Origin of the sequence: Escherichia fergusonii ATCC 35469 (assembly GCF_000026225.1) — a bacterium.
Taxonomy (GTDB): domain Bacteria; phylum Pseudomonadota; class Gammaproteobacteria; order Enterobacterales; family Enterobacteriaceae; genus Escherichia; species Escherichia fergusonii.
The window spans coordinates 3,917,478-4,032,820 of sequence record NC_011740.1; the positions used below are offsets into that span (position 1 = coordinate 3,917,478).

Below are 115,343 nucleotides of genomic sequence, written 5' to 3' on the forward strand. Positions count from 1 at the left end.
GCCATAGGTCACCGATACAAACTTCGGTTTCAGGCTGCTAAGGCGATCGATGGAGTTCCACAGGGTCTGCTCCATTTCACTGGTACGCGGCGGGAAAAACTCGAACGAAACGTTAATCTGCCCCTGGACTTCTGCCAGACTCTGATTCAGGGCATCCCGCTGGCTGGCGTGAAAAAAGCTCATACCTTACCTCATCAATCGCTTGTAGTTATATGTTGTGTTGTGCACATCTATCCGTTTAGACGTCCAGATGTAAAGATGAAGGAAAAGCTGAAGGGCGTCAACCGAAAAATGACCAATGATGGTGAGGAAAAATCAGGGAAGATGAAAAAAATTCAGGATAAAGGCCAAAGTTCCTCGTACCTGAACATGTGGAATATACCTCATTTAAGATGATATTTATTTGTTTAATTATTTTTTCTATTAACCGGTGCAACGAGTGTTAAAGCGTGTAATTTTAGGATTATATCAATAGTCACGGTTATACAAACAGTGATAATTTATGAAAATAAGTTTACCGGGGAAATAGCACATGTATCTTAATACTCAAGCTCAATATAATAAGTTAAATAAAGATGAAAAAAAGATCCTGCTGTTACAAAAATTAGCCCACTTAGCTGATTTTACTTTTGACAGAATAGAGACATTTTCTGCATTTGGACAATCTACTGAAACAGGTGTTTTTAAATATAAAGATGGCAGTGAATTTGTTGTTGTCCCCGGGGATACAGTAATATTAGGGTGGGATGCCAGTCTCAATAATATGGATGGTCCGACAAAACAAGAATTTGAAGAGATGTTGGAACCAGAAGGTTTAGATTTGAATAATTATCTCACTGACTCTTGCACACCTGTCAGGAAGGTTACAATTTCCCCGATGCTGGTTGAAAGAAACGTTCACGCCGAACCAAGTTGGAAGGAAGTATCTCTTACGGACCCCCGCATCACAGAGAACAGCATGCTGCAAAAATTTCTGTCTGATTATATGGAAAAAATTAATCCTGGAGTTCACGAATTAAACGCAAGATTGAAATTACAATATATAGATGGGGATTTATTTGCACAAATATATGAATCAATTAGCTATGATGAGTTACTTCAAAATATCCAAAGCAATAGTTTTGATCTTCCGAGCGAAGATGAATGGGAATATTTATGTGGCGGTGGTTCCAGGACACTCTGGCGCTGTGGGAATAATTTCGACTATCAAATGAAAATCCCATTTATTACTTCAGAAGAACCAACAACCTGGGATATAGAATGGCCTAATCAGTTTGGGTTGCAGATTGCATTTGATCCCTATCTTCAGGAAATTATTAATGATAAAGATATTCTTCTGAAAGGTGGCGATGGTGGGTGCAATCTCTGCGGAGGTGCTAATGTTGTATTAGGATTCTTGCCTGTGGCAACTTATTACAAAGGATATAATAAACATACGGACGAATTAGAATATATGGATGACATTGGAGACAATTATACTTCTTATCGCAGAATAATTCGTTTATGAGTAAAAATTATATTTCAGGACAAGAAGTTATGCTCGAGTCAAGCTAATGAATTGCTTAACGTAAGGAATAAAAACGTATTGATGAACACTGGGAATTTCGAGTCGATACAAATCATGATCGACGCGCAAGAGTGGCGTAGCCTGCCGCTGCATCTGCGTCTGTATCAGGCTTTTCGTCAGTTGGTGATATCTGGAGTGTTGGCCGATGGCGCAAAGCTGCCTTCCGCTCGCGCACTGGCCCAGCAACTTGGCCTTTCCAGAGATACCGTCGAAAATGCCTATTCCCAGCTCCACCGCGACGGTTTTATGGCTCGCAGGCAGGGGGCCGGGAGTTTCGCCAGCCGCCAGGGGATACCGCATATTCAGGGCCAGCACGCGCAACCACCCTCGCCCGGGCAAGTACCGGCTTTAAGCGCTCGCTGGCAGCCAATTGCCGATCGCGCAGTCTCTTTCGATGCCCGCCAGATGCAGACCTTTACGCTTGGCCTGCCGGAAACGCGAAACTTCCCGCTAAACATTTGGCAGAACTTTTCCCGCCAGATCCAACGTGAGCAGGCGCATACGCTGATGTTAAATAGCGATCCGCAGGGCGAGCCACAGCTGCGCCAGCAAATTGCGCATTACCTTAATTTTGAACGCGGCGCGAAGGTAGATGCCGGGCAGATTGTGATTGTCAGCGGCGCACGGCAGGCGTTCTGGCTGTGCGGGCAACTGCTGGCAGAGGCCGGACAGTCGGTGGCGATGGAAAATCCAGGCTATCCCGGCGCGCGTCAGGCGTTTTCTGCCGCACAGCTTAATCTTCTTCCCGTTGAAGTGGATGACGCCGGGATCCGGGTGGATAAACTGCCGCCCGCGCAGCTGGTTTACGTCACGCCCTCGCACCAGTTTCCTTCCGGTCATTTGCTCACGCTGGCGCGGCGTCATGCCCTGATTGCCTGGGCGCAGGCGCACAATGCGTGGATTATCGAAGACGACTACGACAGCGAATTTCACTACACCAGCGCGCCCGTCGCCTGTCTGCAAGGGTTAGACTGCGAGCAACGCACCCTGTATGTCGGCACTTTCAGCAAAACGCTCTATCCCGGCCTGCGCATCGGTTATCTGGTGGTGCCGACGTCGCTGGCTGCGCACTTTGCCGCCGCGCGTAATTTGCTTGATGGCGAAACGCCTGCGTTATCCCAACTAACGCTGGCGCGATTTATCGAGTCCGGTCATTTTGCCGCCCATATTCGCAACATGCGCAGTATGTACGCGGTGCGGCAGGCGAGCCTGGCAGAGGCTATTCATCAACACTTAAGTGAATGGGTCACGCCAGTGGTGACATCCGGTGGATTACAAATGCCCTGCTGGCTGCATGAAGGTATTGATGAGCAACAGACACTGAACGTCGCGCGCCGCGCCGGGTTAAACATCGCCGGAATGCGCCAGTTCTGGCTGACGCACCCCGCGCCCGCGGGCTGGCTGCTGGGATTCGCCGCCTTTACCCCCTACGAAATTGAACAGGGCGTCAAACGCCTGCGGGCTGCATTATGCGCTGAAAACGTGCACCCAGCCGGGTCATAATCTCATACGGGATGGTGTCGCAGGCCGCCGCAACCTCTTCCAGCGTCTGGCCTGTGCCAATAAATTCCACTACATCGCCCGCTGTCGGCGAGACAGCGCTGGCATCAACCATAAAGCTGTCCATACACACCCGCCCCAATACCGGTAACCGCACGCCGCGCCAGCATACGCCCGCCGGAGGACGCATATTTCGCGGAACGCCATCCGCGTAACCCGCGGATATCGTGGCGATACGCAGCGGACGCGTGGCGGTAACCGTGCTGCCGTAGCCAACTGGCGTTCCGGCCGGGACATCCTGCACGCGCAGTATGGTCAGCGTCAGCGTAAAGACCGGTTTTAACAGTCTGGAAAACCACGGCTGGGTGACGCCAAACAGCGCAATCCCCGGACGACAGAGATCTTCCCGCCAGCCCAAGTGCAAAAACATCCCGCAGGAGTTCGCCAGCGAAAATCGGCTGCTGGGGAAAACCGCTTTTGCCTGCTGGAGTCGCGCGTGTTGCACCATATTTAACGCATGATCCGGCCTGTCGGCGTTCGCCAGATGGCTGATGATATAGTCCGGCGCAGGCCAGTTACGCTCACGAAATATCGCCGCCAGACGCATCAGTTGTTGCGACATCACGCCCAGCCGCGACATACCGGAATCGAGCTGGATCATCACCGCACGCCGCTGCTGGCGCGTTTCCAGTAACGTAAGCCACGCCATCACCTGGTCAATGGAATTGAGTAATGGCGTGATCTGCTGCGCGAAACAAAACACCATCGCCTCCGGCATAACCCCATTAAGCACTACCACCATCGCATCAGTGGGCAGGATTTTACGCAGCGCCACGCCTTCAGAAAGCTGTGCGACAAAAAAGATCCGGCAGTTCGCCGCATACAGGGCGGGCGCAATCGTCTCCGCCCCCAGACCATAGGCATTGGCTTTCAACACCGCGCCACATTGCGCAGGGGCAGCATGGCGGGCCAGCATACGATAATTGTCGACGATGGCGGCGCGATTAATACACATAACGCCGCACGCCGCCTGGATTTCAGTAGAAGTCATCATTAATAAGGCAACGGGTAGCGGTTGGTTAGTTGTATTACTTTTTGCTGAATATCGGCGCAAATGTCTGCAATATCTGCCGAGTTAATGGCGAAAATGATTTCACTTATCCAGTCGGCAATAAGCGCAAAGTCATCCGCCTTCATCCCACGCGTGGTGCAGGCCGCGCTGCCAATACGAACGCCGGAGGTAATCGACGGCGGCTGCGGATCGCCCGGCAGGGTGTTTTTATTGACCGTGATCCCCGCCAGTTCGAGAAAGTACTCCACCTGTGCGCCGGTTAACCCCTGCGGGCGCAGGTCGATAATCCCCAGATGGCAGTCGGTGCCGCCCGTTAACAGCGTCAGGCCGCGCAGCGCCAGTTGCTGGCACATCGCCTGCGCATTGTCGATAACCTGCCCAGCATAACGTTTAAATTCCGGTTGTAATGCCTCGCCAAGCGCCACCGCTTTCGCTGCGATAACGTGCATCAACGGCCCGCCCTGCAAACCGGGAAAAATGGCACTGTCGATTTTTTTCGCAAGCCTGGCGTCGTTGGTGAGGATCATGCCGCCGCGCGGCCCGCGTAACGTTTTATGCGTGGTGGTGGTGACGACATCAGCATATGCCAGCGGCGAGGGAAAACAGCCGCCCGCCACCAGCCCGGCAAAGTGCGCCATATCCACCAGCAAAATGGCATCAACGGCATCGGCAATGCGGCGAAAACGGGCAAAATCATAATGGCGTGGATAAGCCGATCCTCCGGCAATAATCAACCGCGGGCGCTCACGCAGCGCGATCATCTCGACCTGATCCATATCAATCAAACCACTGTGCGCATCGACGCCATAGTGAAAAGCGTTAAACCATTTGCCGGATTGATTGACCGGCGAACCGTGCGTGAGATGCCCGCCGCATTGCAGGCTCATGCCAAGAATTTTGTCGCCGGGTTTCAGCAACGCCAGATAGACCGCCTGATTCGCCTGGCTGCCGGAGTGAGGCTGCACATTGACGTAACGCGCGCCAAAGAGCTGCTGCGCGCGGGTTATCGCCAGCATCTCAACCTCATCAATAAACTTACAGCCACCGTAATAGCGATGCTGGTAATAACCTTCGGCGTATTTATTGGTTAACACCGACCCCTGCGCCGCGAGAACGGCGGGGCTTACGAAATTCTCCGAGGCAATCAGTTCCAGCGACTGCCGCTGGCGCTGTTGCTCCTGGTTAATCAATGCAAAAAGTGGATCGTTATTTATCATGCGCTTCCCCCGCAAATTCATCATGCGATGATTTTCGCAGGGAAAACCTCGTCCGCACCCTGCCACTTTTTTGGGCAGATGCAGACCACCTGTATGTCGTATTACTTAAAAGAAGAGAACATCTCAGACAATATCGATGTTAACCACGCAAAGCGGGCCGCGTTTTCCGGCAGCATTGCCAGCCCCGCGGTGACACATAAATTGCTTGCCTGTAGCGGGCGAAAAACAACGCCCTGTCGATGAATCGCGGTAAATGAAGAAGGAAGAATGCTCAGGCCATCGCCATGGGCGATTCTGGCAAGTAAAACATCATGTTCCAGCGGCTCTTCGAGGCAAGACGGCGCATAGCCTTCGCGCTGGAAAATCTGGCGAGTGTAATCAAAAAATACCGGGTTGCGTTCGCGTCTGAACCAGAACAAAGGGCGGGAATTCAATAATGCTAATGAAAGCGAGGCCATTTCTGCCTCAGGCCAATGGGCGGGTAATGCAGCAATGAGCGGCTCATGCCAGTCGAGCGGGGATACCACTAAGTTTGACGTTTCCAGCGGTAGAGCCACCAGCGCAGCATCCAGCTTGCCTCGCCTCACCTGGCGAACTATGGCGAATGATTTGTAGCGAAACATCAATTTGCGCTTCAAGGGCCGCAAAAACGCCTTGTTCGAACGCCGTCGTTAGCCCCAGCCGCAACGACTTCGCCTCGGTTTGCGCAAGCTGAGAAAGCGCCTGATACGTTTTTTCCTGCTGTGCGAGCAGCGGGCGAATAATCTCCAGCACCCGCACGCCATCGTTGGTTAACGTAAGCCCTTTACTGTGACGCTCAAACAGCGTTACCCCCAGACGCTCCTCAAGCTGGCGAATATGACGGCTGAGCGGCGGTTGCGACATAAAGAGTCGTTGGGCCGCCCGGCTCATGTTGTTCTCTTCCGCCACCACGGCAAAGTAGCGTAGCAGGCGAATATCGAGTGAATGAATCTGTGCGCTTGTCATACCGAAAAGGTATCACGGAAACGGTATTATCCAAATAATGTCCGGCAGCTTATTCTCGCGTCACACCTAAGATAAACGAGGATTTCCCCATGCATTCAGAACGTTTTATTACCGGTCAGGAGATGCTGCAAAAAGTGGATGGTAAAGGCGGCAATGCCGTTGTCGAAAGTCTGCAAGATATCGCTCCGGACTTTGCCCGTTACCTGATTGAATTCCCCTTCGGTGATATCTATTCCCGCCCGGGTCTGGATTTACGCAGTCGCGAAATCGCCACTGTCGCGGCATTGACCGCATTGGGGAACGCATCACCACAGCTGAAGGTACATATTGCGGCGGCGTTTCATGTTGGGTTAACGCGGGAAGAAATTACTGAAGTGATCATGCAGATGGCGGTTTATGCCGGTTTCCCGGCAGCACTGAATGGCTTGTTCGCGGCAAAAGAGGTCTTTGCTAAACAGCTGTAGAGCGGGAGGGCGATGCAAACACATCTTATCCGGCCCACGTTCTTCTATGGGTCGGATAAGGCAGCCTCAATACGTACTTTTACTTGATATCTTTCACGCGCATACCGTTGATCTGTTCATCCGTGATGGTGTTACCCGCTTTAAAGTAATCAACCACCGCGTGATAAACGTAATAACCGCCCGTCGTATTGCGCGCTTTACCCTCGGTAAACGCGGTAAATCCATCTCCACCATCAGCAAGGAAACTCTGAGTGGCAATGTGGTAAACCGTCGCATCTTCAATCGGTTTGCCATTCAGAGTCAGCGAGATAACCCGCTGACCAACCGGCTTGCTGCTGTCATACGTCATTTCCAGGCCTTTCGATACCTGTAAAACGCCATTACTCAAACTTGCGCCGTGTTCCATCAAACTGCGTAATTGTTTACCCATGAGTTCCATCGTCACCAGTTCGTTGGGGAACGGGAAGGTACTGATGACGCCACCCATCGTAATTGCACCCGCCGGGATCTCATTGCGAATCCCACCAGAGTTGGTTAACGCCAACTGGGTATTTTTACCCGCCGCTGCCAGCAAAGCGTCTGCCGCCAGGTTCCCGAGAGAAGCTGATTCACCATAGGCACGTTTTAGTTCAACCGGCGATTGCGCCACCGTTTGCTGCACGACTTCATCCAGCTTTTTATTCCAACTATCAATCACCTGTTTTGTTTGCGGATCGGGCTTCCACTCGTCGGCGTAAAGAGTTTTAAGCTCGAAGTTTTTCACCGTAAAAGTGTGCGGCTTCTCTTTGTAGTCGAGAACCAGTTTACCCACATCAATCCCGCCGCTGTCAGTGGAAAGGATGAGCGTATTGCCGACTTTAATCGGTTCTGGCGTACCCACATGTGCATGTCCGGTGATCAAAATATCCAGCCCTTTCACCTGACTTGCCGTCTGAATATCTTTATCCAGTGCGCGACGCACATCTGTGCCTCCCATACTGGACTGGCGGGCCGGAACACCTTCGTGGATCAGGGCAACGGTCAAATCAACCTTGCCTTTGAGTTCATCGATATAACGTTGTAGCCATTTAATTTCATCACGCGCCTCAATACCCACTCGCGTTGCCGCAGATACCGTATCATTAAAGGCAAATACACCGTGCAAACCAATCACGCCAATTTTCACGCCGTCTTTTTCAATGATGGTATAGGGCTTATCCCAGAATGATTTACTGCTGTTCTGATAAAAAACATTACCCTGCACAATCGGGAATTTTGCCTGACTCAACTGTAATAACGTATTGTCCCAGCCGTGATCAAATTCATGATTACCTATAGTGACCGCATCGAACGGCATGGTATTCATAATATCGATAATCGCCTTGCCTTTAGTCAGGCTGCTGATATACGGCCCGGTAAAATAGTCACCCGCATCAAAAAACCAGGTCGCTTTGTTTTTAGCTTTTTCTTGTTTAACAAGCGTAGTGATATTTGCCCAGCCGCCAATATCTCGTTTACCGTCAGCAATCCACGGCACTTTATAAGGCTCTACATGTGCATGGAGGTCGTTGGTATAAATGATGGTGACATCTTTGGCGCAAGCCCAAAACGGCAGTGTTAATGCGATACCCGCAGCAAGCATTTTAATTTTCATAAATAGTCCCTTTCAGTGAGATAAAGGATTGCTACATTACGTTCTGAAAGAGTTATTTATGTGAGAATAATCACATCCACAAGGGAGCGTTGCCGGACAAAATCAACGACCTTGTGAAATCGTTGGTGAAATATGTCGACTCTGTTTACGATTAATGCCTGCAAGTCGTTTGGTTGCCGTAATTTAGGGCAACCAACATCGACAGATTACAGCTGGCCAGACTATCGACTGGGTTATCCGGCACTGCACTGTCGGGCATGTGGAAGTTACCCGCCGTTGTTTGACGAACAACAATTTCGTGACTGGCTGTCAGTTCACTTATCTACTTTTGCAACTGAGAAAGGTCATTTCTGCCCGGTATGTTATGGCACAAAGACGATTTGTTATGGCCACAATCCACAGGGGTCGCAACGCATTCAATGTCGTAACTGCAAAAAAGTCTGGACACCTAAACAATATCAGAAAGAAATAACGCCTCCTGAAATAATCGAAACAGTTGCTTTTCTCATGCCATTTCAGGGAGCCAGCAATGGGCAGAAACTGTATGTTTTAATCAGTTTTGATGCTCTTCGCGGTAATATTCTTCATCTTTCTACTAATTACACGCAGCATCAGGCTGGAGAAAGTCTGCATTATCGATACAGAGGAAATGCAGAACCAGAGTTACACGAGAGTAATATTGTACAACGCGTTGATATGCGCGAAGCACAATTTCTACGCCGCAGTCAGTTTGATGAAATTCAGTATGGCAGCGCAGCGCTCAAACGCAATGCTAAAGGTATTATTCTGCGTCCGGTTATCACTGCACACGGGCATTTCAGAGTACTGAATATTTTATTCCCTACAGTAAAAACACATGTAATTTCACACGAGTGTTTTTTAAGAGGTGCCATTATTACGGCCTGGGCAGATCTCTTTCGCCAACAGCAAGGTGAAATTTGGTTTATTGAAGAGGAAATAGCTGACTATACCGATAATATGCCCTGGAGTTTTCAGGGAACAACTTATCACGGCTGGTGGAAAAATCAGTGGCAACTTTGGAGTCAGGGCAAAAATCGTAAAATGGTATGTGCATTAACAGGCGGAAATAACAGCAAAGCTGAAATGCTCTCTTTCGCAACCAGCAGACATTTTATCGACTGGCTACATAAACAAGCAGTATTTACTCACAGCACCCCGCTTTCCGCAGGGCGCGTTACGCAAATACTGCTTTCTCTGGCTCAGGATTACAACAACTGCGCCAGCCGGTTGATATCCGACTGAATCGCCCCGGCGGTGACGTCGCGTCCCGCGCCTGGCCCACGGATCACCAACGGATTATCGCGATACCAGCGGCTTTCGATGGCAAAGACGTTATCGCACGGTAGTAGTGATGCCAGCGGATGGTCTTCACGCACCGCTTCCACGCCTACTCGCGCTTTGCCGTTGGCATCGAAACGCGCCACGTAGCGCAACACCAGCCCCATTTCACGGGCCGCTTCCAACCGTTGTACCATCTGCTCATTAAGTTCATCGCCATTTTCAAAGAAATGGTCGATGCTTCCACCTTCGCAATGGGTTGGCACCAGTGATTCAACACGCACCTGGTCCGGTTCAATGTTGTAACCCGCTTCACGCGCCAGAATCACCAGCTTGCGCATCACGTCTTTGCCGGAGAGGTCATCACGCGGGTCAGGTTCAGTTAAGCCCTGCTGCCACGCCTGATCCACCAGCTCGGTAAACGGCACGCTACCGTCGAATTGCAGGAACAGCCAGGAGAGTGTGCCGGAGAAGATCCCGCTGATCGACAAAATAGTGTCGCCGCTGTCGATCAGATCGCGCACGGTATGGTTGATCGGCAAACCTGCACCAACGGTGGCGTTGTATAGCCAGTGACGCCCGGTTTTTTCGAACGCGTCGTGGATCTGTCGATATTTATTGCTGTCGCTGGCTCCCGCCAATTTGTTGGCACTGATGACGTGGAAACCGTGGCTGGCGAAATCGAGATACTGATCAGCAAGCTGCTGGCTGGCAGTAACGTCCAGCACCACTAAATCATCATACGGATGGGCACGCATCCACAGGAACAGCGACTCTTCATCCTGTTCGACGGCTTCATCATTAAAGAAGGCTAGCGCACGGCTGGCGTCCAGCCCGTCATAGCTCAACAGGCTGCGACGGCTGTCCACCACGCCTGCCAGCACAAATTCAAAGCCGGTGCGCGCCGAAAGCGTGCTCTGCTCACGGGCGAACAGTTCCAGCCAGCGGGAACCGATATTGCCCTTACCGAACAATACCAGGCCGATGCGTTTTTCTGCGCGGAAGACGGACTGATGCAGCCCCTGAATCAGGCTTTCGGTCGGCCCGGTGCGCAGTACTGCCACCAGGCTGATGCCGTCATCGGACTGCCAGGTAAACTCGACCGGCTGGCCTTTCAGTTGCTGCCAGAAGCGGTGGCAATGCAGCGGGTTACGGGTGACGCCCGCCCCAACCATCGCCACCAGCGCCAGCCCCTGACGCAGGCGCAGTTCGCCAGGTAATCCTGCTTCGTCGAGGATTTTCAGCGCACTGTCGGCCACTTCCGAGGTGTAGCAAAATTGCAGCAACTGGCGATCATTATGTACGCCAACCGCCAGTGGGCGCACCTGAGCACGTTTCAGGATTTGGTCAATCTCTTTATGCGCCAGTTTGAAATCCTGACTGGCGGGCACCTGAAACTCAATCAAACAGACATCATCGTGGCTGGTGACAATACGCGCGCCCGTACCGGAAGCCAGCACGCGTTCAATGCGCGTGGAACCTTGATCCGGTGTATAGCTACAGCGCAGCTGCAGGTCGATTTCACTGCCAGAAACTGGCTGTAAAGTACGCGCGTGCAACACTGGCGCGGCAAGACGCGCCAGTTCGCTGGCTTCATCAAGACGCAGCAATGGCAGCAGACAGGCATCTTTCACTTTACGCGGGTCGGCACTATATACCCCGGCGACATCGCTCCAGATGGTTACGCGGGAAACCCCCGCCAGCGCACCGATTTGTGTCGCGGAATAGTCGGAACCGTTACGCCCCAGCAGCACCGTTTCACCGGCGTTGTTACGGCTGATAAACCCGGTCACCACCAGACGTTTGCCCGGATGTTGTACCAGTAGCTGTTGCAGCAACGGGTAAGAAAGCCCTTCATCAACCTGCGGCTGCGCGGCGCGTTCAGCGCGTAAAAACTCGCGGGCATCAAGCCAGGCCGCTGGCAGCCCTTGTTGATTAAGTACCGCAGACATCAGGCGCGCCGACCACACTTCACCGTGGCCCACCACTTCCGCATACACCGCATCGTTAATACCGCTGTCGAGCAACGCCGCCAGGCGCTCAAGATCGCTGATAAAGGCACTAATGAGGCTATCGGCTTCTTCGGCGGGTAGCAGGCCGCTAATCAGATCGCACTGATAACGACGTAGCGTTTGTTGAACCTGATGCGCAGAGAGACGATCGGTCTGGCTTAGTTTCAACCAGTTAATCAACTGGTTAGTGGTGCTACCGGCTGCGGAAACCACCATCATATCGTCGGGCTGAGAGTACTCCGCCATAATGCCCGCGACACGCAAATAACACTTCACATCAGCCAGACTACTGCCACCAAATTTATGCAGTTGACGACCTTTCGCCCCTGCCTGCGCAATCACACTCATTTTTACCCCTTGTTTGCAGCCCGGAAGCCATTTTCCAGGTCGGCAATTAAATCTTCGCCATCTTCAATACCGGTGGAGATACGCAGCAGCGTCTCGGAGATCCCGGCGGCAGCACGCGCTTCTGGTGCCATGCCTGCATGTGTCATGGTTGCGGCGTGAGAGATTAAACTTTCCACTCCCCCTAATGATTCCGCCAGCGTAAACAACGACAACCCGCCCAGGAAACGACGCAGCGTCTGCTCATCGCCATCCAGTTCAAAACTCAACATTGCGCCAAAGCCTTTTTGCTGGCGCGCGGCAATTTCATGCCCCTGATTTTCCGGCAGCGACGGGTGATACAGTTTTTTCACTAACGGCTGGGTTTGCAGATATTTCACAATCGCCTGCGCGTTGCGCTGCGCCAGCTCCATACGCGGCACCAGCGTTCGCAAACCGCGCAGCAACAAATAACTGTCAAACGCGCCGCCCGTCACGCCAATATTGTTTGCCCACCAGGCCAGTTCGGTGACAACGTCCGGGTCTTTAGCAATCACCACGCCAGCCACTACATCTGAGTGACCGTTCAGATATTTCGTGCATGAATGCAACACCAGATCGGCACCTAATGCCAGTGGATTTTGTAATGCCGGGCTTAAGAAGGTGTTATCCACCACGCTCACCGCCCCGACTTCCCTTGCCAGATGGCAGATTTTCGCAATATCCACGACGCGTAACAATGGATTACTTGGGCTTTCTACCAGTACTAGTTTGGGTTTTTCTGCCAGTGCAGCCTGCAATGCCTGCTCATCTCCTTGATCAACAAACAGCACGCGATAACAGCCGCGTTTCGCCAGGCTGTCGAACAGGCGATAGCTGCCGCCGTAGCAGTCGTGCGGTGCAACCAGCAAATCGCCAGGTTTCAAAAAGACGGTCGTTACCAGGTGGATGGCAGACATGCCGGTATTAGTCAGCACTGCACCAGCACCGCCTTCCAGTTCAGCCAGCGCACGCTGAACCACATCGCGCGTTGGGTTGCCGCGACGCGAGTAATCATGCGCGCGCGGTTCATTAAATCCGGTAAAGTTATAGGTGCTGGAAAGATGGATTGGAGGGACAACGCAACCATACTGTTCGTCGTCATTTAACCCGCTACGCACTGCGATGGTGGCCTGTTTACGCGTCATGTGATGAAGTTCCCTGGGCTTGGTCGGTGAAATGTCAGGCACCAGAGTAAACATTGTGTTAATGGACGTCAATACATCTGGACATCTAAACTTCTTTGCGTATAGATTGAGCAAATCCCAAATAGCCGTTAAAATTATATGCATTATCACGCCGACAGGTGCATTACACGATGTCACGGTAACGCCTGTACGGTAAACTATGCGGGTTTACGGTCAGTACCCACATAAATTGTGTGGTCTGATCTCAATTTATTGACGAAGAGGATTAAGTATCTCATGGCTGAATGGAGCGGCGAATATATCAGCCCATACGCTGAGCACGGCAAGAAGAGTGAACAAGTCAAAAAGATTACGGTTTCCATTCCTCTTAAGGTGTTAAAAATCCTCACCGATGAACGCACGCGTCGTCAGGTGAACAACCTGCGTCACGCTACCAACAGCGAGCTGCTGTGCGAAGCGTTTCTGCATGCCTTTACCGGGCAACCTCTGCCGGATGATGCCGACCTGCGTAAAGAGCGCAGCGACGAAATCCCGGAAGCGGCAAAAGAGATCATGCGTGAGATGGGGATTAACCCGGAAACGTGGGAATACTAAAGCGGAAAAGAGCGGCGCGGAGTTAACCAGCCGCTTTTTTCATACATGGACGTTTAACTATGAAATACAGGCTACTGATCCTCAGCCTGCTGGTTTCTATGCCTGCCCTTGCCTGGCAGCCGGAAACTGGCGACATCATCTTTCAGATCTCTCGCTCATCGCAAAGTAAAGCAATCCAACTGGCGACCCATTCCGATTACAGCCATTCCGGTATGCTGGTGATGCGTAACAAAAAGCCCTACGTCTTTGAAGCAGTCGGCCCGGTGAAATACACCCCGCTCAAGCAGTGGATCGCCCACGGTGAAGATGGCAAATACATTGTTCGCCGCGTTGAAGGTGGGCTGAATACCGAACAACAGCAAAAACTGGCGCAAACGGCAAAACGTTATCTCGGCAAACCGTACGATTTCAGCTTCTCGTGGAGCGACGATCGCCAGTACTGTTCGGAAGTGGTGTGGAAGGTTTACCAGAACGCACTGGGAATGCGCGTGGGTGAACAGCAAAAACTGAAAGAGTTCGATCTCAGCAACCCGCTGGTTCAGGCGAAGCTCAAAGAACGTTACGGGAAAAATATTCCGCTTGAGGAAACGGTGGTCTCGCCACAAGCCGTTTTCGATGCGCCACAACTCACCACAGTCGCCAAAGAATGGCCGCTGTTTTCCTGGTAATGGATGATGAAAAAAATAATTCCCGCCGTAGTCTGTTTGTTGCTTTGTAGTTGCACGACCTTTCCGCAAGCTGTCGCTCCGGTAAACAATGACTTTGCAGGTCAGCATAATATTTATATTGTCAGTCACGGCTGGCATACCGGAATTGTGGTGCCCGCCGCAAACGTTAATCGCGTTTTACCGCAACTCGACGCGAGATTTGCGCAACCAAAATGGTATGAAATCGGCTGGGGCGATAAAGGCTTTTATCAGGCACAGGAAATTACCAGTAGCCTGACACTACAGGCGATGTTCTGGTCTACTGGCGCAGTCATGCATGTGGTGGCGTTCTCTGCCCCACCTGAACGCTATTTTCCTGGCAGTGAAGTTAAGCCACTGACAATTAACAACGGTCAACTTTCGACCTTAATGTTATTTATTGGTCGGAGCTTTTCCCGTAGCGACGCGGGAAATATTATTCCGCTCAAAAAAGGCATTTATGGTGACAGCCAGTTTTATGCCGCGAATGGTCGCTATGGGATTTTAAATACCTGTAATAAATGGACGGCAAAAGGGTTACAAAGCGCGGGGATAGAGATTGAACCAGCTTTAAAATTGACGGCAGGAAGTGTGATGAGCGCAATGCCTTAAAGTTTTTCAGGCACAAAAAAAGCGCCGTGCGGCGCTTTTTTCGGAAATCCGGTCTTATTTGCTGCCCGGGATGTTGAAACGCTTGTTGAAGCGGTCAACACGGCCACCGGTAGCAACATCACGCTGTTTGCCAGTGAAGAACGGGTGGCACTTGCTGCACACGTCGAGGTTCAGGTCATGACCAACGGTGGAGCGGATTTTCATTACGTTACCGCAAGAGCAGCTAGCAGTAATTTCTTCGTATTTCGGGTGAATATCTTTTTTCATGGGAAAACCTCGGTTTAAGGCCGCGTCGCTCTTCCAGCCCTAACGCCAGACACCACGCGATGTTTAAAGTATAGTTTGACACGATCATTTCGTATCAAAGGCGCCGAATCATACAGAAATTAACCAGCGTATGCAAACTGATCCGCACTCCTCTACGGCAATGTGTATACTGTTCCACCGAATTTCAAGTCAGGATGATGCTATGCCCGTTGCTCACGTTGCCTTGCCCGTTCCGCTTCCTCGTACCTTTGACTATCTGCTGCCAGAAGGCATGACGGTTAAAGCCGGGTGTCGCGTGCGTGTGCCGTTTGGCAAACAGCAGGAGCGCATCGGGGTTGTGGTGTCAGTTAGCGACGTCAGCGAGCTGCCGCTTAACGAGCTGAAAGCGGTAGTAGAAGTGCTGGACGTTGAGCCGGTATTTACTCACTCCGTCTGGCGATTACTGCTATGGGCGGCAGATTACTATCATCATCCGATTGGCGATGTGCTGTTTCATGCCTTGCCGATTTTACTGCGCCAGGGGCGGCCTGCGGCGAACGCGCCGATGTGGTACTGGTTTGCCACTGAACAAGGTCAGGCGGTGGATCTGAACAGCCTGAAACGTTCGCCAAAGCAACAACAGGCGCTGGCAGCGTTACGGCAAGGCAAAATCTGGCGCGATCAGGTCGCGGAACTTGAATTTAATGATGCCGCATTGCAGGCGCTGCGCAAAAAAGGCCTGTGTGAGTTAGCGAGTGAAACACCAGAGTTTAGCGACTGGCGAACGAACTATGCCGTTTCTGGCGAGCGGTTGCGATTGAATACTGAACAGGCCACCGCCGTTGGCGCCATCCATAGCGCAGCGGATACCTTCTCTGCCTGGTTGCTGGCGGGCGTTACCGGTTCCGGTAAAACAGAAGTTTATTTGAGCGTACTGGAAAACGTGCTCGCACAGGGCAAACAGGCGCTGGTGATGGTGCCGGAAATCGGCCTGACGCCGCAAACTATTGCCCGTTTTCGTGAGCGGTTTAATGCGCCAGTGGAAGTTCTGCATTCCGGCCTGAACGACAGTGAGCGCCTTTCGGCGTGGCTGAAAGCGAAAAATGGTGAGGCGGCGATTGTGATCGGCACCCGCTCCGCGCTGTTTACGCCGTTTAAAAATCTCGGTGTGATTGTCATTGATGAAGAGCACGACAGTTCCTACAAGCAGCAGGAAGGCTGGCGCTATCATGCCCGCGACCTGGCGGTGTACCGTGCGCACAGCGAGCAAATCCCGATTATTCTTGGCTCCGCAACGCCCGCGCTGGAAACGTTATGCAACGTGCAGCAGAAAAAATACCGCCTGCTACGCCTGACCCGTCGGGCAGGGAATGCGCGTCCGGCAATTCAACACGTGCTGGATTTAAAAGGTCAGAAGGTGCAGGCTGGTCTGGCTCCGGCGTTAATCACCCGTATGCGCCAGCATTTACAGGCCGACAACCAGGTTATCCTCTTTCTTAACCGCCGTGGCTTTGCGCCTGCCTTGCTGTGCCACGATTGCGGCTGGATTGCCGAATGCCCACGTTGCGATCACTACTACACGCTGCATCAGGCGCAACAGCATTTGCGCTGTCACCACTGTGACAGCCAACGCCCGGTGCCGCGCCAGTGCCCTTCCTGCGGCTCCACGCACCTGGTACCCGTGGGGCTGGGCACCGAACAGCTTGAACAGACGCTCGCGCCAATGTTCCCTGGTGTGCCCATTTCTCGTATCGACCGCGATACCACCAGCCGCAAAGGGGCGCTTGAACAACAACTGGCGGAAGTACATCGCGGCGGTGCGAGGATTTTGATCGGCACGCAAATGCTGGCGAAAGGTCACCATTTCCCGGATGTGACGCTGGTGGCGTTACTGGATGTGGACGGCGCGCTGTTTTCTGCGGATTTTCGCTCGGCAGAGCGTTTTGCCCAACTTTATACCCAGGTGGCTGGCCGTGCCGGACGTGCGGGTAAACAGGGCGAAGTAGTGCTGCAAACGCACCATCCTGAACATCCGCTGTTGCAAACGTTGCTCTATAAAGGCTACGACGCCTTTGCCGAACAGGCGCTGGCTGAGCGGCGAATGATGCAACTGCCGCCATGGACCAGCCATGTGATTGTGCGTGCGGAAGATCATAACAATCAGCACGCGCCATTGTTCCTGCAACAACTGCGTAATCTCATCCTCTCCAGCCCGCTGGCAGACGAGAAACTCTGGGTTCTCGGCCCGGTTCCGGCGCTGGCCCCTAAACGTGGCGGTCGCTGGCGCTGGCAAATTTTGTTGCAGCACCCTTCCCGCGTGCGCTTACAGCACATCATCAATGGTACGCTGGCGCTTATTAATACAATACCGGATTCCCGCAAGGTGAAATGGGTGCTGGATGTCGATCCCATCGAAGGCTAATGCGCAAACGTTGCGAGGCGGATCGAAAAATTTAATATTCATCACACTTTTAATGAAAATTCTGTAACCGCTTCCACTAACTATCTGATAAAAATGTGTCGAAAACGAGTTAAACAAGGATTGTTCTGCGCCAGAGTTTCAGGCGAGGAGAGAAAGTGAAGCTGAAGAAGCAGGTGACTGCCGCTACAATGAAAGATGTTGCACTGAAGGCAAAGGTCTCCACTGCAACTGTGTCCCGCGCGTTAATGAATCCAGATAAAGTCTCCCAGGCAACACGTAGCCGGGTTGAACAGGCCGCCAGGGAAGTAGGGTATTTGCCGCAAACTATGGGGCGAAACGCGAAACGTAATGAATCACGCACCATTCTGGTGATTGTCCCGGATATTTGCGATCCCTTCTTTCATGACGTTATCAGGGGTGTTGAAGTCACAGCTGCCGAACAGGGATATCTGGTATTAATTGGCGATTGCGCCCATCAGAATCAGCAAGAAAAGACGTTTATCAATTTAATTGTTACTAAACAAATCGATGGCATGGTGCTGTTGAGTTCCCGCTTGCCATTTAACGCCAGCGTAGAAGAGCAGCGTAATTTACCGCCGATGGTGATGTCGAACGAATTTGCCCCGGAACTGGAGTTACCTACAGTTCATATCGACAACCTTACGGCATCATTTAACGCAATCAATTATTTGCTCAGTCTTGGGCATCGGCGTATCGGTTGTATCGCCGGGCCGGAAGATATGCCCTTCTGCCACTATCGCTTACAAGGGTACGTGCAGGCGTTGCGTCGTAATGCCATCACCGTTAATCCACACTATATTGCCCGCGGTGATTTTACTTATGAGGCAGGTGGCAATGCGTTAAAGCAACTGCTCGATCAACCAGAACCGCCAACAGCTATCTTTTGCCATAGCGATGTCATGGCTGTTGGGGCTATCTCCAGTGCTAAACGTATGGGGCTGAAAGTCCCGGATGATGTGTCAATTATGGGATTCGACAATATCGCCCTGGCCGAACATTGTGATCCGCCACTGACCACTATCGCCCAACCGCGTTACGAGATTGGTCGTGAAGCCATGCTCTTATTACTGGAACAAATTCATGGCCACGATGTGAGTAATGGATCCCGATTAATGGACTGCGAACTGATCGTTCGTGAATCCACACGCGCTTTAACATAAAGTCACTGGCTTTAAGACTTCCGTGTCTGGTCAAAGGCCCGTCGCTTAAGTAACATGGCGGGCTGATGAACGAATAAATACAGCGAAACGATAGTGGCACAACGAGATTATGTACGTCGCGGCCAACCGGCTCCTTCGCGGCGCAAAAAGAGCACTTCACGGAAAAAGCAACGCAACATGCCTGCGGTATCACCGGCAATGGTCGCTATTGCCGCTGCAGTTCTTGTGACCTTTATCGGCGGTCTGTACTTCATTACCCATCACAAGAAAGAAGAGTCCGAGACGCTGCAAAGTCAAAAAGTGACCGGAAACGGACTCCCCCCCAAACCAGAAGAGCGCTGGCGTTACATTAAAGAGCTGGAAAGTCGCCAGCCTGGTGTGCGTGCGCCAACAGAACCTTCTGCAGGTGGCGAAGTGATCAATCCTGACCAGTTAACGCCTGAACAGCGGCAGCTACTGGAGCAAATGCAGGCTGATATGCGCCAGCAGCCGACGCAATTGGTTGAAGTTCCATGGAATGAACAGACGCCAGAACAGCGTCAGCAAACGCTTCAACGTCAGGCACAGCAGCGTCAGATTCAGGCGGCTCAACAGCAGCAGCGACAGGCTGAGCAGGCATATCAGCAACCGCGTACCGCGCAAGCTCAGCAACCACCGCGCCAGACGCAGCAGACACGCCAGGCGGCTCAGCAGCCGTACCAGGATCTCCTGCAAACGCCAGCACACACTGCCGCGCAGCCTAAGTCACAGCAAGTCGCGCCTGTTAGCCGGGCCGCTGATGCGCCAAAACCAACGGCTGAGAAGAAAGACGAACGTCGCTGGATGGTGCAGTGTGGCTCGTTTAAAGGTGCCGAGCAGGCAGAAACCGTACGTGCGCAATTGGCTTTTGAAGGGTTTGATTCCAAAATTACCACCAACAATGGCTGGAATCGTGTGGTGATTGGCCCGATTAAAGGGAAAGAAAATGCCGACGGCACCCTGAATCGCCTGAAGATGGCGGGTCACACAAACTGTATTCGACTCGCTACCGGGGGTTGAAACCCTCAAAATCCCCCCCATCTATAATTGCATTATGCCCCGCACAATTGTGCGGGGTTTGAATTCTGTATTCCTAACCAAGGGGTCTGCTCGTGACAACTATAGTAAGCGTACGCCGTAATGGCCACGTGGTAATCGCCGGTGATGGTCAGGCCACACTGGGTAACACCGTAATGAAAGGCAACGTGAAAAAAGTTCGCCGCCTGTATAACGATAAAGTGATCGCGGGCTTTGCTGGCGGTACTGCGGATGCCTTTACGCTGTTCGAACTGTTTGAACGTAAACTGGAAATGCATCAGGGCCATCTGGTTAAAGCCGCTGTTGAGCTGGCGAAAGACTGGCGTACCGATCGCATGTTGCGCAAACTTGAAGCACTGCTGGCAGTCGCGGATGAAACTGCATCGCTTATCATCACCGGTAACGGTGACGTGGTGCAGCCAGAGAACGATCTTATTGCTATCGGCTCCGGCGGCCCTTACGCCCAGGCTGCGGCGCGCGCGCTGTTAGAAAACACTGAACTAAGCGCCCGTGAAATTGCTGAAAAGGCGTTGGATATTGCAGGCGACATTTGCATCTATACCAACCATTTCCACACCATCGAAGAATTAAGCTACAAAGCGTAAGGATCTCCCATGTCTGAAATGACCCCACGCGAAATCGTCAGCGAACTGGATAAGCACATCATCGGCCAGGATAACGCCAAGCGTTCCGTGGCGATTGCACTGCGTAACCGCTGGCGTCGCATGCAGCTTAACGAAGAGCTGCGCCATGAAGTGACCCCGAAAAATATCCTGATGATCGGCCCGACCGGTGTCGGTAAAACTGAAATCGCTCGTCGTCTGGCTAAGCTGGCGAATGCGCCGTTCATTAAAGTTGAAGCGACCAAATTCACCGAAGTGGGCTATGTAGGTAAGGAAGTGGATTCTATTATCCGCGATCTGACCGATGCCGCCGTGAAAATGGTACGCGTCCAGGCTATCGAGAAAAACCGTTATCGCGCTGAAGAATTGGCAGAAGAACGTATTCTCGACGTGCTGATCCCACCGGCTAAAAACAACTGGGGACAGACCGAACAACAGCAGGAACCGTCCGCTGCTCGTCAGGCATTCCGCAAAAAACTGCGTGAAGGCCAACTCGATGACAAAGAAATCGAAATCGATCTTGCCGCAGCACCGATGGGCGTTGAAATTATGGCGCCTCCGGGAATGGAAGAGATGACCAGCCAGCTGCAGTCCATGTTCCAGAACCTGGGCGGTCAGAAACAAAAAGCGCGTAAACTGAAAATCAAAGACGCCATGAAGCTGCTGATTGAAGAAGAAGCGGCGAAACTGGTGAACCCGGAAGAGCTGAAGCAAGACGCTATCGACGCTGTTGAGCAGCACGGGATCGTGTTTATCGACGAAATCGACAAAATCTGTAAGCGCGGTGAGTCTTCCGGTCCGGATGTTTCTCGTGAAGGCGTTCAGCGTGACCTGCTGCCGCTGGTAGAAGGTTGCACCGTTTCCACCAAACACGGGATGGTCAAAACTGACCACATTCTGTTTATCGCTTCTGGCGCGTTCCAGATTGCGAAACCGTCTGACCTGATCCCGGAACTGCAAGGCCGTCTGCCGATCCGTGTTGAGCTGCAGGCACTGACCACCAGCGACTTCGAGCGTATTCTGACCGAACCGAATGCCTCTATCACCGTGCAGTACAAAGCACTGATGGCGACCGAAGGCGTGAATATTGAGTTCACTGAGTCGGGCATTAAGCGTATCGCGGAAGCGGCATGGCAGGTAAACGAATCCACCGAAAACATCGGTGCTCGCCGTTTACACACCGTTCTGGAGCGTTTGATGGAAGAGATCTCCTACGACGCCAGCGATTTAAGCGGTCAATCTATCACCATCGACGCAGATTATGTGAGCAAACATCTGGATGCGTTGGTGGCAGATGAAGATCTGAGCCGTTTTATCCTATAATCGCGTTCAATCATTTTCATCATTGTTTGATGGGGCTGAAAGGCCCCATTTTTATTGGCGCGTATTATGACTGAACAACAAATTAGCCGAACTCAGGCGTGGCTGGAAAGTTTACGACCTAAAACCCTCCCCCTCGCCTTTGCTGCAATTATCGTCGGGACGGCGCTGGCATGGTGGCAAGGTCACTTCGATCCGCTGGTCGCCCTCCTGGCACTGATTACCGCCGGACTGCTGCAAATTCTCTCTAACCTCGCCAATGATTACGGCGATGCGGTAAAAGGCAGCGATAAACCTGACCGCATTGGACCACTGCGCGGCATGCAAAAAGGTGTGATTACCCAGCAAGAGATGAAACGGGCGCTGATCATCACTGTCGTTCTGATTTGCCTCTCCGGGCTGGCACTGGTTGCAGTGGCATGTCATACACTCGCCGATTTTGTTGGTTTCCTGATTTTGGGTGGGCTTTCAATTATTGCCGCGATCACCTACACCGTAGGCAATCGTCCATATGGATATATTGGCCTCGGTGATATTTCTGTCCTGATTTTCTTTGGCTGGCTAAGTGTGATGGGAAGCTGGTATTTGCAGGCGCACACTCTGATTCCGGCGCTGATCCTTCCGGCGACGGCGTGTGGGTTGTTAGCAACAGCGGTACTGAATATTAATAACCTGCGCGATATCAATAGCGACCGGGAGAATGGCAAAAACACGCTGGTGGTGCGTTTAGGGGAAGTGAACGCACGTCGTTACCATGCTTGTCTGCTGATGGGCTCGCTGGTGTGTCTGGCACTGTTTAATCTGATCTCTTTACATAGCGTTTGGGGCTGGCTGTTCCTGTTGGCGACACCGCTGCTGGTGAAACAGGCGCGCTATGTCATGCGCGAAATGGAACCTGCCGCGATGCGCCCAATGCTGGAACGCACAGTAAAAGGGGCATTATTGACTAACCTTTTGTTTGTTTTAGGGATTATCTTAAGCCAGTGGTTGGCATAACTGACAAATATCAATTAACAATTGATGATTTTGCCAACAACCCACATAGCGCGATATACTGAAAATTCTCGCAGCAACTGAATGTTAAGCCTATGAAATACGATACTTCCGAGCTTTGTGACATCTATCAGGAAGATGTCAACGTCGTGGAACCGTTGTTCTCCAACTTTGGCGGACGGGCGTCGTTTGGCGGACAAATCATCACGGTAAAATGTTTCGAGGACAACGGGTTGCTGTACGATCTGCTCGAACAGAATGGCCGTGGTCGTGTTCTTGTCGTTGATGGCGGTGGTTCTGTTCGTCGTGCACTGGTCGATGCTGAGCTGACGCGTCTGGCAGTACAAAATGAATGGGAAGGCCTGGTCATTTACGGCGCGGTGCGTCAGGTAGATGACCTGGAAGAGCTGGATATCGGCATCCAGGCAATGGCCGCAATTCCGGTCGGTGCCGCAGGCGAAGGCATTGGCGAAAGCGATGTCCGCGTCAACTTTGGCGGTGTCACTTTCTTCTCTGGCGACCATCTCTATGCCGACAATACCGGGATTATTCTTTCTGAAGATCCGCTGGATATTGAGTGATAAAAAAGGCACCGCAAGGTGCCTTATACCGCAAAGTAATTACGCGAAAGAAGAAGCGTAATCAGACCTCTTCCATACGACCCAGTAGGGCCTGCAGACGTTCCTGCCAGCCGTTCTGCTGTTCTTTCAGATGGTTGTTCTCACGCTCCAGCTCTTCGCGCTGATGCTGGGCATTTTGAACTTCCTGCGACAGTGAGTTGTTTTTTTCTTTCAGCTCTTCGATTTCCATCTGCAACAGAGTGATGGTATCAATCGCCTGCTGTACTTTTGCTTCCAGTTTCTCAAACACTTCTAATGACATTGTCATACCTCTCCTGAATTGCAAGGCGTTGATGGATATCCACTTGATCCCGTCCCGATAACCGGTGACGCCTTAATAAAAACGAGACACTAACTTTAACTCCGATTGTATGAAGCCACGCTATCGCTGTCCAGCGGCATCCCGCGCAGATTGCGGTTTGCAACACTTTTCATCCTTCTCCTGGCGACATAATCAAAATAAATCAATTTCATTAACATATTTGTTAAACAAATAATCATCGCCAGGCACCGCAAAGAAAATCATCCTCGCTAAATCGCGCGATATCGCTCATTATTTGACATAGCACACACATTTAGAGTTCGATATTTCTCGTTTTTGCTCGTTAACGATAAATTAACAGTGTACCTTCAGCCAAAGCGAAGATTCCTACCGCTTCGCATACATAAATAAGTCTACAATTCAGGATCCGATTATGAGTCAAACCTCAACCCTAAAAGGCCAGTGTATCGCTGAATTTCTCGGTACCGGGTTACTGATATTCTTTGGTGTTGGCTGCGTTGCCGCCCTAAAAGTGGCTGGCGCAAGCTTTGGTCAGTGGGAAATTAGCGTTATCTGGGGATTAGGTGTAGCAATGGCGATCTACCTGACGGCTGGCGTTTCCGGGGCTCATCTGAACCCTGCGGTGACCATTGCACTGTGGCTATTTGCCTGTTTCGACCGTCGCAAGGTAATCCCTTTTATTATTGCGCAATTTGCCGGGGCTTTTTGCGCAGCGGCATTAGTGTACGGGCTTTATTACAATCTCTTCGCAGACTTCGAACTGACGCATCATATTGTTCGTGGCAGCATTGAAAGTGTTGATCTGGCGGGCACTTTTTCAACTTACCCCAATCCTCATATCAATTTTGTGCAGGCCTTCGCAGTGGAAATGGTGATTACCGCTATCCTGATGGCTCTGATTCTGGCGCTGACGGACGATGGTAATGGCGTACCTCGTGGCCCGCTGGCTCCCTTACTTATTGGATTACTGATTGCGGTGATTGGCGCTTCTATGGGGCCACTCACCGGATTTGCAATGAACCCCGCACGTGATATCGGGCCGAAAGCCTTTGCCTGGTTAGCTGGCTGGGGAAACATTGCGTTTACTGGCGGTAAAGATATTCCTTACTTTCTGGTGCCACTGTTTGGCCCTGTGGTTGGCGCGATTGTCGGTGCGTTCGCCTATCGCAAGCTAATAGGCCATCATTTACCGTGTGATACCTGCAAGGTGGAAGAAAAGGACGCCACTGTACCTACACAACAAAAAGCTTCGCTGTAATGTGACTACGGGACAACTAAACATGACTGAAAAAAAATATATCGTCGCGCTCGACCAGGGCACCACCAGCTCCCGCGCGGTCGTGATGGATCACGATGCCAATATCATTAGCGTGTCGCAACGCGAATTTGAGCAAATCTACCCAAAACCGGGTTGGGTAGAACACGACCCAATGGAAATCTGGGCCACCCAAAGCTCCACGCTGGTAGAAGTGCTGGCGAAAGCCGATATCAGTTCCGATCAAATTGCAGCTATCGGTATTACGAACCAGCGAGAAACCACTATTGTCTGGGAAAAAGAAACCGGCAAGCCTATCTATAACGCCATTGTCTGGCAGTGCCGTCGTACCGCCGAGATCTGCGAGCATCTCAAACGCGATGGCATGGAAGAGTACATTCGTAACAACACCGGTCTGGTGATTGACCCGTACTTCTCTGGCACCAAAGTGAAGTGGATCCTCGACCATGTGGAAGGCTCTCGCGAGCGTGCTAAGCGCGGCGAACTGCTGTTTGGCACCGTTGATACCTGGCTTATCTGGAAAATGACTCAGGGCCGTGTCCACGTCACCGATTACACCAACGCCTCTCGTACCATGTTGTTCAACATCCATACCCTGGACTGGGACGACAAAATGCTGGAGGTGCTGGATATTCCGCGCGAGATGCTGCCAGAAGTGCGTCGTTCTTCCGAAGTGTACGGTCAGACTAACATTGGTGGTAAAGGCGGCACGCGTATTCCAATCTCCGGGATCGCCGGTGACCAGCAGGCGGCGCTGTTCGGTCAGTTGTGCGTGAAAGAAGGGATGGCGAAGAACACCTATGGCACTGGCTGCTTTATGCTGATGAACACCGGCGAGAAAGCGGTGAAATCAGAAAACGGTCTGCTGACCACCATCGCCTGTGGCCCAACTGGCGAAGTAAACTATGCGCTGGAAGGTGCGGTGTTTATGGCAGGCGCATCCATTCAGTGGCTGCGCGATGAGATGAAGCTGATTAATGACGCCTACGATTCCGAATATTTCGCCACCAAAGTGCAAAACACCAACGGTGTGTATGTGGTTCCGGCCTTTACCGGGCTGGGTGCGCCATACTGGGATCCGTATGCGCGCGGGGCGATTTTCGGTCTGACTCGTGGAGTGAACGCTAACCACATTATACGCGCGACGCTGGAGTCTATTGCTTATCAGACGCGTGACGTGCTGGAAGCTATGCAGGCCGATTCTGGCATTCGTCTACACGCCCTGCGCGTGGACGGCGGCGCAGTGGCAAACAATTTCCTGATGCAGTTCCAATCCGATATTCTCGGCACGCGCGTTGAACGCCCGGAAGTTCGCGAAGTCACCGCATTGGGTGCGGCCTATCTTGCTGGTCTGGCGGTAGGCTTCTGGCAGAACCTCGACGAGCTGCAAGAGAAAGCGGTGATTGAGCGCGAGTTCCGTCCTGGCATCGAAACCACCGAGCGTAATTACCGTTACGCTGGCTGGAAAAAAGCGGTTAAACGCGCGATGGCGTGGGAAGAACACGACGAGTAATCCGCTATCGTCCATAGCCTGAAATCGTGCGGGGGCAACCCCGCACACATCAATAATCCAGCCCTTCCCCTGTGCTACACTTCGCGCCATTCCTTACTGCTTAGAGTTTGCTATGAGACGAGAACTTGCCATCGAATTTTCCCGCGTCACCGAATCTGCGGCGCTGGCTGGCTACAAATGGTTAGGACGCGGCGATAAAAACACCGCGGACGGCGCGGCGGTTAACGCCATGCGTATTATGCTCAACCAGGTCAACATTGACGGCACCATCGTCATTGGTGAAGGTGAAATCGACGAAGCACCGATGCTCTACATTGGTGAAAAAGTCGGTACCGGTCGCGGCGATGCGGTAGATATTGCTGTTGATCCGATTGAAGGCACGCGCATGACGGCGATGGGCCAGGCTAACGCGCTGGCGGTGCTGGCAGTAGGCGATAAAGGCTGCTTTCTCAACGCGCCGGATATGTATATGGAGAAGCTGATCGTCGGACCGGGAGCCAAAGGCACCATTGATCTGAACCTGCCGCTGGCGGATAACCTGCGCAATGTTGCGGCGGCGCTCGGCAAACCGTTAAGCGAACTGACGGTAACGATTCTGGCGAAACCACGCCACGATGCTGTTATCGCAGAAATGCAGCAACTCGGCGTACGCGTATTTGCTATTCCAGACGGCGACGTTGCGGCCTCAATTCTCACCTGTATGCCAGACAGCGAAGTTGACGTGCTGTACGGTATTGGTGGCGCGCCGGAAGGCGTGGTTTCTGCAGCGGTGATCCGCGCATTAGATGGTGACATGAACGGTCGTCTGCTGGCGCGTCATGACGTCAAAGGCGACAACGAAGAGAATCGTCGCATTGGCGAACAGGAGCTGGCACGCTGCAAAGCGATGGGCATCGAAGCGGGTAAAGTGTTGCGTCTGGGCGATATGGCACGCAGCGATAACGTTATCTTCTCTGCCACCGGTATTACCAAAGGCGATCTGCTGGAAGGTATTAGCCGCAAAGGCAATATCGCGACTACCGAAACGCTGCTGATCCGCGGCAAGTCACGCACCATTCGCCGCATTCAGTCTATCCACTATCTGGATCGCAAAGACCCAGAAATGCAGGTGCACATCCTCTGATTGATTTGATCGATTGAGCCTTCCAGTCCTTCGGGACTGGAATTTTTTTGTTCGGAGAACGAAGATAAGGCAAGTCAATCAAAACAGGAGAAAAACATGGCTGATTGGGTAACAGGCAAAGTCACTAAAGTGCAGAACTGGACCGACGCCCTGTTTAGTCTCACCGTTCACGCTCCCGTGCTTCCATTTACTGCCGGGCAATTCACCAAACTAGGCCTTGAAATTGATGGCGAACGCGTCCAGCGCGCCTATTCCTACGTTAACTCTCCTGATAATCCCGATCTGGAGTTTTACCTGGTCACCGTCCCCGATGGCAAATTAAGCCCACGACTGGCGGCACTGAAACCGGGCGATGAAGTGCAGGTGGTTAGCGAAGCAGCTGGCTTCTTTGTGCTGGATGAAGTACCAGATTGCGAAACGCTATGGATGCTGGCAACCGGTACAGCGATTGGCCCTTATTTATCGATTCTGCAACTGGGCAAAGATTTAGATCGCTTCAAAAATCTGGTCCTGGTTCACGCCGCACGTTATGCCGCCGACTTAAGCTATTTGCCACTGATGCAAGAACTGGAAAAACGCTACGAAGGGAAACTGCGCATTCAGACGGTGGTCAGTCGGGAAACGGCGGCGGGTTCGCTCACCGGGCGAATACCGGCGTTAATTGAAAGTGGTGAACTGGAAAGTGCGGTGGGCTTGCCGATGGATAAAGAAACCAGCCATGTGATGCTGTGCGGTAATCCGCAAATGGTGCGCGATACACAACAGCTGCTAAAAGAGACCCGGCAGATGACTAAACATTTACGTCGTCGACCGGGCCATATGACAGCGGAGCATTACTGGTAAGCGGTTACTTGTCGATAAACGGCACGATCAGCAGGTCTGCCGTCGACTTGTTGATCACACCGCGATAGGCAGGCATCAGACGATTGATAAACGAGTGGTGATGACCACAAATCAACAAGTCACATTGCTCATGCTGAATAACCTTCACCAGTGATTCCGGCATCTCACCCTGCTCAATTCTGAGTTTTGTCTTAGGCCACTGTATATTTTTCGTCAATTTATACAGTTTGTTATCAGTATTATTTTTCAATAGCAGAAGGATATCTTCTGTCTCAGGGAAATATACGCCGGGATACAATTCGCTAAGACCATCATCAATGTGAATTAAGGTCAGGTGGGCATCATTATGTCTGGCGATCTCCAGGGCTTTGTTCACCAGTATTGCGTCTTCTTCATTCCCGGAAACAGCAACAGCAATATGTTTATAAGCCATGATTTACTCCTTCAAAAATTGATTCCATCAAGACACTGAACGCAGTGATAATTCAAAGATAATCATCTCAGCCTGGCACGAGAAAGTGAAGGAAGCGTCCAGCTCTACCTGCTTATCAACATCTTTGATCTGGTAAGCCACGCTGACCCCGTCATCTGCAGAAGACGCGGCAGTGGCACGCTCTCTCAATTTTGCCATAAAGGATTCTGCTTCTTCGCGGTTGGCAAACAAGCGTGACACTTTACTGGTACAGTTGTCATTATCGATAACAGTACCAATATCAATTGCGCATCCTTTAGTACTGCATTTATCCACGACATCTTTCATAGTGTACCTCTGAATATTCGCCTCTCTATCGAGTTCCTTTAAAGAATAATGCGTCGCCATGGGAATAACAAACAAGTAATGAATTTATCATTTACCATTTTTTTTGATATCGATTAAGGTATTTTGTGGAGGCGTTTTTTCCGGGATTGTTGCTTTGTTGAAAATAACAATCCCGGCTATAAAATAATAATATGAGATATATTATCGCTTAGCAGCTTGATTCTTGATCAGCTTTAAACTTCACTTCCTGGGTATCTTTACCGAATTTATTTTCCCCTTGTGTACCCACAAAAGCGCCAAGATCGATAAGCATCATCACCAGAATCAGTGTCGGGATAAATCGTCCAACTGCCCATTGCCAGACGCCCGGCAACATCGCCCAGTTTCCAGCCAGAAGCATCCACGCCACAATCATTAAAAAAGCCCATGCGCCGGAACGCCCACGATCATGCAAGCGCTTCACAGTTACTGCAGCTGTTGGCCAAAGCAGGCATACAAGGCAAAACGCCGCCGTCTGAATATCGAGTAAATTTTTACTCGCCAGCGAGAACAGAACCAGCATGCCAACAAACCACAGGCCAATCCAGATCCAGAAATCACGGCGTCCAATACGCCCTTTAAATGAGAATAACCACTGCTGTAGGGTCATGTAAGTTCCTTGATGATAGTCTTTTCCAGGATTTTACCCTTTTGACAAGGCCGACAGATATCGATTTAATCGAACACAGACAAAACGAAAGGTATGACAGATGAAGCCCGGATGTGCGCTATTTTTACTTTTTTTCTCCACCATAACCGCAAGCGTTGCGGCACTGGCGGATACGCCATCCCAGTCGAAAGCTGCACCTTACCTGCTTGCAGGCGCTCCGACTTTCGATCTCTCCATCAGTCAGTTTCGTGAAAATTTTAATCGTCAGAATCCCACCCTTCCCCTGAATGAATTCCGTGCCATCGACAGCAGTCGCGACAAAGCCAATCTGACACGAGCAGCCAGTAAAATTAACGAAAATTTGTATGCATCCACGGCACTGGAGCACGGCACGTTAAAAATTAAAAGTATGCAAATTACCTGGTTACCGATTCAGGGGCCGGATCAAAAATCGGCAAAAGCGAAAGCCCTGGAATACATGGCTGCGTTAATTCGCAGTGTTGCACCACTAATGACTAAAGAACAGAGTCAGAAAAAACTGCAACAATTGCTAAGCGCAGGCAAAAGTAAACGTTACTACGCCGAAACCGAAGGTGCGATCCGCTATGTTGTAGCGGATAACGGCGAAAAGGGGCTGACCTTCGCTGTTGAACCGATTAAGCTGGCGCTATCTGAATCGCTTGAAGGTTTGAATAAATGACAAAAAGCAAAGCCTTTGTGCCGATGAATCTCTATACTGTTTCACAGACCTGCTGCCCTGCGGGGCGGCCATCTTCCTTTATTCGCTTATAAGCGTGGAGAATTAAAATGCGACATCCTTTAGTGATGGGTAACTGGAAACTGAACGGCAGCCGCCACATGGTTCACGAGCTGGTTTCTAACCTGCGTAAAGAGCTGGCAGGTGTTGCTGGCTGTGCGGTTGCAATCGCACCACCGGAAATGTACATCGATATGGCGAAGCGCGAAGCTGAAGGCAGTCACATCATGTTGGGTGCGCAGAACGTGGATCTGAACCTGTCTGGTGCGTTCACCGGTGAAACCTCTGCTGCAATGCTGAAAGACATTGGCGCACAGTACATCATTATCGGTCACTCTGAACGTCGTACTTACCACAAAGAATCCGACGAACTGATCGCAAAAAAATTTGCTGTACTGAAAGAACAGGGTCTGACTCCGGTACTGTGCATCGGTGAAACCGAAGCGGAAAATGAAGCGGGCAAAACTGAAGAAGTTTGTGCACGCCAGATCGACGCGGTACTGAAAACGCAGGGTGCTGCTGCATTCGAAGGCGCGGTAATCGCTTACGAACCAGTATGGGCAATCGGTACTGGCAAATCTGCAACTCCGGCGCAGGCACAGGCTGTTCACAAATTCATCCGTGACCACATCGCTAAAGTTGACGCTAACATCGCTGAACAAGTGATTATCCAGTACGGCGGTTCTGTAAATGCGTCTAATGCTGCAGAACTGTTCGCTCAGCCGGATATCGACGGCGCGCTGGTGGGTGGTGCTTCTCTGAAAGCTGACGCCTTCGCAGTGATCGTTAAAGCTGCCGAGGCGGCTAAACAGGCTTAAGCCTGACAAGTGCCGGATATCATATCCGGCACTTAACTCTCCTCAACGCCTCGCGTTAACGCAAAATCTCACACTGATGATCCTGAATTTCTTCGGACGAAGCACGATTCAGCACCAGTAAATTTCGTCGTGTTGCCAGTAGAACAAACGAATTATCACTCTGGCGGGCCATCGCCAGTGCGTAGCTTCCCATATGTTTCCGGGCCTCCGGGACTTCTTCCGCCAGCATCATAAACGGACTACGTTGTACCAGTTCGCTTTCTGTTACCCGACGCGCCAGGTATTCATGTCCACGCAACCCACCAGGCAGCGGTAACCAGCGGCTGCTAATGTTCGCCAGATTGTTATCCAGTTGTTCGCGCACATCCGGGCGTAAACAAGAGATATGAATATGAAAATGGTTTTGCGTACGCCCGGTACGGGAGTTAATCGCCAGTGAAACTGCGCGGTCGGGGATCGGCTTGCCGTATTTCTCGCTCATAAAACCACGCACCTGCCAGGCCAGCCAGAAGAAATTAGGCGTTCCAGGATCTGTAAGTAACGGGCTTTCCGTTCCGTTAATTCGGTACGTTGGCATCAGCAAATATTGCAACGGTCCGTTCCGGTCTTTAAAGACGACGTACCCTGCCTCCGGCTTCACTTTTGCACACGGGGCCGGATTTTGATTCTGCAATTGATTTGGTACACATTGCTCAAGAACAATCTTACGTAACGCGTCCGATTCTCCTGTGAATTGCCAGTAATAAACACCAGCAGCTGTGGCAATAGCTATCATCACCAAAAAAAGAAAGCGTGCTTTTTTCATCACTTTTTCCGTGTATCTCAAAGAGATGCAAGGGTAGCGCAAAATCGTGTCAAATAAAAAACCCGGTGCACAGGGCTACCGGGCTTTGGTCTTTTCAGCAAAATTAACGCTTACTGATTTGGTCAAACGTGCCACCGTTAGAGAAATGCTCTTTTTGCGCTTTCGTCCAGCCGCCGAACTCTTCATCAATGGTGAATAACTTCAGCTTTGGAAACGCATTTTCGTACTTTTTCGCCACCTCAGAATCACGCGGACGATAGTAATTTTTGGCGGCAATTTCCTGGCCTTCTGGCGAGTAGAGATATTTCAAATAGGCTTCCGCGACTTCTTTGGTGCCTTTTTTCTCCACCACTTTATCGACAACCGACACCGTTGGCTCTGCGAGGATCGACTCACTCGGCGTAACGATTTCGAATTTATCTTTCCCCAGTTCATTCGCCGCCAGCAGAGCTTCGTTTTCCCAGGCAATCAGCACGTCGCCAATACCACGTTCTACGAAGGTGTTAGTAGAGCCACGTGCGCCAGAGTCCAGTACTTCGACGTTTTTATACAGTGCCCGGACAAAATCCTGCGCTTTGGCCTGATCGTTGTTATTGTGGTGCAGAGCGTATCCCCACGCCGCCAGGTAGTTCCAGCGTGCGCCACCAGAACTCTTCGGATTAGGCGTGATCACCGAGACTCCGGGTTTGATCAGATCATTCCAGTCATGAATTTGTTTGGGATTACCTTTACGTACCAGAAAGACGATGGTGGAGGTGTACGGCGCGGAGTTATCCGGTAAGCGTTTAATCCAGTTTTGATCAATACGACCACGTTCCGCGATGGCGTCCACGTCGTAAGCCAGCGCCAGTGTGACGACATCAGCCTCGATACCATTAATCACTGACGTCGCTTGCTTGCCTGAACCACCATGGGACTGGCGGATCACCACATTGTCGCCGGTTTGCTGTTTCCAGTGGGCGCTAAATGCTTTGTTGTACTGTTCGTACAGTTCACGCGTCGGATCATACGAAACGTTAAGTAATTGAATATCCTTTGCCAGAACACTGCTCGCTGCCAGTAATAAAGTTAACCCTACGCCCCACTTGTTCATCACCCGGCTCTCTTATGTTGTGTTGTGATGAGCCAAGCGTGCCAGAAAGAGATTCAAACATTAAAGAATAAAAAAAGATTGGCTATAACGAATATGAATATAAAGAGCTATTAAAAAAGGCGGAATAAAATCCGCCTTTTCCATGCCAAAAAACGTTTAGTACAGTTTTTTCGCACACTCCAGCCAGTCACCTTTGAACGGACGCTTCATGTTTTCGATAGCATCAATGATGTCATGGTGAACCAGTTGTTCGTTCTGAATACCTACGCAGCGACCACCGTAGCCAGCCAGCAGCAGCTCGATAGCGTAAGCGCCCATACGGGAAGCCAGAATACGGTCGTAAGGTACCGGAGAACCGCCACGCTGAATGTGGCCCAACACGGTTGCGCGAGTTTCACGACCGGTTTCTTTTTCAATGAAGTGTGCCAGTTCGTCCACATCGCACATGTGCTCAGTGATCGCCACAATTGCGTGTTTTTTACCTTTGGCGATACCGGCTTTAATTTCGTTTACCAGATCTTCACGGCTGAACTCAACTTCCGGTACAACAACGAATTCACAACCACCAGCAATAGCAGCTGCCAGAGTCAGATCGCCACAATAACGGCCCATCACTTCCACCACGGAAATACGCTGGTGAGAAGAGGAAGTGTCACGCAGGCGGTCGATAGCTTCTACAACCGTACTCAGGGCAGTGAAGAAGCCGATAGTGTAGTCAGTACCTTTGATATCGTTGTCGATGGTGCCAGGCAGACCGATGCACGGGAAGCCCATTTCAGTCAGACGCATTGCCCCCATGTAAGAACCGTCACCACCGATAACAACCAGCGCGTCGATACCACGTTTTTTCAGGTTTTCGATAGCCACCGCACGGATGTTTTCGTCGCGGAATTCCGGGAAGCGCGCGGAGCCCAGGAAAGTACCACCGCGGTTGATCATGTCGGACACACTGTAACGGTCAAGCTGAACCATACGGTCTTCATACAGACCCAGATAGCCGTCATAAATCCCCATGACTTCCAGACCTTCCGAAAGCGCCGCACGCACGACACCACGGATTGCTGCGTTCATGCCAGGCGCATCACCGCCGCTTGTCAACACACCGATTTTCTTAATCATGACTACCTCTGAACTTTGGAATGCAAAATGAAATCTGTTGCCGGAAGTCGATTCTGCACATCGAACACCTAACGAATATGCAGATAGTATAACAACCACTCCCTGCTGAATTGATTCAGGTCAGGCCAAATGGCGGTAATTTATACACAAAATGCGGGTCTGGCTCTCTTTTCGCATGCATTATGACAGCTCAAACCGTTTACCCTCCCTGGGTACGACGGAACAAGGATCCTGATGAATAATGACATCTGAGCCTGGGAAACGCCGTAAAATAGCCTGCTCCACCTGATCCGCCACCATATGTGCCTGAACCAAAGGCAGAGAGTCTTCCATTTCCAAATGAATCTGAATAAAGCGGGTCGGCCCTGACTGCCGCGTGCGAAGATCGTGAGCGCCGCTGACACCCGGCCAGGAAGTCACGATATCAATAATTTCTTGTCGTTCGTCATCGGGCAAAGCACGATCCAGCAATGACTGTACCGCCTCGTATCCCATACGTAACGCACTATATAAAATATAGATGCCAATACCCAAAGCAAACAGGGCATCTGCGCTATGCCAGCCATACCAGGACAGGGCAAGTGCCAGCAAAATCGCGCCATTCATCATAACATCAGACTGATAATGAAGCATATCCGCCCGTACCGCCTGACTTTGTGTCCGGCGAACCACCCAACGCTGAAACGAGACAAGGAGGATGGTGCAAACTAACGCGACGATTGTGACAATAATACCAACGCCAGGATCATTCATCGGTGTTGGCGAAATCAGATGCTGGATCCCGGTTAAAAACAGAAACAACGCTGAACCAGAGATAAACATACTTTGTGCCAACGCCGCCAAAGATTCCGCTTTACCATGTCCAAATGAGTGATTGTCATCGGCTGGTTGCAGTGAGTAACGCACGACCAATAAGTTAGTTAATGACGCGCCGATATCCACCAGCGAGTCCACCAGCGCGGCAAGAATACTCACCGAACCGGTATACCACCACGCAAAAATTTTAATCAGCAATAGCAGCGAAGCCATCGCTGTCGCAGCTATTGCTGCCCGACTGACTAGTCGTCCATAAGATTGATTCATAACTACTCCCGCTATCGACTGACGGTAGTATAACGGATACAAATTATCCGCAATGCATCAAACATCGGGTAAATTGGAGTCAAAAAAAAACCCCCACATCATGTGGGGGAAGACAGGGATGGTGTCTATGGCAAGGAAAACAGGGTTTACTACTGGGAACGTGAGTTGCTACTACTCAATAACTTCAACGATGAATCTTTTTTAAATTGCGTCACGTCACGCAGTTGTTCAATTCGTTGTTGATGCTTTTCATTTAAAACCGCTTGCTGCTCAGGCGTTAACAGGTGATACATCTGATTGCGAACCTTTGCCATTTCAACCTGGCGGGCAACCTGTTGTTGTGCCATCTTTTCAGCCTGAGCACGTACAGCGTTTTCATCAAATTTTTCTGCGGTGACAAGGCGGTGCATTGTCTCCACTTCGCTAACATTTACAGGAGGCTGGTCGTGCCGGGCACGTTGCATCAGATCTCGCATCTGTTGACGCTGATGTTCGGTTAAACTTATGCCGTCGAACATATGGCTCTGCGTACTGCGCTGTGCAAGTTCTTCACCCGGATGCCAGTTATCGCCTGTAACGACTTCAGCAGCGTGGCTTAAAGAACTGAGTGCCAGCGTTGAGGCCATGACGGCAGCGGTAACTATGCGCATCATTTGCTCCCAAAATCTTTTCTGTCGCGATTCAACGATAGAGAGTTTACGATTCAGGCTGCAAACATGCGTCAGGGGGTGTAAAACAACGTAAAGTCATGGATTAGCGTCGTCTGATGACGTAATTTCTGCCTCGGAGGTACTTAAACAATGAATAAAATTCTGTTAGTTGATGATGACCGAGAGCTGACTTCCCTGTTAAAGGAACTGCTCGAAATGGAAGGCTTCAATGTGGTTGTTGCCCATGACGGGGAACAAGCACTCGAACTTCTGGACGACAGCATTGATTTACTTTTGCTTGACGTGATGATGCCGAAGAAAAATGGCATTGATACCCTTAAAGCACTTCGCCAGACACACCAGACTCCCGTCATTATGCTGACCGCTCGTGGCAGCGAACTTGATCGCGTCCTCGGCCTTGAGCTGGGCGCAGATGACTATCTCCCGAAACCGTTCAATGATCGTGAACTGGTTGCGCGGATCCGCGCGATCCTGCGTCGTTCGCACTGGAGCGAACAACAACAAAACAATGACAATAGTTCCCCAACCCTGGAAGTAGACGCCTTAAGTCTCAACCCTGGTCGCCAGGAGGCCAGCTTCGACGGGCAAACGCTGGAGTTGACTGGCACTGAATTTACCCTGCTCTACTTACTGGCACAGCATCTGGGTCAGGTGGTTTCCCGTGAACATTTAAGCCAGGAAGTGCTGGGCAAGCGCCTGACGCCTTTCGACCGCGCTATCGATATGCATATCTCTAACCTGCGTCGTAAGCTGCCGGATCGTAAAGACGGTCACCCGTGGTTTAAAACCTTGCGTGGTCGCGGCTATCTGATGGTTTCTGCTTCATGATAGGCAGCTTAACCGCGCGCATCTTCGCCATCTTCTGGCTGACGCTGGCGCTGGTGTTGATGTTGGTTTTGATGTTACCCAAGCTCGATTCACGCCAGATGACCGAGCTTCTGGATAGCGAACAGCGTCAGGGGCTGATGATTGAGCAGCATGTCGAAGCAGAACTGGCGAACGATCCACCGAACGATTTAATGTGGTGGCGGCGTCTCTTCCGGGCCATTGATAAGTGGGCACCGCCAGGCCAGCGTTTGTTACTGGTAACTACGGAAGGCCGCGTGATCGGCGCTGAACGCAGCGAAATGCAGATCATTCGCAACTTTATTGGCCAGGCCGATAACGCTGATCACCCGCAAAAGAAAAAGTATGGCCGCGTGGAACTGGTCGGTCCGTTCTCCGTGCGTGATGGCGAAGATAATTACCAACTGTATCTGATTCGTCCGGCCAGCAGTTCTCAATCCGATTTCATTAACTTACTGTTTGACCGCCCGCTATTACTGCTGATTGTGACTATGTTGGTCAGTACACCGTTGCTGTTGTGGTTGGCCTGGAGTCTGGCAAAACCGGCGCGTAAGCTGAAAAACGCTGCCGATGAAGTTGCCCAGGGGAACTTACGCCAGCACCCGGAACTGGAAGCGGGGCCACAGGAATTCCTTGCCGCAGGTGCCAGTTTTAACCAGATGGTCACCGCGCTGGAGCGCATGATGACCTCTCAGCAGCGTCTGCTTTCTGATATCTCTCACGAGCTACGCACCCCGCTGACGCGTCTGCAACTGGGTACGGCGTTACTGCGCCGTCGTAGTGGTGAAAGCAAGGAACTGGAGCGTATTGAAACCGAAGCCCAGCGTCTGGACAGCATGATCAACGACCTGTTGGTGATGTCACGTAATCAGCAGAAAAACGCGCTGGTGAGCGAGACATTGAAAGCTAACCAGTTGTGGGGTGAAGTGCTGGATAACGCGGCGTTCGAAGCGGAACAAATGGGCAAGTCGTTGACGGTTAACTTCCCGCCTGGGCCGTGGCCTCTGTATGGCAACCCGAACGCTCTGGAAAGTGCGCTGGAAAACATTGTTCGTAATGCTCTGCGTTATTCCCATACGAAGATTGAAGTGGGCTTTGCGGTAGATAAAGATGGCATCACCATTACGGTGGACGACGATGGTCCTGGCGTTAGCCCGGAAGATCGCGAGCAGATTTTCCGTCCGTTCTATCGCACCGATGAAGCGCGCGATCGTGAATCTGGCGGCACGGGCTTAGGGCTGGCGATTGTTGAAACCGCCATCCAGCAGCATCGTGGTTGGGTAAAAGCGGAAGACAGCCCGCTCGGCGGTTTACGGCTGGTGATTTGGTTGCCGCTGTATAAGCGTAGTTAACCGCGCAGGGCAGCTTTTGTAGCCGGATAAGGCGTTTACGCCGCATCCGGCATCATGTCTTATTTTCCCCACAACCGCCGTGAATTATCTTCAATCTTGCCGCTAAGTCGGCGCTTCTGCATCGTTCGCGTCCAGCTTTTCGATAGTCCGGCTGCGGAAAGCAAACGGTGATACTGCTCATCATCAAACGGCATATGCCATGCGATGACGGCAGCCTCCTGCACGGTCACATCACTGACACGGGAAACCAACTCCAGCGGCGCATCAGCAGATACCAACCCCGGCGCTATCACGCTATACAGCCAGCCCACTTTACCCGTGTTTTGCATCAGCTGCGCCATATCGCTGATGTTAAAATGGTAATTGAGTTTGTAGCACGGTGAGCGCGGCTGAGTAACCTGAATTAATGCCTCTCCCCAGCGGAAAATATCGCCAATATAAACATTGCTTTCCGTCAGACCGTCGGTTGAGAGATTTTCACCAAACGCAGGCGCAACAAACAAATCTGCCTGTTCAGGAAATTCCCGCGCCCAGTAGAGATAATGCTCGCGAGGATAATGACACAGCGCCCTGTCTGGCCCACCGTGAACGACTTTCTCTGCCTGCTCGTCACCTTCCAGGCCCAGTTCCGTCAGCATCAGTTCGCCGTCAACCTGGATTTTGGCAATTGCGCTGGGTTTACTTTCGGGATAAGCCTGAATCTTGCCTGTGTACACATCAACCGGATAATGCATCTGTTTTCTCCTTCGCAGATACAAAAAAGCGAGCCATCAGACTCGCTTCTCACAGGCGTTTATGCAACCTTATTTTTTAGCAGCGAAACGCGTCGCAGCTTCGTCCCAGTTCACCACGTTCCAGAATTCTTTGATGTAGTCCGGGCGGCGGTTCTGGAATTTCAGGTAGTAAGCGTGTTCCCACACATCCAGGCCCAGGATCGGGAAGCCGGAAGCGCCAGAAATAGCTTCGCCCATCAGCGGAGAGTCCTGGTTAGCAGTAGAAACCACCGCCAGCTTATCGCCTTTCAGCACCAGCCATGCCCAGCCGGAACCAAAGCGGGAAGCTGCCGCTTTTTCAAATTCTGCTTTGAAGTTATCTACGGAACCGAAATCACGTTCGATAGCCGCTTTCAGGTCGCCCTGCAGAGTGGTGCCTTTTTTCAGACCTTTCCAGAACAGGCTGTGGTTAGCGTGACCGCCAGCGTTGTTGCGCAGCACGGTTTTTTTGTCTGCTGGCAGCTGGTCCAGTTTGGTGATCAGCTCTTCAACCGGCAGGTTGGCAAATTCTGGCAGGCTTTCCAGCGCCGCATTGGCGTTGTTGACGTAGGTCTGATGGTGTTTGGTGTGGTGGATTTCCATGGTCTGCTTATCGAAATGCGGTTCCAGGGCATCGTAAGCATACGGCAGGGATGGCAGGGTATAGCTCATATTCTTCTCCAGTTGTGTCGGGCGGTCGATTGTTAACGCCGCGTAAGCAGTTGGTTCATTATAGTTAATTAAATGGTATTGAAAATGATTATCAATGCCGTACTTTTCGTAAGGATATGGTTTTGCAGGAAAATGCCTGAGATGTGAGCCAAATCACCCACTTAATGCGCTGATTGCCAGCAAATCATCATCAGCGGCAACAGGCGAAAGGTTAAAGGTATGCACGATTTTTACACTCATCACGTCGGAAGGGTGACACGACGATAAAAATGATGAGGATTTCAAAATGAGCAACGCGATTACGATGGGGATATTGTGGCATTTGATTGGTGCGGCCAGCGCAGCCTGTTTTTACGCCCCGTTCAAACAAGTAAAAAAGTGGTCATGGGAAACCATGTGGTCGGTAGGTGGTGTGGTTTCATGGATTATCCTGCCGTGGCTGATCAGCGCCCTGTTACTACCTGATTTCTGGGCGTATTACAGCTCGTTTAGCCTCTCAACCCTGCTGCCTGTCTTTCTGTTCGGCGCAATGTGGGGGATTGGCAATATCAATTACGGCCTGACCATGCGCTATCTCGGCATGTCGATGGGGATTGGTATTGCCATTGGTATCACGTTGATTGTTGGTACGCTGATGACACCAATTATCAACGGCAATTTCGATGTGCTGATTAACACCGAAGGCGGACGCATGACGTTGCTCGGCGTTCTGGTGGCGCTGATTGGCGTAGGGATTGTGACCCGCGCCGGGCAGTTAAAAGAGCGCAAAATGGGCATTAAAGCCGAAGAGTTCAATCTGAAAAAAGGGCTGGTGCTGGCGGTGATGTGCGGCATTTTCTCTGCCGGGATGTCCTTTGCGATGAACGCCGCAAAACCGATGCATGAAGCCGCTGCCGCACTAGGCGTCGATCCACTGTATGTCGCTCTGCCAAGCTATGTTGTCATCATGGGCGGTGGCGCAATTATCAACCTCGGTTTCTGTTTTATTCGTCTGGCGAAAGTGAAAGATTTGTCGCTAAAAGCCGACTTTTCGCTGGCAAAACCGCTCATCATTCAAAACGTATTGCTATCGGCACTTGGCGGTTTGATGTGGTATCTGCAATTCTTTTTCTATGCCTGGGGACACGCGCGCATTCCGGCACAATATGACTATATCAGTTGGATGCTGCATATGAGTTTCTACGTGCTGTGCGGTGGAATTGTGGGTCTGGTATTGAAAGAGTGGAAAGATGCCGGACGTCGCCCGATTAGCGTACTGAGCCTCGGTTGCGTGGTGATTATCATCGCCGCCAATATCGTGGGTATGGGGATGGCGAGCTAAACTTTTTGCGCACTGAGATGACGCCACTGGCTGGGCGTCATCCCGGTTTCGCGAGTAAATACCACTGAAAAGTAGTTACTGTCTTCAAACCCACACTGCATTGCAATCTCACCAATCAGTAACCGACTATGTTGCAAAAGATACTGAGCATGGCAAATCCGTACCTGTCGTAAATACTGGTTAATTGTCATCCCCGTCTGCTGGCGAAATTGTTGTCTGAGTACCCGCTCGCTGCATGATTCTTGCTGACAAAACCTCTCCAGCACAAAAGGACGTTCAAGGCTTGCTGCCAGCACGGTTATCAATTTATCCAGCAACGTTTCATGGGCGCTGATTGGCAGATTGTCGCTGGCATAACGATATCGTTGCAGGGTCATCACCAGTTGCCCAAAAAGCAGTTCCGCCATGTTGTTGGCGTGTGCGTCGCGGTGCGTGCTCTCATGTTCCAGTTGGCTGATAACCTGTCGCGCCTGCCCCATGCCAAGGCTTCCCAGCCGCCAGTGAGGGCAATGTTTCGTACCAGAAAAGCCCGGAATAGCGCTTTGCCAGTCGAGATTTAGTGTTAGCCGCTCCGGGCAGTAGATGATGTTTTGTAAAACCAGGTCGTTGACGGAAGTATAGGAGTGGCGATCATCAGCATGAATATAAAACAAATCACCACGGGTAATGCGGTAAGGCCGACCATTCAGCACATGCAGGCCGTTTCCGCGCCATACCAGCACCAGTTCACAAAATTCATGAGTATGTTCTGCAAAAACATCCTGCGGATAGCGATCAGCCACAGCAACAGCTTGTTCGTCATCAGCAAAAAAGTCTTTTTTCAGCAAAGTTAATTGAGTCGCCACCGTTTCTCCCTGGTCTGGTTCCTTGTGCATTATTCGCAATCAGGTGGCGAAATACGTTGATTCTATTCGCGTTACTGCAGAGAAGCGTCGCGCCCCTGGCGAATCTCACGCGGTGACCAGCCAAACTCTCGGCGAAACAGCGTCGAAAAGTGATTACTGTCAGCAAATCCGCAACTAAAGGCGATGTGGGTTACGCTGTCATCACTGTGACGCAGCAAATGCCGGGCCTTCACCAGACGCAGACGATTAAGATAGCGTTGCGGGGTCAGTCCGGTGTGCTGTTTAAGCTGGCGATGCAACGTGCGTAACGAAAGCGCAAAGCGATCAGCAATTGCTTCCCAACTAACCGCTTCTGCAAAGTGATCTTCAAGCCAGGCAATCAAATGATTAAGGCGTGCATCGGTATTCTCATCACCTTCCAGCAGACTGTTTTTGCGTAGCGCCACCAGCAGCTGCATAAATAAGATTTCGCGATTTGCCACGGTCGATAAATCCTGCCCGGCACTGACTTGTTCCAGCCGGGTAATCAACTGACGCACCTGTTGTAACGTGTGCTGATCAATACGCCAGTGTGAGGGGTAATGCCCATTGCACTCCTGCGGCAATAACTGATGTAGCCCTGCCAGAAAGCGGAATTTATCTGGCGAACGGTATAGCACATTTGTCAGATTTAGATTATCGGTGTGTTCGTACATATGTCTGTCACTATCGCGAATAAAACAGACCATACCGCCACTGATGGTATAGGGCTGTCCGTTCAACACATGAATACCGGTGCCATGTTCAACAATCACAATTTCATGAAAATCATGGTGATGTTCAGGAAAAGCACCTTGCGGTAACCGTGGTTCGATCGCCACTGATACCTCTTGTGCCGGGAAAAAATCAACGCTATGTAATTTCGTCATAATGATTTCCTGATGTGACTATCTCTGCCTGAATGGTAATCAAGCACCGATAACCCCACCTTAAATTTTCGACATAAAAGCGCGTAAATCCGGTCAATTTTTGAAGATATATCAGGAAAATTCGCGAATTGCGGCGAGCGTCACATCCGCTAAAAACGGCAAAATGTGAGAAGTATCACCCTTACCTTTGCCATGTTGCCAATGGCACATTTTCCTGTCAGTAACGAGAAGGTAGCGAATTCAGGCGCTTCTTAGACTGGTCGTAATGAAATTCAGCAGGATCACATTATGACCTTTCGCAATTGTGTCGCCGTCGATCTCGGCGCATCCAGTGGGCGCGTGATGCTGGCGCGTTACGAGCGTGAATGCCGCAGCCTGACGCTGCGCGAAATCCATCGTTTTAACAATGGCCTGCATAGCCAGAACGGTTATGTCACCTGGGATGTGGATAGCCTGGAAAGTGCCATTCGCCTTGGATTAAACAAGGTGTGCGAGGAAGGGATTCGTATCGATAGCATTGGGATTGATACCTGGGGCGTGGACTTTGTGCTGCTCGACCAACAGGGTCAGCGTGTGGGCCTGCCCGTTGCTTATCGCGATAGCCGCACCCATGGTCTGATGGCGCTGGCACAAAAGCAACTCGGTAAAAGCGATATTTATCAGCGTAGCGGCATCCAGTTTTTGCCCTTCAATACGCTCTATCAGCTGCGTGCGCTGACGGAGCAACAACCTGAACTTATTCCACACATTGCTCACGCTCTGCTGATGCCGGATTACTTTAGTTATCGGCTGACCGGCAAGATGAACTGGGAGTATACCAACGCCACCACCACGCAACTGGTCAATATCAACAGCGACGACTGGGACGAAACGCTACTGGCGTGGAGCGGGGCCAACAAAGCCTGGTTTGGTCGCCCGACGCATCCGGGTAATGTCATTGGTCACTGGATTTGCCCGCAAGGTAATGAGATTCCTGTCGTCGCCGTTGCCAGCCATGACACCGCCAGCGCGGTTATCGCCTCGCCGTTAAATGGTTCACGCGCCGCTTATCTCTCTTCTGGCACCTGGTCATTGATGGGCTTCGAAAGCCAGACGCCATTTACCAATGACACGGCGCTGGCAGCCAACATCACCAATGAAGGTGGGGCGGAAGGTCGCTATCGGGTGCTGAAAAATATCATGGGCTTATGGCTGCTTCAGCGGGTGCTTCAGGAGCGGCAAATCAACGATCTTCCGGCGCTTATCGCCGCGACACAGGCACTCCCGGCCTGCCGTTTTATCATCAATCCCAATGACGATCGCTTTATTAATCCTGACGAGATGTGCAGCGAAATTCAGGCTGTGTGTCGGGAAACGGCGCAACCAATCCCGGAAAGTGATGCTGAACTGGGACGCTGTATTTTCGACAGTCTGGCGCTGCTGTATGCCGATGTGTTGCATGAGCTGGCGCAGTTGCGCGGTGAAGATTTCTCGCAACTGCATATTGTCGGCGGCGGCTGCCAGAACACGCTGCTCAATCAGTTATGTGCCGATGCCTGCGGTATTCGGGTGATTGCCGGGCCTGTTGAAGCCTCGACGCTCGGCAATATCGGCATCCAGTTAATGGCGCTGGATGAACTCAACAATGTGGATGATTTCCGTCAGGTCGTCAGCACCACCGCGAATCTGACCACCTTTACCCCTAATCCTGACAGTGAAATTGCCCACTATGTGGCGCAGATTCACTCTACACGACAGACAAAGGAGCTTTGCGCATGACCACTCAACTGGAACAGGCCTGGGAGCTGGCGAAACAGCGTTTCGCGGCAGTAGGGATTGATGTCGAGGAGGCGCTGCGCCAACTTGATCGTTTACCCGTTTCAATGCACTGCTGGCAGGGCGATGATGTTTCCGGTTTTGAAAACCCGGAAGGTTCGCTGACCGGGGGGATTCAGGCCACAGGTAATTATCCGGGCAAAGCGCGTAATGCCAGTGAGCTACGTGCCGATCTGGAACAGGCTATGCGGCTGATTCCGGGGCCGAAACGGCTGAATTTACATGCCATCTATCTGGAATCAGACACGCCAGTCGCGCGCGACCAAATCAAACCAGAGCACTTCAAAAACTGGGTTGAATGGGCGAAAGCCAATCAGCTCGGTCTGGATTTTAACCCCTCCTGTTTTTCGCATCCGCTAAGCGCCGATGGCTTTACGCTTTCCCATGCCGACGACAGCATTCGCCAGTTCTGGATTGATCACTGCAAAGCCAGCCGCCGTGTTTCAGCCTATTTTGGCGAGCAACTCGGCACACCGTCGGTGATGAACATCTGGATCCCGGATGGCATGAAAGATATCACCGTTGACCGTCTCGCCCCGCGCCAGCGTTTACTGGCAGCACTGGATGAGGTGATCAGCGAGAAGCTGGATCCGGCGCACCATATCGACGCCGTTGAGAGCAAATTGTTTGGTATTGGCGCGGAGAGCTACACGGTTGGCTCCAATGAGTTTTACATGGGGTATGCCACCAGCCGCCAGACGGCGCTATGCCTGGACGCCGGACATTTCCACCCAACTGAAGTGATTTCCGACAAGATTTCCGCCGCCATGCTGTATGTGCCGCAGTTGCTGCTGCACGTCAGCCGTCCGGTTCGCTGGGACAGCGATCACGTAGTGCTACTGGATGATGAAACTCAGGCGATTGCCAGTGAGATTGTTCGTCACGATCTGTTCGACCGGGTACATATCGGCCTGGATTTCTTTGATGCCTCTATCAACCGCATTGCCGCATGGGTCATTGGTACGCGCAATATGAAAAAAGCCCTGCTGCGTGCGTTGCTGGAACCTACCACTGAACTGCGCAAGCTGGAAGCAGCGGGTGATTACACTGCGCGTCTGGCACTGCTGGAAGAACAAAAATCATTGCCGTGGCAGGCGGTGTGGGAAATGTATTGTCAGCGTCACGATACCCCAGCGGGTAGCGAATGGCTGGAGAGCGTACGGGCTTATGAGAAAGCGATTTTGAGCCAGCGTGGGTAAACACTGCCGGATGCGGCGCAAGCGCCTTATCCGGCCTACGGGTCGTGCATCCGACAACACCGAATTAACAGGAACACAGAACATGCAAAACATTACCCAGTCCTGGTTTGTCCAGGGAATGATCAAAGCCACCACCGACGCCTGGCTGAAAGGCTGGGACGAGCGCAACGGCGGCAACCTGACGCTGCGCCTGGATGACGCCGATATCGCGCCTTATCACGACAACTTCCATGCACAACCGCGCTATATCCCGCTCAGCCAGCCCATGCCTTTACTGGCAAATACACCGTTTATTGTCACCGGCTCCGGCAAATTCTTCCGCAACGTCCAGCTTGATCCTGCGGCTAACTTAGGCGTCGTAAAAGTCGACAGCGACGGCGCGGGCTACCACATTCTCTGGGGGCTAACTCACGAAGCCGTTCCAACCTCTGAACTTCCCGCTCACTTCCTTTCCCACTGCGAACGCATCAAAGCCACCAACGGTAAAGATCGGGTGATCATGCACTGCCATGCCACCAACCTGATCGCCCTCACCTATGTGCTGGAAAACGACACCGCGGTCTTCACCCGCCAACTGTGGGAAGGCAGCACCGAGTGTCTGGTGGTATTCCCGGATGGCGTTGGCATTCTGCCGTGGATGGTGCCCGGCACGGACGAAATCGGCCAGGCGACCGCACAGGAAATGCAAAAACATTCACTGGTGTTGTGGCCCTTCCACGGTGTGTTCGGTTCCGGACCGACACTGGATGAAGCCTTTGGTTTGATTGATACCGCAGAGAAATCAGCGGAGGTGTTAGTCAAAATCTACTCGATGGGCGGTATGAAGCAGACCATTACCCGCGAAGAGCTGATTGCACTCGGTGAGCGTTTTGGCGTTACGCCACTGGCCAGTGCGCTGGCACTTTAATATCCCGACAGATATCCGGCGGTGTGGGAAACGCCGTCGGAAAGATGGATTTGAACTTAAGGAGAGTCATTATGAGTTTTATGTTGGCATTACCGAAAATTAGCCTGCATGGTGCTGGGGCAATTGGCGATATGGTAAATCTGGTTGCAAATAAACAGTGGGGAAAAGCACTGATCGTTACCGATGGGCAACTGGTTAAGTTGGGATTACTGGACAGCCTGTTTGCCGCACTGGATCAACACGAAATGTCTTATCACTTATTTGATGAGGTATTTCCTAACCCCACCGAAGAACTGGTGCAAAAAGGCTACGCTGCATTTCAGGATGCCGCATGTGACTACATTATTGCTTTCGGTGGCGGTAGCCCAATTGATACTGCAAAAGCCGTAAAAATCCTTACCGCTAATCCCGCGCCTTCTACGGCGTACTCTGGTGTGGGTAAAGTGACAAACCCCGGCGTACCGCTGGTGGCAATCAATACGACTGCCGGAACAGCTGCTGAGATGACCAGCAATGCAGTGATCATCGACACCGCGCGGCAGGTAAAAGAGGTCATTATTGACCCGAATATCATTCCAGATATTGCGGTGGATGATGCCAGTGTAATGCTGGAGATCCCGGCCTCTGTTACCGCCGCCACGGGTATGGATGCACTGACTCACGCAGTTGAAGCCTATGTTTCTGTTGGTGCACATCCATTAACCGACGCTAACGCACTGGAAGCTATCCGTTTGATTACGCTGTGGCTGCCAAAAGCGGTAGATGATGGTCATAATCTGGAAGCCCGTGAACAAATGGCATTCGCCCAGTACCTGGCAGGTATGGCATTTAACAGTGCGGGTCTGGGCCTTGTTCACGCACTGGCGCATCAGCCTGGCGCTACCCACAACCTGCCACATGGTGTGTGCAATGCTATCTTGTTGCCAGTTATTGAAAACTTTAACCGTCCAAATGCCATCGCACGCTTTGCCCGCATTGCTCAGGCGATGGGTGTCGATACGCGTGATATGAGTGACGAAGCGGCAAGCATTGAAGCAATTAACGCTATCCGCGCATTAAGCCATCGCGTGGGTATTCCGGCAGGATTCAGCCAACTTGGCATCACCAAAGAAGATATTGAAGGCTGGTTAGATAAAGCCCTGGCTGACCCGTGCGCGCCATGTAACCCGCGTACCGCCAGCCGCGACGAGGTGCGCGAGCTGTATCTGGAGGCATTATGATCCGTAAGGCATTTGTGATGCAGGTTAACCCCGATGCTCACGAAGAGTATCAGCATCGGCATAATCCTATCTGGCCAGAACTGGAAGTGGTGTTGAAATCTCACGGTGCGCATAACTACGCCATTTACCTCGACAAAGCGCGTAATCTGCTGTTTGCCACAGTAGAAATTGAATCTGAAGAGCGCTGGAATGCGGTTGCCAGTACTGATGTTTGCCAACGTTGGTGGAAATACATGACCGACGTCATGCCCGCTAACCCGAATAACAGCCCGGTGAGTAGCGAACTGCAAGAAGTGTTTTATCTGCCGTAATTGCCTAATGTGCCGGAGACGCCTTCGGCACAATATTTTTAATTTCGATTTGAAAAGTTAAACATATTACATCTCCCGGTAAGTTATATTTCCCTGATACATTGTGAGTAAATCATAAAAAATAATGAATAACCCATTAATGATTCATATGGTTTATTTAAATAACCATTATGTGCATTACTCCGCAAATTTGACCTTACACTCTGTCTCAAATTGTCATTGTTTACCGACATATCGCCTCTCATCACTTAATCGCTCCACCATTACAATTGATTAAAATATATTTTATGGAGTTCGATTAATGGCTGCTCTTACTGCAAGCTGTATTGACCTGAATATTCAGGGCAATGACACTTATTCCATTCTGAAGCAGTTGGCGACAATGGCGTTACAAAACGGTTTTATCACCGACTCACACCAGTTCCTGCAAACCCTGCTGCTGCGCGAAAAAATGCACTCCACCGGTTTTGGTTCTGGTGTCGCCGTGCCGCACGGTAAAAGCGCCTGCGTTAAACAACCGTTCGTATTATTCGCCCGCAAAGCGCAGGCCATTGACTGGAAAGCCAGCGATGGCGAAGACGTCAATTGCTGGATTTGCCTCGGCGTGCCGCAAAGTGGCGAAGAGGATCAGGTCAAAATCATCGGCACACTGTGTCGCAAAATTATCCACCAGGATTTTATCAACCAACTGCGACAGGGCGACGCCGACCAGGTGCTTGCTTTGTTAAATCAAACCCTCAGCTCATAAGGAAGTGGCTATGGAGTCATCCTTACGTATTGTCGCGATCACCAACTGCCCCGCCGGGATCGCTCACACCTACATGGTGGCGGAAGCCCTGGAACAGAAAGCCCGTTCTCTCGGCCATACCATTAAAGTGGAAACTCAAGGGTCAAGCGGCGTTGAAAACCGCTTATCCTGCGAAGAGATTGCCGCTGCCGATTATGTCATTCTCGCTACCGGGCGTGGCCTGAGCGGTGACGATCGCGCGCGGTTTGCCGGGAAAAAGGTGTATGAGATTGCCATCTCTCAGGCACTGAAAAATATCGACCAGATTTTCAGTGAATTGCCGACAAACTCACAACTTTTTGCCGCAGATAGCGGCGTGAAGCTTGGCAAACAGGAAGTGCAAAGTGGCAGCGTGATGAGCCACCTGATGGCGGGCGTCTCTGCGGCGCTGCCGTTTGTCATCGGTGGCGGTATCCTGGTGGCGCTTGCCAACATGCTGGTGCAGTTCGGTTTGCCGTATACCGATATGTCGAAAGGTGCGCCGTCGTTTACCTGGGTGGTTGAATCCATCGGTTATCTCGGTTTCACCTTTATGATCCCCATCATGGGCGCTTATATTGCCTCGTCGATTGCCGATAAACCGGCTTTCGCTCCGGCTTTTCTGGTTTGTTATCTGGCAAACGACAAAGCCCTACTCGGCACCCAGTCGGGTGCGGGATTCCTCGGCGCGGTGGTGCTGGGGCTGGCGATTGGCTATTTCGTCTTCTGGTTCCGTAAAGTCCGTCTCGGCAAAGCGTTACAACCGCTGCTCGGTTCAATGCTAATCCCGTTCGTTACTCTGCTGGTTTTTGGCGTACTGACTTACTACGTTATCGGACCGGTGATGTCCGACCTCATGGGCGGGCTGCTGCACTTCCTGAACACCATTCCTCCGTCAATGAAGTTTGCGGCGGCGTTTCTGGTCGGTACGATGCTGGCGTTCGATATGGGCGGCCCCATTAACAAAACCGCCTGGTTCTTCTGCTTCTCACTGCTGGAAAAACACATTTACGACTGGTACGCCATCGTCGGCGTTGTCGCGCTGATGCCGCCTGTCGCGGCGGGTCTTGCAACTTTCATTGCGCCCAAACTGTTTACTCAACAGGAAAAAGAAGCCGCCAGTAGTGCCATTGTGGTCGGTGCCACTGTCGCGACCGAACCGGCTATTCCTTACGCTCTGGCCGCTCCGTTGCCGATGATTACCGCTAATACGCTGGCGGGCGGTATTACCGGCGTGCTGGTGATCGCGTTCGGAATCAAACGGCTGGCACCGGGTTTGGGTATCTTTGACCCGCTGATCGGCCTGATGTCGCCGGTAGGTTCGTTTTATCTGGTGCTGGCGATTGGTCTCGCGCTGAACATTTCATTCATTATCGTCCTGAAAGGATTGTGGTTACGCCGCAAAGCGAAAGCCGCGCAACAGGAGCTTGTCCATGAACATTGAGTTACTGCAACAGTTGTGCGAAGCCAGCGCCGTCAGCGGCGATGAACAGGAAGTTCGCGACATTCTGATAAACACGCTGGAACCCTGCGTGAATGAGATCACCTTCGATGGGCTGGGCAGCTTTGTTGCCCGTAAGGGGAATAAAGGGCCGAAAGTTGCCGTTGTCGGGCATATGGATGAAGTCGGCTTTATGGTCACCCACATCGACGAGAGCGGTTTTCTGCGTTTCACCACCATTGGTGGCTGGTGGAATCAGTCGATGTTCAACCACCGGGTAACCATACGCACACACAAGGGAGTGAAAATCCCTGGTGTGATTGGTTCCGTCGCGCCTCATGCGTTAACCGAAAAACAAAAGCAACAACCGCTGTCATTTGATGAGATGTTCATTGATATTGGCGCAAACAGTCGCGAAGAGGTGGAAAAGCGCGGCGTGGAAATTGGCGATTTTATTAGCCCTGAGGCCAATTTTGCCTGCTGGGGCGAAGATAAAGTGGTCAGCAAGGCGTTGGATAACCGCATCGGCTGCGCAATGATGGCCGAGCTACTACAGACAGTAAATAACCCCGAAATTACGCTTTATGGCGTTGGCAGTGTGGAAGAAGAAGTTGGGCTACGCGGGGCACAAACCTCGGCTGAACACATTAAACCGGATGTGGTGATCGTGCTGGATACCGCCGTCGCGGGCGATGTTCCGGGCATTGATAACATTAAATACCCGCTGAAACTGGGCAACGGGCCGGGGCTGATGTTGTTTGACAAGCGCTACTTCCCCAACCAGAAACTGGTAGCAGCGTTAAAAAGCTGTGCCACGCAGAATGATTTACCGCTGCAATTTTCCACTATGAAAACCGGTGCGACGGATGGCGGGCGCTACAACGTGATGGGCGGCGGGCGTCCGGTTGTCGCGCTGTGTCTGCCAACGCGTTATCTGCACGCCAATAGCGGTATGATTTCAAAAGCCGATTACGATGCTCTGCTCACGTTGATACGGGATTTTCTGACCACCTTAACCGCGGAGAAAGTCAACGCGTTTAGCCAGTTCCGTCAGGTGGATTAATGCTAAACGAACGCCAGTTAAAGATTGTCGATCTGCTGGAGCAACAGCCACGCACGCCTGGCGAGCTGGCGCAACAGACTGGCGTTTCTGGCAGGACCATCCTGCGTGATATTGACTATCTCAACTTTACCCTTAACGGCAAAGCCCGCATTTCCGCCAGTGGCAACGCGGGCTATCAGCTGGAAATCTTCGAGCGCCGCAGCTTTTTTCAGTTGCTGCAAAAGCACGATAACGACGATCGGCTGCTGGCGCTGTTATTACTGAATACCTTTACGCCCCGTGCGCAACTCGCCTCGGCGCTTAATTTGCCAGAAACGTGGGTAGCAGAGCGCCTGCCCCGCCTGAAACAGCGCTATGAACGCGGTTTTTGTCTCGCTAGTCGCCCTGGTTTGGGCCATTTCATTGATGAGACAGAAGAGAAACGCATTATTTTGCTGGCGAATCTTTTACGCAAAGATCCGTTTTTAATTCCGCTGGCGGGCGTAACACGAGACAATTTTCAACAATTAACCACCGCCTGCGAAAAGCAACGTCGCTGGCCGCTGATGCAAGGCGACTATCTCTCAAGCCTGATTCTGGCTATTTACGCGTTGCGTAATCAGTTTACTGACATATGGCCTGAATATCCCGGTAGCGAGATAAAACAGATCGTTGAATATAGCGGCCTGTTTCTTGGTGATAACGCTGTAAGAACGCTGACGGAGTTGATAGAAAAACAGTATCAGCAAGCAGAGGTAATTTCTGCCGATCATGTGCTGGCATTGCTGCAAAGGGTGCCGGGCATTGCGTCATTGAATATTATTGATACGCAGCTGGTTGATAATATTACCGGGCATTTATTACGTTGCCTTGCCGCGCCGGTGTGGATTGGTGAGCACCGCCAAAGCAGCATGAATAACCTGAAAGCCGCCTGGCCTGCGGCCTTTGATATGAGTCTGCACTTTATTACGCTACTGCGTGAACAGCTCGATATTCCCCTTTTCGACAGCGATCTGATCGGTTTGTATTTTGCCTGTGCGCTGGAACGGCATCAAAACGAACGCCAGCCGATCATTTTGCTCTCTGATCAGAACGCGATTGCCACTATTAATCAGCTCGCCATTGAGCGCGACGTCCTGAATTGTCGGGTGATTATTGCCCGCTGCTTAAGCGAACTGGTTGCCATTCGCGAAGAGATTGAGCCGTTATTGATCATTAATAACAGCCATTATTTACTGGATGACGCGGTCAATAATTGCATCACTGTAAAAAATATCATTACGGCTGCCGGTATCGAACAAATAAAACATTTTCTGGCGACGGCATTTATTCGCCAGCAACCGGAGCGTTTTTTCTCTGCCCCCGGAAGTTTTCATTTTTCGAATGTACGCGGTGAAAGCTGGCTACATATTACCCGGCAAATATGTGCGCAATTAGTGACGCAACACCACATTACCGCCGATGAAGCACAAAGGGTCATCGCCCGCGAAAGCGAAGGCGAAAACCTGATTGTTAATCGTCTCGCCATCCCACATTGCTGGAGCGAACAGGAACGCCGTTTTCGTGGATTTTTTATTACCCTCGCCCACCCGATCGGGGTGAATAACGAAGTCATTAACCATGTGTTGATTGCCTGTGCCGCCGCCGATGCGCGCCACGAGTTGAAAATATTCAGCTATCTGGCAAGCGTATTGTGCCAGCATCCGGCAGAGACTATTGCCGGGTTAACAGGGTATGAGGCGTTTATGGCGTTACTTCGCCAGGGCTAATATCCACTTTCCTGCTTAACTATTTTTTAGCGAGATCTCCGGTTTTCACCGGATATTCAACCGGCGGAACGCCAGGCGAAACTATCTTCAGTTATGTCTGACAAGGAGCGTTCCCATGATTTCTGCCCGGTTTCATTCATCACGCCTGACCCGTGCCGTGGCGTCACTGTGCATTGTCACCCAGGTACTGTTCCCGGTAGCCTCCACTGCCGGTCACCGCGTTGCCGCGCCTCAGGCGGCGCCTGCTGTGCTGTCTGAGCAGGATGCGACAGCGGCACAGGTGGCAGGGATGACCACTCAGGCCGCGGGAATGCTACAGTCGGGAATGAACAGCCGCCAGGCCGCAGAGATGGCGCGCGGCTACGCGACCAGCACGGCGCAGTCGGCCTTCCAGGAGTGGCTGAGTCAGTGGGGAACGGTACGGGTGACGCTGGGACTGGATGAGGATTTCACCCTCAAAGGCTCGGCTTTCGACCTGCTACTGCCGTGGCATGACACCCCGGAAAACCTGCTCTTTACCCAGCACAGCTTTCACCGCACCGATGACCGCAACCAGCTCAACACCGGAGCGGGCTGGCGCCATTTTGCGCCGGATTACATGGCTGGCGTGAACCTGTTTTTTGACCATGACCTGACCCGCTACCACAGCCGCATGGGCCTCGGTGGCGAGTACTGGCGCGACAACCTGAAGCTCGGGGCCAATGGTTACCTGCGCCTGTCCGGCTGGCGGGATGCGCCGGAGCTTGACTACGACTATGAAGCCCGTCCGGCGAACGGCTGGGATGTGCGGGCCGAAGGTTATCTGCCCGCGTACCCGCAACTGGGGGCGACGCTGATGTATGAGCAGTACTACGGCGATGAAGTCGCGCTGTTCGGCAAAGACAAGCGCCAGCAGGATCCGCACGCCTTCACCGCCGGGCTGAGCTACACCCCGGTGCCACTAATTTCACTGAGCGCAGAGCAGAAACAGGGCAAAGGTGGCGAGAACGACACCCGCTTTGCCCTCAACCTGACCTACACGCCGGGCGTGAGTCTGGCCCACCAGCTTGATCCGGACGCGGTGGCGTACCGCCGGAGCCTCGCCGGTAGCCGCCATGACCTGGTGGAGCGTAACAACAATATCGTGCTGGAGTACCGCAAGAAGGAACTGGTGAAACTGCAACTTCACGATCCGGTGACCGGCAAAGGCGGCGAGCAGAAACCTTTAGTGGCTTCGCTGCAAAGTAAATATGCGCTGAAGACATTACGGGCCGAAGCGGCAGAACTGCAAAGCGCGGGTGGCGTGGTGAATACTGAGGCTAATCAGGTCACCGTCACCCTGCCGGAGTACCGTTACACGGCGACGCCACAGACCGACAATGTTTACCGGGTGGCAGTGACCGCAGAAGATGAAAAAGGCAACCGCAGCAACCGCGAAGAGGCCTCGGTGGTGGTGCTGGCACCGCAACTGAGTGCGCAGCACTCACAGGTGACCAGTGATAAAACCACGCTGAAACCGGATGGCACAGAGAAAGCGGTGCTGACCTTCCGCGCACAGGATGCAGAGGGCAAAGCGGTGAGCGCGCTTACGGTAAGCACCTCGTTTACTGCCCCGCAAGGGATGGCGCTGGTGCTCAGCGACACCTTCACCGAGACAGAGACGAAAGGGACGTATACGGCTGAACTCAAAGGCACGATGCCGGGCGAGGTCCGCGTGATGCCACAGGTCGCCGGTAAGGATGCGGCAAAAGACGCGGTGACGGTAACATTAGTCAACACCACCCCCGTGAGCGAACACTCCTCCATAACCCTGTCGCCGGCGGTCTCAAGGGCAGACCGGGCCGGACAGGCTTTCCGCGCCGGGGATGCGGTGACAGCCACCGTCATACTCCGGGATGAACAGCAGCGCCCGGTCATTCACCAGGCGGCGTTACTGACCGAAGAATCGGTTACGGTAAGCGGGATGGAACCGGCAGCGGGAGCAGCATGGCAGGAAGAAGACGGCGGCATTTACCGGATGCAGTACATCGCGAAAAACGCCCGTGATGCCCACAAAGCGACGCTCAGACTCGCCGACGGCAGCAAATCCACCGAACCGTATGCCATTCATCCCGGTGAAGCGAATCCCACAAAATCTCTTCTTGGCACTGATAAACCTGCCATTCTCGCTAACGGTGACGATACCGCAACGCTGGAATTTATAGCGCGAGATGCTTACGACAACATTGTCAGCGACCTGACAATAGACGCGGTGGCAGAAACATCACAGAAGATGGACATTACGTTGAGTAAACACTTCTCGCAGGAGAAGCCGGGCACCTACACCGCCGTGCTTCACGGCACCACGCCGGGTGATGTCTATATTATGCCCAAAGTCGGTAACCTGGCATTGGCCGGTGCGCCAGTGAAAGTGCAACTAAAATCTGCGGGGGCTTCGGTGAAAGAGTCCACCCTCGCCGTGGCGAGTACAGAGTACCGGGCTGGCGATGAAATGGTTGTCGCCCTGGCACTCAGGGATAAATTCGGCAATCCTCTGGGGAGCGAGGAAGCACTGCAGACTGCTGAGAAACTGGAGGTGCAACATGCCTGGCCGCTACAGGCGTGGAAGGAAATCGGAGAGGACAAATACGAGCGGATTTATCAGGCACAGAACACTGGCGCTAACCTGCAAGCCCGGCTGACAATCTCTGACGGTGATATCTCGTCGGAGCCTTACCTTATCATCGCTGGTGATGTGAATGCCGGGCAGTCGGCGCTTAGCGCAAATCCAACGTCGATTGAAGCGAATAACAAGGAGATGCCCAGTACGCTGACCTACAAGGCGATGGACGCCTGGAAAAACCCCGTCACAGGCCTGACGGACAATAACAGCCTGACACTGAAAGTTACCGGGCTGGGCGGGACGGAGTTCAGCGGATTTACCGACAAGGGCGAAGGCATCTACACTGGCACGCTGACGGGGACCCAGTCCGGTCAGGCCTCTCTGATGCCCCAGGTCAATAATGTGGATATGGCGCCGGATGTCACCTCCGTGACATTAACCGCCGGGAAAGCGGTGGCGAAAAATTCCCGCATCAATGTGGGCGCGGCGAATTTCACCGCCGGAACACGGTTCACCGTGACGGTAACCCTGCGCGACGCGTCGGAAAACCCGGTAACTGGTGCAGAAGATCTTCTTACTAATGAGACTGTTAAAGTACCGGGTGCAACACGCAAGGGGGCGGAGTGGACCGGTAACGGCGACGGAACATACCGTGCCGAATGGGAAGCAGAACAAGCCGGTAACGGATACAAAGCCACACTTCACCTGGCGGGATGGGGTGATGAGGAAATGCAATCGGCCCCCTATAACATTCAGCCCGGTGAACCAACAGAGGCGCAGTCACACATCAGCACTGACGGTACAATTTTCACCACCGGTGACGCCATTCCTGTCACCGTAACGCTGAAAGATGCGTGGGGAAATCATACCCCGGGGCAGGCGTCTTACCTGAGTACACATGTGGTTGCCGCCCACACAGTGCCGCAGCCCACGCAGTGGCAGGAAAACAGCGACGGCACCTACAGTGCGCAATTCATTGCCGGTGAACCTGGCACGGGTTTACAGGTGACATTAAACCAGGACAGCGGCTGGAAGGTCGCGGCGATCTACAGCATCATCGCTGGTGAACCGGCAATTAATAATTCCTTCGTTGATACGGATAAAAACAACTATCAGGCCGGTAACAATATGCTCATCAGCGTGAAACTGGCAGACAGTCGGGGTAACGCGCTGAGCGGGCGGGAAGCCATACTGAACGATGCCGTGGCGGTGGGTAGCGCCACCCGCAAAGAGGGCAGCGTCTGGACTGAGGATACGCAACACAAAGGCACCTACACGGCGTACTACATGGCGCAACATGCCGGGCAGGACAGCGTGAAACTGACGCTGGATGATGGTGCAAAATCCTCTGACGCCTACACCATTGTGGCGGCCGCGCCAGTCGACAAAAACTCCGCGATTCAACGTGGTGAGGCTGCGACCTATACCGCAGGTGACACCCTGAAACTCACCGTGACACTACAGGACAACTGGGGCAACCCGGTCAGCGGGATGGAAAACGTCCTTGAGGGCAGCGTGACGTTACCGGAAGCTGAAATTCAGGAAAGCGGCTGGCAGCAAACCTCACCCGGCGTATATGAAGCGAACTGGACTGCGCGAATAGCCGGTCCGTCGCTGACAGCGAAGCTTGAGCTGGAAGGCTGGCGTAAGGAGACGGCGCCTTTTGTTATTGTCGCTGCCGGGCCGGACTATGAAAACTCGTCCCTCCGCACCAGCAACTTCGCTTTTACGGCTGGCGATGATATCACCATTACGGTGATACTCATGGATGCGAATGAAAACCCGGTGACCGGTGCAGAAGGTCTTCTCACTAATGAGACCGTTAAGGTACCGGGCGCAACACGTAAGGGGACGGTATGGACCGATAAAGGCGACGGAACATACCGTGCCGAATGGGAAGCAGAGCAAGCCGGTAACGGATATAAAGCCACACTTCACCTGGCGGGATGGGGTGATGAGGAAAGGCAATCGGACCCCTATAACATTCAGCCCGGCGAACCGGCAGAGGCGCAGTCGGGCATCAGCACGGACGGGGATACCTTCGTGGCAGGTCAATTCATTCCTGTCACCGTAACGCTGAAGGATGCGTGGGGAAATCATGTTCCAGCGCAGGAGTCTTACCTGGCTACGCATGTGGTTGCCGCCCACACCGTGCCGCAGCCCACGCAGTGGCAGGAAAACAGCGACGGCACCTACAGTGCGCAATTCATTGCCGGTGAGCCCGGGGCAGATTTACAGGTGACGTTAAATCAGGACAGCGGCTGGAAGGTGGCGGCGACCTACAGCATCATCGACGCGCAACCGGTAATCGATAATTCCTTCGTTGATACGGATAAAGACAGCTACCAGGCCGGTGACGATATGCTCATTACCGTGAAACTGGCAGACAGTCGGGGTAACGCGCTGAGCGGGCGTGAAGCCATACTGAACGATGCCGTAGAGGTGGGTAGCGCCACCCGCAAAGAGGGCAGTATCTGGACTGAGGATACGCAACATAAAGGCACCTACACGGCGTACTACATGGCACAAATTGCCGGGCAGGACAGCGTGAAACTGGCGCTGGATGATGGTGTAAAATCCTCTGACACCTACACCATTGTGGCAGCTGCGCCGGTCGTCAAAAACTCCGCGATCCAACGCGGTGAGGCAGCAACTTACACCGCAGGTGACACCCTGACACTCACCGTGACGCTGCAGGACGACTGGGGCAACCCGGTCAGCGGCATGGAAAACATCCTCAGGGACAGCGTGACGTTACCGGAAGCCGGACTTCAGGAACGCGGCTGGCAGCAAACCCCGTCCGGGGAATACGAGGCGAACTGGACTGCGCAGAAAGCCGGTACGTCGCTGACAGCGTCGCTTGAGCTGGAAGGCTGGCGTAAGGAGACGGCACCTTTTGCTATCGTGGCGGGAACCCCTGTGCAGTCTGAGTCCAGCCTGCAAACGGACAAGGAGTCATATACCGTGGAGGATACTCTGGAACTGACGGTCACGCTCCGGGATGCCTGGAAAAATCCGGTCAGTGGAAAACTGGCCCTTGTGAATGACGCTGTATTGACAATTGACGCAGCCTCCGCGACAGATGTCTTTAGCGAAGGCGATACCGCCGGTACGTATATCCGCCATTTTACGCTGAACAGCTGGCGTGACAGCACGCAAGTGTCCATCAGGCTTCAGACATGGGACCGTGATGCAACATCGAATCCATATAGTGTAGAAAGGCGGCGGTTACCGATGACTGGAACGATTGTTGCCAACGACGGTAATTTTGGGTTAGATGAAGGATTTCCGACCACAGGATTCATCGGCGCGTGGTTTATTCTGAGTAGTGATATGCAAATAGAGTATGATAAAACAACATGTGGAGGTAATGAAAATAGTTGCGACTGGCTGCATGTGAATACAATGTCTCCCAACAGTCATGAAGTGTCATTTATCGGACAACCCACTTCAGAGACCCGCGAGGTGACAATTAATTTTATCTCACTATCCGACGATAATATTATCTACACCTACACTTTTAATTTGACAGCATGGTTCAGTACTATTTCTCCTGTTCAAGATACCCGGCAACAGGCGATAGACAGGTGTGGTGGCGCAGAGAACCTGCCTCTTTTAAAAGATTTGACTTCTGCTACTGCCCTGGGACAACCAGGGATAAGAGGTATCGGTAATCTGCATGGTGAATGGGGGAATATTAATCGGATTTTAAACACATCAATTTTCAATGTATGGACCAATGAAATATTCCCTCCAGTTTATTATTATATAGTGAACGTTTCAGTTGGAATTCCTAATATGCAATCTGAAAATGCCCATATTAATACAATATGTCGAACCATCCTTTAACGGTTCAGGAGCGCAAAGGTGCAAGACATTACATATGCGGTTTTGACATCATGGTATTCACAGTAATTTAAAAGGTTAAGCCGCATACGCGGCTTAACCAACATTCTATCTCTCACTGAAAATCAACGGTTTTTAACGCAGGCGGTTATAATTACCGACCATTTCGTTATAAGCGCGTAATGATTGCGGGTAAGAGTCCTGTACCATCCAGCTTGTGTTTGCGTCCTGAAGTGTCTCTTTATCCCAATCAGAATACGGGACTTTATCTCTGATACGACGAACATACTTTTTAGCTGCGAGTTGATATCGGTCTGCTGCACCTGTGAAGAGAGAATTCATACTGTCTTTACTCACTTCTTTGGCTTGCGCCACCAGCGTTTCAAGTTCAGCCACTTTCTTCATTGCCGCTTCGGCGTCAAAATTCTCTTGCGAAATCATTTTATTAATTTGTTTAGCTGAAATCATGACTGCCAGAGAATAGTAGTTAAAAGTTTTCCCTTCTCTTTGTTCAATATTTTTGAGCTCCTCCAGTTGGCGTTTATCATTAATTTCCTGAATCGCTGCATGATAAGATTCCGCAACCGGCTCGAAGGCTTCGATATTTTTTACAAATACCTGATGCAGCGTTTTACCTTTTGCAAATGCATCATCTTTATAATTTTCCTAGGTGTAATATTTATCCATTTCGTTAATGGTATTACCCAGCGCTACAGCAGTATTAATATAATTCAACGCCACGCCATCAATGGGTTCCAGTGCAGGCGTTAACGCCACTACGCTTTTTATTCCTTTTTCACACTCAGTGAGATTGGATTGACTAATGCTGTAGATCCCATAAACATGGCTCTCTTTACCCGTCGGCCCCTGTTTAAAATCTTTCACCCAGTCAACATAACGCGCCAGACTGTGCTGCACAGGAATTTGTAACTTATTGTAGCACTTGATATAGACATTCATTGTTTCGTTGTAAACCGCTTCCGCATCAACCACTGGTTGGGCAGCGGTTTCAGGTTTAGCTTCTGCTTTTACGGCCGTAGGTGCGGCTGATTGACTATTGGCGGGCGGAGGGGTTTGTGTTTCAGCTTTTTTATCATCACATCCGGTCATACCGAGGGCCATTATGCCGATAACAATAGCTGAAGCTAATAAATTCCTTTTCATTCAATTGCCTTATAAATACATAGATAAGAGAGATAATATCTTAAATGAAAAAATGATCCGTCACTATACACATTTTGCTTATAAACAAACCGAAATCATTCATGGCCCGAATAATTCCTGCGACATAAAAATATAAATCGCAGGAAGCTATTTTAATTACCCGCTCTACCACTGTTGCAGGATATAAACTCTCACCTACATTCCATAACGCTCAGCAATAGCAGCATGTTTCTCTTCATTCGCCCCGGCTTCTTTGGCAAGACGCCACCAGCACAACGGATGTTCCCAGTCAGCGGTCAATTCGTGCAAGATCTTGTCGATATCACCTTTAGAAACTGAACGCGGTGCACTGATAACAAAATAGAATGCAGGCAGCGGTTCAGCGCCTTCTCCTTGATGACTGTCCGTTAACGTATAGTCGTCATTACTGTTGCTCCAGTAGTACCAGTTTCGTTCACGGAGCGCCTCACGGAAAGTATTAAACTCTTCTTCACCAGGCATGATACCTTCGCAGAACCAGGACTCGCCGTATTCGGTCGGGATAATGGTTTTCAGGCACCCATAAAGCGGAGTGAAATTCTTCTGCTCTTCCTCATCCTCTGGTCGGGTATTCAACATTTCTGCATCGAATACCACAACCTCATCAACATGTTGCGGATAATCGGTGCGGTAAGTTGGCTCAATGATCCTTGCTGTTACCGGCCCAATACGTTGAGCATAGTAATAGCGGTATTCATAATTTTCCCGGAAGCGGATGTTTAACAGCCCCCATTTTTCGTCAATAAAACCTTCGCCTTCCGTGAGCTCGATTTCCAGTTCAGCAGCAATAGCACGAACCAAATCCCATTGTTGCAGGATGCTGGCGGTCGCCATGATATCCCACTGGAGATTGCGAATATCTTCTTCACGGCTAATCATCAGTTGCTGCAATTGTTGTAAATAATCCAGCTTTCGATCCCAGGCTTCCTGTTTTTGTGCTGCCCAGGAGCACATGCGATAAACGCCAACCCACTCGCGCCCTTTTTCGTTTTGCAGCAACTGTTGCCCAATTGCCTCCAGTGCAACCCAGTCTTCCTGCTGGTTAATCACCCGCGCACGGAACCACAGCGCCATATGTAGCAGACCCGCCTGTTCATACAGCTTCGCCAGGTGCTCGATCGCCTGCTGATCGCCACGGTTAAGCAAGAGATCCAGTAGATCAAAGCACAGGCCGTTATCTTCCTGAAGATGGCTTTCAACATGGCGTTGCAGAAGTTCAATCGACTCATTAAGCGCATTGCAGGCGTTTAACGCATTGACCAGTTTACCCAGCAATTCCGCATCATCTGGCGTGTTCAGATAGGCGCGACGGAATATCTCGACGTCTTTTTCGGGATCTGGCTGTGTTTCTTCATCGCTGTTTTCAGGTACTTCTACAACCGGACGAGCAAGCAGTTCCGCTTCTTTGGCGGCAATTTTTTCGCTAAGTTCGAGAAACTCGCGATCAACGCCCAGTAATGCGCGTAATTTTGGCATGTGCTGCTGGGCCAGTTTCATCGCCATTTTGGCCACCCAGACGGATTCGCGCTCCAGCGCCAGAGTGATTTGCAGTTTTGCCAGATTCACCACTTTGCGGTGCGCCCCGGCCTGCGAACGTTGCTCCAGCATTTTTTGGATGATGCGTGCCAGCTGCCAGTGATTTCTCTGCGGATGGCGAGGAAGCAGTACGGTAATAATCTTCACCCACATACCCCACGAATAGGGGGTCAGATCTGTCCAACGAGGCAGTTCCTCCCAGACCTCTTCGTCCTGCCCACATAACGCCATGATGTACAGTTTTTTGAGGTGATAACTGATGCGGTCACGGCCCCAGTAATCGTTCTCTTTTGCCAGTTCATCAATCACTTCACGAGCCTCATCGTAGCGCTGAAGGGCAACCAAAATATCGGCGCGTATTGCCAGCAGCGCTTCTAAATATTCACTCCCCGATGCTTTCACCGCCTCGATTTGCCTGTCGATATAAACCAACGCCTCTTCTGTTTTGTTGGAATCCACCATTGCACTGGCATATTCGCAGGATAAACACATAAAGCAGCTCCAGGTCGGATCAATGCGCGCGATGGTTTCCTCACATACTGCCATGCGTTCATTCGCCCAGCCTGGTGCGTCAATATTTTCGTAGCAGGCTGATAAATCCTGGGTAACGCAGATAGATTGCGGGCAATCTTTCGCCTCTTCCCGATGCGCTTTTTCAAACAGCGCTACCACGTCTGGCAGCACCTTTTCACCTTCTTCATAGTTAGTCAGGCGATGACGCATTTCCCAGTGACCAATAAATATTTCCAGCCACGGATTTTTGGCGACTTGATTCAGTGCTTTCATTTCCGGCAATAGCGAATCGCATTTTTCTATTTGTAGGTGCAAAACACTTTCTGAAAAATCATCAATAAGCTGCGGAATATATTCTTGCCCGGCATCACGCAACTCTTGACTATATTTGTTGTACCACTCCCATGTATCCATTTTATTTTCCTTGATTAATTAAGACAGGAATAACCTGAGTAAAATCTTCCAGTGCCTGGTGTAAATCCCACTGCTGTTCTTTATTACCGCTGGAGCACAAAATCACTTTCAGCGATTTTAATAAGCGTAATGCCGCTGCGGGCTGTTGCTGGTGTTGTAATGCCGTCACCAGTTGCATGATGCAAGGGTTATTAAGGTTGATGTATAAACTTGAGGTTTTCGTTTTTTGGATTTGCGAGGTAAATTGCCGCGCCAGCATTAACGCTGCGGTACTGATGCGTTTATCTGCGTTATCCTGTTCGAGAATTTGTTTTAATTCTGCTTCGCGGTCTGGCGTGACCACTAACGGTAAAACGGCGGGTTCGAAGCGGGAGATAATTAATTGCTCGCCATCGCAGAGATGCTCTTCCAGATAAGCCACCTGCTCTTCGGGTAATTCTGCCAGGCTGAACAACTGCTCATTGCCCGTTTGCGTACCGACTTCGATAATCCGGCAGTGATATAACAGCGCCCAGCGACGTAAAAATGGCACGACGGCATAGCGATCGCCACGGGCAACGGGCCGTTGCAGAATGTGGAACAACATCTCTTCAAAACCGCCGTCGCGGCTTAACAGAATATGAATGCTGTTATTAACGCGTAAATCCTTCGCCAGCAACGCCCCTTTTGACGTTGGCACCTGCAAGCGATCTTTGAGCAAATCAAACAGACGGTCATCACACAATGCCGCACCGAGCAACGCTTCGTTGTGGCGCATTAATACACGCCGCCATATTTCTGGCTGATTTTGTGCGAGATCGGACAAACCAGAAATCAGCGTCTCTTTTAACGCCTCCTGCACCGCAACCCAGGTTTCGTCCCGCTGGAGATCTTCCCGGCTCGCCGTCGGCGTTAGTTTCGATGACTCAATCACGCCGCCAATAAATCCGGCCCAGGGAGGTAACAACTCACGCGCTTCATCATCCAGTAACATACCGCGCAAAAACAGCGACAGGTTGCGGTTATCGCTGGTGCCGTAGGTTGCGCCATCCTGAATCCATAAAATCCCAACCGCGTCGCTCATCCCCACGGGCACCACCGGAATGGTGCAAATCGGTTCGAAGGAGGATTCAAACTGTGCGGCAAAGGCGAGATTTTTACGCTGTACCAGCGCGCGGTGCATGGTTACGCCTTCGGGGGCAACTTCACGCCACGGTGGTTGCAGTTTATTCACCGGCTCGCTGGCATCACCGACATAGACTGGTTCGTGCAGCAATATGCAGTAGCGGGAAAGAACGCGGTTCAGCAGATTATTACTCGCCAGATGGCTGTACTCTTCTTTGAGCGTCAGAATCACCTGCGTTCCCGGCGCCGAGGACTGATGCGGCGTAACGGTGTATTTTTGCCCGTCGGTAGAGTGGTATTTCCAGCTCTGATCCGGCGTTTGCCAGGATGTGGTCAACACCGTGACCTCTTTTGCCAGTACAAACGCTGACAAAAAACCGAGGCCGAACATACCAATTAAACCGGTGTTGTCATCCTGCTGGCGCAACATTCGGGTATAACCGACGCCAACCGTGGCAAGAAAGCCATGAATTTCACTTTCAGTGAGGCCAGCGCCAGTATCGCTAATGATGATAGTGGACTTCGCCACGTCTGCCACTACACGAATTTGGTTATCCTTTGGCGCATCGGGCTGCTCAATCCTGCGGCGCACGATCGCATCATGGCCGTTCTGCACCAGCTCGCGCACGGCAACCACGGGAGTGGAGTAAAGATGCTTACTGAGCACCTCAATTAAGCCGTTTAAATTAACTTCTGTAGAATATGAACTGCCAGGTAACTGTAATGTACTCATTTTTCAATACTCATAATCCATCACCTACTATTGAAAATACATTGCTGTTTTTTACAACCGGTGCAAGGTTTGTTATTTCATTCACTCATCGAAAACATTTATTTATTGACGCGATGATTAAAACAAAATGTCTTATATAAATAATGATTAATTCTTAAAGGATTAATGCGACTGGAGTATATCGATATAAACCGGAGTTAACGAGATAATTTCTTGTGGTGAAATTATTATTTAAATGCTGAATAATATATTGAGGATTATTTAATAGAAAAATAAAACCGCAATCCAGAATCAGAATTGCGGTATTTCTTTAATTATGAATCAATCGCTGCGGATGAGTATAAACCGTTGCCCGACCCGGCTTACAAAAGCCCACCAGCGTCAAATTACAGCGCTCAGCCACTTCTACGGCAAGCGTGGTCGCGGCAGACACCGCAAACAAAATTTCTACGCCGCACATCGCTGACTTTTGCACCATTTCATAACTGGCACGACTGGAAACCAGCACCGCACCTTGCTGCCAGCTTTCCCCTTCTTGTGACCGGCGGCCTAACAGTTTATCCAGCGCCACATGGCGACCCACGTCTTCATGCCCGCCTACCAGTTCGCCAGATGGCAACATCCAGGCGGCGGCGTGAGTACAACCAGTCAGTTGCCCCACTGGCTGGAAATCATTGAGATGGCGTAATGCATCATCCAGTTTGTTGAGATCAAACGCCTGGGTGAACGGCAGCGGCTGCACCGGTTTACCGATGTCGTTAAGTTGCTCCACGCCGCACACGCCACATCCCGTACGTCCCGCCAGTGCCCGGCGACGCTCCTTCAACCCCATAAAGCGGCGGCTGGAAAGCTCAATTTGCACTTCCAGACCATTACAGGAAGGAACGACATCCATACCGAAGATATCGCGCGGACTTTCGATAATCCCCTCTGAAAGCGAAAAACCGAGCGCAAAGTACTCAAGGTCTTTGGGTGACGCCATCATCACCACATGCGAAATACCGTTGTAGACCAGCGCAACGGGAACCTCTTCCGCCACCTCATCTATCCGTGGGTGTTGTAAATCATCACGCCGCCATAACTCAATTTGACGAACACCTGTGATATTTGTCACATTTTTGATTTCTTTTTGCTGTGTTTTTTTCACTTTCTCTTAACCAGATAAGAACACACACACCAACATTATGGTATTCTGTTACAAACCCTTCCTGGATGGAGGGAAATTGAGCCAATTCTGGACCTTTGCGGCCCCTTCCGCAAAGAAAAATAACTCCCACTCCCTGCACACTCAGCAAGCGAATGTAAATGGGACGTGACAATGTCGAAACAAGGAGCAATCCATGCAGGTCAGCAGAAGGCAGTTCTTTAAGATCTGCGCTGGCGGTATGGCAGGCACCACGGCAGCGGCACTGGGTTTTGCACCCAGCGTAGCACTCGCGGAAACCCGGCAGTATAAACTGCTGCGCACCCGCGAAACCCGTAATACCTGCACCTATTGTTCCGTAGGCTGTGGGCTGTTGATGTACAGCCTCGGTGACGGAGCAAAAAACGCCAAAGCATCTATCTTCCATATCGAAGGTGACCCGGATCACCCGGTCAACCGCGGTGCACTTTGTCCGAAAGGCGCTGGCCTGGTGGATTTCATCCACTCCGAAAGCCGTCTGAAGTTCCCGGAATACCGTGCGCCAGGTTCTGATAAATGGCAGCAAATCAGTTGGGAAGAGGCGTTTGATCGCATTGCCAAACTGATGAAAGAAGACCGCGATGCTAACTACATTGCGCAAAACGCCGAAGGCGTGACTGTTAACCGCTGGCTCTCCACCGGGATGCTGTGTGCTTCCGCGTCGAGTAACGAAACCGGCTATTTAACGCAAAAATTCTCCCGCGCGCTGGGTATGCTCGCGGTCGACAACCAGGCGCGTGTCTGACACGGACCAACGGTAGCAAGTCTTGCTCCAACATTTGGTCGCGGTGCGATGACCAACCACTGGGTCGACATCAAGAACGCCAACCTCGTCGTGGTGATGGGCGGTAACGCCGCTGAAGCTCACCCGGTCGGGTTCCGCTGGGCGATGGAAGCCAAAATTCACAACGGCGCGAAGCTGATTGTGATCGATCCTCGCTTTACGCGTACGGCGGCGGTGGCTGACTACTATGCCCCTATTCGTTCCGGTACTGACATTGCTTTCCTGTCAGGCGTATTGCTGTACCTGCTGAACAATGAAAAATTCAACCGCGAATACACCGAAGCCTATACCAACGCCAGCCTGATCGTGCGTGAGGATTACGGCTTTGAAGATGGCCTGTTCACCGGCTACGACGCGGAAAAACGCAAGTACGATAAATCCAGCTGGACCTACGAGCTGGACGAAAACGGCTTCGCCAAACGCGATACCACGCTGCAACATCCGCGCTGCGTGTGGAACTTGCTGAAACAGCACGTTTCCCGTTATACGCCAGATGTGGTTGAAAACATCTGTGGTACGCCGAAAGACGCGTTCCTGAAAGTCTGCGAATACATCGCAGAGACCAGTGCTCACGATAAAACTGCCTCGTTCCTTTACGCGCTCGGCTGGACGCAACACTCCGTTGGTGCGCAGAACATTCGTACGATGGCGATGATCCAGCTACTGCTCGGCAATATGGGGATGGCAGGCGGCGGCGTTAACGCCCTGCGCGGTCACTCCAACATTCAGGGGCTGACGGACCTGGGGCTGCTGTCGCAGAGCCTGCCAGGTTACATGACGCTGCCAAGCGAGAAGCAGACCGATCTGCAAACCTACCTTGCCGCCAATACGCCGAAACCGCTGCTGGAAGGCCAGGTTAACTACTGGGGCAATTACCCGAAATTCTTCGTCTCCATGATGAAGGCCTTCTTTGGTGATAAAGCGACGGCAGAAAACAGCTGGGGCTTTGACTGGTTGCCGAAGTGGGATAAAGGCTACGACGTCCTGCAATACTTCGAGATGATGAAAGAGGGCAAGGTCAATGGCTATATCTGCCAGGGCTTTAACCCTGTTGCCTCATTCCCGAACAAAAACAAAGTGATCGGTTGTCTGTCGAAACTGAAGTTCCTCGTCACTATCGACCCGCTGAACACTGAAACCTCTAACTTCTGGCAGAACCACGGTGAGCTGAACGAAGTGGACTCGTCGAAGATCCAGACCGAAGTGTTCCGTCTGCCATCGACCTGCTTCGCGGAAGAGAACGGTTCAATCGTTAACTCCGGTCGCTGGTTGCAGTGGCACTGGAAAGGTGCGGACGCCCCAGGGATTGCGCTGACTGATGGCGAGATCCTCTCCGGTATCTTCCTGCGCTTGCGCAAGATGTACGCCGAACAGGGTGGCGCGAACCCGGACCAGGTGCTGAACATGACCTGGAACTACGCCATCCCGCATGAGCCGAAGTCGGAAGAAGTGGCGATGGAGAGCAACGGTAAGGCGCTGGCCGATATTACCGATCCGGCAACCGGGGCGGTTATCGTCAAGAAAGGCCAACAACTTAGCTCGTTCGCCCAACTGCGCGATGACGGTACCACCTCCTGTGGCTGCTGGATTTTCGCCGGTAGCTGGACGCCAGAAGGTAACCAGATGGCACGCCGTGATAACGCCGATCCGTCTGGCCTCGGTAACACGCTGGGCTGGGCATGGGCATGGCCGCTTAACCGCCGCATTCTGTATAACCGCGCCTCCGCAGATCCGCAGGGTAACCCGTGGGATCCGAAGCGTCAGTTGCTGAAATGGGACGGCACTAAGTGGACCGGCTGGGATATTCCGGACTACAGCGCAGCACCTCCGGGCAGTGGCGTCGGGCCGTTTATCATGCAGCAGGAAGGCATGGGGCGTCTGTTTGCCCTCGATAAGATGGCGGAAGGTCCGTTCCCGGAACACTACGAGCCGTTTGAAACGCCGCTGGGGACTAACCCGCTGCATCCAAACGTTATCTCGAATCCGGCGGCGCGAATCTTTAAAGACGACGCCGAAGCATTGGGTAAAGCCGATAAGTTCCCGTATGTCGGAACCACCTATCGTCTGACCGAGCACTTCCACTACTGGACCAAACACGCGCTGTTGAACGCGATTTTGCAACCAGAGCAGTTTGTGGAAATCGGTGAGTCGCTGGCGAATAAACTTGGCATTGCCCAGGGCGATACCGTGAAAGTCTCCTCCAACCGTGGCTATATCAAAGCCAAAGCGGTGGTGACCAAACGTATTCGCACGCTGAAAGCGAATGGCAAAGATATCGATACCATCGGTATTCCGATTCACTGGGGCTATGAAGGTGTTGCGAAAAAAGGCTTTATTGCCAATACGTTAACGCCATTCGTTGGTGATGCGAACACGCAGACGCCGGAGTTTAAGTCCTTCCTTGTGAATGTGGAAAAGGTGTAACGGAGACGACATATGGCTTATCAATCTCAAGATATCATTCGTCGTTCCGCGACTAACGGTCTGACCCCCGCGCCTCAGGCGCGGGACTTCCAGGAAGAAGTGGCGAAACTCATCGACGTCACCACCTGTATCGGCTGTAAAGCCTGTCAGGTGGCGTGTTCAGAGTGGAACGACATTCGCGATACCGTCGGCAATAACATTGGGGTGTACGACAACCCCAATGATTTAAGCGCCAAATCGTGGACGGTAATGCGCTTCTCGGAAGTGGAGCAGAACGACAAACTGGAATGGCTGATCCGTAAAGACGGCTGTATGCACTGTTCCGATCCAGGCTGCCTGAAAGCGTGTCCGGCGGAAGGGGCAATTATTCAGTATGCCAACGGTATCGTCGACTTCCAGTCCGAGCAGTGCATTGGTTGCGGTTATTGCGTTGCGGGCTGTCCGTTCGACATTCCGCGCCTCAACCCGGAAGACAACCGCGTCTACAAATGTACGCTGTGCGTTGACCGCGTGGTGGTTGGGCAAGAACCGGCCTGTGTGAAAACCTGCCCGACGGGGGCGATTCACTTCGGTACGAAAGAGTCGATGAAAACGCTGGCGAGCGAGCGCGTGGCGGAGTTGAAAACCCGTGGTTACGACAATGCGGGTCTGTACGATCCGGCAGGCGTGGGTGGTACACACGTTATGTACGTGCTGCACCATGCTGACAAGCCGAATCTGTATCATGGCTTGCCGGAGAACCCGGAAATCAGCGAAACCGTGAAATTCTGGAAAGGCATCTGGAAACCGCTCGCAGCTGTTGGCTTTGCGGCTACCTTCGCAGCCAGTATCTTCCACTACGTGGGTGTCGGTCCGAACCGTGCGGATGAGGAAGAGAATAATCTGCACGAAGAGAAAGACGAGGAGCGCAAATGAAACGACGTGACACCATCGTGCGCTACACCGCGCCGGAACGTATCAACCACTGGATCACCGCCTTCTGCTTCATCCTGGCGGCGGTGAGCGGGCTGGGCTTTTTGTTCCCTTCCTTCAACTGGTTGATGCAAATCATGGGCACACCGCAGCTGGCGCGCATTCTGCACCCGTTTGTCGGCGTGGTTATGTTTGCCTCGTTCATCATCATGTTTTTCCGTTACTGGCATCACAACCTAATCAATCGGGATGATATCTTTTGGGCGAAGAATATTCGTAAGATCGTCGTCAACGAGGAAGTAGGTGACACCGGGCGTTATAACTTCGGTCAGAAATGCGTTTTCTGGGCGGCGATTATTTTCCTGGTCCTGCTGCTGGTGAGCGGTGTGATTATCTGGCGTCCTTATTTTGCGCCTGCTTTCTCAATCCCGGTGATCCGATTCGCGTTAATGCTGCATTCATTTGCCGCAGTGGCGTTAATTGTGGTTATCATGGTGCATATCTACGCCGCCCTTTGGGTGAAAGGCACGATTACCGCCATGGTGGAAGGATGGGTTACCAGCGCATGGGCGAAGAAACATCACCCGCGCTGGTACCGTGAGGTCCGCAAGACAACGGAAAAGAAAGCTGAATGAGTATTCGCATAATCCCGCAAGATGAGCTGGGTTCGAGCGAGAAACGTACGGCGGATATGATTCCGCCGTTATTGTTCCCTCGGCTCAAGAATTTATACAACCGCCGCGCCGAGCGTCTGCGCGAGCTGGCAGAAAATAATCCGCTGGGTGATTACCTGCGCTTTGCTGCGCTTATCGCCCACGCCCAGGAAGTGGTGCTGTACGACCATCCGCTGGAAATGGATCTGACTGCACGCATTAAAGAAGCCAGCGCACAGGGCAAGCCCCCGCTGGATATTCACGTTCTGCCGCGTGATAAGCACTGGCAAAAGCTGCTGATGGCGCTGATTGCTGAGCTGAAACCTGAAATGAGCGGCCCGGCGCTGGCAGTGATTGAGAATCTGGAGAAGGCATCGACCCAGGAGCTGGAGGATATGGCCAGCGCACTGTTTGCCTCTGATTTCTCGTCCGTCAGCAGCGATAAAGCGCCGTTTATCTGGGCTGCACTGTCGCTCTACTGGGCGCAGATGGCCAATCTGATCCCTGGCAAAGCCCGCGCTGAATATGGCGAACAACGTCAATATTGCCCGGTTTGTGGTTCTATGCCGGTGTCCAGCATGGTGCAAATTGGCACCACTCAGGGTCTGCGTTACCTGCACTGCAACCTGTGTGAAACTGAATGGCACGTAGTGCGCGTAAAATGCAGCAACTGTGAACAGAGCGGCAAACTGCATTACTGGTCGCTGGATGACGAACAGGCTGCGATTAAAGCCGAAAGCTGCGATGACTGTGGCACTTACCTGAAGATTCTTTATCAGGAAAAAGAGCCGAAAGTTGAAGCCGTGGCAGATGACCTCGCCTCTCTGGTACTGGATGCGCGAATGGAGCAAGAGGGCTATGCCCGCAGTTCCATCAACCCGTTCCTGTTTCCGGGTGAAGGGGAGTAATCTCTGACGTTTTCCGGGTGGCGCAGGTCGCCCGGATTACAGTTCATAGGGTGTGATTACACCTGCTATTCCCGCAAAATCTCTCGTATTTCGCGTTGGCAGTTCAAGACCATGCCGCCAGTGCCTGTTTGACCTCGTTTTTCCCTCCAACACAGCGATAAGGTTATTGGTATGTCACTGATGACAAGCGTAGGATTGCCTGATGCGCTGCGCTTATCAGGCCTACCAATAAACTGCAATATATTAAATTTTCACGACTTTGTAGGACGGATAAGGCGTTCACGCCGCATCCGGCATGTACAACGCGCACTTTGTCAGTAATCTGATTGGTATCATTTTTGCCATTACCACTCCTCGCGCAGTTTACGCTGATATTCGACACCATCTTCCTCCCCCTTTTGCCTGCCTCCCTTTGCTTTACGCACCGGAAATTGCTGCCGCTCCAGATATTGCTCTACCGCTTCGCGTAAAATTGCGGACCGTGAAACCTTACGCCAACCCCTAAGCTTGTTCAGCCGTTTAATTGCCTCTTCTGATAAATGAAGAAAAACCGTATTCATCGCCATCGTTACCACCTTACATATACTGTTCATTAATATATGTGTAAAAATTACACCGGAAAATTAATTAACGAAAGCTGGTTTCTGCATGTGGTTTTATTTTTGCGAGACTCTTTCCAAAAATAATGCAACAGTTACAGTTATTTTAATTTTTATTAAAAAATGGTTTAGCATCGCCCATAATTATTTATTACTCTTGATTAGATGGGGGTCGCTCCCACATAAAAGTAATAATAAGTGATAAGAATTAATTATGGATGGCATGAATATATTTATTTGTTCAGTTTTGCATAGGTCTTCATTTACATCATCCGGATGGTATATCCGAAAAAAGTCAGCATCTTTACAGCACCAAGGTTTAAGGTGAAATCTACCATCCATAACTGACCGGTCAGTGCCGCACCAACCGGTCTTTAATTGTTAGTAGTAGTAAATTTGTGGATAACAGTCCGGGAACCAGACGATTCCTTGCGGATCATCCCCCTGCATTACCCGATAACATTGGCGTCGATCATCTGCGCGACGGCGAAGCGTAGTATAGAGTCGCTTCCATTCATGATCGCCCGGTGTACTGTAGTTTACCCAGCAATCCATTGAAGGGTGACGCCATTTACCTGTAAGTGTTGGGCTCCCTGAATGCTTATGCGGCTTCGCTTTACCATTACGATCCCGGTCTTTACGCGTATTAAATGTGGACATTTTTAGTCTCCTGTTAAGAGTTCTAAAAATGTGCTTCCTTAAAATAATTCATCATTTTCCCTTAATTCGCATAGCGTGCTTTTGCACGAATTTCCGATACGCGGGAACCATTATGATAGCGTCGATGTCCACACATCCAACAAGAACACATACAGGGAGTACGAAAGCAAACACCTGATGCTTTTTTGCTTCCGTCGCCTGCTGTGCGATAACGACGGCGGATTTTTTTTAATCGCGCCATATGATGGCGACGTTCAGCACGATTACGGGTCATAGCAATACTCCTGAGCAGGCGGCACTATGCCGCTTTCATAGGAATTCTGAATGCTGGTGCTTTCTGTATGGCATAACCATGCCTCTAACGGTTAAGTGCTTGCAGCACATGTTGCGGATCGTTGGCAATCGCTCGCAGCAAAGCCTTTGCAGTCAAGTAAAACGCCCCTTACTCTTCTTCGTTCCCGCCCTCTTCATACGGGCCAAATGGCTTCGCGGGCAGAACGATATACGTACCTTCAAACACTGCACCCGGCGTCTCGTCGCCAAAGATTTCGACCTGCATCTGCACCCGTGCTTTTCGTCCGCGCGCCAGACGGTCGAGATCGCCACTTAAGGCACCGAGGTCGGCTACCGCATGAGGTTTGCCGCTAATCGGCTTGCTGTAGCGGATATGCGCATCCGCCAGAATAATCGTTCCGCCGAGGTGGCGTTCACGCAGCATCAGCCAGATAAGCCCCCAACCGGTAAGCGTTGCCAGTGAGAATAAACTCCCGGCAAACAACGTATGGTGCGGATTCTGATTCCCGGTTTCCGGCATGGTGGTGATAAATTTTTGCCCGGTATATTGCTGAATGCGCACGCCCATTTTTTCACTAAGCGGGATGTGTTCATACCACGCCTGTTGCAGCTGCGCGCACCAGTCGCCGCGATGCAGAATATCATCCAGAGTGGCGACGGGTTTAATCATCAAAAAATGACGAATCGGCGTGGTGGTTGGTGTGGTGATTTCTCCCTGATTAACGAACCCCAGCTTGGCGAAAAACTCCACCGCGTCTTCACGGGCGCTACAGGTCACGCGCTTAACGCCTTCCTGACGCGCCACCGACTCCAGAGTCATCGCCATCAGCGTTCCTAACCCTTTGTCCTGCACGTCGGGATGAACCGCCATAAAGCGGATGGAGGCTTCGTTATCGGCATTGATATACAGCCGCCCTACCGCCACCAGATTTCCCTGCTCGTCGACGACCATTTGGTGATGCGCCATCGCATCCCACGCGTCGCGTTCCGAACCTTTTGGTTGATGCAGGGGCTTACGCAACATTTCCCAGCGAAACTGATAGTAACGCTCTAATTCTTCTTCTGTTTGTGGAACCCGAAGGTGATACATAGCGATACTCTCTCTTGTTTCCCGTGACAACCCTGGAAGCTGGCTCATACCTGCAACCAGAATGTCACGGGGCCATCATTGACCAGCGATACCTGCATATCGGCAGCAAAGCGTCCTGTTTGCGTGTTCATCTCTTGCTGACGGCAGCGTTCGACGAAATAGTCATATAACGCCTCTGCGCGATCCGGTGATGCGCCTTTTGAGAAGCTTGGGCGCATCCCCCGTTCGGTATCTGCGGCGAGGGTAAACTGGGAAACCACCAGCACACTGCCGCCCGCCTGTTGTACGTTGAGGTTCATCTTGCCTTCGGCATCGCTAAAGATGCGATAGCCGAGCACACGCTCGCACAGACGGTTTGCTTTCTGTTCGTCGTCATCCTTTTCGACACCCAATAAAACCAAAAGTCCCGCACCAATTTCGCCCGTCACTTCTCCCTCCACGGTGACGCTGGCACGGGTTACGCGTTGAATTAATGCAATCATGGTTCGTCGTCTTCTTCTTGTTCAGCTGCTTGTTTTAGTTTGCGGTATTCCCCGAGAGTGACAGTAATTTCCGCGCCAAGCAAGACGATACACCACGTCCAGTAGACCCAGACGAAGAGAATGGGTATCACCGCCAGCACGCCGTAAATGAGCTGATATGACGGGAACATGGTGATATAAAGCGCGAAACCTTTCTTTCCTGCTTCGAACAGGAGTGCGGCGACAAACGCGCCGACAATCGCGTCGCGATTCGGTACGCGGATGGTAGGAACAATGCTGTACAGCAACCAGAAGGAGATCCACGACAACAGCAGCGGAAAAATACGCAGCACATTGTCGATGACCGTATTGAGATCGCTCGCCCAACGCAGGGAGAGCAGATAGGAACTGATCGCCAGACTGGCCCCCGCCAACAGCGGCCCTAACGTCAGGATCATCCAGTACACAGCAAAAGAGTAAATTTTTGGCCGTACCCGTTTACTTCGCCAGATGGCATTCAATGCGCTATCAATGGAATACATCAACAATAACGCCGTGACGATCAGGCCACATGCCCCGACGGCGGTCATCTTGTTGGAATTGGCAACAAACTGTTCGATATATTGCTGGATAACGTCGCCAGTGGCAGGGAGAAAGTTGGCAAAAATAAAGTGACGTAGCTGGATACTAACGTCTGAGAACATGGGAAAAGCGGCGAAAAGCGCAAAAACAACGGCAACCAGCGGCACTAATGAGAGTAACGACACATAGGCAAGATTACCTGCCAGGGTTGTCATGTTGTCCTCATCAATGCGTTGCCAGAGTAGTTTCAGCCAGGCCCATAGCGGACGGGTATGATGCCTGGCTTTTTCATGGATGGTTTTTAGCATAACAACTTCGCGAAATAGTCCGGGATGGTGGTTTTATCTTTCACCAGAATGCTGGTAATGCCCAGCTGATTAGCTCCTTCTATATTATCGGCGTTGTCATCGAAAAAGACCGTATCGCTGGGTGAAAAACCTTCCGCCTGCAAAACATGCTGGTAAATTCGTGCTTCAGGTTTGCGCATCCCCAGATCTTGCGACAGATAGATATGGTCAGCAGCATCACGAATTTCCGGGTATTCTTCCGGCCAGAAGGTGGTATGCAGGCGGTTGGTATTGGAAAGCACCACCACGCGATGCCCCTGCTCACGCAGTTTATGCATGACGGCGATCACTTCCGGGCGCAGCGCAACAAACACCGCCTGCCAGCCGTGAGAGAACTGCTCGTAGCTTAGCGGTAGAGCCATCTCATGGCACAGCGCCTCTGCGAACGCTTCGTCACTAATTTCCCCACGCTCATGCTGATGAAACGCCTCCCCCATATGAAAACTCTTCTTAAGCGATGCCAGCGGAACACGCGTTAAATCGCTCCAGGTTCCCAGCACACGGTTAAAGTCGATATCGACAATGACATTACCTAAATCAAAGATATAGAGCATTTTTGCCTCCTTTCACACCATAAGAAATTAACTGTAGCGGGAAAGGTGAAGTTTGGCTATGCAGTCAGGCATGAAGGCTTGCAAGTGGTCACAGAAAATTAATGGTTACCGTTTCACTATATTCTCAATAATTCGTGTCGCAGCACATGCAACTTGAAGGATGACGAGTATCTGTGATGGCTTTATATATAATGCTGTCATTAAGAGTTCTTTTTAAGAAATCACATATTTACTTCATGAATTAATATTATTAATACATTCAAATAGAAAATACATCCAAAAAATAAATTCTCAATGAAATTAAAAAATATTCAGCGTATTATTTCTCCGCCATAAAATAAGGATACATACCATGGAAAAGAAATTTTATATTGACTGGGATAATGAAATATCCCGGGAAGAATTTATTAATAATATTTTAGCTGATGAAGACCTGGTCAAAATTCGCTCTTTGGTCATTAGTCGTTGGGGGGAATGCTACGAGGAAAGTTGCCAACCGATAATCGACATGTTTGCTGAACACGCTGAACGCTTTGCTCATCTTGAGTCCCTGTTTGTTGGCGATATGGAAAGTGAAGAGTGTGAGATTTCATGGATCCAACAAGGCGATTATTCTCGTCTGTATGCTGCGCTGCCGAACCTGAAAAAGCTGACGATTAAAGGTACTCAGGGCCTGGAACTGGGAGAAATCGCCCACGACAAACTGGAGCACCTGGAAATCATCTCTGGCGGTGCGCCGTGTGGCGTGTTTGCGTCATTGCAAAACTCTCAACTGCCTGCGTTAAAAACACTTATCGTTTATATTGGCGTTGAGAATTATGGTTTTGATGCATCGTTGGATATCGTGATGAATCTGGCGTCGAAATCCCTCTTCCCGAGCCTGACGCATCTTGGCCTGGTGAACAGCGAAGAGCAAAACGAAATCACCCGCCGCGTGCTGGAAAGCGACATTATGCCGCAACTGGAAGTGTTGGAGCTTTCCTGCGGTACGCTCACCGACAAAGGTGCAGAACATCTTCTCAAACATGCCGATCGCCTTAGCCATCTGAAACTGCTGGATTTGCATTATCATTTCCTCACAACAGAGATGCGGAAAAAACTGCAAAAAACACTGACTTGTACTGTTGAATTATCAGAGGAGCAGAAGGTTGATGATGATGATGATGATGATTATATGTATCCGATGTTTACCGAATAAATGAAATTTATTGGGAGAGAGTCATCTCTCCCATTATTTATCACAGAAAAGGAATTCTTCGTGATTACGCTAATTGGTCATCCTGAAAGCAAACGCACTTTTTATTTTTGCCAGGCAGCGTCATGCTTACAGGAACATATCAACGTGGTGAGCTACGATCAAGCACTTACCCTGCCGCTAAATAAAGGCATGGTAAAAATTGATCCCCCATTGCATCAGGAAACAGATATTCGCTTAATTAATACGGTTAGCCAAAACTATATTACTTTTTTACAAAAAATGGTGAACAGAAGGGAAATCCGTTTTATTAACTCTCCAGAAGGTATTATAAATCTTTTGGATAAATGTCATTGTAAACACCGATTAATCGAACACGCGATTCCGACACCGCCGATATTAGCGGATGATGTCCGTAGTTACGATCAACTGATCGCCCGTATGCGCAGCGAGAAGGTTTATCGCGTGTTTATTAAGCCAAATTTCGGATCAGGGGCCGCTGGGGTGCTGGCATTGAGTTTACATCCCGGCGATAACCGTCAGGTGCTTTATTGCGCCATCCAGGTTGCAGGTAACAGACTGGTGAACAGTAAACACATTATCCGCTATGAAAACAGCGATGATATTACGTTGATTGTGAATGCTATTTTACAACAAGAAAATATTATCGAATGCTGGCTGGCAAAAGCCAGAGTGGGCAATAAAAGCTACGATTTACGCATAGTATACGTTAATGGCGAAATCGTCTGGCGGGTTGTCAGAACATCATCACAGCCGATCACCAATTTGCATCTACAAAATGAAGCTATCCGTTTTGCCGATCTTAATTTACCTGCAGAAAAAGTTACTGAAATTGACACGCTTTGTCTCAACGCCATGAAACTCTACCCGGACGTACACATTGCCGGGATTGACGTATTACTCACGCAAAACTTAACCCCTTATATTATCGAAATTAACGGCCAGGGCGATCTTATTTATCAGGACACCTGCGAACAAAACATAATTTATCAACGCCAGATTCAGGTAATGAGAGAACACCATGTATAACGTAACTGACGAAGTACCAGAAAATACCCGCACGGCAATCCATTCCTGCGATGGCGAAATCAATATGAATGATTTGATTGCCAGGGAAGCCAATATCCTGTTTGTGGTGCTTGATTCCCTGCGTTTTGATATTGCATTTCAGGAACAAGAGGCGGGCAATACGCCGAATATTAACCGCTATGGCCGCTGGATAAAGTGCGAAGCCGCTGGCAATTTTACCTGGCCTTCGCATCATTCGATGTTTTCTGGTTTTATGCCTAAGCCGCTGGAAGCAGCACCAGGTCATTCAATGCTCTTTTTCCCGAAAGATATTGGCTTAGGGCGTTTAGGGCCAAAAAATGCATTCGCATTCAGCGAAGATACGTGGATTAAAGGGCTGGAAAACAAAGGTTACCGCACTATCTGCGTGGGTGGCGTCTCCTTTTTTAATAACCGTTCAGGGATGGGAAAAGTGTTCCCGGCGATGTTTAAAGAGAGTTACTGGTATCCTAATTTCTCCTGTACGGTGAAAGAGAGCATGGATAATCAGCTCACCTTAATTAATAAAAAGGTGAACGCTGAACAGCCGCTGATGATGTATATCAATATCGACACCATTCATTATCCGAATCATTTTTATATTGAAAATGCCAAGCCTGGCGATACGGTAGAAACTCACGCCGCTGCCCTGCATTATATTGATGCGAGAATCGAAAAACTTTTCGACACCTTCCGGCAAACCGGAAGAGAGACGTTAGTTATTCTCTGTTCCGATCATGGCACTTGCTACGGGGAAGACGGAAAATATTTCCACAGTTTTAACCATCCGATTGTGAATACCGTACCCTATTTTCACTTTGTGTTAGATGGCAAAACCGATGAATAATGAATCGATTTATCAGCAATATATGTACAGTTACCCGCATAAGACCGCTTATCGGGAATTAAACAATATTGCTTTTGCGGATGTGAAGTCGCGTATTTACGAGCATAAAACACATCTCTATATTCATATGCCCTTTTGCCAGAGCCGCTGCGGGTTTTGTAATCTCTTTTCCTGCACGGGAGCAGACAATGCCTTTATCGACAACTACATAGAGGCGATTATTGTCCAGGCCCGGCAAATGCAACTTGCGCCTGTAGACTGGGCCAGTTTTACCATTGGCGGCGGTACGCCATTGCTGCTTAATGTCGGGCAACTGTCGCGGTTGTTTAGCAGGGTGTTTGACGAATTACAAGTCGATGCGCAGATTTTTAAGGCAATTGAAACATCGCCTTCCGATACCACCGCCGAAAAAGTCGCGTTGCTGTGCCAGCTTGCGGTAAACCGCGTCAGTATTGGCATTCAGAGTTTTAACGATCTGGAACTTGCCACATTACACCGCCGCCATAGTGCGGAAAATGCCCATCGGGCGCTGGAGCTACTGCGCAGGGGTAATTTCCCGATACTCAATATTGATATTATTTACGGTATTCCCGGTCAAACAGCCACAAGTTTAATGGCGTCACTTAATCAGGCATTAGATTATCAGCCTGACGAACTTTTTTTGTACCCGCTGTATAACATGCCGCGCCAGCCGGATATGTATAGCCTCTATATTGAAGCCCGCGATCGCTTATTGCATGAAGGTTATACGCAAACGTCAATGCGCCGTTTTGTGCGGGTGAATAATGAGTCGACGGCTGAAAGTTGTGGCTTTGAAAATTCGCTGGCACTTGGCGCGGGCGGGCGCAGTTATCTTGGCAATTTACATTACTGCACGCCGTGGTCGCAAAACCAGCCCGCATCGCGACAAATTGTCGCGAATTTTATCGCCCGGCCAGATAAAACCCAAATTCACCACGGCTATGTCCTTTCACAAGCAGAAATGAAGCGGCGTTTTATTATCAAGAATCTCTTTTTCTATAAAGGACTTTCGTTAAGCGATTATCAGCACCAGTTCTTCTCTGAGGTATTAAGCGATTTTCCCCTGCTGGGAGATTTCATCAAACAAGATTACTGCCACCAGCAGGATAACCGCATTCTGCTCACCGTGCAGGGTTTAGCGCTTTCGGACCAGCTTGGCCCGCAGTTTATTTCCCCGGAAGTTCACAGTCTGGAGACGCATAAACGATGACGCTCAAGCAGATCCAGACGCTGATTTATCGCGGCGAGATAAAGTCGTGTAATTATCGCTGTGGTTATTGCCCTTTTCATAAACAAGACCGCAATGATAAACAGCAGGATGAAGTGGCATTATGGCGCATGGTTGAACATTTACCGGCGCTGGGTTCACCGTTAAATGTGTTGATTACGCCCTACGGCGAAGCATTGCGCTATCGTTATTATATGGCGGCGATGGCGAAAATAAGCCGCTATTCCCATGTGCAGGCGGTAGGTATTCAGACCAACGCCTCGTTTAATTTATCCTCGTTGATAGCGACTATTCAGGATAATCAGGGGGATCTGGCAAAGCTGCGGCTATGGTGTTCGTTTCATCCTTCCCAGGTTAGTAAAGAAGTTTTCCTTAAACAAATACTGGCAATTAAGGACGCGGGGATTACTTGTTCTGTGGGGGCCGTTGCCAGCGTAGATAACTACGACACATTCCAGTGGTTACGCGCGCATCTTCCTGCCGATATCTATTTCTGGCTAAACGCCAATGAGCGCGATAAAAGGCCCACCAGCGACGAAAGAAATAGCCAGTTTCAGTTGCTGGACCCGCTTTATCATCTGGAAACCAGCCTCTGGCCTGCGAATGTCGAGTTTTGTCTCGGCGGCAAAAAGAGCGTGTTTATGAATGCTGATGGCGATCTCTTCGCCTGTAATATCAGCAAAATTAAAATCGGCAATTTATATCAGCAGCAACTTTCAACTCCGGCTTGTATGTCCAGGCACTGTCACTGTTATCTGGCTTATCATCTGCGTGAGGATATTCCGGCCCTCTCACAATTAGACGCTGAACGCTGTTTTCGGATCTTCTCGTTATGATCTGCCGGTTAATCGTGCTCGATTTAGACGGCACATTGCTGAACAGCAAGAAGATGATTTCCCCTGCGTCTGTTTCGGCACTGCAAAGCGCGCAACAAACAGGCGTGAAAATTATTCTCGCCTCCGGACGTTCGCACAGCGAAGCCCTGCCTTATTACCAACAATTGCAGTTAACCGAGCCGATGATTTGCTGTAACGGCAGCTATCTTTATCATCCGCGCCAGCGGCAAATATTGCGTCCGCTGGCGCTTGATATCCACAAGGTGGAACAACTACGACGCTGGTTTTCACAACAAATATTGCAGCCAAATATTTATACGTACGATGATTTTGTTTTGCAGATTAGCCTGATACACCGCAAGGCTTCGTTATTGCGCCAGACAGAGGAGTTTGCCCGGCAAGAACTATCGCTAAACTGTAGTTGGTCTTGGCATCATCAACTGGATATTACTCAGGCGGGGTGCAATAAAGGCAAAAGTCTGCTCTGGTATGCCCAGCAGCAAAATATCGCACTGGATGAAATTATTGCCTTTGGCGACAACGATAATGATGCGGGGATGCTGCGGATGGTAGGCAAAGGGATTGCGATGGGCAATGGCAGTTCGCTGGCAAAAGTCAGTGCTGACCGCGTTATCGGTCACAACAACACAGATGCTATTGCGGATTTTCTTGATGCACAGGGTTTCAGATGACGCCTGATGCGATGCTGACGCATCTTATCAGGCCTACAAAAGCAAAAAACCTGCCATCGCTGGCAGGTTTTTTATGACTAAAAAACGAAATTAATCGTCTTTCGGTGCGCGGTTGGCGCGACGACGATCGTTTTCCGTCAGGTGACGTTTACGAATACGGATAGAGGTCGGAGTCACTTCTACCAGTTCGTCATCATCGATGAACTCCAGAGCTTGTTCCAGAGTCATGCGGATAGGCGGAACCAGAACAACGGCTTCGTCAGTACCGGAAGCACGCATGTTGGTCAGTTTCTTACCGGTCAGACAGTTTACAGTCAGGTCGTTAGAACGGCTGTGAATACCGATAATCTGACCTTCGTAAACTTCGGCACCGTGACCGAGGAACAGCTTACCGCGATCCTGCAGACCGAACAGCGCGAACGCTACCGCTTTACCCTGACCGTTAGAGATCAGTACGCCGTTCTGACGCTGACCCACTTCACCCGGACGTACGTCGTCGTAGTGGCTGAAGGTGGAGTACAGCAGACCCGTACCAGAAGTCATGGTCATGAACTCAGAACGGAAGCCAATCAGACCACGGCTTGGGATCACGTAGTCGAGACGTACGCGGCCTTTACCGTCTGGATTCATGTTTTTCAGGTCGCCTTTACGTTCGCCCAGCGCCTGCATCACAGAACCCTGATGCTGTTCTTCAACGTCCAGAGTCACGTTTTCATACGGCTCTTGTTTACGACCGTCGATTTCACGGAAGATAACTTTCGGACGGGATACCGCCAGTTCGAAACCTTCACGACGCATGTTTTCGATCAGAACAGACAAGTGCAGTTCGCCACGGCCAGAAACGCGGAACGCATCGGCATCTTCGGTTTCTTCTACGCGCAGCGCAACGTTGTGTACCAGTTCTTTGTTCAGACGATCCAGGATCTGACGAGACGTTACGAACTTACCTTCTTTGCCGCAGAACGGTGAGGTGTTAACGCAGAAGAACATAGAAACGGTCGGCTCATCAACGGAGAGTGCCGGCAGCGCTTCAACGTTTTGCGTGTCGCAAACGGTGTCAGAAATGTTCAGTTCGCCCAGGCCCGTGATCGCCACGATATCGCCAGCTTCCGCCAGATCGGTTTCGATACGTTCCAGACCGAGGTGGCCCAGCACTTTACCGACTTTCGCGTTGCGGGTTTTGCCTTCGCTATCGATGATAGTAACTTGCTGGTTCGGCTTCACTTTACCGCGCTTGATGCGGCCAATGCCGATAACGCCAACATAGCTGTTGTAATCGAGCTGAGAAATCTGCATCTGGAACGGACCGTCAAGGTCAACGTCCGGCGCAGGAACGTGGTCAACAATTGCCTGATACAGCGGGGTCATGTCTTCCGCCATATCTTCGTGGTCCAGACCGGCGATACCGTTCAGCGCAGAAGCGTAAACGATCGGGAAGTCCAGCTGCTCGTCGGTCGCGTCGAGGTTAACGAACAGATCGAATACCTGATCCACAACCCAATCAGGACGCGCGCCAGGGCGGTCAACTTTGTTGATAACAACAATCGGCTTCAGGCCGTAAGCAAACGCTTTTTTGGTTACGAAGCGCGTTTGCGGCATCGGGCCGTCAAATGCGTCAACCACCAGCAGCACTGAGTCTACCATGGACATTACACGTTCAACTTCACCACCGAAGTCGGCGTGCCCCGGGGTATCAACGATGTTGATACGGTAATCATTCCATTTGATAGCGGTGTTTTTCGCGAGGATGGTAATCCCACGCTCTTTCTCCAAATCGTTGGAGTCCATCACGCGCTCTTGGGTTTCGGCACGAGAGTCGAACGTACCGGATTGTTGGAGCAGCTTGTCTACCAGGGTGGTTTTACCATGGTCTACGTGCGCGATGATGGCGATATTACGCAATTTTTCGATCACAACTTTGCCTCAGGCATTAGAAATAGCGCGTTATTGTACACGGATTAATCGCACTACAAAACAGGATCACAAACATCCTCCGCAAACAAGTATTGCAGAGTCCCTTTGTGATCGCTTTCACGGAGCATAAAAAGGGTTATCCAAAGGTCATTGCACCAATATGGTGCTTAATGTTTCCATTGAAGCACTATATTGGTGCAACATTCACATCGTGGTGCAGCCCTTTTGCACGATGGTGCGCATGATAACGCCTTTTAGGGGCAATTTAAAAGTTGGCACAGATTTCGCTTTATCTTTTTTACGGCGACACGGCCAAAATAATTGCAGATTTCGTTACCACGACGACCATGACCAATCCAGGAGAGTTAAAGTATGTCCGCTGAACACGTACTGACGATGCTGAACGAGCACGAAGTGAAGTTTGTTGATTTGCGCTTCACCGATACCAAAGGTAAAGAACAGCACGTCACTATCCCTGCTCATCAGGTGAATGCTGAATTCTTCGAAGAAGGAAAAATGTTTGACGGCTCCTCGATTGGCGGCTGGAAAGGCATTAACGAATCCGACATGGTGCTGATGCCAGACGCATCCACCGCAGTGATTGACCCGTTCTTCGCGGACTCTACCCTGATTATCCGTTGCGATATCCTTGAACCTGGCACCCTGCAAGGCTATGACCGTGACCCGCGTTCCATCGCGAAGCGCGCTGAAGATTATCTGCGTTCTACTGGCATTGCCGACACCGTACTGTTCGGGCCAGAACCTGAATTCTTCCTGTTCGATGACATCCGTTTCGGCGCGTCTATCTCCGGTTCTCATGTTGCCATCGACGATATCGAAGGTGCATGGAACTCCTCCACCAAATATGAAGGTGGTAACAAAGGTCACCGTCCGGCAGTGAAAGGCGGTTACTTCCCGGTTCCGCCAGTAGACTCGGCTCAGGATATCCGTTCTGAAATGTGTCTGGTGATGGAACAGATGGGTCTGGTGGTCGAAGCCCATCACCACGAAGTAGCGACTGCTGGTCAGAACGAAGTGGCAACCCGCTTCAATACCATGACCAAAAAAGCTGACGAAATTCAGATCTACAAATATGTTGTGCACAACGTGGCGCACCGCTTCGGTAAAACCGCGACCTTTATGCCAAAACCGATGTTCGGTGATAACGGCTCTGGTATGCACTGCCACATGTCACTGTCTAAAAACGGCGTCAACCTATTCGCGGGCGACAAATATGCAGGTCTGTCTGAGCAGGCGTTGTACTACATTGGCGGCGTAATCAAACACGCTAAAGCAATTAACGCCCTGGCAAACCCGACCACCAACTCTTACAAGCGTCTGGTCCCGGGCTACGAAGCACCGGTAATGCTGGCTTACTCTGCGCGTAACCGTTCTGCGTCTATCCGTATTCCGGTGGTTTCTTCTCCGAAAGCACGTCGTATCGAAGTCCGTTTCCCGGACCCAGCGGCTAACCCGTACCTGTGCTTTGCTGCCCTGCTGATGGCCGGTCTTGATGGTATCAAGAACAAGATCCATCCGGGCGAAGCCATGGACAAAAACCTGTATGACCTGCCGCCAGAAGAAGCGAAAGAGATCCCACAGGTTGCAGGCTCTCTGGAAGAAGCACTGAACGAACTGGATCTGGACCGCGAGTTCCTGAAAGCCGGTGGCGTGTTCACTGACGAAGCCATTGATGCGTACATCGCTCTGCGTCGCGAAGAAAATGACCGCGTGCGTATGACTCCGCATCCGGTAGAGTTTGAGCTGTACTACAGCGTCTAATAGTTGAAGTTGTACTACCCGGCGCAACAACGCCGGGATTTAGTTGCCGTGGAAACTTTCAGCCCATCTCTGCATGGGCTTTTTTCTCCGTCAATTCTCTGATGCTTCGCGCTTTTTATCCGTAAAAAGCTATAATGCACTAAAATGGTGCAACCTGTTCAGGAGACTGCTTTATGGCAACAGGCACGCAGCCCGATGCTGGGCAGATCCTCAACTCGCTGATTAACAGTATTTTGTTAATCGATGACAACCTGGCGATCCATTACGCCAACCCCGCCGCGCAACAACTGCTCGCCCAAAGCTCCCGCAAATTGTTTGGTACGCCGTTACCGGAACTGTTGAGCTACTTCTCATTAAATATCGAGCTGATGCAAGAAAGTCTGGAGGCGGGGCAAGGTTTTACCGATAACGAAGTGACGCTGGTCATCGACGGGCGCTCGCATATCCTTTCTGTGACGGCCCAGCGTATGCCGGACGGCATGATCCTGCTGGAGATGGCACCGATGGATAACCAGCGCCGCTTAAGTCAGGAACAGCTACAGCACGCCCAGCAGGTTGCTGCCCGTGATTTAGTGCGCGGCCTGGCGCATGAGATTAAAAATCCGCTTGGCGGTTTACGTGGTGCGGCGCAGTTGCTCAGCAAAGCATTACCTGACCCGTCACTGCTGGAATATACCAAAGTGATTATTGAACAGGCGGATCGGTTGCGAAATCTGGTCGACCGTCTGTTGGGGCCGCAACTGCCCGGTACGCGCGTTACCGAAAGTATTCACAAAGTGGCTGAACGCGTGGTGACGCTGGTGTCGATGGAACTGCCGGACAACGTGCGGTTGATTCGTGATTACGACCCCAGCCTGCCGGAACTGGCGCACGACCCGGATCAAATTGAACAGGTCTTGCTGAATATTGTGCGCAATGCGCTACAGGCGCTGGGGCCGGAAGGTGGTGAAATCATTCTGCGTACCCGCACCGCGTTTCAACTGACCTTACACGGCGAGCGCTATCGGCTGGCGGCGCGGATTGATGTGGAAGATAACGGGCCAGGCATTCCGCCTCATTTGCAGGATACGCTGTTTTACCCGATGGTCAGCGGCCGCGAAGGTGGCACCGGGCTTGGCTTATCCATCGCCCGTAATTTGATTGATCAGCATTCAGGCAAAATTGAATTTACCAGTTGGCCAGGTCATACCGAGTTCTCGGTTTACCTGCCTATCAGGAAATAAAGGTGACGTTTATGCAACGAGGGATAGTCTGGGTAGTCGATGACGATAGTTCCATCCGTTGGGTGCTTGAACGTGCGCTCGCTGGAGCGGGTTTAACCTGTACGACATTTGAGAACGGCGCGGAGGTACTGGAGGCGCTGGCGAGCAAAACACCGGATGTACTGCTGTCGGATATCCGTATGCCGGGAATGGACGGGCTGGCGCTGCTCAAGCAGATTAAACAGCGCCATCCGATGCTTCCGGTCATCATTATGACCGCACATTCCGATCTGGATGCTGCCGTCAGCGCCTATCAACAAGGGGCGTTTGATTATCTGCCCAAACCGTTTGATATCGACGAAGCCGTGGCGCTGGTTGAGCGCGCCATCAGCCATTATCAGGAACAGCAGCAACCGCGTAATGTTCAGCTTAACGGCCCGACGACCGATATCATCGGCGAAGCGCCAGCCATGCAGGACGTGTTCCGGATTATCGGTCGGCTTTCACGTTCTTCCATTAGTGTGCTGATTAACGGCGAGTCCGGTACCGGTAAAGAACTGGTCGCTCATGCCCTGCATCGCCACAGTCCGCGAGCCAAAGCGCCGTTTATCGCGCTGAATATGGCGGCTATCCCGAAGGATTTGATCGAATCAGAACTGTTCGGTCACGAGAAAGGCGCGTTTACCGGCGCGAATACTATTCGTCAGGGGCGTTTTGAACAGGCCGATGGCGGCACGTTATTCCTCGATGAAATTGGCGATATGCCGCTCGATGTACAGACGCGTTTGCTGCGCGTGCTGGCAGACGGTCAGTTTTATCGCGTTGGCGGCTATGCGCCGGTGAAGGTGGATGTGCGGATTATCGCTGCAACCCACCAGAATCTCGAACAGCGGGTACAGGAAGGCAAGTTCCGTGAGGATTTGTTCCACCGCCTGAACGTTATCCGCGTTCATCTGCCGCCATTGCGTGAGCGTCGGGAAGATATTCCCCGTCTGGCACGCCATTTTTTACAGGTTGCCGCGCGCGAACTGGGCGTAGAAGCGAAGTTGCTGCACCCGGAAACCGAAGCCGCTTTGACGCGTCTGGCATGGCCGGGTAACGTGCGCCAGCTGGAAAACACCTGCCGTTGGTTAACGGTGATGGCCGCCGGGCAGGAAGTGTTGATTCAGGATTTGCCCAGCGAACTGTTTGAATCAACGGTTGCGGAGAGTACTTCGCAAATGCAACCGGACAGTTGGGCAACGCTGTTAGCGCAGTGGGCAGACAGAGCGCTGCGTTCCGGTCATCAAAATTTGCTTTCCGAAGCGCAGCCTGAGCTTGAGCGTACGTTACTGACGACCGCGTTGCGACATACGCAGGGGCATAAACAGGAAGCGGCGCGGCTGCTTGGCTGGGGTCGCAACACACTGACACGTAAGTTAAAAGAGCTGGGGATGGAGTGATTCACGGCTTGTGTGTAAAGATTGATTATTGAGCGCAAATTGCTGGTATTTTGCGCTTTACTGTTCCGATAAGTTCAGTATGATCTTGCCCGGAAAACGGGGAGAGTCATTATGCTGGAATCAATAATTAATCTCGTATCGAGTGGCGCAGTTGACAGCCACACACCACAAACTGCTGTTGCTGCCGTGCTGTGTGCCGCGATGATTGGGCTGTTTAGCTAAAACCGGATGCGGCGTGAACGCCTTATCCGGCCTGTAAATCGTGCAAATTCAAAATATTGCAACTTCCGTTCAGGCCTGATAAGCGTGGCGCATCAGCTTCAAGGGCTGGGATTCCAGCCCTTGTTCGTGTTAATCCCAGCTCAGAATAACTTTCCCTGACTGACCTGAACGCATAGCGTCAAAACCCTTCTGGAAATCATCGATGGAGAAACGATGGGTAATGATCGGCGAGAGATCGAGGCCAGACTGAATCAACGCCGCCATCTTGTACCAGGTTTCAAACATCTCACGACCGTAAATACCTTTAATGAACAAGCCTTTAAAGATCACTTTGGTCCAGTCGATAGACATATCAGACGGTGGAATACCCAGCATTGCAATACGACCGCCGTGGTTCATGGTGTCCAGCATAGTGCGGAACGCCGCTGGCGCACCAGACATCTCCAGACCGACATCAAAGCCTTCGGTCATGCCCAGTTCTGCCATCACATCTTCGAGGTTTTCTTTAGCAACGTTAACCGCGCGGGTAATACCCATTTTGCGCGCCAGCTCCAGGCGGTATTCGTTAACATCAGTGATCACCACGTTACGTGCGCCAACGTGTTTTGCCACTGCCGCGGCCATAATACCGATTGGACCTGCACCAGAAACCAGCACATCCTCGCCAACCAGATCGAACGACAGCGCCGTGTGCACGGCATTACCGAACGGATCAAAAATTGATGCTAAATCGTCGGAGATATTGTCAGGGATTTTGAAGGCGTTGAATGCCGGGATCACCAGATATTCAGCGAAACAGCCCGGACGGTTTACACCCACACCAATGGTGTTACGGCACAGATGAGTACGACCAGCACGACAGTTACGGCAATGGCCACAGGTAATATGGCCTTCGCCGGATACACGATCGCCAATCTTAAAGCCTTTCACTTCCTGACCGATGCCTACTACTTCACCGACATATTCATGACCAACAACCATCGGCACCGGGATAGTTTTTTGCGACCACTCATCCCAGTTGTAGATGTGAACGTCGGTCCCGCAGATGGCTGTTTTACGGATTTTAATTAGCAGATCGTTATGACCCAGTTCCGGCTCAGGAACGTCGGTCATCCAGATACCTTCTTCCGCTTTCAGTTTGGATAACGCTTTCATCTCACATCCTCAGGCGATAACGCCCAGTTGTTTACCAATGCGCGTGAACGCCGCAACAGCACGCGTGATTTGCTCAGGGGTATGCGCCGCAGACATCTGGGTACGAATACGCGCCTGACCTTTCGGAACGACCGGATAGAAGAAACCGGTGACGTAAATGCCCTCTTTTTGCAGCTCTCGGGCAAATTTCTGCGCCACTACTGCATCACCAAGCATGACCGGAATAATGGCGTGATCGGCTCCCGCCAGGGTAAAGCCCGCTGCCGACATTTGCTCACGGAACTGACGCGCATTCGCCCACAGGCGATCACGCAGTTCACTGCCCGCTTCAACCATCTCCAGCACTTTAATGGATGCGGCGACAATAGCCGGTGCCAGTGAGTTAGAGAACAAATACGGACGAGAACGCTGGCGCAGCCACTCAACCACTTCTTTACGCGCCGCAGTATAACCACCAGAAGCCCCGCCCAGTGCTTTACCCAGCGTACCGGTGATAATATCGACACGGCCCATCACATCGCAGTATTCATGGGAGCCACGTCCGTTTTCACCGACAAAACCAACGGCGTGCGAGTCATCAACCATCACCAGTGCATCGTATTTATCTGCCAGATCACACACACCTTTCAGGTTGGCAATCACGCCATCCATCGAGAACACGCCATCGGTGGCAATCAGTACATGACGGGCACCGGCTTCACGCGCTTCTTTCAGGCATGCTTCCAGCTCTTGCATATTGTTGTTGGCGTAGCGATAGCGTTTAGCTTTGCACAGACGCACACCGTCAATAATAGAAGCGTGGTTCAGCGCGTCGGAAATAATGGCGTCTTCTGCGCCCAGTAACGTTTCAAAAAGACCGCCATTAGCATCGAAACAGGAAGAGTAGAGAATCGCATCTTCCATACCGAGGAATGCAGCCAGCTTCTGCTCCAGCTCTTTGTGGCTGTCCTGAGTACCACAAATAAATCGCACCGAAGCCATACCAAAACCATGAGAATCCATTCCCGCTTTTGCTGCCGCAATCAGTTCCGGGTGGTTTGCCAGCCCCAGGTAGTTATTGGCACAAAAGTTAATGACGTGGCTACCATCCGCCACAGTGATATCCGCTTGTTGAGCGGATGTGATAATGCGCTCTTCTTTAAACAATCCTTCCGCACGAGCGGTTTCCAGATCGTTGGCTAACTGATGATAAAAATCTCCACGCATCGCGATTCTCCAGACTGGGCAAATTTCAGCACATATTACCGAAAGCCATAGGTTGATACGAGATGAAGCATTTGTACTTGTCAAAAAATAAGCATAAATCACGCTCAGGCATACCACTTTCGGTGAATGGCTGTAGCCAGCGCCGTGTAGTGATATGATAGAAGTATTCGTGTCTGAGATTGTCTCTGACTCCACAATTCGAAGGTTACAGTTATGATCATCGTTACCGGCGGCGCGGGCTTTATCGGCAGCAACATCGTTAAAGCCCTGAATGACAAAGGCATCACCGATATTCTGGTGGTGGACAACCTGAAAGATGGCACCAAGTTTGTGAACCTGGTGGATCTGAATATCGCGGACTATATGGATAAGGAAGACTTCCTGATCCAGATTATGGCTGGCGAAGAGTTCGGCGATGTCGAAGCGATTTTCCACGAAGGCGCGTGCTCTTCCACCACCGAGTGGGACGGCAAGTATATGATGGATAACAACTATCAATACTCCAAAGAGCTGCTGCACTACTGCCTGGAGCGAGAAATCCCGTTCCTGTACGCTTCTTCCGCAGCCACTTACGGCGGACGCACCTCCGACTTTATTGAATCCCGTGAATACGAAAAACCGCTGAACGTCTACGGTTATTCGAAGTTCCTGTTTGATGAATATGTTCGCCAAATCCTGCCAGAAGCAAACTCACAGATTGTTGGCTTCCGCTATTTCAACGTTTATGGGCCGCGTGAAGGCCATAAAGGCAGCATGGCGAGCGTCGCTTTCCATCTCAACACCCAGCTCAACAACGGTGAATCGCCGAAACTGTTCGAAGGTAGCGAGAACTTTAAACGCGACTTCGTCTACGTGGGTGATGTGGCCGATGTGAATCTGTGGTTCCTGGAAAATGGCGTATCCGGCATCTTCAACCTCGGTACCGGTCGTGCAGAATCCTTCCAGGCAGTAGCGGATGCTACGCTTGCTTATCACAAGAAAGGACAGATCGAATACATTCCGTTCCCGGATAAACTTAAAGGTCGCTATCAGGCGTTCACGCAGGCAGATCTGACGAATCTGCGCGCGGCGGGTTACGATAAACCGTTCAAAACCGTTGCCGAAGGCGTAACGGAATATATGGCCTGGCTGAATCGCGACGCATAAGAGCTCTGCATGAAAATACTGGTGATCGGCCCGTCTTGGGTTGGCGACATGATGATGTCGCAAAGTCTCTATCGCACGCTCCAGGCGCGCTATCCCCAGGCGATAATCGACGTGATGGCACCGGCATGGTGCCGTCCGTTATTATCGCGGATGCCGGAAGTTAACGAAGCTATCCCTATGCCTCTCGGTCACGGTTCGCTGGAAATCGGCGAACGCCGCAAACTGGGTCTTAGTCTTCGTGAAAAGCGCTATGACCGCGCCTATGTCTTACCCAACTCCTTCAAATCCGCATTAGTGCCTTTCTTCGCGGGGATTCCTCATCGCACCGGCTGGCGCGGCGAGATGCGCTACGGTTTACTCAATGATGTACGCGTGCTCGATAAAGAAGCCTGGCCGCTAATGGTGGAACGCTATGTGGCGCTGGCCTATGACAAAGGCATTATGCGTACAGCGCAAGATCTGCCGCAGCCATTGTTATGGCCGCAGTTGCAGGTGAGCGAAGGCGAGAAATCGTATACCTGCAATCAATTTTCGCTCTCATCAGAACGTCCGATGATTGGCTTTTGCCCGGGCGCGGAGTTTGGTCCGGCGAAACGCTGGCCACACTACCACTATGCAGAGCTGGCAAAGCAGCTCATTGATGAAGGCTATCAGGTAGTTCTGTTTGGCTCGGCGAAAGATCATGAGCCGGGCAATGAGATTCTTGCCGCTCTGAATAACGAGCAGCAGGCGTGGTGTCGGAATCTGGCGGGGGAAACACAGCTTGATCAAGCGGTTATCCTGATTGCAGCCTGTAAGGCCATTGTCACTAACGATTCTGGCCTGATGCACGTTGCGGCGGCGCTCAATCGTCCGCTGGTTGCCCTGTATGGTCCGAGTAGCCCGGACTTCACACCGCCCCTATCCCATAAAGCGCGCGTGATCCGCCTGATTACCGGCTATCACAAAGTCCGTAAAGGTGACGCTGCGGAAGGTTATCACCAGAGCTTGATCGATATTACTCCCCAGCGCGTACTGGAAGAACTCAACGCGCTATTGTTACAAGAGGAAGCCTGACGGATGCGGGTTCTGATCGTTAAAACATCGTCGATGGGCGATGTTCTCCATACGCTGCCCGCACTCACTGATGCCCAGCAGGTAATCCCGGGGATTAAGTTTGACTGGGTGGTGGAAGAAGGATTTGCACAAATTCCTTCCTGGCACGCCGCCGTTGAGCGGGTTATTCCTGTGGCAATACGCCGCTGGCGTAAAGCGTGGTTCTCGGCTCCCATAAAAGCAGAACGGAAAGCGTTTCGTGAGGCACTACAAGCAGAAAACTATGACGCAGTTATCGACGCCCAGGGGTTGGTAAAAAGCGCGGCGCTGGTGACTCGTCTGGCGCATGGCGTAAAGCATGGAATGGACTGGCAAACCGCTCGCGAACCACTGGCAAGCTTGTTTTACAATCGTAAGCATCATATTGCAAAACAGCAGCACGCCGTAGAGCGAACCCGGGAGTTGTTCGCCAAAAGTCTGGGCTATAGCAAACCGCAGACTCAGGGCGATTATGCCATTGCGCAGCATTTCCTGACGAACCTGCCGACAGATGCTGGCAAATATGCCGTATTTCTTCATGCAACAACCCGTGATGATAAACACTGGCCGGAAACACACTGGCGAGAGTTGATTGGTTTACTGGCAGATTCAGGGATTCGCATTAAACTTCCGTGGGGCGCGCCGCATGAAGAAGAGCGGGCAAAAAGACTGGCGGAAGGATTTGATTATGTCGACGTATTGCCGAAGATGAGTCTGGAAGGCGTAGCTCGTGTGCTGGCGGGCGCTAAATTTGTTGTGTCAGTCGATACAGGGTTAAGCCATTTAACTGCAGCACTGGATAGACCGAATATCACGGTTTATGGGCCAACCGATCCGGGATTAATTGGCGGATATGGGAAGAATCAGGTGGTTTGTAGGGCGCCAGATAAAGATCTTGCTTATCTGACTGCAGAAACGGTATTTAATAAAATCAATTCCTGATTAATACGTTATATATTATTTAAGATGGTGGAGAAGCAATGTTAACAGCCTCGCTGGCGCTACGTAATAAAGAAAACTGGAAACCGCACTGGAATAAAGCGTTGGTATTCCTCTTTATTGCAACCTTTTTCCTTGATGGTATAACCCGTTATAAACACATCATATCTATACTAATGATTATTACGGTAATCTATCAAGTTTCCCGTGCTCCAGGAACATTTAAAGTACTCTATAAAAATAATCTTTTTTATAGTGTCCTGGTACTATCACTCATTCTTTTATATGCTACTTTCATATCACCTGATCTGAAAATTAGTTTTAAAGAATTCAGTAATACGGTGCTTAAAGGATTTTTGGCATATAGTTTACTTATACCCGCATTATTAAAAGATGAAGATAATGAAAACATCGGTAAAATTGTACTATACTCATTAGTTACCGGACTTGGGTTACGTTGTCTTGTTGAACTTATTCTTTATATTCAGGATTATAATAAAGGAATAATGCCATTTTCCACCTATGAACACCGTAGTATTTCCGATTCAATGGTGTTTCTGTTTCCAGCATTATTAAACCTTTGGCTTATCAAGAAAACCTCTTATAAAATAGCATTCGTAATTTTTAGTGGAGTTTTCTTATTTCTGCTATTAGGAACGCTGTCTCGTGGTGCATGGCTGGCAGTATTCATAGTGACTCTGCTATGGTTAATCTTAAATCGTCAGTGGAAATTATTGATGCTGACTTCCATCGTTATTTCTGTTGCCGCAGCAGGTGTATTTACCTATAAAGGTGGTCATGCCGGTAAAGACAGGCTTATTTATAAACTTCAACAGACCGACAGTTCTTATCGCTATACCAATGGTACACAAGGTACTGCGTGGACATTAATTATGGAAAATCCGCTTAAGGGATATGGCTACGGCGATGATATTTACCATGCAATATATAATAAGCGTGTCGTAGATTTTCCGTCATGGACGTTCAGGCAATCCATTGGACCACACAACGTTGTTTTGTCAATTTGGTTTGCTGCAGGTTTAGCAGGACTACTCGCTTTACTTTATCTGTATGGCTCTATTATCAAAGAAACAGCTAATGCAACATTTAAAAAAGTTGTGGTCACTCCTTATAATGGTCAATTGCTACTATTCTTAACGCTCATCGGTTTTTATATTATTCGAGGTAACTTCGAAGAAGTTGATCTTAAACCAATTGGCTTGATTGTTGGTTTACTGTTAGCAATGCGGAATAAATAAAAAAAGCCTGCCTGACATTAAATTCAGGCAGGCTCTTCAAATCCAATAATTTTTAGCCAAACCAGTCTTGTATTTGTGCTTCAAAACGCTGAGTAACATGTTCCCAGCTATATTTTGAGAAAACAAAATTTCTGGCATTGTTAGCAATTTGAGCTCTGTCAACATCAGCCAAAACTCGCTTAATATCCGCGAGAATACTTTCAGATGTCATAGGCTCTGCAAGGTGATAGCCTGTAATTCCTTCCAGAACAAACTCACTGATACCACCTTTTTGACTGGCAAGTACAGGTTTACCTGCCGCCATCGCTTCAACAGCTACCATACAAAAAGCTTCTTCTACCTGAGAAGGCACAACAACTAAATCTGCTAAACGGTAATAGTTATGCATCTGCTCTGGTGGCTGTCCACCCGCCATAATGCATTGCGCTCCAATAGCTTTCGCTGCATCCAGAACTTTTTTCTGATATTCAGCTTTTTCGCCTTTTTTACTGGCAAATGGATCTCCGACAATCACCAGTTTGAGGTTATCTTGTATCTTATTCAGCTGATTAAAAGCCTCCATAAGTATCAGGCAACCTTTATCTGGTGATATCCTTCCTGCAAATAATAACACGGTATCATTCGCATCAATGTTCAGTTTCTGTCTCAAATCTTCAGTATTATTTTGTTCATACGATTCAGAACAAAAACCATTAGGCACAATAGCAATATTTGCATCAGGCATTTTTTCCGAATAGAAATCGAACAGAAACTGGCTAGGAACAATTATCTTTGCATTTTTGTCTAACTGACCAGGCTCGAAAGCATTATGAAGATGCATAACTAGCTGCGCTTGAGGACTTCTGCTACGAATCTGTTTATATAGCTTCATGCTATTGTGGATAACAATAACAGAGTCTTTCGGATCAGTGTTTTTAGGTTGGGTATTTAAAATACGCTGAGAATATGGCACAGGATCAAGCCGAGTCCACTTTTGGAAAAGTCGTTTATAGACTCGACTAAAACCAATGTAGTGAATATCACAATGATCATTTACTTTTGTGTAGGTTGGGTAACCTTCGTTTCGAATGCAGGCGATAGTTACTGGAATAGAAAGTCTTTTTGCGACCTGATAAATCCATGTTTCAACCGCTGCAGCTCCTTTTGGCGGTATAGAAAATATTGGTGTGACGGTAAATATTATTTTTTTAATCATTATTAGCCAACTCCAATATAATTTATAACACGTAATAAATACATATAAAATATTAGCTTATTTTTTCATAAACACACAGCTCTTCAATTTCGGATATTTTCATATAGGGAATAATATCATATTGAATTGCAGTATCATCAGATAAGTTATAAATATTGATATCTTCTATATTTTCACGCATAAAACGGAAGAATGGTAAAATCTTGAATAAATCCCGACTCAACTCAGAGGGCATAGGATTCTTATCTTCATCATAGAAACGCGAACAGCTACCCGTTAAATCAAGGCCTGAACAGATAATACGAGCATACTTCAGCGAATAGGCTATTTGGATTGCAGCAAAAGCAACGGTATGGCATGAACAATAACCAAGGTTAATATCCTTGCAAAAGCCAACAAGACGACCTTTTTTAGAAAAAGGTACAGAGATCAGGAGCTCTTTATGAATTCGGCTCAAAATATTAAACTTAATCTTCTTTATCAATCCACCTTTTTCTCTGCGGTAAAATGAACGTAGTACCAGACAGTTTTGAAGGATGTACCGTTTATCTTCTTCAGAAGCATGTTCATAAACGTCAACATTTACGATGGTATAACGACTTCTCTGGCTAAATTTATAAAAATCATCACGTCGTTGATGTAAAAAGCGAACATCAGTAAGTACATAAATATAGGGAATAATATTATGACTTAATAGATATTGCGCAGAACCATTGACAGCAATAACATCCCTTGTCTGCAGCACTGACAATGGTGTTTTTTGCGATGTGGGGCCGGAAAGAAAAATAATAACATCATCAGACGTTTTACTTTCTATCAGGTTTTCAACATCTTTTTTGTCAATGTATCTAATATTCTTCATGATAAACCTGTGAAATAAGAACTCCGCATAGAAATGTCCTGACGAAGACGTTTAAATGTAAGACTTTTACTTTATCGTGCTGGCTTTCCTTTCAAACGCCGCATAAGATTACGTATTTTTTTACGATAAACTAAAAGATAATAACCGAGATCTTTAATCTCATTCTTAATACCATAATGTCGTTCTAAATCAATACGATCTTTCGCTTTACGTTGTGCAGATGCACGTTTTCCTGAGAGATCAATAATGCGTACTTCACCATTTTCAATAATAAAATTACCACGGTGAGGATCACCAGATACCATACCGTGTTCGTGCAATGAACGGATTGATTGTTGAATTTTATTTTTTAACGTTTCATCAATATCGGGGATATCACACAACTCTACGCCATCGATATATTCGATAATCATGATATAAGTATGGACAAAACGTAATGTTTTCCGTTCTGCTAACAAATAGAAATCATTGAGAGAATGTAGCCCCTCGTTACGCACTTTTTGAGTTTGCTCAAAAAGGCGTTCATAATAATCTCCCTTTAAAAGAGATTTAAAGAAACGTTCGTTGCGTTTAACTTTAGGAGAAAAAATTTTAAGTATCAATTTTCCGTAATCGGTATCAATAAGCATGACTTTTGTATCATCTATAGAACGAAAAACTTTGATGATATTAATATCATAAGAAAGAAAGTCATTTAATACATTGAGATACTTTGAATTATTTTCATCGGTAAAAACAACTAAATCTTTGATTTTATTCTTCTGAATCATATTAAACCAGTTAAATGTTATTTACGGTAATATTTTCGGTAAAGATAACACACTCCTGCAATGAGTCCTGAGATATAATGATATTGCACTAACAGATGTTTATATCTTTTTTTGAATTCAATAATTGATTTTGCATCTCGTGGTGAGTCATCTTTCCAGGGGGATCTTTCTAAAGCTATTTTATAGTATTTTACCGATGGATAAATTGCCCATTTGTGCCACGGCTTGGTGGCCCCAGTATAGTGAATAAGAAGAGTATTCTCTTTTATCAACTCTTTATACTTTTGATGCGTTTTATCTTTTAACTCACTTTTTATTGTATAAATAGTATTAAATTCACGTGGCAGGAATATTGTCATCCCTTTTAGTAGGACATTCATAACGTCCTGGTCAGGATACTTATAAATGCTATCTTTACTCATAAGAATGGACAGTGCTTTTTCGGTTAGTTTTGCTTCTGTCCATTTTTTTAGGTCTAAGTAAACGACACCAGAATTAAAATACTGCCCCCGAAGTTCAGGATCAGATAATCTGACTACCGCCTTTTCCTGCATTGGGTCTACATCCCTGACGACTGCAGCCACAGCTCCATTAAACTCTAAATGCAATAGTTGACTAATATCTCCCTTACAAACTACATCGGCATCAAGATAAAGCAAACGATTAAGTGTTATTCCCAATAATTGAAAAGCAAATAAACGGAAGTACATTGCTCTTGACCAGACTTGTGTACAAGGCAAGCACTGAAGATTATCAGTATTTATTCTATAAAGTGTGATTCTTAATTGGTATTGCTCAGCAAGTTTCTCGACTTTTTGAAAGAAATCATCGCTATAAACATCAGCAATAATATAAAAATCAAGATTAACATGTCGATTATTGATGACAATTGAAGTAATGGATACACCTACAGCATCAAGATAATTTGCATCGACACCATAGGCAACATTTAAACTTTCAGCAGTATTTTCATCAATAAGCCTAAAATCCCAAGCTTTAACTTTATCTATCTCTATGGCAGGAAATGAGTCCACAAGGCTACCCTTATATCATTACTTTATAGTTTCCCAGTTTTAATGCTTTATCTTTTCAATAAAATAAAAAAGATAGTTGCTAAATCCTTTTAGATATCTATGCTTTTTAAGCATATGTTTTGCGCTATATCTTAATTGATTGCTATTATTCGGTTTCAGTAATGCCGTATTCTTCCATGGCGAAGCATTTTTTGCCTCCATAAAGGCTTGTGATACAGGATAATCCCAGGCCCAATCATGCCAGGGCTTGGTTGGCCCGATATAATGGATAAAAATAGTGTCGTTGGTTACTGGGTTTATAAAGCTTTCTTTTAGTTGATAATTTAAGCTAAACTGGGTGTTATATTTAATATCAGCAAAAATAAGTTTATCTGCCAGCAACATATTTAATACATCCTGATCAGGATGTGTTATTTTTTTGATTATTTCTGACTCATTTAGCATTGCAATGGCTCGTGCAGAAACCTGCTGAGCCGCCCATTGGGCAGTATTAATCAATAAAAAACCGGAGTTAAAGTAACCTTTAGCAATTCCTGCAACACCTAACGAATGGGCGCGTTTTTCCCACCAGTCAGCTTGCCCTTCTGTAACAACCATTGCAACTTTATCGTCAGGAAATGAGAATTTAATTAGTGGCTCAATAGTCCCCTGACAAATAATATCTGCATCCAGATAAAGAACTTTGGGTGCTTTATTAAAAAAGTAATCTGCGATAACAAAACGAAAATAAATAGCGTGAGTCCAGTTCTTGGTGCAGGGTAATGAACGGAGTCGATCGCCATTAATTAAATATATCTTAATTCTTGTTTTATATTGCCTTACAAGAGCATCGAAATATTTGCGATCGTCATCACCGAAATAATCAGTAAAAATATGAAAGCATAATCGATTTCCTTCATTATACTTTAATATTGAAGCAATCGAAATTCCGCATCCAAAAAGAAAATTTTTGTCAGTCCCATAAGCGATATCCAGACAAAAATTTTCTGCTTCTATTTTATGATTATAATCAATAACCGAATTGAGAAATTCAGTTTCCTGGAAAAAAACCTGCTGCATTATTTCCTCCGGGAAATAACAGAAATAATTATCTTTTGCAATCTGTCGTAATATTTCGGCTGATAAAATTTATCAATCGACGCCGGAATTTTCTCATGTGAGATGTGAATTTCACCGGCTATGTATTTATTGAGAAGAGCGACAAAACCGGTCATATCACCCGGATGATATAAATGACCATTAACATCAGGCTGTATGATATCAGCAGGCCCGGAGACACAATCTGCACTGATACAAGGGATCCCCCACGACAAAGCTTCAAGTAGAGTCATTGGGAAACCTTCAAAAGATGACGTGAGTAATAATGCACTCACTTTTTTAATATCTTGCTGAACTAATTTCCAGGGATGTTGTTGCCAACCATACCAGACAATTCGATCATCAATATTTAATTCTCTGCCATAAGCCTGGCATTTTTCGAAATCGGAGCCATCTCCCAATACATGAAGTTTCCAGTCACCTTGCACTTGTGATAAACCATCAAGCAAATCTTTTACGCGCTTTTGGCCTTCAAATTTCATGCGCCCAACATAAATGAATGTTGCCGTTTCGCCTTCCTCCGGCGCAGGAATGACTGTGTCTTTAGCTTCGACTGGATTGAAAATAACATTTATCGTTGATTCTGGTACACCCCGATTAATCATTTGCTGTTTAATGCCAGAGCTGATTGCTAAATGATAGTCGGCACAGGTGATATATTCAGCATGTTTTTTGTGATCTAAAGAAAAATGCGGCCATGACAATACTGGCACGGCTTTGTTGAATAAATCGAACTTTTGCTGAGTTGAAGGATCAGATCACGCATCTTCCCGACAACGCAGACCGTTCCGTGGCAAAGCAAAAGTTCAAAATAACCAACTGGCCCACCTACAATAAAGCCCTCATCAACCGTGGCTCCATAACTTTCTGGCTGGATGATGAAGCTATTCAGGCCTGGTATGAGTCAGCAACACCTTCTTCACGAGGCAGACCTCAGCGCTATTCTGACCTTGCCATCACGACTGTGCTGGTCATTAAACGCGTATTCAGGCTGACCCTGCGCGCTGCGCAGGGCTTTATTGATTCCATTTTTTCTCTGATGAACGTTCCGCTACGCTGCCCGGATTACAGCTGTGTCAGCAGGCGGGCAAAGTCGGTTAATATCAGTTTCAAAACGCCCACCCGGGGTGAAATCGCACACCTGGTAATTGATTCCACCGGGCTGAAGGTCTTCGGTGAAGGCGAGTGGAAAGTCAAAAAGCATGGTCAGGAACGCCGCCGTATCTGGCGTAAGCTGCATCTGGCAGTTGACAGCAACACACATGAAATCATCTGTGCAGACCTGTCGCTGAACAATGTGACGGACTCAGAAGCCTTCCCGGGTCTTATCCGGCAGACTCACAGAAAAATCAGGGCAGCATCGGCAGACGGCGCTTACGACACCCGGCTCTGTCACGATGAACTGCGGCGTAAGAAAATCAGCGCGCTTATCCCACCCCGAAAAGGCGCGGGTTACTGGCCCGGTGAATATGCAGACCGTAACCGTGCAGTGGCTAATCAGCGAATGACCGGGAGTAATGCGCGGTGGAAATGGACAACAGATTACAACCGTCGCTCGATAGCGGAAACGGCGATGTACCGGGTAAAACAGCTGTTCGGGGGTTCACTGACGCTGCGTGACTACGATGGTCAGGTTGCGGAGGCTATGGCCCTGGTACGAGCGCTGAACAAAATGACGAAAGCAGGTATGCCTGAAAGCGTGCGTATTGCCTGAAAACACAACCCGCTACGGGGGAGACTTACCCGAAATCTGATTTATTCAACAAAGCCTACTGGCACATCAATTCCTGATTTTTTACGTGCTTTGGCCGCATACAAACACGAGATCACGTCAATACAAATAACAACATCTGGCCGATAATCCTGAAGCCATTTGCTTAAAGCTTGAATATGTTTCGCGCGACGCAAAAAACCTAAGCGAATATTGGAAAATGAACACGAGTACTTAATACCTTCCAGCCATCCCTTATCCATTTTGTCATTACGACAAAAGAAAAACATTTCACTTTGGATATGTTGTTGCCTGAAGGTAGTAATAACATCACGAATGACTGTTTCCATGCCGCCAAATCCAGAAACAGCTTCGCCTATAAATGCTATTTTTAAATCAGTTATTTTACTCATTGAGTATCGATTCTCTATATTAACTCGCCATACTTCAAGTTGCATATGCTACTTCTACGTTTGCTCACCCCAGCTACTACGGAAGTCAGACTCCCGGGGTTTCACTCGCTCGAGCCTTCCTACAACCTGTATTATTTAGAGTATATAAATTTTTAAATGTACATTATTTTAATTCAACGAGTTTAAAATCAAAGCCTAAATAATTATTGAAACTATCTTTTAGCAAGGAACTTTTTATATTATAATTTTCAACAGCAGTAATATTGCTTAAATTAAATTGTACCGTAGTGTTAAAGCCATATAACTTTAAAAAATATCCTTTCTCTAAATAATTAATAAGGATATCTTCTGCAATAAGTACTGAATCAATAGTTAATATGTTCTTAAATGTATGTACCGACTCTCTCGGATGAGGGATATAAATATCGATTTTATTAACATCTATAAACTCCTGTATCTTCTGCAAAAAAGCTTGTTTATCTACTCCTTTTTTAATAGCATCAGAGTAAACAGTACCTAATAGAACTTTCTTGGTCTCACCGTTTGGCAAGAAATTGTTATTTGTTTTATATAAAGCAATGTATTCGGTATTATCAATGATATTTGATTTATTAGGGAATAAAGAATAATGCTTTTTAATTAATTTAAGAATATCTTCTTTATGATATTTTCTACCCATTATTCTGCGTAACAACTTCGACGTAATCTTTATAGGCTTATTATCATACATAACACTTTTTTTATTTATATTATTTGTTCCATCATCAAATGTTTTAATATCACGAAATTTTAGATGCGATAAGATATGATGTATTAAGGGGACGTGAAAGTTCGCAAAAAAAACAATGCTATAATTATCATTATACATTTCGATTATTTTCTTTGCATATCTAGTTCTATTTATAGTTTTCAATGTTGATGTTTTAGGTGCTGGCGCTCGAATGCTGATTTTGCGGAAATACGTTCTGAGTTTGTTTAAATAAAATAAGTTTTTCTTATTACAATCATCACCAATAAAAAGAAGGTCAACATTTTGTAGCTGTTCTTTTTCTATAATTGCTTTTGCAATAAGTAATTGCAAATTAGTCATGCATATAAATAGGTACATTTTATTTATTCGTCAAAGGTTCTTTCTTAACGTCCTTTCTTTGATTTTTCTTGCTTTTTCTTCAGTCGCAGACATTAAGTTAGATTCATTCTGAAAAATTTGACGTAAAGGCATCCCAAAATAAACCTTCATAAATCGCCAGATATCTCTCTGCGTCAGACCAATATTCATTGATGAGAAATATAAACCAATCAAATCTTTATCCCGCCAACGACGTGGTACTTTTGCACGTATCTGTGCCCGGTGCAGATCGATAACCGAAATTTTTAATTCATCTTCCCGGCCAGTAAATGGCAAATGGAGTAAAAAGTGGCAGATATAACAATCACGGTGATTAATCCCTGCTGCATGCATTTTGCGCACCATGGTTGCCACACGCGCGATCAGCATACGCTTAATATGTACATCAGGCGGGTTGACCGCCCAATCTGCACAATAATCTTCAAGGCTAATTGTGGGAGTGAGATCTTCCGTAATAATAAATGATGTGCGAGTTAATGGATTTAACCCTTTTTCACCAAATCCTATTCCGTGCATCGTATCAACACCGACATCATGCAGTCGATGAATAGCGTGCCACTCTCTGTCTGCGCCTAAAACGGGCATCCGCAATGAGAGCAGGTTTTTTATAATTTCTTTTAAAGTCGTCCCTTTGTGCCACTTGAGGAAATAGCTTTTCCCGGCCAGTTCAAAGCGTAATGTGCGACGCGTCTCGAGTTCACGAAAGACCTCGCCATTCAGTTTTTTAACTTCTGCAAAGGCATCTTTACCACGCCAGAGTGTGGCAAGTGGCTCTTTTAATTCAACCATCTAAACCACCTGTAATGATATCTGCCGCTTTCTCCGGCAAGCTATACAAATCCTGAGTATCGGCGTAATACCGAGCATTCTCCGCCCAGGCCATGCGCAATGGAGATTGAGTTAACGCTTTACGTAAAACGTCATTTAATTGTTCCTGGGAGAAAGGTTCAGCGATGACCGTTCCACAATTAGCATCCGCAATATAATGTGCGTACCCACATACCGCTGTTGTTAAAACAGGTAATCCAGCAGTGATCGCTTCAAGAAGAACGATACCCGCGGCTTCCTGATAAGCGGGATGCAGTAATAAATCAGCGGCTGCCATTAATTCTGACACATCATTGCGACCGGAGAAGAAATGCACATTACTACGCACACCGAGTTTTTCTGCCAGCGCTTCAAATTTACGTGGTTTATCCTGGCCAACAACAAACAACAACGTATTATGGCGTAACGATTCTGGTAACGATGCCAAAGCTTCAATTGAGCGATCCACACCTTTACGGCCAAAATCTGATCCAACCTGTAGCAATAAGTTTTGTTGTTCAGTTATGCCATTTTTCTGGCGATATATTTCACGACTGTTTGGGATTTGCGCGCTGTATTTTCTGTCCGGGTAGATACCAGGTGGAAGAATTTGAAAACGTTCAGATTCAGTTTGGTAATGCTTCTGGAAATCGGCAATTTGCTTATCCGTCAGCATCATGAGTTTTGTCGGTTTACCATGTTCGAACGTCGCTCGCTCAAATGCAGCATAATGGCGATAGCGTGATGTTAAACGATAGAAAAAACCTTTTTCTTGCGCAACTTTCTCGGCGTAACAAACATCAGCGGCAAAATAAACATCCAACCCTGGCATCTTATTAAATCCAACAACGCGATCAGCGGGATGTGCCTTCAGATGGTTTTGAACCCAGGCATAATATTCTGCATTACGTCCATGGTTAGTATGGGATTTAACCGGTACGCGAATAAGCTCAAATGCTTCCGGGCAATCGCCTTCCCACGACTGTGTATATACCCGAACATGGTGGCCCCGTGCGGCAACTGTTGACGCTATACGCATAAAGTCACGCTGTAGCCCACCAAATGGAAAATATTTATATAAGCAAAATGCCACGATCATAATTGTGCATTCCTGTCAGCTGAAGGTGCATCTTCTGGCAACAGCTTTTCCGTAGCGGCAATGACATCCTCCGCTGGAATAACAGAAAGATATTTTTTGTTGCGGTCAAGTTCGTGCCGGGTCGGCATTTTCTGATAATTCCCCGCCCAGAACTGAATAATATTATCGGTCCATGGACGCCAGAATACATGATCAGTGGCCCCAAACAGGCTAATAACTGGCGTCTTCACAGCCGCCGCAATATGCCCCGGCGCAGAATCCACACCAATAAAGAGCACTGCATGATCAATTAATGCGCCCAGTTCAGGAAAACGTGTTTTACCGGCAAGGCCGGTAATAGGTTTTGTTTGGCAGCCTCGTGCAATTTCATCTACGCAAGCGAGATCATCTGCCGAAGGGCCACAAGTCAGCACAACCTGATAACCACGATGTTGCAACGCATCGATAACCATAGAAAATTTATCGTTGTCCCAGCACTTAAATATCTGTCGGGCTGTCGGCTGGATAACGACGTAATGATCTTTCACGCCCAGTGCATCTAATTCCTGGCGCATTTTCTTCCAGCAATCATCAGCATAACTCATTGTTGTTTCAGTATAAAAATCGGTAATACCTAATGGCTCAAGGACCGACAAATTACGCTCAACAATATGTGTACCGTGTATAGGCGCTAAGTGTGTAAAGCTTTTTTTCCAAATGCCATGCTGCCGATGACCATAAAGCTGCGATATTTTCATACGAGCAGGTAAACAACGTACCAGCAGGGCCACCATCCACTGATCCGTAAGATTAATGACCAGGTCGTAATTATTCGCACGCAGAGTTTTTATCAGTGAAAGTGCATTTTTAATTTTATCGAATGTTCCCGCACCTTTATTGCTTATACCATAGAGTGCATTAATTTCTGGGTTTTCAGATAAAATCGGAATTGTATCCTGGTAAAGCAGCATATCGATTTTTGCGTCGGGATAATTCTGCTTGAGTGTACTGATTACAGGAGTAGTTAATAACATATCTCCGTGATATCGCATCTTTATGACCAGGATTTTTCGAAATGGCTTTTCCACTAGCGACTCTTTTGTGTGATTGTCTGGTTAAGTTAAGCAGAAAAAAGCACGCTACCGCCCCAGGCTCAACAGCTACCCGAATACTGATAACGCACTTACTTTGACACGCTAGTGTATCATTTCTTTCGCAGCAATCCGACCCGAATGATTTTTATACACAAAATATGTTTTAATTATAAAAATCATATAGATAAAATTCCGCATACAGCGAATCCAGATATTGTCGATGTAAAGTTGCAACCCTGGCTGAAATTCAATGAATCGCATAAGAATACAAAAAAACTGAAGATCTAGCGGCAGATCAGCTCAAACAGAGGCTAATTAAGTCAAAAACAGGAAAAGTAATGGCAAACCCGGTGCTAAATACATAGAATCCCCAGCACATCCATAAGTCAGCTATTTATTATGCTTGAATTGCTTTACACCGCCCTTCTCTACCTTATTCAGCCACTGATCTGGATACGGCTCTGGGTGCGCGGACGTAAGGCTCCGGCCTATCGAAAACGCTGGGGTGAACGTTACGGTTTTTACCGCCATCCGCTAAAACCAGGCGGCATTATGCTGCACTCCGTCTCCGTCGGTGAAACTCTGGCGGCGATCCCGTTGGTGCGCGCGCTGCGTCATCGTTATCCTGATTTACCGATTACCGTTACAACCATGACGCCAACCGGTTCGGAACGCGTACAATCTGCGTTCGGTAAGGATGTTCAGCACGTTTATCTGCCTTACGATCTGCCCGATGCGCTTAATCGTTTCCTGAATAAAGTCGACCCCAAACTGGTGTTGATTATGGAAACCGAGCTATGGCCTAACCTGATTGCGGCGCTACATAAACGTAAAATTCCGTTGGTGATCGCTAACGCGCGACTCTCTGCCCGCTCTGCCGCAGGTTATGCCAAATTGGGCAAATTCGTCCGTCGCTTGCTACGTCGAATTACGCTGATTGCCGCCCAAAATGAAGAAGATGGTGCACGTTTTGTGGCGCTGGGTGCAAAAAATAATCAGGTGACCATCACTGGTAGCCTGAAATTCGATATCTCTGTCACGCCGCAGTTGGCTGCCAAAGCAGTAACGCTGCGCCGCCAGTGGGCACCTCATCGCCCGGTATGGATTGCCACCAGCACTCACGAAGGTGAAGAAAGTGTGGTCATTGCCGCACATCAGGCGCTATTACAGCAATTCCCGAATTTATTGCTCATCCTGGTACCACGTCATCCGGAACGCTTCCCGGATGCGATTAACCTTGTCCGCCAGGCTGGACTAAGCTATATCACACGCTCTTCAGGAGAAGTCCCCTCCACCAGCACGCAGGTTGTGGTTGGCGATACGATGGGCGAGTTGATGTTGCTGTACGGTATTGCCGATCTCGCCTTTGTTGGTGGTTCACTGGTTGAACGTGGTGGGCATAATCCACTGGAAGCCGCCGCACACGCTATTCCGGTATTGATGGGGCCGCATACCTTTAACTTTAAAGATATTTGCGCGCGGCTGGAACAGGCAAGCGGGCTGATTACCGTTACCGATGCCACTACGCTTGCAAAAGAGGTTTCCTCTTTACTCACCGACGCCGATTACCGTAGTTTCTATGGCCGTCATGCCGTTGAAGTGCTGTATCAAAACCAGGGCGCGCTACAGCGTCTGCTTCAACTGCTGGAACCTTACCTGCCACCGAAAACGCATTGAGGTTGTTATGCAAAAACGGGCGATTTATCCGGGTACTTTCGATCCCATTACCAATGGTCATATCGATATCGTGACGCGCGCCACGCAAATGTTCGATCACGTTATTCTGGCGATTGCCGCCAGTCCCAGTAAAAAACCGATGTTTACTCTGGAAGAGCGTGTGGCGTTGGCACAGCACGCAACTGCGCATCTGGGAAACGTGGAAGTGGTCGGATTTAGTGATTTGATGGCGAACTTCGCCCGTAATCAACACGCTACGGTGCTGATTCGTGGCCTGCGTGCGGTGGCGGATTTTGAATATGAAATGCAGCTGGCGCATATGAATCGCCACTTAATGCCGGAACTGGAAAGTGTGTTTCTGATGCCTTCGAAAGAGTGGTCGTTTATCTCTTCATCGTTGGTGAAAGAGGTGGCGCGCCATCAGGGCGATGTTACCCATTTCCTGCCGGAGAATGTCCATCAGGCGCTGATGGCGAAGTTAGCGTAGAGTTTATGCCGGATGGTATGCCATCCGGCGCACATCAATTACTTCTGGCACTGCCGACAATAAAATGTTGCCCGCTGCGCATGTTTAGTCGCCACAATCGGCGTACCGCACACCCGACACGGCTCACCTTTTCGCCCGTAAACCTGCAATTCCTGAGCGAAATAGCCCGGTTTACCATCACTTTGCAGAAAATCTTTCAGAGTTGTACCGCCCTGCTCAATCGAACGCAGCAACACCGCTTTAATCACCCGAGCTAACAATTCACACTCCGCCAGCGACAGTGATGACGCCAGCCGATCCGGATGGATCCCCGCCGCAAACAGAGATTCGCTGGCATAGATATTCCCTACGCCTACCACCAGCTTGTTATCCATCAGCCACGGTTTAATCGCCGTTTTTTTCTTCGCGCACTTCTGATGCAGGTACTCACCGTTGAAATCGTCGCTAAGCGGCTCCGGTCCAAGATGGGCCAGCACGTTGTGCCCTTCCAGCTCTTTGGTCCACAGCCAGGCACCAAAGCGGCGCGGATCGGTGTAGCGTAGCACTTTGCCGTTGCTCATCACCAAATCAACATGGTCATGCTTTTCAGGGGGAAGCTCTTCTGGAAGGATGCGCAGGCTGCCAGACATCCCTAAATGAATGATAATCCAGCCCTCAGGCAGCTCCAGCAGCAGATATTTAGCCCGGCGCTGCACGCTAAGCACTGGTTGGTCGCTTAAACGGTAGATCTCTTCCGAAACCGGCCAGCGCAGGCGTCCGTTGCGCACCACCGCATGAAGAATGGTTGCACCAACGAGATGCGGTTCTATGCCGCGGCGGCTGGTTTCAACTTCGGGTAATTCAGGCATAGCATCTCCAGGAATCAACAGATGCAGTCAATATGGGGGCAAGCAGATAACAAAAAACCCCGCCGGAGCGAGGTTTTTCGTTACATCAAAGCGAGAATTATTTGATTTTCGCTTCTTTGTAGATCACGTGCTGGCGAACAACTGGATCGAATTTTTTCAGTTCCAGTTTTTCCGGCTTAGTACGTTTGTTCTTCGTAGTGGTATAGAAGTGACCAGTACCAGCAGAAGAAACCAGCTTGATTTTCTCACGAATACCTTTAGCCATGATTTATTTCCTCTAAGTACTTAGTACTTTTCGCCACGGGCACGCAGTTCAGCCAGAACTGTATCGATGCCTTTTTTATCGATTACACGCATACCTTTAGCAGATACGCGCAGGGTGACAAAACGCTTCTCGCTCTCAACCCAGAAACGGTGAGAGTGCAGGTTCGGCAGGAAACGGCGTTTAGTCGCGTTCAGTGCGTGGGAACGGTTGTTACCGGTCACCGGACGCTTGCCAGTAACTTGGCAGACTCGGGACATGTCTATTCTCCAAAAATCAAATTAGCTCGAGCTTCGTATGGGGTATTGGCGCCTCGTCAGGCTTTACAGCCCGGTCATCGCAGTTCTATGTGAACTCTCGATTGCCAGGCCCAAATGCCAAACCCGAGATTCTCAAAGGTGGCGTAGTATACGCTGACTCAGCGATGTGCTCAAGTCCCGAACAGACAAAGATCCCGAAGGATCGCGCATAGCGGGTTAAATCCAGCCGCGTTCGGCAAAAGAAACATACTCTCCACGCCCAATCACGATATGGTCGAGCACGCGTAAATCCATGAACTGACAACTTTTTATTATCCGTTCGGTAATGAGTTTATCCGCTTTACTGGGTTCAGCACAACCCGAAGGGTGATTATGTGCAAGGATCAGCGCCGAGGCGTTTATTTTTATCGCTTCGCGGATAATTTCCCGAGGATGGACTTCAACATGGTTTAGCGTGCCGGAAAAAAGACGGCTATGCGTTATAACCCTGTGTTGGGAGTCGAGAAAGATCACCATAAAGATCTCCCGCTCCTCGCCCGTGAGCTGGCTTTGTAAAAATTCCCTCGTCATCTCCGGGCTGAGTAAAGGGCTTTCTTCACGCATCCGCACGTTGTAGTAACGCCGCGCCAGTTCAGCAATCCCCTTTAACTGGGCAAATTTCGCCACACCAATTCCATGAACGCCACTAAACTGTTCATATTCAGAGGTTAACAAGCCATAAAGAGAGCCGAAATTCTCCAGCATCTCTTTTGCCAGGGTTAATACATCTTTACCGCGCGTTCCGGTACGCAGAAATAGCGCCAGCAGCTCGACATCCGTTAAGGCGCTAATACCAAACTTCAGCATTTTTTCGCGCGGCATCAACAGCTGTGCATTGTTTTTCACCTTCACCTCCTTTGTGGTGCTCGCATCCTGTCATAGCCGTTCCGTTAAATCGACGGCCAGTTTTCAATCCTGGAAAGCGCCTCGCAAAGTGATTCTCAGGTGAAGGCACGACAACAAAAGTATTGTGATAAAATCGCCAACTTCTGGTGTCACCCAACAGGAAAAATCATCATGAGCCTGGCCGGTAAAAAAATCGTTCTCGGCGTTAGCGGCGGCATTGCTGCCTATAAAACCCCTGAACTGGTGCGTCGTTTGCGCGATCGCGGAGCAGACGTCCGCGTAGTCATGACCGAAGCGGCAAAAGCCTTTATCACCCCACTTAGCTTGCAGGCGGTTTCTGGTTACCCCGTTTCCGATAGTCTGCTGGATCCAGCAGCCGAGGCGGCTATGGGTCATATTGAGCTGGGTAAATGGGCTGATTTAGTGATTCTCGCCCCAGCCACCGCTGATTTGATTGCCCGCGTAGCTGCCGGGATGGCGAATGATCTGGTGTCAACGATTTGCCTGGCTACGCCTGCGCCTGTTGCCGTACTGCCAGCCATGAACCAGCAGATGTACCGTGCCGCCGCCACCCAGCATAATTTAGAGGTGCTTGCCTCGCGTGGTTTGCTCATCTGGGGGCCAGACAGCGGCAGTCAGGCTTGTGGTGATATCGGCCCGGGGCGAATGCTCGATCCATTAACCATTGTGGATATGGCGGTAGCCCATTTTTCGCCCGTCAACGACCTGAAACATCTGAACATTATGATTACCGCCGGTCCGACGCGTGAACCGCTTGACCCGGTGCGTTATATCTCTAATCACAGCTCCGGCAAGATGGGGTTTGCTATCGCTGCTGCTGCTGCCCGTCGTGGCGCGAACGTCACGCTGGTATCAGGTCCGGTTTCACTACCGACGCCACCGTTTGTTAAACGTGTTGATGTGATGACTGCGCTGGAAATGGAAGCGGCCGTGAATGCTTCTGTACAGCAGCAAAATATTTTTATCGGTTGCGCCGCCGTGGCGGATTATCGCGCAGCTACCGTGGCCCCAGAGAAAATCAAAAAGCAGGCCACGCAGGGTGATGAATTAACAATAAAAATGGTTAAAAACCCCGATATCGTCGCAGGCGTTGCCGCACTAAAAGACCATCGACCCTACGTCGTTGGATTTGCCGCCGAAACAAATAATGTGGAAGAATACGCCCGGCAAAAACGTATCCGTAAAAACCTTGATCTGATCTGTGCGAACGATGTTTCTCAGCCAACTCAAGGATTTAACAGCGACAACAACGCATTACACCTTTTCTGGCAGGACGGAGATAAAGTCTTACCGCTTGAGCGCAAAGAGCTCCTTGGCCAATTATTACTCGACGAGATCGTGACCCGTTATGATGAAAAAAATCGACGTTAAGATTCTGGACCCGCGCGTTGGGAAGGAATTTCCGCTCCCGACTTATGCCACCTCTGGCTCTGCCGGACTTGACCTGCGTGCCTGTCTCGACGACGCCGTAGAACTGGCTCCGGGTGACACTACGCTGGTTCCGACCGGGCTGGCGATTCATATTGCCGATCCTTCACTGGCGGCAATGATGCTGCCGCGCTCCGGATTGGGACATAAGCACGGTATCGTGCTCGGTAACCTGGTAGGATTAATCGATTCTGACTATCAGGGCCAGTTGATGATCTCTGTGTGGAACCGTGGTCAGGACAGCTTCACCATTCAACCTGGCGAACGTATCGCCCAAATGATTTTTGTTCCGGTAGTACAGGCTGAATTTAATCTGGTGGAAGATTTCGACGCCACCGACCGCGGTGAAGGCGGCTTTGGTCACTCTGGTCGTCAGTAACACATACGCATCCGAATAACGTCATAACATAGCCGCAAACATTTCGTTTGCGGTCATAGCGTGGGTGCCGCCTGGCAAGTGCTTATTTTCAGGGGTATTTTGTAACATGGCAGAAAAACAAACTGCGAAAAGGAACCGTCGCGAAGAAATACTTCAGTCTCTGGCGCTGATGCTGGAATCCAGCGATGGAAGCCAACGTATCACGACGGCAAAACTGGCCGCCTCTGTCGGCGTTTCCGAAGCGGCACTGTATCGCCACTTCCCCAGTAAGACCCGCATGTTCGATAGCCTGATTGAGTTTATCGAAGATAGCCTGATTACTCGCATCAATCTGATTCTGAAAGATGAGAAGGACACCACAGCGCGCCTGCGTCTGATCGTGTTGTTGCTCCTCGGTTTTGGTGAGCGTAATCCTGGCCTGACCCGAATCCTTACCGGGCATGCGCTGATGTTTGAACAAGACCGCCTGCAAGGGCGCATCAACCAACTGTTCGAGCGTATTGAAGCGCAGTTGCGTCAGGTATTGCGTGAAAAGAGAATGCGTGAGGGTGAAGGTTACACCACCGATGAAACACTGCTGGCAAGCCAGTTGCTGGCATTTTGTGAAGGTATGCTGTCACGCTTTGTCCGCAGCGAATTTAAATACCGCCCGACAGATGATTTTGACGCCCGCTGGCCGCTGATTGCCGCGCAGTTGCAGTAATTCTCCCAAACGTTCAGGCAGAAACGTCTGCCTGACGCTTTTCTTACCATACCACCAGCATTCGCTTTACACCCTCCCTCGCCTGTTTAAAACCCTCATCCTCAGGATTGATTTGCAATAACCAGTTTATTCTTCCCTGCAAAGCATAAAGATACGCCGTTGCCTGTGCATGAAGATCGCCAGAAGAATCAAGCTCACCACGACGACTAAGATGCGAAATGACGCCATATTTTTGGCACAAATGTACTTCCTGACGCAGTGCCCTCCGCGCTTCGCGGGCGAGTTGTGGTTTGTGATTAACAACAATCCCGGTTACTTGCTGGTGCTTACAGGCCGCGACCAGGCAGCTTTTGCGTTGATTGAGGTTCAGGCCCAGCTCCGCTAACAATCCGCACACTTTATTTTTAACCAGGCGGGCATTGAAGTGACCGGAAAAGGTCATGTCATCACAGTAGCGGGTGTAGGTAATTCCCCGAGCCTGACACCATTCCCCTATGCGCTCATCAAAACGGCACATCACAAGATTGGAAATGGCAGGCGAAGTTGGTGCCCCCTGCGGTAACGCGTCGTTATAGCAACAAAGCCAGGTCAGCATGGTTACCACATTGCGTGGCAACTGGGCCTGGCGAAACACACGCCAGACCTGTAACCAGCTAATGCTATCGAAAAAGTTTTCGATATCGAGTTTCAGGATCTGCGGCTGTTGGCAGTGAGGCTGCGCATTGCTGACGATTGGGCAACCCGGCCGGTAGGCGGTAGCAAAAGAGGAAAGTGGAAATTGTGAAAGGACGTTCTTAAGAATGTTGCGCTGTACGGTTTTGAGCAAGTAATCAGGGGCTAACACCAGCCGCTGACCACCGTGGCGTTTAGAAAGAATAATGCGTCGGTAATGGCGTCCGGCATGATTACTGAGCGCATACAGCCGCTGTATTTCTTTATCGGCGCTCCAGCCCGGCGAGCCGAACAAATCGAGCGCCAGAAGGGTTATCCGGGTAGCATCCATTCCACTCTCCACATCA

Annotated in this window: 104 protein-coding genes and 5 pseudogenes (1 of these 109 only partly in view); 57 read left to right on the forward strand and 52 right to left on the reverse strand. The window is 50.0% G+C overall.

Features of this window, described 5'->3' with window-relative positions; translation table 11 throughout:
• On the reverse strand, window positions 1-183 hold the start of the coding sequence (gene metF / locus EFER_RS19100; protein WP_000007523.1) for a methylenetetrahydrofolate reductase. 708 nt of this gene lie to the left of the window's left edge; 183 of the gene's 891 nt are visible here — the first part of the coding sequence; its start codon is at window positions 181-183; its stop codon lies beyond the left edge, outside the window.
• Between the two features lie 349 nt (window positions 184-532).
• Here metF and EFER_RS19105 point away from each other — a divergent pair, with 349 nt between their 5' ends.
• Window positions 533-1,507 carry a hypothetical protein gene (locus tag EFER_RS19105; protein ID WP_000281210.1) on the forward strand — a complete coding sequence of 325 codons (975 nt, stop codon included), beginning with the start codon at window positions 533-535 and terminating at the stop codon, window positions 1,505-1,507.
• An 81-nt stretch (window positions 1,508-1,588) separates the two neighbouring features.
• The gene (gene pdxR / locus EFER_RS19110; RefSeq protein ID WP_001091686.1) at window positions 1,589-3,070 is read left to right on the forward strand and encodes a MocR-like pyridoxine biosynthesis transcription factor PdxR; all 1,482 of its coding nucleotides are present in this window, start codon (window positions 1,589-1,591) and stop codon (window positions 3,068-3,070) included.
• Here the strand turns inward: pdxR and EFER_RS19115 are convergent.
• The 3 genes and pseudogenes from EFER_RS19115 to EFER_RS19125 form a co-directional block, all read right to left on the reverse strand.
• On the reverse strand, window positions 3,015-4,082 hold the full coding sequence (locus EFER_RS19115; protein WP_000334979.1) for an alanine racemase: 1,068 nt from the start codon (window positions 4,080-4,082) through the stop codon (window positions 3,015-3,017). The two genes, pdxR and EFER_RS19115, sit on opposite strands and share 56 nt — an antisense overlap.
• A gap of 38 nt (window positions 4,083-4,120) precedes the next feature.
• Window positions 4,121-5,356: a serine hydroxymethyltransferase gene (locus EFER_RS19120; RefSeq protein WP_000609325.1), complete on the reverse strand. Its 1,236-nt coding sequence runs from the start codon at window positions 5,354-5,356 to the stop codon at window positions 4,121-4,123.
• Window positions 5,357-5,457: 101 nt separating this feature from the next.
• A pseudogene (locus EFER_RS19125) lies at window positions 5,458-6,343 on the reverse strand (LysR family transcriptional regulator).
• An 89-nt stretch (window positions 6,344-6,432) separates the two neighbouring features.
• On the opposite strand from EFER_RS19125, the gene EFER_RS19130 reads away from it, so the two are divergent.
• The gene (locus EFER_RS19130) at window positions 6,433-6,807 is read left to right on the forward strand and encodes a carboxymuconolactone decarboxylase family protein (protein WP_000555490.1); all 375 of its coding nucleotides are present in this window, start codon (window positions 6,433-6,435) and stop codon (window positions 6,805-6,807) included.
• A 79-nt stretch (window positions 6,808-6,886) separates the two neighbouring features.
• Here EFER_RS19130 and EFER_RS19135 read toward each other — a convergent pair whose 3' ends face one another.
• Window positions 6,887-8,440: a bifunctional metallophosphatase/5'-nucleotidase gene (locus tag EFER_RS19135; protein ID WP_000694764.1), complete on the reverse strand. Its 1,554-nt coding sequence runs from the start codon at window positions 8,438-8,440 to the stop codon at window positions 6,887-6,889.
• A gap of 132 nt (window positions 8,441-8,572) precedes the next feature.
• Here EFER_RS19135 and EFER_RS19140 point away from each other — a divergent pair, with 132 nt between their 5' ends.
• The gene (locus EFER_RS19140; RefSeq protein ID WP_000105525.1) at window positions 8,573-9,703 is read left to right on the forward strand and encodes a hypothetical protein; all 1,131 of its coding nucleotides are present in this window, start codon (window positions 8,573-8,575) and stop codon (window positions 9,701-9,703) included.
• On the opposite strand, the gene metL is transcribed toward EFER_RS19140, so the two are convergent.
• Both metL and metB read right to left on the reverse strand, forming a co-directional pair.
• Window positions 9,667-12,099 carry a bifunctional aspartate kinase/homoserine dehydrogenase II gene (metL, locus tag EFER_RS19145; protein WP_000110761.1) on the reverse strand — a complete coding sequence of 811 codons (2,433 nt, stop codon included), beginning with the start codon at window positions 12,097-12,099 and terminating at the stop codon, window positions 9,667-9,669. The genes EFER_RS19140 and metL overlap by 37 nt on opposite strands.
• A 2-nt stretch (window positions 12,100-12,101) precedes the next feature.
• Entirely contained in the window at window positions 12,102-13,262 is a 1,161-nt protein-coding gene (metB, locus tag EFER_RS19150; RefSeq protein ID WP_001353720.1) for a cystathionine gamma-synthase, read from the reverse strand.
• 276 nt (window positions 13,263-13,538) lie between these two features.
• On the opposite strand from metB, the gene metJ reads away from it, so the two are divergent.
• The 3 genes from metJ to EFER_RS19165 are packed head-to-tail and all read left to right on the forward strand — an operon-like array spanning window position 13,539 to window position 15,154.
• Entirely contained in the window at window positions 13,539-13,856 is a 318-nt protein-coding gene (gene metJ / locus EFER_RS19155; protein ID WP_000852812.1) for a met regulon transcriptional regulator MetJ, read from the forward strand.
• A gap of 59 nt (window positions 13,857-13,915) precedes the next feature.
• The gene (locus EFER_RS19160; RefSeq protein WP_000877397.1) at window positions 13,916-14,524 is read left to right on the forward strand and encodes a YiiX family permuted papain-like enzyme; all 609 of its coding nucleotides are present in this window, start codon (window positions 13,916-13,918) and stop codon (window positions 14,522-14,524) included.
• 6 nt (window positions 14,525-14,530) lie between these two features.
• The gene (locus tag EFER_RS19165; protein ID WP_000720776.1) at window positions 14,531-15,154 is read left to right on the forward strand and encodes a TIGR02117 family protein; all 624 of its coding nucleotides are present in this window, start codon (window positions 14,531-14,533) and stop codon (window positions 15,152-15,154) included.
• Window positions 15,155-15,208: 54 nt separating this feature from the next.
• Here EFER_RS19165 and rpmE read toward each other — a convergent pair whose 3' ends face one another.
• A complete protein-coding gene (gene rpmE, locus EFER_RS19170) occupies window positions 15,209-15,421 on the reverse strand; it encodes a 50S ribosomal protein L31 (protein ID WP_000710769.1) in 213 nt (70 codons plus the stop codon).
• A gap of 202 nt (window positions 15,422-15,623) precedes the next feature.
• Between rpmE and priA the strand changes: the two genes are divergently transcribed.
• The 7 genes from priA to rraA all read left to right on the forward strand — a co-directional run bounded on the left by priA (window position 15,624) and on the right by rraA (window position 23,576).
• Window positions 15,624-17,822, forward strand: a complete 2,199-nt coding sequence (gene priA / locus EFER_RS19175) for a primosomal protein N' (protein WP_015953872.1) — start codon at window positions 15,624-15,626, stop codon at window positions 17,820-17,822.
• Between the two features lie 155 nt (window positions 17,823-17,977).
• Complete coding sequence (gene cytR / locus EFER_RS19180; protein WP_000768576.1) at window positions 17,978-19,003, forward strand: DNA-binding transcriptional regulator CytR; 1,026 nt, start codon at window positions 17,978-17,980, stop codon at window positions 19,001-19,003.
• 93 nt (window positions 19,004-19,096) lie between these two features.
• Window positions 19,097-20,041, forward strand: a complete 945-nt coding sequence (ftsN, locus tag EFER_RS19185) for a cell division protein FtsN (RefSeq protein ID WP_002431812.1) — start codon at window positions 19,097-19,099, stop codon at window positions 20,039-20,041.
• Window positions 20,042-20,133: 92 nt separating this feature from the next.
• On the forward strand, window positions 20,134-20,664 hold the full coding sequence (gene hslV / locus EFER_RS19190; RefSeq protein WP_000208242.1) for an ATP-dependent protease subunit HslV: 531 nt from the start codon (window positions 20,134-20,136) through the stop codon (window positions 20,662-20,664).
• A gap of 9 nt (window positions 20,665-20,673) precedes the next feature.
• Window positions 20,674-22,005: an HslU--HslV peptidase ATPase subunit gene (gene hslU, locus EFER_RS19195; RefSeq protein WP_001293345.1), complete on the forward strand. Its 1,332-nt coding sequence runs from the start codon at window positions 20,674-20,676 to the stop codon at window positions 22,003-22,005.
• Window positions 22,006-22,071: 66 nt separating this feature from the next.
• Window positions 22,072-22,998, forward strand: a complete 927-nt coding sequence (menA, locus tag EFER_RS19200; protein ID WP_002431813.1) for a 1,4-dihydroxy-2-naphthoate polyprenyltransferase — start codon at window positions 22,072-22,074, stop codon at window positions 22,996-22,998.
• A 92-nt stretch (window positions 22,999-23,090) separates the two neighbouring features.
• A complete protein-coding gene (gene rraA, locus EFER_RS19205; protein WP_000872913.1) occupies window positions 23,091-23,576 on the forward strand; it encodes a ribonuclease E activity regulator RraA in 486 nt (161 codons plus the stop codon).
• A 61-nt stretch (window positions 23,577-23,637) separates the two neighbouring features.
• Here rraA and zapB read toward each other — a convergent pair whose 3' ends face one another.
• The gene (zapB, locus tag EFER_RS19210) at window positions 23,638-23,883 is read right to left on the reverse strand and encodes a septal ring assembly protein ZapB (protein WP_001296623.1); all 246 of its coding nucleotides are present in this window, start codon (window positions 23,881-23,883) and stop codon (window positions 23,638-23,640) included.
• Window positions 23,884-24,310: 427 nt separating this feature from the next.
• Between zapB and EFER_RS19215 the strand changes: the two genes are divergently transcribed.
• The 4 genes from EFER_RS19215 to fpr all read left to right on the forward strand — a co-directional run bounded on the left by EFER_RS19215 (window position 24,311) and on the right by fpr (window position 28,653).
• On the forward strand, window positions 24,311-25,156 hold the full coding sequence (locus EFER_RS19215) for an MIP/aquaporin family protein (protein ID WP_000084279.1): 846 nt from the start codon (window positions 24,311-24,313) through the stop codon (window positions 25,154-25,156).
• Between the two features lie 22 nt (window positions 25,157-25,178).
• A complete protein-coding gene (gene glpK / locus EFER_RS19220; protein WP_000136798.1) occupies window positions 25,179-26,687 on the forward strand; it encodes a glycerol kinase GlpK in 1,509 nt (502 codons plus the stop codon).
• A gap of 112 nt (window positions 26,688-26,799) precedes the next feature.
• Window positions 26,800-27,810, forward strand: coding sequence for a class II fructose-bisphosphatase (glpX, locus tag EFER_RS19225; protein ID WP_001250644.1), 1,011 nt, complete (start codon window positions 26,800-26,802; stop codon window positions 27,808-27,810).
• A gap of 96 nt (window positions 27,811-27,906) precedes the next feature.
• A complete protein-coding gene (gene fpr / locus EFER_RS19230; protein WP_000796321.1) occupies window positions 27,907-28,653 on the forward strand; it encodes a ferredoxin--NADP(+) reductase in 747 nt (248 codons plus the stop codon).
• A 4-nt stretch (window positions 28,654-28,657) separates the two neighbouring features.
• On the opposite strand, the gene uspD is transcribed toward fpr, so the two are convergent.
• The 3 genes from uspD to EFER_RS19245 form a co-directional block, all read right to left on the reverse strand.
• Window positions 28,658-29,086 carry a universal stress protein UspD gene (gene uspD, locus EFER_RS19235; RefSeq protein ID WP_000323545.1) on the reverse strand — a complete coding sequence of 143 codons (429 nt, stop codon included), beginning with the start codon at window positions 29,084-29,086 and terminating at the stop codon, window positions 28,658-28,660.
• 27 nt (window positions 29,087-29,113) lie between these two features.
• Window positions 29,114-29,413 (reverse strand): DUF406 domain-containing protein, encoded by a 300-nt coding sequence (locus tag EFER_RS19240; protein WP_000655996.1) that lies wholly within the window; start codon window positions 29,411-29,413, stop codon window positions 29,114-29,116.
• 208 nt (window positions 29,414-29,621) lie between these two features.
• On the reverse strand, window positions 29,622-30,062 hold the full coding sequence (locus EFER_RS19245) for a DUF805 domain-containing protein (protein WP_000175059.1): 441 nt from the start codon (window positions 30,060-30,062) through the stop codon (window positions 29,622-29,624).
• Window positions 30,063-30,162: 100 nt separating this feature from the next.
• Between EFER_RS19245 and EFER_RS19250 the strand changes: the two genes are divergently transcribed.
• Complete coding sequence (locus EFER_RS19250; RefSeq protein WP_000802212.1) at window positions 30,163-30,762, forward strand: YiiQ family protein; 600 nt, start codon at window positions 30,163-30,165, stop codon at window positions 30,760-30,762.
• 107 nt (window positions 30,763-30,869) lie between these two features.
• Entirely contained in the window at window positions 30,870-31,637 is a 768-nt protein-coding gene (gene tpiA / locus EFER_RS19255) for a triose-phosphate isomerase (RefSeq protein WP_001216325.1), read from the forward strand.
• Window positions 31,638-31,692: 55 nt separating this feature from the next.
• Here tpiA and EFER_RS19260 read toward each other — a convergent pair whose 3' ends face one another.
• The 5 genes from EFER_RS19260 to cpxP all read right to left on the reverse strand — a co-directional run bounded on the left by EFER_RS19260 (window position 31,693) and on the right by cpxP (window position 36,387).
• Entirely contained in the window at window positions 31,693-32,442 is a 750-nt protein-coding gene (locus EFER_RS19260; protein ID WP_000710181.1) for a CDP-diacylglycerol diphosphatase, read from the reverse strand.
• Between the two features lie 103 nt (window positions 32,443-32,545).
• Complete coding sequence (gene sbp / locus EFER_RS19265) at window positions 32,546-33,535, reverse strand: sulfate/thiosulfate ABC transporter substrate-binding protein Sbp (protein WP_001045707.1); 990 nt, start codon at window positions 33,533-33,535, stop codon at window positions 32,546-32,548.
• Between the two features lie 156 nt (window positions 33,536-33,691).
• Window positions 33,692-34,654, reverse strand: a complete 963-nt coding sequence (gene pfkA / locus EFER_RS19270; protein ID WP_002431815.1) for a 6-phosphofructokinase — start codon at window positions 34,652-34,654, stop codon at window positions 33,692-33,694.
• A gap of 180 nt (window positions 34,655-34,834) precedes the next feature.
• Window positions 34,835-35,737, reverse strand: a complete 903-nt coding sequence (gene fieF, locus EFER_RS19275) for a CDF family cation-efflux transporter FieF (protein WP_001076736.1) — start codon at window positions 35,735-35,737, stop codon at window positions 34,835-34,837.
• A gap of 149 nt (window positions 35,738-35,886) precedes the next feature.
• On the reverse strand, window positions 35,887-36,387 hold the full coding sequence (gene cpxP, locus EFER_RS19280; protein ID WP_002431816.1) for a cell-envelope stress modulator CpxP: 501 nt from the start codon (window positions 36,385-36,387) through the stop codon (window positions 35,887-35,889).
• A gap of 150 nt (window positions 36,388-36,537) precedes the next feature.
• Here cpxP and cpxR point away from each other — a divergent pair, with 150 nt between their 5' ends.
• Window positions 36,538-37,236 (forward strand): envelope stress response regulator transcription factor CpxR, encoded by a 699-nt coding sequence (gene cpxR, locus EFER_RS19285; RefSeq protein WP_001033732.1) that lies wholly within the window; start codon window positions 36,538-36,540, stop codon window positions 37,234-37,236.
• On the forward strand, window positions 37,233-38,606 hold the full coding sequence (cpxA, locus tag EFER_RS19290; protein WP_000580427.1) for an envelope stress sensor histidine kinase CpxA: 1,374 nt from the start codon (window positions 37,233-37,235) through the stop codon (window positions 38,604-38,606). The genes cpxR and cpxA overlap by 4 nt, the downstream gene beginning before the upstream one ends.
• Window positions 38,607-38,665: 59 nt before the next feature.
• Here cpxA and yiiM read toward each other — a convergent pair whose 3' ends face one another.
• Both yiiM and sodA read right to left on the reverse strand, forming a co-directional pair.
• Window positions 38,666-39,340 (reverse strand): 6-hydroxyaminopurine reductase, encoded by a 675-nt coding sequence (gene yiiM, locus EFER_RS19295; protein WP_000559234.1) that lies wholly within the window; start codon window positions 39,338-39,340, stop codon window positions 38,666-38,668.
• 69 nt (window positions 39,341-39,409) lie between these two features.
• Complete coding sequence (sodA, locus tag EFER_RS19300; RefSeq protein WP_000122640.1) at window positions 39,410-40,030, reverse strand: superoxide dismutase [Mn]; 621 nt, start codon at window positions 40,028-40,030, stop codon at window positions 39,410-39,412.
• 286 nt (window positions 40,031-40,316) lie between these two features.
• Here sodA and rhaT point away from each other — a divergent pair, with 286 nt between their 5' ends.
• Window positions 40,317-41,351 carry an L-rhamnose/proton symporter RhaT gene (gene rhaT / locus EFER_RS19305; RefSeq protein ID WP_000063544.1) on the forward strand — a complete coding sequence of 345 codons (1,035 nt, stop codon included), beginning with the start codon at window positions 40,317-40,319 and terminating at the stop codon, window positions 41,349-41,351.
• On the opposite strand, the gene rhaR is transcribed toward rhaT, so the two are convergent.
• Together rhaR and rhaS are read right to left on the reverse strand one after the other, a co-directional pair.
• A complete protein-coding gene (rhaR, locus tag EFER_RS19310; protein WP_000235336.1) occupies window positions 41,348-42,196 on the reverse strand; it encodes an HTH-type transcriptional activator RhaR in 849 nt (282 codons plus the stop codon). The genes rhaT and rhaR overlap by 4 nt on opposite strands.
• Before the next feature lie 71 nt (window positions 42,197-42,267).
• Window positions 42,268-43,104 (reverse strand): HTH-type transcriptional activator RhaS, encoded by an 837-nt coding sequence (gene rhaS / locus EFER_RS19315; RefSeq protein WP_000163649.1) that lies wholly within the window; start codon window positions 43,102-43,104, stop codon window positions 42,268-42,270.
• 288 nt (window positions 43,105-43,392) lie between these two features.
• Between rhaS and rhaB the strand changes: the two genes are divergently transcribed.
• From rhaB to EFER_RS19365, 10 genes are all read left to right on the forward strand, one after another.
• Window positions 43,393-44,862, forward strand: a complete 1,470-nt coding sequence (gene rhaB / locus EFER_RS19320; protein WP_000144065.1) for a rhamnulokinase — start codon at window positions 43,393-43,395, stop codon at window positions 44,860-44,862.
• Entirely contained in the window at window positions 44,859-46,118 is a 1,260-nt protein-coding gene (rhaA, locus tag EFER_RS19325; protein ID WP_015953876.1) for an L-rhamnose isomerase, read from the forward strand. The genes rhaB and rhaA overlap by 4 nt, the downstream gene beginning before the upstream one ends.
• Window positions 46,119-46,200: 82 nt before the next feature.
• On the forward strand, window positions 46,201-47,025 hold the full coding sequence (rhaD, locus tag EFER_RS19330) for a rhamnulose-1-phosphate aldolase (protein ID WP_001179731.1): 825 nt from the start codon (window positions 46,201-46,203) through the stop codon (window positions 47,023-47,025).
• 71 nt (window positions 47,026-47,096) lie between these two features.
• Window positions 47,097-48,245, forward strand: coding sequence for a lactaldehyde reductase (gene fucO / locus EFER_RS19335; protein WP_000009271.1), 1,149 nt, complete (start codon window positions 47,097-47,099; stop codon window positions 48,243-48,245).
• Entirely contained in the window at window positions 48,242-48,556 is a 315-nt protein-coding gene (rhaM, locus tag EFER_RS19340; RefSeq protein ID WP_000619485.1) for an L-rhamnose mutarotase, read from the forward strand. The genes fucO and rhaM overlap by 4 nt, the downstream gene beginning before the upstream one ends.
• Before the next feature lie 301 nt (window positions 48,557-48,857).
• A complete protein-coding gene (locus EFER_RS19345; protein WP_000729586.1) occupies window positions 48,858-49,304 on the forward strand; it encodes a PTS fructose transporter subunit IIA in 447 nt (148 codons plus the stop codon).
• Window positions 49,305-49,314: 10 nt separating this feature from the next.
• Entirely contained in the window at window positions 49,315-50,766 is a 1,452-nt protein-coding gene (locus EFER_RS19350) for a PTS fructose-like transporter subunit IIBC (protein ID WP_000446004.1), read from the forward strand.
• The gene (locus EFER_RS19355) at window positions 50,756-51,826 is read left to right on the forward strand and encodes an aminopeptidase (protein ID WP_001019457.1); all 1,071 of its coding nucleotides are present in this window, start codon (window positions 50,756-50,758) and stop codon (window positions 51,824-51,826) included. Before EFER_RS19350 ends, EFER_RS19355 begins: the two co-directional genes overlap by 11 nt.
• Window positions 51,826-53,574: a putative frv operon regulatory protein gene (locus tag EFER_RS19360; RefSeq protein WP_000931326.1), complete on the forward strand. Its 1,749-nt coding sequence runs from the start codon at window positions 51,826-51,828 to the stop codon at window positions 53,572-53,574. The genes EFER_RS19355 and EFER_RS19360 overlap by 1 nt, the downstream gene beginning before the upstream one ends.
• A 115-nt stretch (window positions 53,575-53,689) precedes the next feature.
• A complete protein-coding gene (locus EFER_RS19365) occupies window positions 53,690-60,004 on the forward strand; it encodes an inverse autotransporter beta domain-containing protein (protein ID WP_000622317.1) in 6,315 nt (2,104 codons plus the stop codon).
• A 132-nt stretch (window positions 60,005-60,136) separates the two neighbouring features.
• On the opposite strand, the pseudogene EFER_RS19370 reads toward EFER_RS19365, so the two are convergent.
• From EFER_RS19370 to fdhD, 4 genes and pseudogenes are all read right to left on the reverse strand, one after another.
• A pseudogene (locus EFER_RS19370) lies at window positions 60,137-61,165 on the reverse strand (YiiG family protein).
• Between the two features lie 195 nt (window positions 61,166-61,360).
• Window positions 61,361-63,667, reverse strand: a complete 2,307-nt coding sequence (locus EFER_RS19375; protein ID WP_000382012.1) for a hypothetical protein — start codon at window positions 63,665-63,667, stop codon at window positions 61,361-61,363.
• A 1-nt stretch (window position 63,668) separates the two neighbouring features.
• Window positions 63,669-65,504 (reverse strand): ATP-binding protein, encoded by a 1,836-nt coding sequence (locus EFER_RS19380; protein ID WP_000105774.1) that lies wholly within the window; start codon window positions 65,502-65,504, stop codon window positions 63,669-63,671.
• Window positions 65,505-65,814: 310 nt separating this feature from the next.
• On the reverse strand, window positions 65,815-66,651 hold the full coding sequence (gene fdhD, locus EFER_RS19385; protein WP_000753607.1) for a formate dehydrogenase accessory sulfurtransferase FdhD: 837 nt from the start codon (window positions 66,649-66,651) through the stop codon (window positions 65,815-65,817).
• A gap of 193 nt (window positions 66,652-66,844) precedes the next feature.
• Between fdhD and fdnG the strand changes: the two genes are divergently transcribed.
• From fdnG to fdhE, 4 genes are read left to right on the forward strand one after another with little or no spacing between them, the layout of a single operon-like run.
• Window positions 66,845-69,895: a formate dehydrogenase-N subunit alpha gene (gene fdnG / locus EFER_RS19395; protein ID WP_015953878.1), complete on the forward strand. Its 3,051-nt coding sequence runs from the start codon at window positions 66,845-66,847 to the stop codon at window positions 69,893-69,895.
• Between the two features lie 12 nt (window positions 69,896-69,907).
• The gene (fdoH, locus tag EFER_RS19400) at window positions 69,908-70,810 is read left to right on the forward strand and encodes a formate dehydrogenase O subunit beta (RefSeq protein WP_000331384.1); all 903 of its coding nucleotides are present in this window, start codon (window positions 69,908-69,910) and stop codon (window positions 70,808-70,810) included.
• Window positions 70,807-71,442: a formate dehydrogenase cytochrome b556 subunit gene (gene fdoI / locus EFER_RS19405; RefSeq protein ID WP_000829013.1), complete on the forward strand. Its 636-nt coding sequence runs from the start codon at window positions 70,807-70,809 to the stop codon at window positions 71,440-71,442. Before fdoH ends, fdoI begins: the two co-directional genes overlap by 4 nt.
• The gene (fdhE, locus tag EFER_RS19410; RefSeq protein WP_000027708.1) at window positions 71,439-72,368 is read left to right on the forward strand and encodes a formate dehydrogenase accessory protein FdhE; all 930 of its coding nucleotides are present in this window, start codon (window positions 71,439-71,441) and stop codon (window positions 72,366-72,368) included. The genes fdoI and fdhE overlap by 4 nt, the downstream gene beginning before the upstream one ends.
• Window positions 72,369-72,712: 344 nt before the next feature.
• Here the strand turns inward: fdhE and EFER_RS19420 are convergent, their stop codons facing one another.
• The 8 genes and pseudogenes from EFER_RS19420 to yihX form a co-directional block, all read right to left on the reverse strand.
• Complete coding sequence (locus EFER_RS19420) at window positions 72,713-72,934, reverse strand: ribbon-helix-helix domain-containing protein (protein WP_024256560.1); 222 nt, start codon at window positions 72,932-72,934, stop codon at window positions 72,713-72,715.
• Between the two features lie 414 nt (window positions 72,935-73,348).
• Window positions 73,349-73,627, reverse strand: a complete 279-nt coding sequence (locus EFER_RS19425; protein WP_000102978.1) for a hypothetical protein — start codon at window positions 73,625-73,627, stop codon at window positions 73,349-73,351.
• A gap of 61 nt (window positions 73,628-73,688) precedes the next feature.
• The gene (locus EFER_RS19430) at window positions 73,689-73,901 is read right to left on the reverse strand and encodes a hypothetical protein (RefSeq protein WP_000197772.1); all 213 of its coding nucleotides are present in this window, start codon (window positions 73,899-73,901) and stop codon (window positions 73,689-73,691) included.
• Between the two features lie 84 nt (window positions 73,902-73,985).
• A pseudogene (locus EFER_RS24310) lies at window positions 73,986-74,051 on the reverse strand (transcriptional regulator); the annotation flags it as partial.
• Window positions 74,052-74,069: 18 nt separating this feature from the next.
• Entirely contained in the window at window positions 74,070-75,011 is a 942-nt protein-coding gene (fabY, locus tag EFER_RS19435) for a fatty acid biosynthesis protein FabY (protein WP_001297068.1), read from the reverse strand.
• Window positions 75,012-75,055: 44 nt separating this feature from the next.
• A complete protein-coding gene (gene dtd, locus EFER_RS19440) occupies window positions 75,056-75,493 on the reverse strand; it encodes a D-aminoacyl-tRNA deacylase (protein WP_000560983.1) in 438 nt (145 codons plus the stop codon).
• Window positions 75,490-76,362 (reverse strand): virulence factor BrkB family protein, encoded by an 873-nt coding sequence (locus EFER_RS19445; protein WP_000920719.1) that lies wholly within the window; start codon window positions 76,360-76,362, stop codon window positions 75,490-75,492. The genes dtd and EFER_RS19445 overlap by 4 nt, the downstream gene beginning before the upstream one ends.
• Window positions 76,356-76,955: a glucose-1-phosphatase gene (gene yihX, locus EFER_RS19450; protein WP_000965692.1), complete on the reverse strand. Its 600-nt coding sequence runs from the start codon at window positions 76,953-76,955 to the stop codon at window positions 76,356-76,358. Before yihX ends, EFER_RS19445 begins: the two co-directional genes overlap by 7 nt.
• Window positions 76,956-77,307: 352 nt before the next feature.
• Between yihX and EFER_RS19455 the strand changes: the two genes are divergently transcribed.
• Genes EFER_RS19455 through EFER_RS19480 form a run of 6 tightly spaced genes read left to right on the forward strand, consistent with a single transcriptional unit; the run spans window position 77,308 to window position 82,842 of the window.
• Entirely contained in the window at window positions 77,308-78,153 is an 846-nt protein-coding gene (locus EFER_RS19455) for an STM4015 family protein (protein WP_000412149.1), read from the forward strand.
• 60 nt (window positions 78,154-78,213) lie between these two features.
• Window positions 78,214-79,200, forward strand: coding sequence for an STM4014 family protein (locus tag EFER_RS24495; RefSeq protein ID WP_000631308.1), 987 nt, complete (start codon window positions 78,214-78,216; stop codon window positions 79,198-79,200).
• On the forward strand, window positions 79,193-80,065 hold the full coding sequence (locus EFER_RS19465) for an STM4013/SEN3800 family hydrolase (protein WP_000282972.1): 873 nt from the start codon (window positions 79,193-79,195) through the stop codon (window positions 80,063-80,065). Before EFER_RS24495 ends, EFER_RS19465 begins: the two co-directional genes overlap by 8 nt.
• The gene (locus tag EFER_RS19470) at window positions 80,058-81,296 is read left to right on the forward strand and encodes an STM4012 family radical SAM protein (RefSeq protein ID WP_001058545.1); all 1,239 of its coding nucleotides are present in this window, start codon (window positions 80,058-80,060) and stop codon (window positions 81,294-81,296) included. Before EFER_RS19465 ends, EFER_RS19470 begins: the two co-directional genes overlap by 8 nt.
• Window positions 81,293-82,150, forward strand: a complete 858-nt coding sequence (locus EFER_RS19475) for an STM4011 family radical SAM protein (RefSeq protein WP_015953881.1) — start codon at window positions 81,293-81,295, stop codon at window positions 82,148-82,150. The genes EFER_RS19470 and EFER_RS19475 overlap by 4 nt, the downstream gene beginning before the upstream one ends.
• Window positions 82,147-82,842, forward strand: coding sequence for a Cof-type HAD-IIB family hydrolase (locus EFER_RS19480; protein WP_000563095.1), 696 nt, complete (start codon window positions 82,147-82,149; stop codon window positions 82,840-82,842). The genes EFER_RS19475 and EFER_RS19480 overlap by 4 nt, the downstream gene beginning before the upstream one ends.
• Before the next feature lie 90 nt (window positions 82,843-82,932).
• Here EFER_RS19480 and typA read toward each other — a convergent pair whose 3' ends face one another.
• Complete coding sequence (typA, locus tag EFER_RS19485; protein WP_000570668.1) at window positions 82,933-84,756, reverse strand: ribosome-dependent GTPase TypA; 1,824 nt, start codon at window positions 84,754-84,756, stop codon at window positions 82,933-82,935.
• A gap of 372 nt (window positions 84,757-85,128) precedes the next feature.
• On the opposite strand from typA, the gene glnA reads away from it, so the two are divergent.
• The 4 genes from glnA (at window position 85,129) to EFER_RS19510 (ending at window position 89,404) form a co-directional block, all read left to right on the forward strand.
• On the forward strand, window positions 85,129-86,538 hold the full coding sequence (glnA, locus tag EFER_RS19495; RefSeq protein WP_001271704.1) for a glutamate--ammonia ligase: 1,410 nt from the start codon (window positions 85,129-85,131) through the stop codon (window positions 86,536-86,538).
• A 173-nt stretch (window positions 86,539-86,711) separates the two neighbouring features.
• On the forward strand, window positions 86,712-87,761 hold the full coding sequence (glnL, locus tag EFER_RS19500) for a nitrogen regulation protein NR(II) (protein ID WP_000190577.1): 1,050 nt from the start codon (window positions 86,712-86,714) through the stop codon (window positions 87,759-87,761).
• 11 nt (window positions 87,762-87,772) lie between these two features.
• A complete protein-coding gene (glnG, locus tag EFER_RS19505; protein WP_015953882.1) occupies window positions 87,773-89,182 on the forward strand; it encodes a nitrogen regulation protein NR(I) in 1,410 nt (469 codons plus the stop codon).
• A gap of 111 nt (window positions 89,183-89,293) precedes the next feature.
• Window positions 89,294-89,404 (forward strand): YshB family small membrane protein, encoded by a 111-nt coding sequence (locus EFER_RS19510; protein WP_000893994.1) that lies wholly within the window; start codon window positions 89,294-89,296, stop codon window positions 89,402-89,404.
• 129 nt (window positions 89,405-89,533) lie between these two features.
• On the opposite strand, the gene tdh is transcribed toward EFER_RS19510, so the two are convergent.
• Window positions 89,534-90,559 (reverse strand): L-threonine 3-dehydrogenase, encoded by a 1,026-nt coding sequence (tdh, locus tag EFER_RS19515; protein WP_000645979.1) that lies wholly within the window; start codon window positions 90,557-90,559, stop codon window positions 89,534-89,536.
• Between the two features lie 9 nt (window positions 90,560-90,568).
• Window positions 90,569-91,765, reverse strand: a complete 1,197-nt coding sequence (kbl, locus tag EFER_RS19520) for a glycine C-acetyltransferase (protein WP_001213787.1) — start codon at window positions 91,763-91,765, stop codon at window positions 90,569-90,571.
• Between the two features lie 213 nt (window positions 91,766-91,978).
• Between kbl and rfaD the strand changes: the two genes are divergently transcribed.
• The 4 genes from rfaD to rfaL are packed head-to-tail and all read left to right on the forward strand — an operon-like array spanning window position 91,979 to window position 96,183.
• Complete coding sequence (gene rfaD / locus EFER_RS19525) at window positions 91,979-92,911, forward strand: ADP-glyceromanno-heptose 6-epimerase (protein ID WP_000587764.1); 933 nt, start codon at window positions 91,979-91,981, stop codon at window positions 92,909-92,911.
• A gap of 9 nt (window positions 92,912-92,920) precedes the next feature.
• Window positions 92,921-93,967 (forward strand): ADP-heptose--LPS heptosyltransferase RfaF, encoded by a 1,047-nt coding sequence (rfaF, locus tag EFER_RS19530; protein ID WP_000699261.1) that lies wholly within the window; start codon window positions 92,921-92,923, stop codon window positions 93,965-93,967.
• Between the two features lie 3 nt (window positions 93,968-93,970).
• Window positions 93,971-94,927 (forward strand): lipopolysaccharide heptosyltransferase RfaC, encoded by a 957-nt coding sequence (gene rfaC / locus EFER_RS19535; protein ID WP_001264629.1) that lies wholly within the window; start codon window positions 93,971-93,973, stop codon window positions 94,925-94,927.
• A gap of 38 nt (window positions 94,928-94,965) precedes the next feature.
• A complete protein-coding gene (gene rfaL / locus EFER_RS19540) occupies window positions 94,966-96,183 on the forward strand; it encodes an O-antigen ligase RfaL (RefSeq protein ID WP_000954412.1) in 1,218 nt (405 codons plus the stop codon).
• A 52-nt stretch (window positions 96,184-96,235) separates the two neighbouring features.
• On the opposite strand, the gene EFER_RS19545 is transcribed toward rfaL, so the two are convergent.
• The 6 genes and pseudogenes from EFER_RS19545 to waaB form a co-directional block, all read right to left on the reverse strand.
• Complete coding sequence (locus EFER_RS19545; protein WP_015953884.1) at window positions 96,236-97,378, reverse strand: lipopolysaccharide N-acetylglucosaminyltransferase; 1,143 nt, start codon at window positions 97,376-97,378, stop codon at window positions 96,236-96,238.
• 52 nt (window positions 97,379-97,430) lie between these two features.
• Window positions 97,431-98,240 (reverse strand): 3-deoxy-D-manno-oct-2-ulosonate III transferase WaaZ, encoded by an 810-nt coding sequence (gene waaZ, locus EFER_RS19550; protein WP_000790299.1) that lies wholly within the window; start codon window positions 98,238-98,240, stop codon window positions 97,431-97,433.
• A gap of 71 nt (window positions 98,241-98,311) precedes the next feature.
• The gene (rfaY, locus tag EFER_RS19555; RefSeq protein ID WP_000615159.1) at window positions 98,312-99,010 is read right to left on the reverse strand and encodes a lipopolysaccharide core heptose(II) kinase RfaY; all 699 of its coding nucleotides are present in this window, start codon (window positions 99,008-99,010) and stop codon (window positions 98,312-98,314) included.
• A 17-nt stretch (window positions 99,011-99,027) separates the two neighbouring features.
• A complete protein-coding gene (gene rfaJ / locus EFER_RS19560) occupies window positions 99,028-100,044 on the reverse strand; it encodes a lipopolysaccharide 1,2-glucosyltransferase RfaJ (RefSeq protein WP_000376844.1) in 1,017 nt (338 codons plus the stop codon).
• Between the two features lie 39 nt (window positions 100,045-100,083).
• Complete coding sequence (gene waaO, locus EFER_RS19565) at window positions 100,084-101,103, reverse strand: lipopolysaccharide 3-alpha-galactosyltransferase (RefSeq protein WP_001188016.1); 1,020 nt, start codon at window positions 101,101-101,103, stop codon at window positions 100,084-100,086.
• Window positions 101,103-101,861: pseudogene (gene waaB / locus EFER_RS19570) on the reverse strand (lipopolysaccharide 1,6-galactosyltransferase); the annotation flags it as partial. The pseudogene waaB and the gene waaO, both read right to left, overlap by 1 nt.
• Before the next feature lie 71 nt (window positions 101,862-101,932).
• Between waaB and EFER_RS19575 the strand changes: the two are divergent.
• Window positions 101,933-102,856: an IS5-like element IS903B family transposase gene (locus EFER_RS19575; RefSeq protein WP_001118615.1), complete on the forward strand. Its 924-nt coding sequence runs from the start codon at window positions 101,933-101,935 to the stop codon at window positions 102,854-102,856.
• Window positions 102,857-102,912: 56 nt separating this feature from the next.
• Here EFER_RS19575 and EFER_RS24315 read toward each other — a convergent pair.
• The 5 genes and pseudogenes from EFER_RS24315 to rfaQ form a co-directional block, all read right to left on the reverse strand.
• Window positions 102,913-103,266 (reverse strand): annotated as a pseudogene (locus EFER_RS24315) (glycosyltransferase); the annotation flags it as partial.
• Between the two features lie 163 nt (window positions 103,267-103,429).
• Window positions 103,430-104,356 (reverse strand): glycosyltransferase family 52, encoded by a 927-nt coding sequence (locus EFER_RS19585; protein WP_024256561.1) that lies wholly within the window; start codon window positions 104,354-104,356, stop codon window positions 103,430-103,432.
• Between the two features lie 30 nt (window positions 104,357-104,386).
• A complete protein-coding gene (gene rfaP, locus EFER_RS19590; RefSeq protein ID WP_000229837.1) occupies window positions 104,387-105,184 on the reverse strand; it encodes a lipopolysaccharide core heptose(I) kinase RfaP in 798 nt (265 codons plus the stop codon).
• Window positions 105,177-106,301, reverse strand: a complete 1,125-nt coding sequence (rfaG, locus tag EFER_RS19595) for a lipopolysaccharide glucosyltransferase I (protein ID WP_000634276.1) — start codon at window positions 106,299-106,301, stop codon at window positions 105,177-105,179. The genes rfaP and rfaG overlap by 8 nt, the downstream gene beginning before the upstream one ends.
• A complete protein-coding gene (gene rfaQ, locus EFER_RS19600) occupies window positions 106,298-107,368 on the reverse strand; it encodes a lipopolysaccharide core heptosyltransferase RfaQ (protein WP_024256562.1) in 1,071 nt (356 codons plus the stop codon). The genes rfaG and rfaQ overlap by 4 nt, the downstream gene beginning before the upstream one ends.
• Before the next feature lie 405 nt (window positions 107,369-107,773).
• Here rfaQ and waaA point away from each other — a divergent pair, with 405 nt between their 5' ends.
• Together waaA and coaD are read left to right on the forward strand one after the other, a co-directional pair.
• The gene (waaA, locus tag EFER_RS19605; protein WP_000891553.1) at window positions 107,774-109,051 is read left to right on the forward strand and encodes a lipid IV(A) 3-deoxy-D-manno-octulosonic acid transferase; all 1,278 of its coding nucleotides are present in this window, start codon (window positions 107,774-107,776) and stop codon (window positions 109,049-109,051) included.
• Window positions 109,052-109,058: 7 nt separating this feature from the next.
• The gene (gene coaD / locus EFER_RS19610; RefSeq protein ID WP_001171862.1) at window positions 109,059-109,538 is read left to right on the forward strand and encodes a pantetheine-phosphate adenylyltransferase; all 480 of its coding nucleotides are present in this window, start codon (window positions 109,059-109,061) and stop codon (window positions 109,536-109,538) included.
• A gap of 38 nt (window positions 109,539-109,576) precedes the next feature.
• On the opposite strand, the gene mutM is transcribed toward coaD, so the two are convergent.
• The 4 genes from mutM to radC form a co-directional block, all read right to left on the reverse strand.
• Window positions 109,577-110,386 (reverse strand): bifunctional DNA-formamidopyrimidine glycosylase/DNA-(apurinic or apyrimidinic site) lyase, encoded by an 810-nt coding sequence (gene mutM / locus EFER_RS19615; RefSeq protein ID WP_001114533.1) that lies wholly within the window; start codon window positions 110,384-110,386, stop codon window positions 109,577-109,579.
• 97 nt (window positions 110,387-110,483) lie between these two features.
• Window positions 110,484-110,651, reverse strand: a complete 168-nt coding sequence (gene rpmG / locus EFER_RS19620) for a 50S ribosomal protein L33 (protein ID WP_001051798.1) — start codon at window positions 110,649-110,651, stop codon at window positions 110,484-110,486.
• Window positions 110,652-110,671: 20 nt separating this feature from the next.
• Window positions 110,672-110,908 carry a 50S ribosomal protein L28 gene (gene rpmB, locus EFER_RS19625; protein WP_000091955.1) on the reverse strand — a complete coding sequence of 79 codons (237 nt, stop codon included), beginning with the start codon at window positions 110,906-110,908 and terminating at the stop codon, window positions 110,672-110,674.
• Window positions 110,909-111,124: 216 nt separating this feature from the next.
• The gene (gene radC, locus EFER_RS19630) at window positions 111,125-111,793 is read right to left on the reverse strand and encodes a RadC family protein (protein ID WP_001297375.1); all 669 of its coding nucleotides are present in this window, start codon (window positions 111,791-111,793) and stop codon (window positions 111,125-111,127) included.
• A gap of 171 nt (window positions 111,794-111,964) precedes the next feature.
• Here radC and coaBC point away from each other — a divergent pair, with 171 nt between their 5' ends.
• The 3 genes from coaBC to slmA all read left to right on the forward strand — a co-directional run bounded on the left by coaBC (window position 111,965) and on the right by slmA (window position 114,324).
• Window positions 111,965-113,185, forward strand: a complete 1,221-nt coding sequence (gene coaBC, locus EFER_RS19635) for a bifunctional phosphopantothenoylcysteine decarboxylase/phosphopantothenate--cysteine ligase CoaBC (protein WP_000050163.1) — start codon at window positions 111,965-111,967, stop codon at window positions 113,183-113,185.
• Window positions 113,163-113,621 (forward strand): dUTP diphosphatase, encoded by a 459-nt coding sequence (gene dut / locus EFER_RS19640; protein WP_000976070.1) that lies wholly within the window; start codon window positions 113,163-113,165, stop codon window positions 113,619-113,621. Before coaBC ends, dut begins: the two co-directional genes overlap by 23 nt.
• Window positions 113,622-113,727: 106 nt before the next feature.
• Window positions 113,728-114,324 carry a nucleoid occlusion factor SlmA gene (gene slmA, locus EFER_RS19645; protein ID WP_000818603.1) on the forward strand — a complete coding sequence of 199 codons (597 nt, stop codon included), beginning with the start codon at window positions 113,728-113,730 and terminating at the stop codon, window positions 114,322-114,324.
• A gap of 43 nt (window positions 114,325-114,367) precedes the next feature.
• Here the strand turns inward: slmA and EFER_RS19650 are convergent, their stop codons facing one another.
• The gene (locus EFER_RS19650) at window positions 114,368-115,327 is read right to left on the reverse strand and encodes a reverse transcriptase family protein (protein ID WP_000340180.1); all 960 of its coding nucleotides are present in this window, start codon (window positions 115,325-115,327) and stop codon (window positions 114,368-114,370) included.
• Window positions 115,328-115,343 lie beyond the last annotated feature (16 nt).

Excerpts from the sequence above, each read along its gene's own strand:
- EFER_RS19105 (WP_000281210.1), top strand. The coding sequence starts at position 533 with ATGTATCTTAATACTCAAGCTCAATATAATAAGTTAAATAAAGATGAA.
- pdxR (WP_001091686.1), top strand. The coding sequence starts at position 1,589 with ATGAACACTGGGAATTTCGAGTCGATACAAATCATGATCGACGCGCAA.
- EFER_RS19115 (WP_000334979.1), bottom strand. The coding sequence starts at position 4,082 with ATGTGTATTAATCGCGCCGCCATCGTCGACAATTATCGTATGCTGGCC.
- EFER_RS19120 (WP_000609325.1), bottom strand. The coding sequence starts at position 5,356 with ATGATAAATAACGATCCACTTTTTGCATTGATTAACCAGGAGCAACAG.
- EFER_RS19130 (WP_000555490.1), top strand. The coding sequence starts at position 6,433 with ATGCATTCAGAACGTTTTATTACCGGTCAGGAGATGCTGCAAAAAGTG.
- EFER_RS19135 (WP_000694764.1), bottom strand. The coding sequence starts at position 8,440 with ATGAAAATTAAAATGCTTGCTGCGGGTATCGCATTAACACTGCCGTTT.
- EFER_RS19140 (WP_000105525.1), top strand. The coding sequence starts at position 8,573 with ATGTCGACTCTGTTTACGATTAATGCCTGCAAGTCGTTTGGTTGCCGT.
- metL (WP_000110761.1), bottom strand. The coding sequence starts at position 12,099 with ATGAGTGTGATTGCGCAGGCAGGGGCGAAAGGTCGTCAACTGCATAAA.
- metB (WP_001353720.1), bottom strand. The coding sequence starts at position 13,262 with ATGACGCGTAAACAGGCCACCATCGCAGTGCGTAGCGGGTTAAATGAC.
- metJ (WP_000852812.1), top strand. The coding sequence starts at position 13,539 with ATGGCTGAATGGAGCGGCGAATATATCAGCCCATACGCTGAGCACGGC.
- EFER_RS19160 (WP_000877397.1), top strand. The coding sequence starts at position 13,916 with ATGAAATACAGGCTACTGATCCTCAGCCTGCTGGTTTCTATGCCTGCC.
- EFER_RS19165 (WP_000720776.1), top strand. The coding sequence starts at position 14,531 with ATGAAAAAAATAATTCCCGCCGTAGTCTGTTTGTTGCTTTGTAGTTGC.
- rpmE (WP_000710769.1), bottom strand. The coding sequence starts at position 15,421 with ATGAAAAAAGATATTCACCCGAAATACGAAGAAATTACTGCTAGCTGC.
- priA (WP_015953872.1), top strand. The coding sequence starts at position 15,624 with ATGCCCGTTGCTCACGTTGCCTTGCCCGTTCCGCTTCCTCGTACCTTT.
- hslU (WP_001293345.1), top strand. The coding sequence starts at position 20,674 with ATGTCTGAAATGACCCCACGCGAAATCGTCAGCGAACTGGATAAGCAC.
- menA (WP_002431813.1), top strand. The coding sequence starts at position 22,072 with ATGACTGAACAACAAATTAGCCGAACTCAGGCGTGGCTGGAAAGTTTA.
- rraA (WP_000872913.1), top strand. The coding sequence starts at position 23,091 with ATGAAATACGATACTTCCGAGCTTTGTGACATCTATCAGGAAGATGTC.
- zapB (WP_001296623.1), bottom strand. The coding sequence starts at position 23,883 with ATGACAATGTCATTAGAAGTGTTTGAGAAACTGGAAGCAAAAGTACAG.
- EFER_RS19215 (WP_000084279.1), top strand. The coding sequence starts at position 24,311 with ATGAGTCAAACCTCAACCCTAAAAGGCCAGTGTATCGCTGAATTTCTC.
- glpK (WP_000136798.1), top strand. The coding sequence starts at position 25,179 with ATGACTGAAAAAAAATATATCGTCGCGCTCGACCAGGGCACCACCAGC.
- glpX (WP_001250644.1), top strand. The coding sequence starts at position 26,800 with ATGAGACGAGAACTTGCCATCGAATTTTCCCGCGTCACCGAATCTGCG.
- fpr (WP_000796321.1), top strand. The coding sequence starts at position 27,907 with ATGGCTGATTGGGTAACAGGCAAAGTCACTAAAGTGCAGAACTGGACC.
- uspD (WP_000323545.1), bottom strand. The coding sequence starts at position 29,086 with ATGGCTTATAAACATATTGCTGTTGCTGTTTCCGGGAATGAAGAAGAC.
- EFER_RS19240 (WP_000655996.1), bottom strand. The coding sequence starts at position 29,413 with ATGAAAGATGTCGTGGATAAATGCAGTACTAAAGGATGCGCAATTGAT.
- EFER_RS19245 (WP_000175059.1), bottom strand. The coding sequence starts at position 30,062 with ATGACCCTACAGCAGTGGTTATTCTCATTTAAAGGGCGTATTGGACGC.
- EFER_RS19250 (WP_000802212.1), top strand. The coding sequence starts at position 30,163 with ATGAAGCCCGGATGTGCGCTATTTTTACTTTTTTTCTCCACCATAACC.
- tpiA (WP_001216325.1), top strand. The coding sequence starts at position 30,870 with ATGCGACATCCTTTAGTGATGGGTAACTGGAAACTGAACGGCAGCCGC.
- EFER_RS19260 (WP_000710181.1), bottom strand. The coding sequence starts at position 32,442 with ATGAAAAAAGCACGCTTTCTTTTTTTGGTGATGATAGCTATTGCCACA.
- sbp (WP_001045707.1), bottom strand. The coding sequence starts at position 33,535 with ATGAACAAGTGGGGCGTAGGGTTAACTTTATTACTGGCAGCGAGCAGT.
- pfkA (WP_002431815.1), bottom strand. The coding sequence starts at position 34,654 with ATGATTAAGAAAATCGGTGTGTTGACAAGCGGCGGTGATGCGCCTGGC.
- fieF (WP_001076736.1), bottom strand. The coding sequence starts at position 35,737 with ATGAATCAATCTTATGGACGACTAGTCAGTCGGGCAGCAATAGCTGCG.
- cpxP (WP_002431816.1), bottom strand. The coding sequence starts at position 36,387 with ATGCGCATAGTTACCGCTGCCGTCATGGCCTCAACGCTGGCACTCAGT.
- cpxR (WP_001033732.1), top strand. The coding sequence starts at position 36,538 with ATGAATAAAATTCTGTTAGTTGATGATGACCGAGAGCTGACTTCCCTG.
- cpxA (WP_000580427.1), top strand. The coding sequence starts at position 37,233 with ATGATAGGCAGCTTAACCGCGCGCATCTTCGCCATCTTCTGGCTGACG.
- yiiM (WP_000559234.1), bottom strand. The coding sequence starts at position 39,340 with ATGCATTATCCGGTTGATGTGTACACAGGCAAGATTCAGGCTTATCCC.
- sodA (WP_000122640.1), bottom strand. The coding sequence starts at position 40,030 with ATGAGCTATACCCTGCCATCCCTGCCGTATGCTTACGATGCCCTGGAA.
- rhaT (WP_000063544.1), top strand. The coding sequence starts at position 40,317 with ATGAGCAACGCGATTACGATGGGGATATTGTGGCATTTGATTGGTGCG.
- rhaS (WP_000163649.1), bottom strand. The coding sequence starts at position 43,104 with ATGACGAAATTACATAGCGTTGATTTTTTCCCGGCACAAGAGGTATCA.
- rhaB (WP_000144065.1), top strand. The coding sequence starts at position 43,393 with ATGACCTTTCGCAATTGTGTCGCCGTCGATCTCGGCGCATCCAGTGGG.
- rhaA (WP_015953876.1), top strand. The coding sequence starts at position 44,859 with ATGACCACTCAACTGGAACAGGCCTGGGAGCTGGCGAAACAGCGTTTC.
- rhaD (WP_001179731.1), top strand. The coding sequence starts at position 46,201 with ATGCAAAACATTACCCAGTCCTGGTTTGTCCAGGGAATGATCAAAGCC.
- fucO (WP_000009271.1), top strand. The coding sequence starts at position 47,097 with ATGAGTTTTATGTTGGCATTACCGAAAATTAGCCTGCATGGTGCTGGG.
- rhaM (WP_000619485.1), top strand. The coding sequence starts at position 48,242 with ATGATCCGTAAGGCATTTGTGATGCAGGTTAACCCCGATGCTCACGAA.
- EFER_RS19345 (WP_000729586.1), top strand. The coding sequence starts at position 48,858 with ATGGCTGCTCTTACTGCAAGCTGTATTGACCTGAATATTCAGGGCAAT.
- EFER_RS19350 (WP_000446004.1), top strand. The coding sequence starts at position 49,315 with ATGGAGTCATCCTTACGTATTGTCGCGATCACCAACTGCCCCGCCGGG.
- EFER_RS19355 (WP_001019457.1), top strand. The coding sequence starts at position 50,756 with ATGAACATTGAGTTACTGCAACAGTTGTGCGAAGCCAGCGCCGTCAGC.
- EFER_RS19360 (WP_000931326.1), top strand. The coding sequence starts at position 51,826 with ATGCTAAACGAACGCCAGTTAAAGATTGTCGATCTGCTGGAGCAACAG.
- EFER_RS19365 (WP_000622317.1), top strand. The coding sequence starts at position 53,690 with ATGATTTCTGCCCGGTTTCATTCATCACGCCTGACCCGTGCCGTGGCG.
- EFER_RS19375 (WP_000382012.1), bottom strand. The coding sequence starts at position 63,667 with ATGGATACATGGGAGTGGTACAACAAATATAGTCAAGAGTTGCGTGAT.
- EFER_RS19380 (WP_000105774.1), bottom strand. The coding sequence starts at position 65,504 with ATGAGTACATTACAGTTACCTGGCAGTTCATATTCTACAGAAGTTAAT.
- fdoH (WP_000331384.1), top strand. The coding sequence starts at position 69,908 with ATGGCTTATCAATCTCAAGATATCATTCGTCGTTCCGCGACTAACGGT.
- fdoI (WP_000829013.1), top strand. The coding sequence starts at position 70,807 with ATGAAACGACGTGACACCATCGTGCGCTACACCGCGCCGGAACGTATC.
- fdhE (WP_000027708.1), top strand. The coding sequence starts at position 71,439 with ATGAGTATTCGCATAATCCCGCAAGATGAGCTGGGTTCGAGCGAGAAA.
- EFER_RS19420 (WP_024256560.1), bottom strand. The coding sequence starts at position 72,934 with ATGGCGATGAATACGGTTTTTCTTCATTTATCAGAAGAGGCAATTAAA.
- EFER_RS19425 (WP_000102978.1), bottom strand. The coding sequence starts at position 73,627 with ATGTCCACATTTAATACGCGTAAAGACCGGGATCGTAATGGTAAAGCG.
- EFER_RS19430 (WP_000197772.1), bottom strand. The coding sequence starts at position 73,901 with ATGACCCGTAATCGTGCTGAACGTCGCCATCATATGGCGCGATTAAAA.
- fabY (WP_001297068.1), bottom strand. The coding sequence starts at position 75,011 with ATGTATCACCTTCGGGTTCCACAAACAGAAGAAGAATTAGAGCGTTAC.
- dtd (WP_000560983.1), bottom strand. The coding sequence starts at position 75,493 with ATGATTGCATTAATTCAACGCGTAACCCGTGCCAGCGTCACCGTGGAG.
- EFER_RS19445 (WP_000920719.1), bottom strand. The coding sequence starts at position 76,362 with ATGCTAAAAACCATCCATGAAAAAGCCAGGCATCATACCCGTCCGCTA.
- yihX (WP_000965692.1), bottom strand. The coding sequence starts at position 76,955 with ATGCTCTATATCTTTGATTTAGGTAATGTCATTGTCGATATCGACTTT.
- EFER_RS19455 (WP_000412149.1), top strand. The coding sequence starts at position 77,308 with ATGGAAAAGAAATTTTATATTGACTGGGATAATGAAATATCCCGGGAA.
- EFER_RS19465 (WP_000282972.1), top strand. The coding sequence starts at position 79,193 with ATGTATAACGTAACTGACGAAGTACCAGAAAATACCCGCACGGCAATC.
- EFER_RS19470 (WP_001058545.1), top strand. The coding sequence starts at position 80,058 with ATGAATAATGAATCGATTTATCAGCAATATATGTACAGTTACCCGCAT.
- EFER_RS19475 (WP_015953881.1), top strand. The coding sequence starts at position 81,293 with ATGACGCTCAAGCAGATCCAGACGCTGATTTATCGCGGCGAGATAAAG.
- EFER_RS19480 (WP_000563095.1), top strand. The coding sequence starts at position 82,147 with ATGATCTGCCGGTTAATCGTGCTCGATTTAGACGGCACATTGCTGAAC.
- glnA (WP_001271704.1), top strand. The coding sequence starts at position 85,129 with ATGTCCGCTGAACACGTACTGACGATGCTGAACGAGCACGAAGTGAAG.
- glnL (WP_000190577.1), top strand. The coding sequence starts at position 86,712 with ATGGCAACAGGCACGCAGCCCGATGCTGGGCAGATCCTCAACTCGCTG.
- glnG (WP_015953882.1), top strand. The coding sequence starts at position 87,773 with ATGCAACGAGGGATAGTCTGGGTAGTCGATGACGATAGTTCCATCCGT.
- EFER_RS19510 (WP_000893994.1), top strand. The coding sequence starts at position 89,294 with ATGCTGGAATCAATAATTAATCTCGTATCGAGTGGCGCAGTTGACAGC.
- tdh (WP_000645979.1), bottom strand. The coding sequence starts at position 90,559 with ATGAAAGCGTTATCCAAACTGAAAGCGGAAGAAGGTATCTGGATGACC.
- kbl (WP_001213787.1), bottom strand. The coding sequence starts at position 91,765 with ATGCGTGGAGATTTTTATCATCAGTTAGCCAACGATCTGGAAACCGCT.
- rfaD (WP_000587764.1), top strand. The coding sequence starts at position 91,979 with ATGATCATCGTTACCGGCGGCGCGGGCTTTATCGGCAGCAACATCGTT.
- rfaF (WP_000699261.1), top strand. The coding sequence starts at position 92,921 with ATGAAAATACTGGTGATCGGCCCGTCTTGGGTTGGCGACATGATGATG.
- rfaC (WP_001264629.1), top strand. The coding sequence starts at position 93,971 with ATGCGGGTTCTGATCGTTAAAACATCGTCGATGGGCGATGTTCTCCAT.
- rfaL (WP_000954412.1), top strand. The coding sequence starts at position 94,966 with ATGTTAACAGCCTCGCTGGCGCTACGTAATAAAGAAAACTGGAAACCG.
- EFER_RS19545 (WP_015953884.1), bottom strand. The coding sequence starts at position 97,378 with ATGATTAAAAAAATAATATTTACCGTCACACCAATATTTTCTATACCG.
- waaZ (WP_000790299.1), bottom strand. The coding sequence starts at position 98,240 with ATGAAGAATATTAGATACATTGACAAAAAAGATGTTGAAAACCTGATA.
- rfaY (WP_000615159.1), bottom strand. The coding sequence starts at position 99,010 with ATGATTCAGAAGAATAAAATCAAAGATTTAGTTGTTTTTACCGATGAA.
- waaO (WP_001188016.1), bottom strand. The coding sequence starts at position 101,103 with ATGCAGCAGGTTTTTTTCCAGGAAACTGAATTTCTCAATTCGGTTATT.
- EFER_RS19585 (WP_024256561.1), bottom strand. The coding sequence starts at position 104,356 with ATGACTAATTTGCAATTACTTATTGCAAAAGCAATTATAGAAAAAGAA.
- rfaP (WP_000229837.1), bottom strand. The coding sequence starts at position 105,184 with ATGGTTGAATTAAAAGAGCCACTTGCCACACTCTGGCGTGGTAAAGAT.
- rfaG (WP_000634276.1), bottom strand. The coding sequence starts at position 106,301 with ATGATCGTGGCATTTTGCTTATATAAATATTTTCCATTTGGTGGGCTA.
- waaA (WP_000891553.1), top strand. The coding sequence starts at position 107,774 with ATGCTTGAATTGCTTTACACCGCCCTTCTCTACCTTATTCAGCCACTG.
- coaD (WP_001171862.1), top strand. The coding sequence starts at position 109,059 with ATGCAAAAACGGGCGATTTATCCGGGTACTTTCGATCCCATTACCAAT.
- mutM (WP_001114533.1), bottom strand. The coding sequence starts at position 110,386 with ATGCCTGAATTACCCGAAGTTGAAACCAGCCGCCGCGGCATAGAACCG.
- rpmG (WP_001051798.1), bottom strand. The coding sequence starts at position 110,651 with ATGGCTAAAGGTATTCGTGAGAAAATCAAGCTGGTTTCTTCTGCTGGT.
- rpmB (WP_000091955.1), bottom strand. The coding sequence starts at position 110,908 with ATGTCCCGAGTCTGCCAAGTTACTGGCAAGCGTCCGGTGACCGGTAAC.
- coaBC (WP_000050163.1), top strand. The coding sequence starts at position 111,965 with ATGAGCCTGGCCGGTAAAAAAATCGTTCTCGGCGTTAGCGGCGGCATT.
- dut (WP_000976070.1), top strand. The coding sequence starts at position 113,163 with ATGATGAAAAAAATCGACGTTAAGATTCTGGACCCGCGCGTTGGGAAG.
- slmA (WP_000818603.1), top strand. The coding sequence starts at position 113,728 with ATGGCAGAAAAACAAACTGCGAAAAGGAACCGTCGCGAAGAAATACTT.
- EFER_RS19650 (WP_000340180.1), bottom strand. The coding sequence starts at position 115,327 with ATGGATGCTACCCGGATAACCCTTCTGGCGCTCGATTTGTTCGGCTCG.